The 114,326-nt window shown below is 57.2% G+C and carries 100 protein-coding genes, 1 other RNA gene and 2 pseudogenes (2 of these 103 only partly in view); 34 read left to right on the plus strand and 69 right to left on the minus strand.

Going from position 1 to position 114,326, the window contains the following annotated elements; all coding sequences use genetic code 11:
- The 6 genes from HMPREF3178_RS12980 to HMPREF3178_RS13005 form a co-directional block, all read left to right on the plus strand.
- On the plus strand, nt 1–752 hold the 3' portion of the coding sequence (locus HMPREF3178_RS12980) for a methionine ABC transporter ATP-binding protein (protein WP_004113483.1). It extends 295 nt beyond the left edge of the window; 752 of the gene's 1,047 nt are visible here — the last part of the coding sequence; its start codon lies beyond the left edge, outside the window; the stop codon is at nt 750–752.
- Nucleotides 753–901: 149 nt separating this feature from the next.
- Complete coding sequence (locus tag HMPREF3178_RS12985; RefSeq protein ID WP_004102771.1) at nt 902–2,605, plus strand: ABC transporter substrate-binding protein; 1,704 nt, start codon at nt 902–904, stop codon at nt 2,603–2,605.
- A 43-nt stretch (nt 2,606–2,648) separates the two neighbouring features.
- Complete coding sequence (locus HMPREF3178_RS12990) at nt 2,649–3,608, plus strand: ABC transporter permease (RefSeq protein WP_004102780.1); 960 nt, start codon at nt 2,649–2,651, stop codon at nt 3,606–3,608.
- Complete coding sequence (gene opp4C, locus HMPREF3178_RS12995) at nt 3,608–4,555, plus strand: oligopeptide ABC transporter permease (RefSeq protein WP_017145729.1); 948 nt, start codon at nt 3,608–3,610, stop codon at nt 4,553–4,555. The genes HMPREF3178_RS12990 and opp4C overlap by 1 nt, the downstream gene beginning before the upstream one ends.
- The gene (locus tag HMPREF3178_RS13000) at nt 4,552–5,532 is read left to right on the plus strand and encodes an ABC transporter ATP-binding protein (protein ID WP_029496808.1); all 981 of its coding nucleotides are present in this window, start codon (nt 4,552–4,554) and stop codon (nt 5,530–5,532) included. The genes opp4C and HMPREF3178_RS13000 overlap by 4 nt, the downstream gene beginning before the upstream one ends.
- The gene (locus tag HMPREF3178_RS13005; protein WP_004102783.1) at nt 5,529–6,494 is read left to right on the plus strand and encodes an ABC transporter ATP-binding protein; all 966 of its coding nucleotides are present in this window, start codon (nt 5,529–5,531) and stop codon (nt 6,492–6,494) included. Before HMPREF3178_RS13000 ends, HMPREF3178_RS13005 begins: the two co-directional genes overlap by 4 nt.
- Before the next feature lie 78 nt (nt 6,495–6,572).
- Here the strand turns inward: HMPREF3178_RS13005 and HMPREF3178_RS13010 are convergent, their stop codons facing one another.
- Both HMPREF3178_RS13010 and HMPREF3178_RS13015 read right to left on the minus strand, forming a co-directional pair.
- A complete protein-coding gene (locus HMPREF3178_RS13010; protein WP_017145728.1) occupies nt 6,573–8,978 on the minus strand; it encodes a membrane-bound PQQ-dependent dehydrogenase, glucose/quinate/shikimate family in 2,406 nt (801 codons plus the stop codon).
- Nucleotides 8,979–9,301: 323 nt separating this feature from the next.
- Nucleotides 9,302–10,213 carry a DUF535 family protein gene (locus HMPREF3178_RS13015; protein ID WP_004102785.1) on the minus strand — a complete coding sequence of 304 codons (912 nt, stop codon included), beginning with the start codon at nt 10,211–10,213 and terminating at the stop codon, nt 9,302–9,304.
- A gap of 311 nt (nt 10,214–10,524) precedes the next feature.
- Here HMPREF3178_RS13015 and HMPREF3178_RS30930 point away from each other — a divergent pair, with 311 nt between their 5' ends.
- Together HMPREF3178_RS30930 and HMPREF3178_RS13020 are read left to right on the plus strand one after the other, a co-directional pair.
- Nucleotides 10,525–10,665, plus strand: a complete 141-nt coding sequence (locus HMPREF3178_RS30930) for a hypothetical protein (protein WP_004102786.1) — start codon at nt 10,525–10,527, stop codon at nt 10,663–10,665.
- 272 nt (nt 10,666–10,937) lie between these two features.
- Nucleotides 10,938–12,248, plus strand: coding sequence for an L-cysteine desulfidase family protein (locus tag HMPREF3178_RS13020; protein WP_029496807.1), 1,311 nt, complete (start codon nt 10,938–10,940; stop codon nt 12,246–12,248).
- Between the two features lie 333 nt (nt 12,249–12,581).
- Here HMPREF3178_RS13020 and HMPREF3178_RS13025 read toward each other — a convergent pair whose 3' ends face one another.
- The 7 genes from HMPREF3178_RS13025 to HMPREF3178_RS13055 form a co-directional block, all read right to left on the minus strand.
- Nucleotides 12,582–13,139, minus strand: a complete 558-nt coding sequence (locus HMPREF3178_RS13025; protein WP_017145726.1) for a DUF1120 domain-containing protein — start codon at nt 13,137–13,139, stop codon at nt 12,582–12,584.
- Complete coding sequence (locus tag HMPREF3178_RS13030) at nt 13,130–15,550, minus strand: fimbrial biogenesis usher protein (RefSeq protein WP_017145725.1); 2,421 nt, start codon at nt 15,548–15,550, stop codon at nt 13,130–13,132. The genes HMPREF3178_RS13025 and HMPREF3178_RS13030 overlap by 10 nt, the downstream gene beginning before the upstream one ends.
- Nucleotides 15,551–15,562: 12 nt before the next feature.
- Nucleotides 15,563–16,270: a fimbria/pilus chaperone family protein gene (locus tag HMPREF3178_RS13035; protein WP_023321144.1), complete on the minus strand. Its 708-nt coding sequence runs from the start codon at nt 16,268–16,270 to the stop codon at nt 15,563–15,565.
- A gap of 110 nt (nt 16,271–16,380) precedes the next feature.
- Complete coding sequence (locus tag HMPREF3178_RS13040; protein WP_017145723.1) at nt 16,381–17,064, minus strand: DUF1120 domain-containing protein; 684 nt, start codon at nt 17,062–17,064, stop codon at nt 16,381–16,383.
- A 301-nt stretch (nt 17,065–17,365) separates the two neighbouring features.
- Nucleotides 17,366–17,752 carry a RidA family protein gene (locus HMPREF3178_RS13045; RefSeq protein ID WP_004102792.1) on the minus strand — a complete coding sequence of 129 codons (387 nt, stop codon included), beginning with the start codon at nt 17,750–17,752 and terminating at the stop codon, nt 17,366–17,368.
- A 24-nt stretch (nt 17,753–17,776) separates the two neighbouring features.
- A complete protein-coding gene (locus tag HMPREF3178_RS13050) occupies nt 17,777–19,195 on the minus strand; it encodes a Na+/H+ antiporter NhaC family protein (protein WP_004102794.1) in 1,419 nt (472 codons plus the stop codon).
- Nucleotides 19,188–20,375, minus strand: coding sequence for a trans-sulfuration enzyme family protein (locus HMPREF3178_RS13055; RefSeq protein ID WP_017145722.1), 1,188 nt, complete (start codon nt 20,373–20,375; stop codon nt 19,188–19,190). The genes HMPREF3178_RS13050 and HMPREF3178_RS13055 overlap by 8 nt, the downstream gene beginning before the upstream one ends.
- A gap of 489 nt (nt 20,376–20,864) precedes the next feature.
- Between HMPREF3178_RS13055 and HMPREF3178_RS31425 the strand changes: the two genes are divergently transcribed.
- Both HMPREF3178_RS31425 and cspF read left to right on the plus strand, forming a co-directional pair.
- Nucleotides 20,865–21,035: a YnfU family zinc-binding protein gene (locus HMPREF3178_RS31425; RefSeq protein ID WP_213799282.1), complete on the plus strand. Its 171-nt coding sequence runs from the start codon at nt 20,865–20,867 to the stop codon at nt 21,033–21,035.
- Nucleotides 21,036–21,210: 175 nt separating this feature from the next.
- Nucleotides 21,211–21,423, plus strand: a complete 213-nt coding sequence (gene cspF, locus HMPREF3178_RS29905; RefSeq protein WP_017145721.1) for a cold shock-like protein CspF — start codon at nt 21,211–21,213, stop codon at nt 21,421–21,423.
- A gap of 47 nt (nt 21,424–21,470) precedes the next feature.
- Here cspF and HMPREF3178_RS13060 read toward each other — a convergent pair whose 3' ends face one another.
- Nucleotides 21,471–22,343: a LysR substrate-binding domain-containing protein gene (locus HMPREF3178_RS13060; RefSeq protein ID WP_004102798.1), complete on the minus strand. Its 873-nt coding sequence runs from the start codon at nt 22,341–22,343 to the stop codon at nt 21,471–21,473.
- 106 nt (nt 22,344–22,449) lie between these two features.
- On the opposite strand from HMPREF3178_RS13060, the gene budA reads away from it, so the two are divergent.
- From budA to HMPREF3178_RS13075, 3 genes are read left to right on the plus strand one after another with little or no spacing between them, the layout of a single operon-like run.
- Nucleotides 22,450–23,229, plus strand: coding sequence for an acetolactate decarboxylase (gene budA, locus HMPREF3178_RS13065; protein ID WP_004102800.1), 780 nt, complete (start codon nt 22,450–22,452; stop codon nt 23,227–23,229).
- Nucleotides 23,201–24,919 (plus strand): acetolactate synthase AlsS, encoded by a 1,719-nt coding sequence (alsS, locus tag HMPREF3178_RS13070; protein ID WP_202406650.1) that lies wholly within the window; start codon nt 23,201–23,203, stop codon nt 24,917–24,919. Before budA ends, alsS begins: the two co-directional genes overlap by 29 nt.
- 23 nt (nt 24,920–24,942) lie before the next feature.
- The gene (locus HMPREF3178_RS13075) at nt 24,943–25,713 is read left to right on the plus strand and encodes a (S)-acetoin forming diacetyl reductase (protein WP_004113512.1); all 771 of its coding nucleotides are present in this window, start codon (nt 24,943–24,945) and stop codon (nt 25,711–25,713) included.
- A gap of 53 nt (nt 25,714–25,766) precedes the next feature.
- On the opposite strand, the gene HMPREF3178_RS13080 is transcribed toward HMPREF3178_RS13075, so the two are convergent.
- The 11 genes from HMPREF3178_RS13080 to nqrC form a co-directional block, all read right to left on the minus strand.
- On the minus strand, nt 25,767–26,837 hold the full coding sequence (locus HMPREF3178_RS13080; protein ID WP_004113513.1) for an ABC transporter ATP-binding protein: 1,071 nt from the start codon (nt 26,835–26,837) through the stop codon (nt 25,767–25,769).
- Entirely contained in the window at nt 26,830–28,599 is a 1,770-nt protein-coding gene (locus HMPREF3178_RS13085) for an ABC transporter permease (RefSeq protein WP_004113515.1), read from the minus strand. Before HMPREF3178_RS13085 ends, HMPREF3178_RS13080 begins: the two co-directional genes overlap by 8 nt.
- 71 nt (nt 28,600–28,670) lie before the next feature.
- Nucleotides 28,671–29,759 (minus strand): ABC transporter substrate-binding protein, encoded by a 1,089-nt coding sequence (locus tag HMPREF3178_RS13090; protein WP_004113517.1) that lies wholly within the window; start codon nt 29,757–29,759, stop codon nt 28,671–28,673.
- A 538-nt stretch (nt 29,760–30,297) separates the two neighbouring features.
- A complete protein-coding gene (locus HMPREF3178_RS13095; RefSeq protein WP_004102810.1) occupies nt 30,298–30,783 on the minus strand; it encodes a TlpA family protein disulfide reductase in 486 nt (161 codons plus the stop codon).
- Entirely contained in the window at nt 30,770–31,465 is a 696-nt protein-coding gene (locus tag HMPREF3178_RS13100) for an ABC transporter ATP-binding protein (protein ID WP_004102812.1), read from the minus strand. The genes HMPREF3178_RS13095 and HMPREF3178_RS13100 overlap by 14 nt, the downstream gene beginning before the upstream one ends.
- A gap of 4 nt (nt 31,466–31,469) precedes the next feature.
- Complete coding sequence (locus HMPREF3178_RS13105; RefSeq protein ID WP_004102814.1) at nt 31,470–32,600, minus strand: ABC transporter permease; 1,131 nt, start codon at nt 32,598–32,600, stop codon at nt 31,470–31,472.
- Complete coding sequence (locus tag HMPREF3178_RS13110) at nt 32,590–33,873, minus strand: ABC transporter permease (protein ID WP_004113521.1); 1,284 nt, start codon at nt 33,871–33,873, stop codon at nt 32,590–32,592. The genes HMPREF3178_RS13105 and HMPREF3178_RS13110 overlap by 11 nt, the downstream gene beginning before the upstream one ends.
- Before the next feature lie 2 nt (nt 33,874–33,875).
- A complete protein-coding gene (locus HMPREF3178_RS13115) occupies nt 33,876–35,255 on the minus strand; it encodes a Fe-S-containing protein (RefSeq protein ID WP_017145720.1) in 1,380 nt (459 codons plus the stop codon).
- Between the two features lie 262 nt (nt 35,256–35,517).
- The gene (locus HMPREF3178_RS13120; protein ID WP_004102822.1) at nt 35,518–36,045 is read right to left on the minus strand and encodes an iron transporter; all 528 of its coding nucleotides are present in this window, start codon (nt 36,043–36,045) and stop codon (nt 35,518–35,520) included.
- A 27-nt stretch (nt 36,046–36,072) separates the two neighbouring features.
- Nucleotides 36,073–38,013, minus strand: coding sequence for an FTR1 family iron permease (locus HMPREF3178_RS13125; protein ID WP_070585232.1), 1,941 nt, complete (start codon nt 38,011–38,013; stop codon nt 36,073–36,075).
- A 250-nt stretch (nt 38,014–38,263) separates the two neighbouring features.
- A complete protein-coding gene (nqrC, locus tag HMPREF3178_RS13130; RefSeq protein ID WP_017145718.1) occupies nt 38,264–39,034 on the minus strand; it encodes an NADH:ubiquinone reductase (Na(+)-transporting) subunit C in 771 nt (256 codons plus the stop codon).
- Between the two features lie 303 nt (nt 39,035–39,337).
- Here nqrC and HMPREF3178_RS13135 point away from each other — a divergent pair, with 303 nt between their 5' ends.
- Nucleotides 39,338–40,420 (plus strand): malate/lactate/ureidoglycolate dehydrogenase, encoded by a 1,083-nt coding sequence (locus HMPREF3178_RS13135; protein WP_004102825.1) that lies wholly within the window; start codon nt 39,338–39,340, stop codon nt 40,418–40,420.
- Between the two features lie 237 nt (nt 40,421–40,657).
- Nucleotides 40,658–42,808, plus strand: coding sequence for a formate dehydrogenase subunit alpha (gene fdhF, locus HMPREF3178_RS13140; RefSeq protein WP_016809484.1), 2,151 nt, complete (start codon nt 40,658–40,660; stop codon nt 42,806–42,808).
- Between the two features lie 151 nt (nt 42,809–42,959).
- Here the strand turns inward: fdhF and HMPREF3178_RS13145 are convergent, their stop codons facing one another.
- Entirely contained in the window at nt 42,960–44,111 is a 1,152-nt protein-coding gene (locus tag HMPREF3178_RS13145; RefSeq protein ID WP_017145717.1) for a M20 aminoacylase family protein, read from the minus strand.
- A 281-nt stretch (nt 44,112–44,392) separates the two neighbouring features.
- Between HMPREF3178_RS13145 and HMPREF3178_RS13150 the strand changes: the two genes are divergently transcribed.
- Entirely contained in the window at nt 44,393–45,598 is a 1,206-nt protein-coding gene (locus HMPREF3178_RS13150; protein WP_004102828.1) for an MFS transporter, read from the plus strand.
- A gap of 100 nt (nt 45,599–45,698) precedes the next feature.
- On the opposite strand, the gene HMPREF3178_RS13155 is transcribed toward HMPREF3178_RS13150, so the two are convergent.
- The 8 genes and pseudogenes from HMPREF3178_RS13155 to HMPREF3178_RS13190 all read right to left on the minus strand — a co-directional run bounded on the left by HMPREF3178_RS13155 (nt 45,699) and on the right by HMPREF3178_RS13190 (nt 52,855).
- Complete coding sequence (locus tag HMPREF3178_RS13155; protein WP_004102830.1) at nt 45,699–46,421, minus strand: amino acid ABC transporter ATP-binding protein; 723 nt, start codon at nt 46,419–46,421, stop codon at nt 45,699–45,701.
- A complete protein-coding gene (locus tag HMPREF3178_RS13160; protein WP_004102832.1) occupies nt 46,405–47,172 on the minus strand; it encodes an amino acid ABC transporter permease in 768 nt (255 codons plus the stop codon). The genes HMPREF3178_RS13155 and HMPREF3178_RS13160 overlap by 17 nt, the downstream gene beginning before the upstream one ends.
- 64 nt (nt 47,173–47,236) lie before the next feature.
- Complete coding sequence (locus HMPREF3178_RS13165; protein ID WP_004102835.1) at nt 47,237–48,007, minus strand: basic amino acid ABC transporter substrate-binding protein; 771 nt, start codon at nt 48,005–48,007, stop codon at nt 47,237–47,239.
- Nucleotides 48,008–48,102: 95 nt separating this feature from the next.
- Nucleotides 48,103–49,002, minus strand: coding sequence for a MurR/RpiR family transcriptional regulator (locus HMPREF3178_RS13170; protein WP_004102837.1), 900 nt, complete (start codon nt 49,000–49,002; stop codon nt 48,103–48,105).
- Nucleotides 48,999–49,972, minus strand: a pseudogene (locus HMPREF3178_RS13175) (ABC transporter substrate-binding protein); the annotation flags it as partial. The gene HMPREF3178_RS13170 and the pseudogene HMPREF3178_RS13175, both read right to left, overlap by 4 nt.
- The gene (locus HMPREF3178_RS13180) at nt 49,963–51,015 is read right to left on the minus strand and encodes a FecCD family ABC transporter permease (RefSeq protein WP_004102840.1); all 1,053 of its coding nucleotides are present in this window, start codon (nt 51,013–51,015) and stop codon (nt 49,963–49,965) included. The gene HMPREF3178_RS13180 and the pseudogene HMPREF3178_RS13175, both read right to left, overlap by 10 nt.
- Nucleotides 51,012–52,037 carry a FecCD family ABC transporter permease gene (locus tag HMPREF3178_RS13185; protein ID WP_017145715.1) on the minus strand — a complete coding sequence of 342 codons (1,026 nt, stop codon included), beginning with the start codon at nt 52,035–52,037 and terminating at the stop codon, nt 51,012–51,014. The genes HMPREF3178_RS13180 and HMPREF3178_RS13185 overlap by 4 nt, the downstream gene beginning before the upstream one ends.
- Nucleotides 52,034–52,855 (minus strand): ABC transporter ATP-binding protein, encoded by an 822-nt coding sequence (locus tag HMPREF3178_RS13190; protein WP_004102842.1) that lies wholly within the window; start codon nt 52,853–52,855, stop codon nt 52,034–52,036. Before HMPREF3178_RS13190 ends, HMPREF3178_RS13185 begins: the two co-directional genes overlap by 4 nt.
- A 557-nt stretch (nt 52,856–53,412) precedes the next feature.
- On the opposite strand from HMPREF3178_RS13190, the gene HMPREF3178_RS13195 reads away from it, so the two are divergent.
- Complete coding sequence (locus tag HMPREF3178_RS13195) at nt 53,413–55,434, plus strand: TonB-dependent siderophore receptor (RefSeq protein ID WP_085955742.1); 2,022 nt, start codon at nt 53,413–53,415, stop codon at nt 55,432–55,434.
- 146 nt (nt 55,435–55,580) lie between these two features.
- On the opposite strand, the gene HMPREF3178_RS13200 is transcribed toward HMPREF3178_RS13195, so the two are convergent.
- The 7 genes and pseudogenes from HMPREF3178_RS13200 to HMPREF3178_RS13230 all read right to left on the minus strand — a co-directional run bounded on the left by HMPREF3178_RS13200 (nt 55,581) and on the right by HMPREF3178_RS13230 (nt 62,625).
- Nucleotides 55,581–56,369: an ABC transporter ATP-binding protein gene (locus tag HMPREF3178_RS13200; RefSeq protein ID WP_004102846.1), complete on the minus strand. Its 789-nt coding sequence runs from the start codon at nt 56,367–56,369 to the stop codon at nt 55,581–55,583.
- Entirely contained in the window at nt 56,363–57,358 is a 996-nt protein-coding gene (locus HMPREF3178_RS13205; protein WP_004113547.1) for an ABC transporter permease, read from the minus strand. The genes HMPREF3178_RS13200 and HMPREF3178_RS13205 overlap by 7 nt, the downstream gene beginning before the upstream one ends.
- Nucleotides 57,339–58,376, minus strand: a complete 1,038-nt coding sequence (locus HMPREF3178_RS13210; protein ID WP_017145713.1) for an ABC transporter substrate-binding protein — start codon at nt 58,374–58,376, stop codon at nt 57,339–57,341. Before HMPREF3178_RS13210 ends, HMPREF3178_RS13205 begins: the two co-directional genes overlap by 20 nt.
- The gene (locus tag HMPREF3178_RS13215; RefSeq protein ID WP_017145712.1) at nt 58,373–59,347 is read right to left on the minus strand and encodes an ABC transporter substrate-binding protein; all 975 of its coding nucleotides are present in this window, start codon (nt 59,345–59,347) and stop codon (nt 58,373–58,375) included. The genes HMPREF3178_RS13210 and HMPREF3178_RS13215 overlap by 4 nt, the downstream gene beginning before the upstream one ends.
- Nucleotides 59,348–59,358: 11 nt before the next feature.
- Nucleotides 59,359–60,504 (minus strand): acyl-CoA dehydrogenase family protein, encoded by a 1,146-nt coding sequence (locus tag HMPREF3178_RS13220; protein ID WP_004102852.1) that lies wholly within the window; start codon nt 60,502–60,504, stop codon nt 59,359–59,361.
- Nucleotides 60,482–61,586 (minus strand): annotated as a pseudogene (locus HMPREF3178_RS13225) (LLM class flavin-dependent oxidoreductase). Before HMPREF3178_RS13225 ends, HMPREF3178_RS13220 begins: the two are co-directional and overlap by 23 nt.
- A 145-nt stretch (nt 61,587–61,731) precedes the next feature.
- On the minus strand, nt 61,732–62,625 hold the full coding sequence (locus tag HMPREF3178_RS13230) for a LysR family transcriptional regulator (protein ID WP_004102856.1): 894 nt from the start codon (nt 62,623–62,625) through the stop codon (nt 61,732–61,734).
- Nucleotides 62,626–62,732: 107 nt separating this feature from the next.
- On the opposite strand from HMPREF3178_RS13230, the gene HMPREF3178_RS13235 reads away from it, so the two are divergent.
- Nucleotides 62,733–63,329, plus strand: coding sequence for a cysteine dioxygenase family protein (locus HMPREF3178_RS13235; protein WP_004102858.1), 597 nt, complete (start codon nt 62,733–62,735; stop codon nt 63,327–63,329).
- Nucleotide 63,330: 1 nt separating this feature from the next.
- Nucleotides 63,331–64,911, plus strand: a complete 1,581-nt coding sequence (locus tag HMPREF3178_RS13240; protein ID WP_017145710.1) for a rhodanese homology domain-containing protein — start codon at nt 63,331–63,333, stop codon at nt 64,909–64,911.
- Between the two features lie 187 nt (nt 64,912–65,098).
- Here the strand turns inward: HMPREF3178_RS13240 and HMPREF3178_RS13245 are convergent, their stop codons facing one another.
- The 9 genes from HMPREF3178_RS13245 to HMPREF3178_RS13285 all read right to left on the minus strand — a co-directional run bounded on the left by HMPREF3178_RS13245 (nt 65,099) and on the right by HMPREF3178_RS13285 (nt 75,042).
- Nucleotides 65,099–66,502 (minus strand): CBM96 family carbohydrate-binding protein, encoded by a 1,404-nt coding sequence (locus HMPREF3178_RS13245; RefSeq protein WP_017145709.1) that lies wholly within the window; start codon nt 66,500–66,502, stop codon nt 65,099–65,101.
- 80 nt (nt 66,503–66,582) lie between these two features.
- Nucleotides 66,583–67,320 carry a purine nucleoside phosphorylase YfiH/LACC1 family protein gene (locus HMPREF3178_RS13250; RefSeq protein WP_004102865.1) on the minus strand — a complete coding sequence of 246 codons (738 nt, stop codon included), beginning with the start codon at nt 67,318–67,320 and terminating at the stop codon, nt 66,583–66,585.
- A gap of 184 nt (nt 67,321–67,504) precedes the next feature.
- The gene (mhpT, locus tag HMPREF3178_RS13255) at nt 67,505–68,701 is read right to left on the minus strand and encodes a 3-(3-hydroxy-phenyl)propionate transporter MhpT (protein ID WP_017145708.1); all 1,197 of its coding nucleotides are present in this window, start codon (nt 68,699–68,701) and stop codon (nt 67,505–67,507) included.
- Between the two features lie 74 nt (nt 68,702–68,775).
- A complete protein-coding gene (mhpE, locus tag HMPREF3178_RS13260) occupies nt 68,776–69,792 on the minus strand; it encodes a 4-hydroxy-2-oxovalerate aldolase (RefSeq protein WP_004102867.1) in 1,017 nt (338 codons plus the stop codon).
- Entirely contained in the window at nt 69,789–70,739 is a 951-nt protein-coding gene (gene mhpF / locus HMPREF3178_RS13265; RefSeq protein WP_017145707.1) for an acetaldehyde dehydrogenase, read from the minus strand. Before mhpF ends, mhpE begins: the two co-directional genes overlap by 4 nt.
- A complete protein-coding gene (gene mhpD / locus HMPREF3178_RS13270; protein WP_017145706.1) occupies nt 70,732–71,538 on the minus strand; it encodes a 2-keto-4-pentenoate hydratase in 807 nt (268 codons plus the stop codon). The genes mhpF and mhpD overlap by 8 nt, the downstream gene beginning before the upstream one ends.
- Nucleotides 71,539–71,547: 9 nt before the next feature.
- Nucleotides 71,548–72,414, minus strand: a complete 867-nt coding sequence (gene mhpC, locus HMPREF3178_RS13275; RefSeq protein ID WP_004113570.1) for a 2-hydroxy-6-oxonona-2,4-dienedioate hydrolase — start codon at nt 72,412–72,414, stop codon at nt 71,548–71,550.
- A 17-nt stretch (nt 72,415–72,431) separates the two neighbouring features.
- Entirely contained in the window at nt 72,432–73,376 is a 945-nt protein-coding gene (gene mhpB / locus HMPREF3178_RS13280; protein WP_017145705.1) for a 2,3-dihydroxyphenylpropionate/2,3-dihydroxicinnamic acid 1,2-dioxygenase, read from the minus strand.
- Nucleotide 73,377: 1 nt separating this feature from the next.
- On the minus strand, nt 73,378–75,042 hold the full coding sequence (locus HMPREF3178_RS13285) for a bifunctional 3-(3-hydroxy-phenyl)propionate/3-hydroxycinnamic acid hydroxylase (protein WP_017145704.1): 1,665 nt from the start codon (nt 75,040–75,042) through the stop codon (nt 73,378–73,380).
- A gap of 190 nt (nt 75,043–75,232) precedes the next feature.
- Here HMPREF3178_RS13285 and HMPREF3178_RS13290 point away from each other — a divergent pair, with 190 nt between their 5' ends.
- The 4 genes from HMPREF3178_RS13290 to HMPREF3178_RS13305 all read left to right on the plus strand — a co-directional run bounded on the left by HMPREF3178_RS13290 (nt 75,233) and on the right by HMPREF3178_RS13305 (nt 78,941).
- Nucleotides 75,233–76,039: a DNA-binding transcriptional regulator gene (locus HMPREF3178_RS13290; protein WP_016807781.1), complete on the plus strand. Its 807-nt coding sequence runs from the start codon at nt 75,233–75,235 to the stop codon at nt 76,037–76,039.
- Nucleotides 76,040–76,136: 97 nt separating this feature from the next.
- A complete protein-coding gene (locus HMPREF3178_RS13295) occupies nt 76,137–77,195 on the plus strand; it encodes an ABC transporter substrate-binding protein (protein ID WP_029496804.1) in 1,059 nt (352 codons plus the stop codon).
- A complete protein-coding gene (locus tag HMPREF3178_RS13300; RefSeq protein ID WP_017145702.1) occupies nt 77,188–78,192 on the plus strand; it encodes a FecCD family ABC transporter permease in 1,005 nt (334 codons plus the stop codon). Before HMPREF3178_RS13295 ends, HMPREF3178_RS13300 begins: the two co-directional genes overlap by 8 nt.
- The gene (locus HMPREF3178_RS13305) at nt 78,192–78,941 is read left to right on the plus strand and encodes an ABC transporter ATP-binding protein (protein ID WP_017145701.1); all 750 of its coding nucleotides are present in this window, start codon (nt 78,192–78,194) and stop codon (nt 78,939–78,941) included. Before HMPREF3178_RS13300 ends, HMPREF3178_RS13305 begins: the two co-directional genes overlap by 1 nt.
- Here HMPREF3178_RS13305 and HMPREF3178_RS13310 read toward each other — a convergent pair.
- The 4 genes from HMPREF3178_RS13310 to HMPREF3178_RS13325 all read right to left on the minus strand — a co-directional run bounded on the left by HMPREF3178_RS13310 (nt 78,925) and on the right by HMPREF3178_RS13325 (nt 83,845).
- Nucleotides 78,925–79,665: a substrate-binding domain-containing protein gene (locus HMPREF3178_RS13310; protein WP_017145700.1), complete on the minus strand. Its 741-nt coding sequence runs from the start codon at nt 79,663–79,665 to the stop codon at nt 78,925–78,927. The two genes, HMPREF3178_RS13305 and HMPREF3178_RS13310, sit on opposite strands and share 17 nt — an antisense overlap.
- 59 nt (nt 79,666–79,724) lie before the next feature.
- Complete coding sequence (locus HMPREF3178_RS13315; protein ID WP_017145699.1) at nt 79,725–80,561, minus strand: shikimate dehydrogenase family protein; 837 nt, start codon at nt 80,559–80,561, stop codon at nt 79,725–79,727.
- 31 nt (nt 80,562–80,592) lie between these two features.
- Nucleotides 80,593–81,912, minus strand: coding sequence for an MFS transporter (locus tag HMPREF3178_RS13320; protein ID WP_004102899.1), 1,320 nt, complete (start codon nt 81,910–81,912; stop codon nt 80,593–80,595).
- A gap of 76 nt (nt 81,913–81,988) precedes the next feature.
- Nucleotides 81,989–83,845: a bifunctional sugar phosphate isomerase/epimerase/4-hydroxyphenylpyruvate dioxygenase family protein gene (locus HMPREF3178_RS13325; RefSeq protein ID WP_017145698.1), complete on the minus strand. Its 1,857-nt coding sequence runs from the start codon at nt 83,843–83,845 to the stop codon at nt 81,989–81,991.
- Between the two features lie 126 nt (nt 83,846–83,971).
- Between HMPREF3178_RS13325 and HMPREF3178_RS13330 the strand changes: the two genes are divergently transcribed.
- The gene (locus HMPREF3178_RS13330; RefSeq protein WP_017145697.1) at nt 83,972–84,610 is read left to right on the plus strand and encodes a TetR/AcrR family transcriptional regulator; all 639 of its coding nucleotides are present in this window, start codon (nt 83,972–83,974) and stop codon (nt 84,608–84,610) included.
- A gap of 25 nt (nt 84,611–84,635) precedes the next feature.
- On the opposite strand, the gene fumD is transcribed toward HMPREF3178_RS13330, so the two are convergent.
- A complete protein-coding gene (gene fumD / locus HMPREF3178_RS13335; RefSeq protein ID WP_004102907.1) occupies nt 84,636–84,848 on the minus strand; it encodes a fumarate hydratase FumD in 213 nt (70 codons plus the stop codon).
- A gap of 509 nt (nt 84,849–85,357) precedes the next feature.
- Between fumD and pykF the strand changes: the two genes are divergently transcribed.
- Together pykF and lpp are read left to right on the plus strand one after the other, a co-directional pair.
- On the plus strand, nt 85,358–86,770 hold the full coding sequence (pykF, locus tag HMPREF3178_RS13340) for a pyruvate kinase PykF (protein ID WP_004102909.1): 1,413 nt from the start codon (nt 85,358–85,360) through the stop codon (nt 86,768–86,770).
- A gap of 312 nt (nt 86,771–87,082) precedes the next feature.
- The gene (gene lpp / locus HMPREF3178_RS13345; RefSeq protein WP_003029373.1) at nt 87,083–87,319 is read left to right on the plus strand and encodes a murein lipoprotein Lpp; all 237 of its coding nucleotides are present in this window, start codon (nt 87,083–87,085) and stop codon (nt 87,317–87,319) included.
- Between the two features lie 64 nt (nt 87,320–87,383).
- On the opposite strand, the gene ldtE is transcribed toward lpp, so the two are convergent.
- The 7 genes from ldtE to sufA all read right to left on the minus strand — a co-directional run bounded on the left by ldtE (nt 87,384) and on the right by sufA (nt 93,993).
- Complete coding sequence (gene ldtE / locus HMPREF3178_RS13350; RefSeq protein ID WP_017145696.1) at nt 87,384–88,367, minus strand: L,D-transpeptidase LdtE; 984 nt, start codon at nt 88,365–88,367, stop codon at nt 87,384–87,386.
- A gap of 101 nt (nt 88,368–88,468) precedes the next feature.
- Nucleotides 88,469–88,885, minus strand: coding sequence for a cysteine desulfuration protein SufE (gene sufE, locus HMPREF3178_RS13355; RefSeq protein ID WP_004102913.1), 417 nt, complete (start codon nt 88,883–88,885; stop codon nt 88,469–88,471).
- A gap of 11 nt (nt 88,886–88,896) precedes the next feature.
- On the minus strand, nt 88,897–90,117 hold the full coding sequence (sufS, locus tag HMPREF3178_RS13360) for a cysteine desulfurase SufS (RefSeq protein WP_016807788.1): 1,221 nt from the start codon (nt 90,115–90,117) through the stop codon (nt 88,897–88,899).
- On the minus strand, nt 90,114–91,388 hold the full coding sequence (sufD, locus tag HMPREF3178_RS13365; RefSeq protein WP_004102915.1) for a Fe-S cluster assembly protein SufD: 1,275 nt from the start codon (nt 91,386–91,388) through the stop codon (nt 90,114–90,116). Before sufD ends, sufS begins: the two co-directional genes overlap by 4 nt.
- Nucleotides 91,363–92,109 carry a Fe-S cluster assembly ATPase SufC gene (sufC, locus tag HMPREF3178_RS13370; RefSeq protein WP_004102917.1) on the minus strand — a complete coding sequence of 249 codons (747 nt, stop codon included), beginning with the start codon at nt 92,107–92,109 and terminating at the stop codon, nt 91,363–91,365. Before sufC ends, sufD begins: the two co-directional genes overlap by 26 nt.
- 16 nt (nt 92,110–92,125) lie before the next feature.
- A complete protein-coding gene (gene sufB / locus HMPREF3178_RS13375) occupies nt 92,126–93,613 on the minus strand; it encodes a Fe-S cluster assembly protein SufB (RefSeq protein WP_004102919.1) in 1,488 nt (495 codons plus the stop codon).
- A 2-nt stretch (nt 93,614–93,615) separates the two neighbouring features.
- On the minus strand, nt 93,616–93,993 hold the full coding sequence (gene sufA / locus HMPREF3178_RS13380; protein ID WP_017145695.1) for a Fe-S cluster assembly scaffold SufA: 378 nt from the start codon (nt 93,991–93,993) through the stop codon (nt 93,616–93,618).
- A 537-nt stretch (nt 93,994–94,530) separates the two neighbouring features.
- On the opposite strand from sufA, the gene iraP reads away from it, so the two are divergent.
- Together iraP and HMPREF3178_RS13390 are read left to right on the plus strand one after the other, a co-directional pair.
- Nucleotides 94,531–94,872, plus strand: coding sequence for an anti-adapter protein IraP (iraP, locus tag HMPREF3178_RS13385; protein WP_017145694.1), 342 nt, complete (start codon nt 94,531–94,533; stop codon nt 94,870–94,872).
- 651 nt (nt 94,873–95,523) lie between these two features.
- Nucleotides 95,524–95,850 carry a hypothetical protein gene (locus tag HMPREF3178_RS13390; protein ID WP_017145693.1) on the plus strand — a complete coding sequence of 109 codons (327 nt, stop codon included), beginning with the start codon at nt 95,524–95,526 and terminating at the stop codon, nt 95,848–95,850.
- 119 nt (nt 95,851–95,969) lie between these two features.
- On the opposite strand, the gene HMPREF3178_RS13395 is transcribed toward HMPREF3178_RS13390, so the two are convergent.
- The 3 genes from HMPREF3178_RS13395 to HMPREF3178_RS13405 all read right to left on the minus strand — a co-directional run bounded on the left by HMPREF3178_RS13395 (nt 95,970) and on the right by HMPREF3178_RS13405 (nt 100,052).
- Entirely contained in the window at nt 95,970–96,218 is a 249-nt protein-coding gene (locus HMPREF3178_RS13395) for a GlsB/YeaQ/YmgE family stress response membrane protein (protein WP_004102935.1), read from the minus strand.
- A gap of 370 nt (nt 96,219–96,588) precedes the next feature.
- Nucleotides 96,589–96,999: a 1,4-dihydroxy-2-naphthoyl-CoA hydrolase gene (gene menI, locus HMPREF3178_RS13400; RefSeq protein WP_004102937.1), complete on the minus strand. Its 411-nt coding sequence runs from the start codon at nt 96,997–96,999 to the stop codon at nt 96,589–96,591.
- On the minus strand, nt 96,996–100,052 hold the full coding sequence (locus tag HMPREF3178_RS13405; protein ID WP_004102939.1) for a D-2-hydroxyglutarate dehydrogenase YdiJ: 3,057 nt from the start codon (nt 100,050–100,052) through the stop codon (nt 96,996–96,998). Before HMPREF3178_RS13405 ends, menI begins: the two co-directional genes overlap by 4 nt.
- A 203-nt stretch (nt 100,053–100,255) precedes the next feature.
- On the opposite strand from HMPREF3178_RS13405, the gene ydiK reads away from it, so the two are divergent.
- On the plus strand, nt 100,256–101,377 hold the full coding sequence (gene ydiK / locus HMPREF3178_RS13410) for an AI-2E family transporter YdiK (protein ID WP_004113594.1): 1,122 nt from the start codon (nt 100,256–100,258) through the stop codon (nt 101,375–101,377).
- Nucleotides 101,378–101,589: 212 nt separating this feature from the next.
- Nucleotides 101,590–101,697: antisense sRNA RprA (gene rprA / locus HMPREF3178_RS13415), an RNA gene on the plus strand.
- Between the two features lie 74 nt (nt 101,698–101,771).
- Here rprA and ppsA read toward each other — a convergent pair.
- A complete protein-coding gene (gene ppsA / locus HMPREF3178_RS13420) occupies nt 101,772–104,150 on the minus strand; it encodes a phosphoenolpyruvate synthase (protein ID WP_017145692.1) in 2,379 nt (792 codons plus the stop codon).
- A gap of 342 nt (nt 104,151–104,492) precedes the next feature.
- On the opposite strand from ppsA, the gene HMPREF3178_RS13425 reads away from it, so the two are divergent.
- The 3 genes from HMPREF3178_RS13425 to hemP all read left to right on the plus strand — a co-directional run bounded on the left by HMPREF3178_RS13425 (nt 104,493) and on the right by hemP (nt 106,873).
- Complete coding sequence (locus tag HMPREF3178_RS13425) at nt 104,493–105,326, plus strand: posphoenolpyruvate synthetase regulatory kinase/phosphorylase PpsR (protein ID WP_017145691.1); 834 nt, start codon at nt 104,493–104,495, stop codon at nt 105,324–105,326.
- Between the two features lie 154 nt (nt 105,327–105,480).
- Nucleotides 105,481–106,527 carry a 3-deoxy-7-phosphoheptulonate synthase AroH gene (aroH, locus tag HMPREF3178_RS13430; RefSeq protein ID WP_023321177.1) on the plus strand — a complete coding sequence of 349 codons (1,047 nt, stop codon included), beginning with the start codon at nt 105,481–105,483 and terminating at the stop codon, nt 106,525–106,527.
- Nucleotides 106,528–106,693: 166 nt separating this feature from the next.
- Nucleotides 106,694–106,873 carry a hemin uptake protein HemP gene (gene hemP / locus HMPREF3178_RS13435; RefSeq protein ID WP_160886036.1) on the plus strand — a complete coding sequence of 60 codons (180 nt, stop codon included), beginning with the start codon at nt 106,694–106,696 and terminating at the stop codon, nt 106,871–106,873.
- Between the two features lie 34 nt (nt 106,874–106,907).
- Here the strand turns inward: hemP and selO are convergent, their stop codons facing one another.
- From selO to HMPREF3178_RS13455, 4 genes are all read right to left on the minus strand, one after another.
- Complete coding sequence (gene selO / locus HMPREF3178_RS13440; protein WP_017145689.1) at nt 106,908–108,350, minus strand: protein adenylyltransferase SelO; 1,443 nt, start codon at nt 108,348–108,350, stop codon at nt 106,908–106,910.
- A 252-nt stretch (nt 108,351–108,602) separates the two neighbouring features.
- Nucleotides 108,603–109,067 carry an NlpC/P60 family protein gene (locus HMPREF3178_RS13445; protein WP_004102948.1) on the minus strand — a complete coding sequence of 155 codons (465 nt, stop codon included), beginning with the start codon at nt 109,065–109,067 and terminating at the stop codon, nt 108,603–108,605.
- An 81-nt stretch (nt 109,068–109,148) separates the two neighbouring features.
- Entirely contained in the window at nt 109,149–109,898 is a 750-nt protein-coding gene (gene btuD / locus HMPREF3178_RS13450) for a vitamin B12 ABC transporter ATP-binding protein BtuD (protein ID WP_004113605.1), read from the minus strand.
- Nucleotides 109,898–110,449 (minus strand): glutathione peroxidase, encoded by a 552-nt coding sequence (locus HMPREF3178_RS13455; protein ID WP_017145688.1) that lies wholly within the window; start codon nt 110,447–110,449, stop codon nt 109,898–109,900. Before HMPREF3178_RS13455 ends, btuD begins: the two co-directional genes overlap by 1 nt.
- A gap of 225 nt (nt 110,450–110,674) precedes the next feature.
- Between HMPREF3178_RS13455 and HMPREF3178_RS13460 the strand changes: the two genes are divergently transcribed.
- Complete coding sequence (locus HMPREF3178_RS13460) at nt 110,675–111,475, plus strand: MetQ/NlpA family ABC transporter substrate-binding protein (protein ID WP_017145687.1); 801 nt, start codon at nt 110,675–110,677, stop codon at nt 111,473–111,475.
- A 57-nt stretch (nt 111,476–111,532) separates the two neighbouring features.
- Here the strand turns inward: HMPREF3178_RS13460 and btuC are convergent, their stop codons facing one another.
- The 3 genes from btuC to pheT form a co-directional block, all read right to left on the minus strand.
- Nucleotides 111,533–112,519, minus strand: coding sequence for a vitamin B12 ABC transporter permease BtuC (gene btuC, locus HMPREF3178_RS13465; protein WP_029496803.1), 987 nt, complete (start codon nt 112,517–112,519; stop codon nt 111,533–111,535).
- A gap of 96 nt (nt 112,520–112,615) precedes the next feature.
- Nucleotides 112,616–112,915: an integration host factor subunit alpha gene (ihfA, locus tag HMPREF3178_RS13470; protein ID WP_004102960.1), complete on the minus strand. Its 300-nt coding sequence runs from the start codon at nt 112,913–112,915 to the stop codon at nt 112,616–112,618.
- 4 nt (nt 112,916–112,919) lie between these two features.
- On the minus strand, nt 112,920–114,326 hold the 3' portion of the coding sequence (gene pheT / locus HMPREF3178_RS13475; RefSeq protein ID WP_004102961.1) for a phenylalanine--tRNA ligase subunit beta. The gene runs 981 nt beyond the window's last position; only the last 1,407 of its 2,388 coding nucleotides appear in the window; the start codon falls outside the window, past its right edge; it ends in the stop codon at nt 112,920–112,922.

The following is a 114,326-nucleotide window of genomic DNA, read 5'->3' on the forward strand; positions in this document are numbered from 1 at the left end:
TAATGGCGACCAAAACGGTGGCGCAGAACGTTGAGCTGCCGCTGAAAATGGCCGGGGTACCGCGGGCGGAAAGGCAGAAACGGGTTGCGGAGATCCTGGCGCTTGTCGGCCTCAGCGATCTGCGCGACAGCTGGCCGGCTAAGCTTTCCGGCGGCCAGAAGCAGCGCACCGGTATCGCCCGTGCGCTGGTCACGCAGCCGGAGATCCTGCTGTGCGACGAAGCCACCTCGGCCCTCGACCCGGAAAATACCCTTGCAGTACTAAAACTCCTTAAAGAGATCAACCAGCGCCTTGGTTTGACCATCGTGCTGATCACCCATGAGATGGACGTCATTCGCACCCTCTGCGACCGGGTCGCGGTGCTTGAGCACGGAGAAATTATCGAACAGGGCGAGGTGTGGCGAGTATTTGGTCATCCCGGACATGCTGTCACGCAAAGCCTGCTCGGCACGCTCCATCATGACCGTGCGGAAGAACGACTCTCGCTGAGCGAAAACCAGCAGCTGGTCACGCTGCATTTTGACGGCAGCAGCGGGCAGGAACCGGATTTACAGCGCATCGCCGCGCTGCTGGGCGCCGATGCCCGCCTGTTATACGGCAGCTGCGAGCAGATTCAGGGACGGGTGATTGGCCAGCTGCGGATACGCCTGGCGAAGCCGCTGGCCAATCCGCATTTACAGCAGCATGCCGGCTGGGTGGCTGACCGCTTAACCCTTTCCGGCGATACGGCAGCGAAGAATGCTGGCGTTTAGCGCAAAAGTGGCAGATTAATACTGAATTATTGCTAATGCTAAATTGCTATAAGCCATAGCCTTTCGGTGTTAGACAGGGCGCTAAGCGCCTCTTATCTTTCGTCATGATTTGTAAATACACTACGCAATTCTTTGATGAGGGAGCACTTTTGTCCAGACTACTGCACGGGTTAAAAACCAAACAGACGCGGTTCGCGCTTGCTCTGAAAATCGCGTTGCTCGGCGGCGCGGTGGCATTTTCTTCTGTCGCCATCGCCGACGAGATCTTAAAAGAAGGGATCACCCCGGCCAGCGATGCCAGCCAGATCCCCGCAGCGGCAAAGCTGCGTAAAGATACCGTCGTGGCCGGCATTTCCGAGCCACAGGGCATTTTTAACCCCTACTTCTTCGTCAACGGCTGGGATGAAAACGTCACCAACGTGATCTTCTCCCGCCTGATCGACTGGGACAGCCACGGCAAACTGGTGCCGGGTCTCGCCGAAAGCTGGACGGTCAGTCCGGACAACAAGGTCTACACCATCAAGCTGCGACCCAATCTGACCTTTAGCGACGGCTCGCCGCTGACGGCTGACGATGTCGCCTTTACCCTCACCGTGCTGCTGGACCCGAAATACGACGGCGATACCGATATTACGCTCGCCAATATCGCCGGCGGCGCGGAGTACAAAGCGGCGAAAGCCGATAGCGTCAGCGGTCTGAAAGTGCTGGATCCCTTGACGCTCCAGGTGACCACCACCCAGCCGGGCGCGACGACGTTGGCAAAAATTGGCGGTCCGGTACTCTCCAGAGCGTATTACGGCAAAGGCTACCAGCGCGGCAATCTCGATTATCTGCGCACTCTGCACGGCAAACCGCTGGGCAACGGTCCTTACGTTTACGACAAATACATCCCCGGCCAGGAGATTCGTTTCCACGCCAACAGCCATTTTTATCGCGGTACGCCCCCCACTCCGCGCTTTATCTATCGCGTAACCAACCCGGCGACCAACTTTCAGCTCTTCCAGACGGGCGAAACCGACTACGACGCCTTTACCTCGCGTCCTGACGATATCGAACAGCTGAAAATGCTCGGCTTTGCCAACATCAACCTTTACGGCTCCAGCGACTACAGCCAGGTGGAGTTTAACGTCCGCCGCCCGGCGCTGAAGGACGTCAAGGTACGCCAGGCGCTGATTTACGGCCTCGATCGCCAGAAGCTGATTGATGTGGTCTACCAGGGCTACGGTAAAGTAGCGATTGAGCCTATCGCGCCAATCTCCTGGGCCTGGAACGCCGACGGAGTGAACCCGTATCACTATGACCCGGCGCAGGCGAAGAAGCTGCTGGACGATGCCGGCTGGAAACCGGGACCGGACGGTATCCGCGTCAAAGAGGGCAAACGCCTGGAGTTAACCCTGCTGGTGAGTAAGAAAGTGCTTAACGATGCGCTGATCCCCATCGCCAAAGAGAACTGGCAGCAGATTGGCGTCCTGTTAAAACCGCAGGTCGTCGATTTCAACGCCCTGATGGCGCAGCGTAAGTCGGGTAATTACGATCTGGCGTCGTTCAGCACCAGCACCCTTAACGACCCGCATGATGGCGTGTGGGATTTTTACAGCGCGGAAGCGAAAGAGTCCGGCTATAACAATCCGCAGGTCGATAAGCTGATTACCGAAGGTAACTCGGTGCTCGACGTTGAGAAACGCAAGCCTATCTACCACCAGCTGTATCAGGTACTGGCGCAGGACCCGCCGGTGATCCTTCTCGGCTACCGCGAAATTCTCTCGGCGAGCAGCGCTCGGGTCACCGGCTTCAAACCGGATATCTACAACGGCCTGACCGGCAGCCTGCCGGATGTCAAAATCGTTAAGTAAATCCCCAGCCGCCGGGATGTCCGGCGGCTGACGTGAGAATGCCATGAGAAATTTCATCCTGAGACGGCTGCTGCAAACGCTGCCGATGCTGCTGCTGGCTTCATTCATTATCTTTATGCTGTTTGCCAAAACGCCGGGCGATTTTATCGACGGCAATATCACCCTCACCGCCGCCCGCGCCGCCGAACTGAAGGCGATTTACGGTCTGGACCAGCCGTTACTCACCCGCTATATCCATTGGCTTGGCCAGCTGCTGCGCGGCGATCTTGGGTTCTCGCTGCAGTACCAGATTCCGGTCAGCCAGCTGCTTAACCAGTACATCTGGAACTCCTTCCTGCTGGCCAGCGTGGCGCTGGTGTTCTACTGGGGGATTGGTCTGACGGTCGGCGCAATCTCGGCGCTGAAGCCCAACTCGCTGTTCGATCATCTGGTGAGCGTCGCGGTCTTCGCCGCCATGTCGTTCCCGACCTTTTTCCTCTGTCTGCTGCTGATCAAGTGGTTCGCCGTCGACCTGCACTGGCTGCCGGTTGGCGGGATGACCCGTACCGGCAGCGACGACAGCGGCTGGGGCTATGTGCTACAGGTTGCCGCCCATCTGGTGCTGCCGGTGCTGGCGCTGGTGATGCTCCAGGCAGGTAGCCTGACCCGCTATTTTCGCGCCAGCATGCTCGAGGTGGTGAAAATGGATTTTATCCGCACCGCCCGCGCTAAAGGGCTACGCGAACGCACGGTTATCCTGAAGCACGCCTTGCGGAACGCCCTGCTGCCGATCATTACCCTGCTCGGCTTCGAGCTGCCGGGGCTGTTTTCCGGGGCGATCATCACCGAAAAAGTATTTAACTGGCCCGGGGCTGGACATATTCATATTGATTCGCTGGCCGCCCGCGACTACCCGGTGTTAATGGGATTCACCCTGTTTCTGGCGGTGCTCACCATTCTTGGCAATTTGCTTGCCGATGTGCTTTACGCGTGGGTCGACCCGCGCATTCGCGTGAGGTCCTGATGCTCAGCTCCCTGTTCTCTTCCAACCGACGCCTGCGCGACGCGGAAATTCCGGCGCTGGCGCAGGTTACGCCGTCCCCCTGGCGTCAGGCCTGGCAGGCGCTGCGTCACAATCGTCTGGCGATGCTGTGCCTGCTGCTGCTGGTCATCATGGCCCTCTGGTGCACGCTGGGGCCGCTGTGGTCGCCTTGGAAGGACGATGCTACCGACGCGCTGATGATCAACAAGCCACCCGGCGCGCAGCACTGGCTGGGTACCGATTTTCTCGGTCGCGATATTTACACCCGCCTGCTACTGGCCGGACGCATTTCGCTGATCATCGGCCTGCTGACCATGCTGCTGTCGGTCACCCTTGGCTATCTGCTCGGCGCGCTGTCGGGCTACGCCGGCGGCCTGACCGATAAACTCATCATGCGTTTTGCCGATCTGGTGATGACCATCCCCGGCCTGCCGCTGCTGATTGTCGCGGGAGCGATGCTCTCCGAGCTCGATTTCTCGCCGGATTCACGCATCTATATGGTGGTAGTTATGCTGAGCCTGCTGGAGTGGCCGAAGCTTGCCCGGCTGGTACGAGGGCAGTGCCTCTCCCTGCGCGAGCGCGACTTTATGCTGGCGACCCAGGTGCTGGGCTTGTCGGCGCGGCGCCGTCTGTTTGGACATCTGCTGCCGAATACGGTACCGATTCTGGTGGTGATGGCGACGATGGCGGTGGCTAACGCTATTCTCAGCGAGTCGGCGCTTAGCTACCTCGGGCTTGGCGTTGTGCCGCCGACGCCGTCGTGGGGCAATATGATGGACGCCGCCAACAGCCTGATCGATTTTCAGCGCCGCCCCTGGCTATGGATGCCGCCGGGGATCGCCATTTTTCTCACCGTCATTGCCATCAACGTGCTGGGCGATGGCCTGCGCGACGCCATGGACCCCAAAATGAAACAGAGGCTGAAATGAGTCGCGCATTAATTACCTTTAATCAACTTTCGGTCTCTTTTGCCGCCGACAAAGGCCGGGTACGCGCGGTGCAGGAGGTGTCGTTCACTATCCGCGCCGGGCAGACCGTTGGCGTCGTCGGCGAATCCGGCTGCGGTAAAAGCGTTACCGCCATGTCATTAATGGGCCTGCTGCCGCCGCAGGCGGCGCGCATTGACGGTGGGGAGATACTTTTCGAGGATCAGGATCTGCTGCGGCTGAAAAATGCCCATATGGCCGATCTACGCGGCAATCAGCTGGCGATGATTTTTCAGGAACCGATGAGCGCCCTTAATCCGGTACTCACCGTCGGCGAGCAGCTGTGCGAGCCGCTTATTCGCCACCGCGGCGAGTCGCCGAAGCTCGCATGGCAGCACGCTATCCAGCTTCTGGCTGATGTTGGACTGGCGCGCGCGGATAGCCTGATGGCCAGCTATCCATACCAGCTTTCCGGCGGCATGCTGCAGCGGGTGATGATCGCCATGGCGCTGAGCTGCCAGCCGAAGCTGCTGATTGCCGATGAGCCGACGACCGCGCTGGACGTCACCGTGCAGGCGCAGATCCTGCGACTGCTGCGCGACCAGGCGCGGGCCAACCGGATGGCGATGATGCTGATTACTCACGATCTCGGGGTTATCGCGCAGATGGCCGAACACGTGGTGGTGATGTACGCCGGGCGTATCGTTGAGCAAGGTGCGACAGCGACTATTTTGCGTAACCCGCAGCATCCCTATACCCAGGGGCTGATCGCCTCGCGCCCTGTGCCGGGGGAGCGGCGGCGACGCCTCTACTCAATCCCCGGTCAGGTACCGGACCTCGCCGCCCTTCCCGCCGGATGCGCCTTCGCCGAGCGCTGCGCAAAAGCCACCGCGCGCTGCCGACAGAGCATTCCGCCGCTATCAGGGCATAACCGGCAGGCCGCCTGCTTTTACAGTGAACTTTCGGAGTCCGTGGCATGAGTCATGAATACGTGATTGAAGTGGATGGGCTAAAAAAACACTTCCCGCTACGCGATGGGCTATTCGACCAGCAGACCGGCGTGCTGCGGGCCGTGGATGGCGTGAGCTTTAAGATTCGCCGGGGCACGATTTTTGGCCTGGTAGGCGAATCCGGCAGCGGGAAAACCACCGTTGGCCGCACGCTGCTGGGGCTATACGAGAAGACCGCCGGCAGCGTGAAGTTTCGCGGCCAGGAGCTTGCCGAACTGTCGCCGCAGGCGATGCGCGCGCTGCGGCCTAAAATCCAGCTGGTTTTTCAGGACCCCTACAGTTCATTAAACCCGCGCATACGCATTGGCGTCGCCATCGGCGAGGCGATGCTGGAACATAAACTCTGTCGCCGGGCGGAGCTGTATGACAAAACCCTTGAGGTGATGCGCATCTGCGGGCTGTCTCCGCAGCATTACAACCGCTTCCCGCACGAATTTTCCGGCGGCCAGCGTCAGCGCATCGGCATTGCCCGTGCGCTGATCTTAAACCCGGATTTTATTATTGCCGATGAACCGATTTCAGCCCTCGATGTGTCGATTCAGGCGCAGATTATCAATCTGTTTTCCGACCTGCGAGACGACCATGGGGTGACGTTTTTGTTTATCTCCCACGATCTGGGGGTAGTAGAGCATCTGTGCGATGACGTAGCGGTAATGTATCTCGGTCAGCTGGTAGAGACCGCCAGCCGCGATGCGCTATTCAGCAGCCCCCTGCACCCCTACACCCGGGTGCTGCTGGCGGCGGTACCGACCCTCGATCCGGACAGCGAGCCGGTCGCGGCGCTACAAGGTGAAATTCCCGACCCGTCCCGGCCCCCTTCCGGCTGTCGTTTTTCCTCGCGCTGCCCGCAGGCCAGCGACCGCTGCCGCCGTGATATTCCACTTCTAAGGGAGGTTGCCGACGGCCACCTCGTCGCCTGTCACGCGGTTTAGCGCCGGGTAATCTTCAGAGCATAAAAAAACCGCCCACACGCAGGGGCGGTTAGTTGCGTAAGAGCGAACCGGCTGCGGCTACTCTTCCAGCGCGAAGGCAATAATATCATCGCCCACGTCCGGCGAGTGGCTGGCGCCCCCGGCGGAGATCACCACGTACTCTTTACCGCTTTTCGGTGATTTATAGATCAGCGGAGCCGCCACTGCCCCTACCGGCAGACGAGCGCGCCATAGCTCTTTACCGGTAGCGGAATCCAGCGCGCGCAGGTAGTTATCCTGGGTGCCGGCGAAGAAGACCAGTCCGGAAGCCGTGGACGTTGGGCCGCCCAGCGTCGGCATACCCAGCGGGATATGCATGTGCGTTTTCAGCCCCAGCGGACCGGTATCCTCTACCGATCCCATCGGTACCTGCCACATCAGCTGGCGGGTATTGAGGTCGATGGCGCTCATGGTGCCAAACGGCGGCGTATTACAGGGAACGCCCAGCGCCGACTGCAAGATATCAATCCGCACGCCGCCGTATGGCCCGGCAATTTGCGGACGCACGGTCCCCATAAAGCCGGGCACCTCGTCGGTGGAGACTTTGTATTTCGCCATATCCTCTTTGCGCACCAGCGACATTCTCAGCGGCATCCGCATATCGTTGACGAACAGCGTTCCTGTACGCTCATCGATAGTGATACCGCCCCAGTTCATACCGCCCAGCAGGCTCGGCCATTCGATATACGGCTTCTCTGACGGCGGCGTGTACATACCCAGATAAGTCGACGCTTTGAAGTCGATACGGCACATCAGCTGATCGAACGGCGTCACGCCCCACATCGACTTCTCGGTGAGCGGCTCGACGCCCAATTGCGGCATGCCGGTGGAGAACGGCTGGGTGGCGGAGAGATGCTCGCCTTCCGCGCCCTCGTGGGCCACAGATCGCTCTTCTACGCGAGTCACTGGCTTGCCGGTACGCCGGTCGAGCACGTAAATCTGCCCGGTTTTGGTGGTCTGGATCAGGACCGGAACCTCTTCACCCCGGTCGTTTTTCATATGGAACAGTACCGGCTGCGACGGCAGGTCATAGTCCCAGATATCATGATGCACGGTCTGGAAGACCCACTTCGTCTCCCCGGTGCTGGCATCCACCGCCACCACGGACGAGCCATATTTCTCTTTGGCCGCGTTGCGATCGCCGCCCCAGTAGTCCGGCGGACCGTTACCGGTCGGCAGATAAATCAGATTCAGCTCTTTGTCAAAGCCCGGCACCGTCCAGACGTTCGGCGTTTCGAGAGTGTAGACGCGCCCTTTTACCGGATCGGTCACGTTTTCCGGCTGGCCGACGTCCCACGCCCACACCACTTTGCCGGTACGGACGTCAAACGCGCGCACCACGCCGGAGGGTTCGCCGTGCACGATATCGCGCACCCAGCCGCCGAGCACCGCAATATGCCCCATAATCACCGGCGTTGAGGTCGGATGGTAGCGTTTGCTGTTTTCGGTATTGTCCATACCCTGTTTCAGATCAACGCTACCGTGGACGCCGAAGTCATCGCACAGCTCGCCGGTTTTGGCGTTCAGGGCGATCAAGCGGGCGTCGACCGTAGACACCAGGATACGCTGCGGACACTGCTGCAGCGACGGGCTGGCCTTCTCCTCTGCGCTCAGAGAATCATCGCTCTGCGCATCCCAATAGCCAACCCCGCGGCAGGTGACGTGCTCGGCGGTTTGCGCGTGCGGGTCAAAACGCCAGCGCGCTTTACCGGTATCCGCATCCAGCGCGGTGACCACGTTCAGCGGCGTACAGGAGTACAGCGTATCGCCAATTTGCAGCGGGGTATTTTCATCGACGCCAATTCCGGCGCCGGTAAGCCGCCGGCCGGTATGGTACGTCCAGGCGACTTTCAGGTTTTTGACGTTTTGCGGCGTAATGTCCTCGTACGGCGCAAAACGGGTGCCGGAGGCATCGCGACCGAAGAACGCCCAGTTATCGCTTCTGGCAGCCAGGGTCGGCGTTTTGTCGTCGCTCGCTTTCACCACGCCGTTATGAATACCGCCGTGCGGGTGAAAGGCCGAGACCAGCGTCGCCAGCAGCACGAGGAAAATCGCCGAAGCGCTCCAGTTGGCGTAGCGTACCCGCGTACGCGGCATCGGCAGCGTCGCCGACAGCCACAGCGCCAGCATCAGCATCAGCGCAGGCACCACCAGTCGTGGGATCAGTCCCCAATAGCTGAGCTGCACTTCATACAGCGCCCAGGCAAGGGTCAACAGAAAAGTCAGAATGGCAAAAGGCAGGACATATCGACTACGGGCGAGATAGCCGACGGCGATAAGCAGATAAGCAATACCGGCGAGCAGATACCAGGCGCTGCCGCCCAGCGAGAGGAGTTTGCCCCCCCAGATGGTGAAAAAGAGCCCAATGCCAAAGCTCAGTAATACAAAGAGTAATCGGTAGACGGTGAAGAAAATTCCCCTTCCGCTACCTTGTCGTTCGTCCATATTTCATCCCATACGACGTCAGTCGAAAAAACCAAAACATCTTATATAAACAGCGCCTTATCAGACCGATAAGGACACAGACCGCATATCATGTTGGTTGGACGCTCTCAGGCAGAGCGAAGAACGTAAGGAATTATATGTATTTGTAAAAATAATGTAAAACTATCACACATGAAATGTTTAAAATTTTTTAATTTATAAAACTAATTTATCAGATGAAGCGGTTGTAAGGCTGAACGCGCGGAGTTGAGGCGAGGAAAGATGAAAGGCAAAACGATTGTCGACCCGCAGCCCCCTGCGGGTCGACAATCTTCACTTTATGCTTATCCGGCGTTACGGCAGAGGCAGATGTCGCCTAGCGCGGCGGCAAGATCCAACTGCGCCAGCTCCTTCAGACCTTCACGCTTGATAAACTGGCTACGGTGCTTACTTTTAACCTCTTCCAGGCTTTTCTTAATCTCGGTTGGCGGTAATTTATACCAGCCGCGTCGATGCTTCTCGCCGCCAATTTCCAGCCAAAGCTCAGAATAACGAGTTTTTACTCTGTCGCTTTTAACATGAAAATCACTATCGATAGCATAGATCTCCTTGATATTGAAAAAGGCTAAAAAACCGTACAGCAGAGTGATAATTAAGTTTTTAGGACGGGTGCCGTAAAGCTCTTTCGTCAGCGCCTTCACCTCTTCATTATCGATATCTTTCCCTCCCTGAATACCGCCAATCCAGGCGCGGCCATCGTCAGTGCAGGAAAAACAGATACTGTAGACGCGTTTATCGCCAAGGAACATTAACAACATGAGCTCCCCTTCCTCCTGAAAAGGCGATGCCAGGAGCTTCACATCAATACTGCTACCGTTTTTCAGCGGAATGGCGATAAGCGTACGGCCAAAGTTCGCCATATCATACAGCTGCGGCAAGGCCTCGGGACGAAAGCTTTTTTCTATAAAATTCAAAGCGCCATGAGCGATATCGAGTTTCGCTCTTTTTGACATCTTTTTATTTAAATAGGCCTTAAAGGGTTTATCTTCAAAGTTAACCAGCCCCTCGGTGGCTCCCGTTAATTTCGCGCAAGCATAGCTGGCGCATAATGTCTGATATTCTTTGTATTTCCCTCCGGTTAAAGATATTTCTCTGCATTTACGCAGTACCTTTTTATAGCTGAGTTTAACCTGACAAATAAATTTATTATGTTTCCGCCATTCTTTGACGGCGGCTACTGCGGTTGTCGATACCATTGACCATAATCCATAGATACATCCATAAGCACGGCAATATTAGCATAATCTTTACAAGTCAATGGCCAGTGTGGCGCTCGTTGTCGATTTGTTTAACAAATAGCGTGATAAACATTCAACAATTTGATGGCTAAAAATGAAATATCCGCTCAACTATTGTTTGTCGCCGCCCACGCCTTTTCTCGTCTCGCCTTGCGCAATAAAACATCCGCGCTTACCGCTATGTGCTACCGGGGCTCAGGCCGGGTGCATCCGCCTGCCGTTTTGCCTATACTTGCACACGGTCAACACTGAACTTAAATGGGTAACGCATGGAAATTGATCTCGATAACCTGGTTTTTAGCGGACTGGAAGAAGCGCAAGAGCGCAACGCTGAACGACTTGAAGATGCCGATAAAAAAGCGCAGGCCATTGTGGCCGATGATGACTGCGGCGACGCCTGTAAGATCTAACGACCAAACCGGCTACTCTGCCGGTTTTTTTATCCCGCCAGCGCAGCCCTCGCCATAAAGCCGTTTGCAACGCGCTTTTTAAAGAAAAATTTTCTCCCAAAGCGCTATTTTACAAATTGAACGTGCAACTTTTTTCTCTGCTGAGTGCGGTAATATTTTGATTATCGTTCCTGCGAGCCGCGCCGTTTTCTGGCCCGCAGGCGCAAATCAATGTCGAGGAGAAAGTCATCCCCTCGATGGCCATTTTTCTGCACCGCTCCAGAGGCTCAGTCATGTCACACCGGGAAAATCGTGCTAAATGGAACCTGTTTATTCAGGCATTAAAACAGGAAGTGAAACCCGCTTTAGGCTGTACCGAACCGGTATCTGTCGCCCTCGCCTGCGCCGTGGCGGCGCAGCAGCTCTCTGGCGCGATTGTGCGGATCGAAGCTGCGGTCTCGCCGAATCTGATGAAAAATGGTATGGGCGTCACCATCCCGGGTACGGGGATGACCGGCTTGCCTATCGCCGCGGCTCTCGGCGCTATCGCCGGCGACCCGCAGGCGAATCTGGAAGTGCTTAACAAGGCCACCCGTCGGGAAATTGATGCCGCCAGGGCGCTACTTGAGGTTGGCGCCGTGCGCGTGGTGCTACAGGAACCCTGCGACGAGATTCTGTACGTTCGCGCCAAAGTCTACGCGGGCGACCAGCATGCGACGGTCACCATCACCGGCGACCACACCAACGTGGTGGCGATTGAGAAAATGGGTGAGCCTCTGTTTGTTAAGGACGCAAGCGCGAACGCTGCTCCCGCCTGCGATCCGCTGGCGCAGGTCGCCCACAGTTCGCTGCGCGAGATCTATGATTTCGTTAGCAAAGCGCCTGCGCAGACGCTGGAATTTATGCTCGAGGCTGGCGCAATGAACAACGCCCTTTCAAAGAAAGGGCTGAGCAAAGAGTGGGGATTGCATATCGGCCCGACGCTAAAGCGCCAGGTCGACAAAGGACTGGTTTCCGATGATATGTTTAACGAGATCCTCTACCGCACCAGCGCCGCGTCGGATGCCCGCATGGGCGGCGCATCGCTGCCGGCGATGACCAACTCCGGCTCCGGCAACCAGGGCATCACCGCCACCATGCCGGTGGTCGTGGCCGCAGAGCGTCTTCACGCCAGCCAGCAGCAGCTGGCCCGCGCGCTGGCGCTATCACATCTGGTCGCCATTTATATTCACTGTCAACTTCCGCGGCTATCGGCCCTCTGCGCCACCACCACCGCCGGAATGGGTGCCGCGGCGGGGATTATCTGGCTGATGAACGGCAGCTTTGACACCATCGCCATGGCGGTTAATAACATGATTGGCGACGTCAGCGGCATCATATGCGATGGCGCTTCCGGTAGTTGCGCAATGAAAGTGTCCACCAGCATCTCTTCCGCCTGGAAAGCAGTTCTGCTGGCGCTGGATAATTCGGTTGTTTCCGGCAACGACGGTATCGTCGATCGCGATGTGGAAAACTCCATTCGTAATCTTTGCGCCATCGCCGGTCGGGCCATGCAGCATACCGACCGACAAATTATCGAAATCATGGCGCACAAGCGTTATTAGGTTTGACGCGGCGCTGGACGAATGGATGCCGGGCGTTGTCCGGCGGATTTCCGGATACAGCCCGTGTCACCATCAACCACACTCATAATCATTTCGCTGCTCTTGCCAGTTAATTCCTCAATACCTTACAAATTAGTGAGGTCTACATCCCTGGTGGCTTACGTTATTAGACCTTATCTTTACCATAGCAGCCTCAGGTACTGGTTTTCGCTGGGGTAAGCAATCTTTTCTATTGCGTAAAGCCCTTAAGATTGGCAGCGCCAAAAAATCATGGCTGTATTATTAAAAAGCGGGATAAATGAAATTCTTAATTCATTAGAAGCCAATGATGGCTTATTGCGTAAGTAACTGCCAGGTTAAATCACTTTCCAGTATGGTTTGATCAGATATGTGAGTGAATGCTTTGTCATTCAGTACGGGAAATATCGTTACGGTGAAATTCAATTGCTGACCACTGGGTACATGATCATCTTCGACCGCAATTATCGCCTCATTATTTCGAATATAGATGGATGAACCGTTATCAATGTCCGGGTTAAAATTAATCCGATCGGTTGTTTTTCCAACGTTGTAGCTTTTACCATCGAGCGTCAGGTTACTTACTTTTATCGCAATACCTCCATTCGGTCCAAACTGAAAACGCCCTTTCTGACCTGCCCCCCCTTGCACGAGGGTAGCTATTTGTTGTTTTTCAGGGCAAAATACGCTAACATCAATATCTTTTTCTGGCATTTTATTCCAGTTTTGCTGGCTTGAAACGACAGAATCATATCGCATCTGATGATAATCTACCATTTGGCGAGAAAGTGTTATCTGGCAGTCATCAGCAAAAGTAAGAGGCGGTATAGTAACAAGTAAGAAAACTGCCAGGCATTGAGTATTCATTGACATAGTCCGTTAACTTCCTCATAAAAAACATTTTCATCGGGTTTCATTGGAAGAGTGAAATCAAGCTTACATAGATGTTTATTATTCTCATCTATCACATAAAGTGCAGTAAATTGATCGGCATCGTTCAGGAATATATGACCATCATCGACAACTGTCACTACATAGTTATCTTTCTCATCCACTACGGATAAACCTTTCAGTACTGGTTTCCCATTGGCTTGCCTGGCCCGTAGCATTACACGGCGGCTTTTCAGTATTTTGAAATTGACTTCACTAACAGAAGCATGAGCAGCGGCTATATATTTTATTCCATTCGCTAGCGCCATATTTTGCGGAAGTTTGTCAGAATTGACTTCGATCCTTGAGTTATGCCATTCGATTAAACCAGGAACAACAGCCTGCCCCCATTTATCAGTCCAGACAGTACCCTGCGGCGTAGTAATCTCGACTCCCGCTTTCGGCTCGTTTAGTTTAGCGATGGCAAATGTATCTTTGATGGAATAGGGTGAAAACGTCACGCCATCTTTATGCATGGCAATACCGCCAGCAAGTGTCGCATTGTAGTTACGCTGACGATCTCCGCTGCTACCACCGCCTACGCTAAGCTGGGTGTAGTGCAAATTAGTATTGATATTGCCGTTAAAACTGTTTTCCTTTGACTCGTTATCGCGATCGGCAGAAATATAATAGTAGGTATTATCGCCCAGGGAACCGCTGTTCGCCAGACCGTAATTGGTCCTATCTCCCTGCTTACGCATATAGGAACTAATAATCTGCGAGCCGCCTAATGGAATACTCAGGTTTACATAAAAAAGATCGTTGTTCTGACTCTCATCGGCGTTACCTACAGCACTTTGCCAGTTTACGTTGATCGAGGCATATTTAAAAGTTTTACCCCATGATAACAATAAATAACGAGAATCTCTTTCATCGTTCCTCGCCTGGTTATAACTAAACCCTGCACTAAATGTTCCGATCTGCGGATATGACCAATGCATATTAGCAGTATAACTGTTGTCATACCCCTGATAATCTTCGCTCAACGCGTCTACCAGTTCACGATAATTACTGCTATAGTGAGCAACACTGGCAGACAGGCTTACATTATCATTAAATGAATAATCACTTTGTAATTCGCTTTTAAGTCCGTCACTGTTGTTACCAAATTGCGCATTACTGGCCGCAAGGCTGCTGGATACATTCCAGTCATCCTTAACCATGAACACTGTGCCCGCTCCCAAGGCATAATAATCTTTAGCCACTTCGCCAGAAACAAGAATATTCATCCAGGGATAAATTTGCCAGCCATCAGATACATTGAAAACCAACGGATCGCTGTAATCACCGTCTATGCCACGAACCTTCCCCGCCGAAAGGGTTAAGCCATTTGGCCTGGTGAGATTTCTTACTTTAATAGAGGCAGCCGGAACAATGTAATGATTTGTTGAGCCATCGGATTCAATAACGGTCACGTCCAGATCGACGTTACTACGAACCATCGGTACATCATCCAGAGTAAAGGGCCCCGCTGGAACCAGCGTGTTAAATATCAGTTGGCCGTTCTGTCGAATTTCCACACGAGCTTGCGGTGTTCGGGCAATACCAGAAACAATTACACCAGAATTATTTTTCTGCAACCCGTTAGTAGGTAAAATCTGTACACCAGTTATCGGTACGCCATTCAATACACTTGACACTGCGTTAATCTCTCCCACTTGCATGGTCAGACGCTGAGGAACAAACACATGCTCTGCGTAGGTATAGATACTTTCTGCATTTCTGGTACCATCATCATCAGTCAGGATATAACGGCTACGCAGCGACCAGTCCCTCACATTCACTCCTGCCTCCAGGCTCGCCTGTGAATAATGGTTGCTTTCTCTGCCATTTCCGCTGTATTCACTGGTGGTGCTAAATAACGAATAATTCAGCATTCCAGCCATCCCGCCATGCTGAAAATTCTTTATATCAGAAGCCAGACTATTAAGCGCAGTCTGAGGCAGGTAAAGTTCAACCGTTTCCTGATTTGGCAATGCGTTGATCGCTGAGTGAGGATAATCACTGCGAATATCATGACAGGTTTCATTCGCACTTATGGGTACAGGTATGAGTCCAGCGAACTCCAGAAAGTCGTTATCAACGCATAATGTGCCTTCTTCACTGAAGCGTACAGCAGCCATTCCACGATCTTTACCATTCACTCTGACAGAAACAGGATGAATGCCGGGCAAAAAACGAGGTGCGGCTGAAAAATAATGATTTAGATCGGTGCCCAAACCACGAGACTTTAAAATATCAGTATCAAATACCACCTCTCTGGCAAGTAAGGAAGAGGAAGTGAGCAGCATCACAGGAAACGAGCTGTAAATAACAGCCAGCACGAAATGTGCAAATTGGTTTTTCTTAGGCACCGGCAATATCCCTTATTTTTTATTCAGATCGGAGATAAAGCTTGGAACTTCGACACCATAGCGGCTGGCAGGGAAAAATTTAACCTTGTTATTCTTGCTTACAGGTTTATCCATAGATACTGCCATAGTCTCACCGGGCAAAATATAAGTCTTGGCCAACCTTCCCTGAATATTTTCTGGCTGCAAAAGTATCTTCTGCGCAAGGCGAACAACGTATTTACTTGGATTTTTAACTGAAACAGAAGTCCCTGAATCTGTCCATTCAAGATATTTCCACGCATCGGTTACAACAGACAGCTTTGCAGGTCTAATAAGCACGGGCAAATCCTGTCTAATATTAATGCCGATTTTTACATTCTTATCATCACTCTTTGGTGGAATGCCTTCAAAAGTGACTCGTTTATAATGCTCAGTGCTTAATGGCTCTTTATTCTGTAGAATAAAACGAAGCTGTTGTGTCTGACCAGGTTCAAGACGAACTACCGGTTGCGTAATAATGAGCTTCATGCCTTTATCATCGGGTAAATCAACGATATTGGTATAAAGCAATGAGGGGTAAGTATCGGTATTTTTAATGTTAATCGTACCACTATGTGTTGCTTCATCAATGACAAGCAGACTGGTTTCTGGCACCATTCCTGCAGCATGAATACAAAATCCTGTTGAATATAATGATACTATTAAGAGTGTTTTCACCAACGAGATTTTCGACCAAGACATAGGAATCCCTTTATAAAAATATTGACATCCGTGTTTATCCTGCAGTTAAGAAGAGTAAATACACTGTATTTACTCTTCTTATTCATTCAACTCAACAACTGAGAATATGCTTACAGATAACGCAGGCTGATAGTCAACTGACCGTTGAGTTTGGTGTCATCGGTAATAGCCAGTTTATCTGTACTTTCAATCGCCAGAGACGTGGTCAACGGGAATGTTGCTGTCTGGAAGGCCAGGGGCTCAAGCGCGCCAGTGGCGGCCACGGTGATATCACGATAGTTTTCTCCCTGAGTTTTTCCAGTAGCCAATTTTGCCCAATTTGTATTTCCTGAACCAGTTTGTACATAAATCAGATCAACGGATTTACCATCAGCCGTGACGCTGTCAACATTGACAAACATAGTATAGTTGCCGATTTTTACACCATCGTTAGTCAGCCCAACGCCGTACGCCTGAGAATTCGCTGGCACTCCACTGTCACCAACAAAATCTCTTTGGCTAACAAAAATTCCGGCGCGAGTATCCGCTTTATCATCCACCATGTTCCAGGATACTTTGGTCGCGGCTGAACAAGTGATACTGAAATCAATATTTTTATGTCCCAGTTGATTGACCTCTGTCGCAGAAAGGTCTCCCAAAGAAATAGTTCCGTAATCAACAACGCCGCCATTACTTAATTCAGGCGTGCACGCCGCATTTGTCAGGGTGCCTGTAACCTTCAACACGGCGCTTCCCGCTGCGAATGCAGAACTTACACAAAGCGACAAAGCCGTAGCCAAGAATATTCTCTTCATTTTTCATCCTTAAATTATAAGTCTAATTCAGTTCACAACTCCAAATCACATTCAACGGCTAGATTAGCAGAGTTAGATGTTTGGAGCGCAAAGTGATAATACAGAAAATATTAATACATATAATTACAATTCCTAAAAATTGTTTTTAAAGGCACTAAATAAATCACTATTAATGATACGATACAAAAATAAAATATTTTAATTTCAACTTATGCTTTTGCAATCTATTGGACTGTCTAATGGGGGCTTTATAAAAAAAACGGCGGCTAATAAGCCGCCGTTGAGCCGTCTTTCGCGTGAATTATCCCTGCCAGGCGATAGCTTCAATTTCTACTTTAACGTCCTTTGGCAGCCGGGCGACCTCTACGCAAGAGCGCGCCGGGAAAGAAGCGTTACGCTGAGTGAAGAACGCCGCGTAGGCATCATTAATGGCGGCGAACTCGTTCAGATCCTTGACGAAGATAGTCATCTTACAAATATTGGCGACCGTCAGGCCGCCAGCCTCAATGATTGCCTGAATATTCTCGAGGCTCTGTCGGGTTTGGCCTTCGGCGCACTCGGGAATAGTGCCCGTTTGCGGATCGATGGGTAGCTGACCAGATGTAAAAATAAAATTTCCGCTGCGCACGCCCTGGATATAGGGGCCAATTGCCTGCGGCGCATTTTCTGTCGCGATAGCCTTAGTCATAGCAAATCCTTTAAGAATATTGAGTTAAAGAGTGAAGCCGACAATTAAATAAACAATGAGCGCCAGCCCGCCCGTCACCAGCGCATAAGGCAGCTGGGTGCGAATATGTTCAATATGGTCACAGTTGGTCGCCATCGATGCCACGATGGCATCACTGGAGATAGGCGAAGTCATATCACCAAAGATTGAGCCGGAAATCGCCGCGCCGATCATAAAGTGCGGATCGATGCCTAAGGACACGCCGAGCTGGACGCCAATTGGAATCATGATGGCGAAGGTTCCCCAGGAGGTACCGGTGGCCAGCGACATCACCGCGGCAATCAGGAAGATAAAGCCGATCGAAAAGCCGGATGGAATAACGCCGGAGGTTATCGAAGCAATATACTGTCCGGTATTCAGTTCCGCCGAAATATGCCCCATCAGGAAGGCCAGAATCATGATTGAGCTGATTTTCACCATACTGGCGTAGCCGATATACAGCTCTTTAAAAAAGTTTTCTACGTTCAGAATACCGCGCAGGCGAAACCAGATAAAAGAGACGACGGTGCCAAACATGACGCCGGAGTAGACCGACATGGAGCCGCTGCCTTTGGAGAATTGTCCCTCACCGGTGATATATAGCACTACCGGCACCATAAGTACGGTGGAAAGGATTGGAATAAAGAAGTTGAGCAATGAGTTGCAGGCCGGATGGTCAATCACCGGGTCCGCTTCCTCTTCGCCATGCTCTTGTTCTATTTCCGTCTGGACCGTTTCAAACTTAACCTCCGCCTTTTTCATCGGCCCCCAGCTACAGCCGGAGAGGATATAAAAAAGCACTGAGGCTAATGAAAACCAGGCCATCGTATTCCAGACCATCGAGCTTGCCAGCACTTCAAATGGCTCGCCGGTCAGGTAGCCTTGCGCAATCTGGACGCCGATAACCCCCATCATCGCCGCTCCCCAGCCGTTGATCATCACCGACGAGCAAACGGACACGCAGGAAGTCTGGATAATATAGGACATCTTTTCCGGCGAGACTTTATAGCGCCGGGCAAGGTTTTTCGTTGATGCGCCGGCAATCAGCTGGTTTATCGAACTCTCGATAAAGATTAACGATGTCACCACCATCGCCAGTAGCTGGACCGACTTTTTATTGGTGACGAAATCATTTTTCTCCGAAAGAAACTGCACCAGCTTTCGCACGCCGCCGGTGACCACAATCAGCCGCATAATGCCGCCGATCATCACCATAAAAATAATCGTTCGCGCATTACCGGCGGAGGCAAAGGTTTCAATAATTCCGTTCAGCGTGCCGCCAACGCCCTGGATAATGCTGTGGTGAATCACCGCATAGCCGACAAAAATACCGGTAAGCAGAGAGAGGATCACCTGGCGGGTCAGAATCGCCAGAATAATGGTGACCAGCGGAGTAATTATCGTCCAGATGCCATAATCATGCATGATGGTTATCCTGTTTGAGGTCCATAGCGGCGAAGGCAATATCCAGGTCCTGGAGTAAGTCATCGATATGTTCAATGCCGACGGAGAAGCGCAGCGTCGTGTCATAAACGCCGATCGCTTCCCGCTCCTCTTTTGACATCGAACCGTGGGACATTGAGGCCGAATGGTTAATCATGCTCTCTACCCCGCCCAGCGATTCCGCCAGCACAAAATAGTGCAGACCGCCGATAAAGCGTTTCAGGCTCTGCATGTCTCCCTTCAGGGTCGCGGTCACTACCGCGCCGCCCGAACGCATTTGCTTCTTGCATAGCTGATGCTGAGGGTGCGACGGCAGCCCCGGATAATAGACGCTGGCAATCGCCGGATGGTTTTCCAGATATTCCGCCACGCGCAGGGCATTACTGCACTGACGCTCCATGCGCAAATCCAGCGTTTTCATACCGCGCAGGGCAAGGTAGGCATCAAAGGGCGAGGCAATAGAGCCGATCGTTGTTTTAATAAAATCGAGCCTCGAGGCGAGCACTTCATTATTGGTAATAACCGCGCCGCCTATTAAATCAGAATGTCCGCCAACATATTTACTGGTGGAGAGCATGACCATGTCCGCCCCCATTTCAAGCGGTTTATGGTTCCAGGCGCTGGCAAAGGTATTATCAACGCAGGTGGTAATGGCGTGTTCTTTAGCAATACGACACACTTTCGCGATATCGACCAGTTCAAGTAATGGATTGGTCGGCGTTTCAATCCAGATTAAGGCGGTATTTTCCCGAATATTCGCCATCAGGCTCTGCTCATCGTTCAGATCGATATAGGAAATTGTGGCGCCGGTGGTGTGCGTTTTTAATTTCTCAAACAGCCGCCAGGTTCCGCCGTAGACGCCCTTCATCGCAATAATGTGTGCGTCTTTGGGCAATAGTTCCATTACGATATTGGTGGCCGCCATTCCCGATGCGGTAGCGGTGGCATATATCCCCCCCTCCAGCTCGGCAAGTGCGGATTCATAAGCTTTACGCGTTGGATTGGAAACCCGGGAATAACAAAAATCGCCGCCTTCATAAAGGTTAGGCTGGATAAAAGAGCTGGCTGTGACAATCGGGGTAAATATAGCGTTGGTTACCGGATCGGATTGGCTTCCAGCATGAACGGCCAGGGTAGCAATATCTTTAGTTCTGGTTTTCATAGGATATACTCAAACTATTATTAGTCATAAAATATCGTGAGTTTTTATTTACGTGGTCAGCGAAGTTGGCACATAAGACTGCCGCCAAAACTCCGTTTAATAGCCAAAAAAATAAACGGTCATATAATCATCAACATCGTGATTTGCGTTCTTCGACCACCATTAAAATGTATATTAGGCGCGGAAGAAAATCTTACCTATTTTCCCTCTAATCCGCGAATAATGGAGAAAATTGTTCTCTGCGCGAAAAAATCACCCACCATTAACTGATTGATAAATAAAACATTGAATTTAAAGGGTGATGTTAATCACAAAAATATGGGGGAAAACTTACTCTTTAACCGCCTGCGGCCACGAAACGATTTTTCTCATACTGGTGCCAGCGATAGGGTTCCTGAGTTCCCTCATTTACGCGCTATGCAGAATGAGTTAGAGCTATTTGCGGCGCAATGCTGTATGGTCGTAAGCCCTTAACTCAGGAAATATCATATGTCAGAACGCAAAGACGCTAAAACTCGCCGTAATTATCTCGTAAAATGCTCCTGCCCTAACTGCTCTCAGGACTCAGAACACAGCTTCAGCCGAGTACAAAAAGGTGCTCAACTCATCTGCCCCTACTGCCATAAATTTTTCCAGTCCTCTGCAAAAACCGCTGCTTAATTATCCCTTGTCAGAAGCCGATTATTGCGCATGATTGCACAATAATCAGCCAGCGCTGATGGCGTTTTTTTGGCAAAGTAAAAGCCCGCAAGCGCGGGTTTTATTTCGATTTGCATAGACTTCCCACTCACTTACTGTATAGTCGTGCCGGTTTTCATATTTAAAAGGTATTTATTTGTTCCAAAAAATGACAGGTATTGTCAAAACATTTGATAATAAAACAGGCAAAGGCCTGATCATCCCCTCCGATGGTCGCAAAGACGTACAGGTTCATATTTCCGCACTATCGCCCGGCGAGCCAACCACAATCAGCCCCGGCATCCGCGTCGAATTTCGTCGAGTCAACGGACTGCGTGGCCCGACCGCCGCCAATGTTTATCTTTCTTAAAACACAGTATAAAACGTCAATAGCTGCTGAATAAGTCACCTCGCCGGTTAAAACATGGCCAGGAAATGCTTCACCGTGCGCGAACGCTCGTAGCGTCGCCAGGCGATAGCAATATCGGTTTTTAGCGGCGCGCCCGCCAAAGGGTGGTAGCTGACGCCAGGTAGCGTGATGCAGGTCATCGACTGCGGCACCAGCGCAAAGCCGAATCCGGCTTCCACCATGCTGAGCGACGACGATATTTGCGATGACTGATAGGCTCGCTGCACGTCAATACCGGCGCGCAGATAGCTGTTGAACACCAGCTCATACAGGCCAGGGGCCACTTCGCGCGGAAAAAGAATCGGCGCCACGTCGGTAAGCTGCTCGAGCGCGAGTTCATCGCATGACGACAGCGGATGCGAACGCGCCAGCGCGATCACCATCGGCTCCTGATCGATAATCCGCAGATTAAAGGCTTTACTGCTTTCACAAGGCAGGCGTACAAAAGCAATATCCAGCTCCGCTTCGCCAAGCGCACCCATCAGCGTCGCCATATTGCCCTCGATTTGATGCAGCGTTACCGCCGGGTAACGTTGTTGGAACTGCTGCAGCAGGCTAAAGATCTGCGGATGGAAGGCATCAGAACTGGTAATGCCCAGCGCCAGCCGACCGTTCAGTCCGCGGGCGATCCCTTTCGTCTTTTCGAGCGCCGCATCGCTCAGGGCGAGGATCTGGCAGGCATCCTCATAGAACGACTCCCCCGCTTCCGTTAGCTCAACGCCGCGCGTTAAACGGCGGAAAAGCGGCGTGCCAATTTCCCGTTCAAGCCGTTGAATTTGTTGGCTTAAAGGCGGCTGTGAGATACCAAGTTCTTTTGCCGCTTTAGTGAAATGTCGCGCCTCGGCGACGGCGACAAAGTAGCGCAGATAACGAAGTTCCATATCGAAAACGTCTCAAACAAGCATAGATTCTATATTGGAACTGTGAGCTGAATCGCGTCAACATTTATTTAACCTTTCTGATATTCGTTGAACGAGGAAGCGGGTAATGAACCATTCTGCTGAATGCTCTTGTGAAGAGAGCCTGTGTGAAACTCTACGAGGGTTTTCCGCGCAACATCCCGATAGCGTCATCTACCAGACCTCTCTGATGAGCGCGCTGTTGAGCGGCGTTTATGAAGGCAATACCACCATCGCTGATTTACTCACCCACGGCGATTTTGGCCTGGGAACCTTTAATGAACTGGACGGCGAGCTGATCGCGTTTAGCAGCGAGGTATACCAGCTGCGCGCCGACGGCAGCGCCCGTAAAGCCCGAATGGAACAGCGCACGCCGTTTGCGGTGATGACCTGGTTTCAGCCGCAGTATCGTAAAACGTTCGATAAACCGGTGAGCCGCCAGCAGTTGCACGACATTATCGACCAGCAAATACCCTCCGATAATCTCTTCTGCGCCTTGCGCATTAACGGTCATTTTCGTCATGCGCATACCCGCACCGTACCGCGCCAGACCCCGCCCTACCGGGCGATGACCGACGTGCTCGACGACCAGCCGGTATTCCGCTTCAACCAGCGCGAAGGGGTACTGGTCGGCTTCCGTACCCCGCAGCATATGCAGGGCATTAACGTTGCCGGCTACCACGAACATTTCATCACCGATGACCGTCAGGGCGGCGGTCATCTGCTCGATTATCAGCTCGACCACGGCGTGCTGACCTTTGGCGAAATCCACAAATTGATGATTGACCTTCCTGCCGATAGCGCCTTCCTGCAGGCGGATCTGCACCCGGACAATCTAGATGCCGCCATTCGCTCAGTCGAAAACTAAGGAGATTCTCGTGGATAATCAACATCAACCTCGCCAGTGGGCGCATGGCGCCGACCTGATCGTCAGCCAGCTGGAGGCCCAGGGCGTTCGCCAGGTCTTCGGCATTCCGGGGGCAAAAATCGATAAGGTCTTTGATTCGCTACTGGACTCCTCAATTCGCATTATCCCGGTACGCCACGAGGCCAACGCCGCCTTTATGGCCGCTGCGGTTGGCCGCATCACCGGGAAAGCGGGCGTCGCGCTGGTCACTTCCGGCCCCGGCTGCTCCAATCTGATTACCGGTATGGCCACCGCTAACAGCGAAGGCGATCCGGTGGTGGCGCTGGGCGGTGCGGTAAAACGCGCCGACAAGGCCAAACAAGTGCACCAGAGTATGGATACGGTGGCGATGTTCAGCCCGGTAACCAAATACTCGGTGGAAGTCACCGCATCCGATGCGCTGGCGGAGGTCGTGTCTAACGCATTTCGCGCCGCCGAGCAGGGACGGCCGGGAAGCGCCTTCGTTAGTCTGCCGCAGGATGTCGTCGATGAGCCAGTCCACGCCAGGGTGCTGCCCGCCAGCGAAGCCCCGCAGACCGGCGCGGCCCCGGACGACGCCATTGAGCGAGTGGCGAAGATGATTGCCGGGGCAAAAAATCCGGTATTCCTGCTCGGTCTGATGGCCAGCCAGACGGAAAACAGCGCGGCGCTCCGCGAATTGCTGAAAAAAAGCCATATCCCGGTCACCAGTACCTATCAGGCCGCCGGCGCGGTAAATCAGGACCACTTTACGCGCTTTGCCGGGCGGGTTGGGCTGTTCAATAACCAGGCCGGGGATCGGCTATTGCATCTCGCCGACCTGGTCATCTGTATTGGCTATAGCCCGGTGGAGTATGAACCGGCGATGTGGAATAACGGTAACGCCGCGCTGGTGCATATCGACGTACTGCCCGCTTATGAAGAGCGCAACTATACCCCGGATATCGAGCTGGTCGGCGATATCGCTGCCACGCTGCACAAACTCTCCGGGCGTATTGACCACCAGCTGGTTCTGTCGCCGCAGGCCGCGGAGATTCTTGTTGACCGCCAGCACCAGCGGGAACTGCTCGATCGCCGCGGCGCGCAGCTAAACCAGTTTGCGCTTCATCCGCTGCGCATCGTTCGCGCCATGCAGGATATCGTCAACAGCGACGTAACACTGACCGTCGATATGGGGAGCTTTCATATCTGGATCGCCCGCTATCTCTACAGCTTCCGCGCTCGTCAGGTCATGATTTCCAACGGTCAACAGACCATGGGGGTGGCACTGCCGTGGGCGATTGGCGCCTGGCTGGTGAACCCGCAGCGCAAAGTGGTTTCGGTTTCCGGCGACGGCGGTTTCCTGCAATCCAGTATGGAGCTGGAGACCGCCGTAAGGCTAAAAGCTAACGTCCTGCATATCATCTGGGTCGATAACGGCTACAACATGGTGGCAATTCAGGAAGAGAAAAAATATCAGCGGCTATCCGGCGTTGAGTTCGGCCCGGTGGATTTTAAAGCCTATGCCGAAGCCTTCGGCGCCAGAGGGTTCGCGGTCGAGAGCGCCGCCGCCCTTGAGCCGACGCTGCGGGCGGCGATGGACGTCGATGGCCCCGCCGTGGTCGCCATCCCCGTCGATTACAGCGACAACCCGCTGCTGATGGGCCAGCTTCATCTCAGTCAACTACTTTGAGTCACTACAGAAGGAATCCAGCAATGAAAAAAGTCGCACTCGTGACCGGCGCAGGCCAGGGTATCGGTAAAGCTATCGCCCTTCGCCTGGTTCAAGATGGCTTTGCCGTGGCCATCGCCGATTATAACGATGCCACCGCACAGGCGGTTGCTGACGAAATTAACCAGCACGGCGGCCAGGCGCTGGCGGTGAAGGTCGATGTCTCGAAACGCGATCAGGTTTTTGCCGCCGTTGAGCAGGCGCGTAAAGGCCTTGGCGGTTTTGACGTGATCGTTAACAACGCCGGGGTCGCGCCCTCTACGCCTATCGAAGAGATTCGCGAGGACGTCATCGATAAAGTCTACAATATCAACGTTAAAGGCGTTATCTGGGGCATTCAGGCTGCGGTAGAAGCGTTTAAAAAAGAGGGCCACGGCGGCAAGATCATCAACGCCTGCTCCCAGGCGGGCCACGTGGGTAACCCGGAACTGGCGGTCTACAGTTCAAGCAAGTTTGCCGTGCGCGGCCTGACGCAAACCGCCGCCCGCGATCTGGCGCATCTGGGAATTACCGTTAACGGCTACTGCCCGGGGATCGTCAAAACCCCCATGTGGGCGGAAATTGACCGTCAGGTTTCCGAAGCGGCGGGCAAACCGCTGGGCTACGGAACCCAGGAATTTGCGAAACGCATTACCCTCGGTCGTCTTTCCGAACCGGAAGACGTCGCGGCCTGCGTCTCTTATCTGGCCGGTCCGGACTCCAACTACATGACCGGTCAGTCGCTGCTGATCGATGGCGGTATGGTATTCAGTTAATAATAAATAAGCTCTGACATGGTTTGCCCCGGCCTCAGCGCCGGGGCTTTTTTTCAGCCTTTCGGGAAGATCCACAGATCGTTGACGGGCAAGGTAAGATGGCAACGTTCGGCATCGCGCAGTGCGCTACCGTAGGCGCGAATAGCGAAATCATCGCCTTCGGTGCGAAACAGATACTCCCAGCGGTCGCCGAGATACATACTGGTCAGCAGCGCTAATTCCAGCATGTTCTCTTCAGGCGAGGAGGCTATGCGCAGGCGTTCAACACGAATGACCGCCGTTGCTTCCGCCCCCACGCTGACCCCTTCCCCGGCCATTCCCCACAGTGCCCAGCTGGCGCCCTCAATGCGCGCCCGACCGTTATCCAGATCGGTGACGGTGCCGTGCAGCCGATTATTGCTGCCCATAAACTCGGCGGCAAACAGCGTTCTCGGGCTGCCGTACATCTCCTGCGGCGTTCCCTGCTGCTCGATGACGCCGTTATTGAGCAGCAAAATGCGATCGGAAATCGCCATCGCCTCATTCTGATCGTGGGTCACCATCAGCGCCGACAGACCCAGCTTGACGATCAGTTCGCGCAAAAAGACCCGCGCCTCTTCCCGCAGCTTAGCGTCGAGGTTCGACAGGGGTTCATCCAGCAGAATGACCGGCGGGTTATATACCAGCGCCCGGCCGATGGCCACGCGCTGCTGTTGTCCTCCGGAGAGCTGATGCGGGTGGCGATTGCCAAGATGCCCCAGGCCCAGCTGATCGAGCACGCTCTGCACCCGCTGTTTGATCTCCGCGGCGGCGACCTTACGTAGCCTGAGGGGGTAAGCCACGTTCTCAAATACCGTTTTATGCGGCCACAGGGCGTAGGACTGGAACACCAGACCCAGGTTACGCTCCTCCGCCGGAATTTCACTACGCGGGTTGCCGTCATAAACGCGGGTTTTACCGATAGCGATCGTGCCGCTGGTGGGCTTCTCCAGCCCGGCGACCGCCCGCAGCAGCGTGGTTTTTCCGCTCCCCGATGGACCGAGCAGCGAGACGACTTCCCCCCGCCTCAGCGCCATAGATACGCCCTTCAGTACCGGGTTATCGCCGTAGGTCAGATGCAGGTTTTCTACCGATAATTCAATCATGTAATTTCACTCCAAAGCGCAGGGCGATGCCCAGACCCACGACCACCAGCAGGATATTAATAAACGAGAGCGCGGCGACGATATCGATAGCCCCCGCCGCCCACAGCGACACCAGCATCGAACCGATAGTTTCCGTTCCCGGAGAGAGCAGATAAACCCCGGTCGAATATTCGCGCTCGAAGATAAGAAACATCAGTAGCCAGGAGCCAATCAGGCCATAGCGCGACAGCGGCACCGTGACGTGGCGGGTGATCTGCCCGCGCGATGCGCCGGTACTGCGCGCCGCCTCCTCCAGCTCAGGCGCCACCTGCAGCAGCGTCGAGGAGATGAGCCGCAGGCCGTAGGCCATCCAGACCACGGTATAGGCCAGCCAGACGCTAAAAATGGTATTACGCAGCGCGCGCAGCTGAACAATCAGATGGTCGCGCAGCCACTCAGCCACCGGCAGCGCCGAGAGCCAGCCGTTTTTCAGCGACTGATCCAGCCACATCGGCAGAAACAGAAACACCCACAAAAATGCCAGCCCGGCCAGCAGCCCCGGCACCGCACGCGGCACCAGCACGCTGTAGTCGAGAAAGCGCGTGACGTTATCCGGTTTGCGGTGCATCGCGATGCCTACGAACAGATAGCAGACCACCGCCAGCGCGCCGCCGATGACCCCAATCGCCATAGAGTTAACGATGGCGCGCAGCAAATTCGGCTGCTGCCAGATGTTGCGAAACGTCGCCAGCGAGAGTTCATCCCACAGCGGGACGCCAACCCCCCAGTTCGAAATAAAGGCCCGCAGCGCAACGCCGATCAGCGGTACGCCGATGGTAACCGTTAACCAGGCCACCACGACGATACCGGCGACCCAGCGCCATTTCCCCAGCGGCAGCGCCCGGGCCTGCGATGCTTTCCCCTTCATGGTGACAAAGCGGTTGGCGGTACGCATCAGGCGGCGCTGGAGCATCACCAGCGGAATGGTGATGCAGATCAGCACCACCGCCACCGCTGCCATCAGATGATAGGAAGGCGTGCCGAGCTTGTTGGTCAGTTTATAAAGATAGGTGGCCAGCACCATATTGCCTTCCGGGTCCCCCAGCACCAGCATCAGGCCGAAGACTTCCAGGCCGAGAAAAAACAGCAGTACGCAGGCATAGAGTATGGACGGTCGTACCATCGGCAGGCTCACCGAGGTCATAACCTGCAGCGGCGATGCGCCAACCGTTCGCGCCGCTTCTTCCACATCCGAACCGACGCTGCGCAGCGCGGAAGAGATATAGAGATAGGCGTGTGGAACGTGCGTCAGTCCGGCGATCGCCACGATGCTGAACATTGAATAGATATTCCACGGCACAAAACCGATCAGCTGCTCCGCCCATTGCGAAAAGAAGCCTACTGGTCCCGCCGCCACCACGTAACCAAAGGCCAGCACCATCGGCGATACGAAAATCGGCACCAGAATCAGCGGCTCAATAATCCGTCTGCCGGGTAAATCGGTGCGCACCATTAAAAAGGCGAGGATCCCGCCGAGAGGAATGGCGATCGCCACCAGGCCGAAGGCGAGAATAAAGCCGGATTTTAGCGCCAGATAAAAATCCGGATCGGTAAAGATAAATTCGAAGGCCTCAAGGCTAAATGCCTTCGAGCGGGCAAAAAAGGGTGCCGAGAGAAAGCTCTGCACCACGATAAATAGCAGCGGGACATAAATGGCCAGCGCCGTTATCAGGACAACAATTCCGCGCGGCAACCCCTGCCACTTTCGGCGTAAAATATTCATAAGCGATCCCTTTAAACCTGGCGGGTATCATGTGGGCTGCGCATCCTGAAAAGATGCGCAGCGCCGGAGGGTTATTTCGCCGCGGCGGTGCGCCACTGTTTGATAAATTCCAGGCGTTGTTTCGGCTCAAGATACGCCAGCAGCGTTTCATCGACCGGAATGGGCTTCAGCGCGCTGCCGAGCATTTTGGTCATACCGTCGATATCATTTTTACCTTCGATATCATTGCGCAGGGAGGGAATATCGGCCTGGTTCGCCAGGATGCTTTGCCCCTTTTCCGAGAGCACGTAATCAAACCACAGCTTCGCCGCATTCAGATGCTCGGCTTCTGCGGTAATAAACGAGACCCGCGAGAGCACCAGCACATAATCTTTCGGGTACGAGATACCCAGCGAAGGGTCGTTTTTCGCCCGCGCCTCCGCGTATGAACCGAGGATGTTGTAGCCAATCAGGTTTTCCCCGGAGGAGACGCGCTCCATCATCGTCCCGGTGGACGATTGCACGGTCAGCCCGCCTTTCGCCATTCCCGCCAGGTCGTCAAAGTAGTGAGCATCGGCTTTACTGTCCTGAACCGCCAGCATAAAACCCAGGCCCGATTTTTCAATATCGTAGGTAGTGACCTTGCCCTTGAACTTATCAGCCTGACCGGCGATCAGCTTCGCCAGCGCGGTGTGCGAATCAGGAACATCCCCTTGCGGGATCAGGCGCTTATTATAGATAAAGACCACCGGTTCATAGGTGGTGCCGTAGGCTTTTTGCTGCCAGACCGCCCATTTCGGCAGCTTATCTTGTTCCGGGGAGGCATACTGTTCCGCATAATCGGTGGCAAGCTTCAGCGCCGTATCCATTGAAGAGCTCCAGACCACATCGCCGCTTCCGCCGCCCGCTGCCTGCTCGCTGATATAACGGTTGTACAATTCGGTACTGTTCATATCGTTATATTCAACTTTAATGCCGGGATATTGCGCTTCAAAACCTTTAATTAACGGACCTGCGGCCTTAGTATCCGTGGTTGAGTAAATCACCACCTTGCCTTCTTTAATCCCCGCATCCACGACCTTTTGATAATCCGCCGGATAGCCCTGAGGGAGCGCAGCAAAGGCCTGACCGGAGAATATGGCCGTCAGTGAAATCACTAAGCCACTAATTTTCATATACATAAAATCAACCTTTAAGCATCATTTATTAAATGTAAATTTAACATATAGCGTGACGTAAGAACCTTGCAACGCCTGGGAATGTTTTTTTACGGCTTTTGTGACGCTGACGTAATTTAAATGATGGTGATTGAGATTTGGCAAAAGCCTAAAACGTTGAGGTGATGAAATATTAAGAAAAGATTAAGTTTTTCTGTTTTTAAACCTGCCGAATAAGGCATTCTTAAATAAACGAATAAAACTTGTTGGCGCAGGACGCGGTAAATCGCTGACTTCCATATCATGAATGGCAGCGGCTGATAGCCGACGCTACGGAGTCAGTATGTATAAGCGAAAACTCCCGGGTCGCGGCTGACGCCTTACCCGGACTACGGGACCGCTGACGGTGTGAATCCGTAGCCTGGCTAAGCGCAGCGCGGGCCGGGTGAACGCTAAGCTGCATTTGGCTTTACACCTGTCCCGGAGGCGGTGCTGACGCACCTGTCCGGGCTACCGTCCCGCGAACCTGTAGCCCGGCTAAGCGCAGCACGAGCAGGGGAATTTACCGTTGCGCCAGCTGGCGCAAAACCGTTCGTAGTTCATCGGGCTTACGCATCCCCTGATGCCAGTCCAGCACCCTACCGTCGCCATCAATTAATATTGATGTTGGCGTACCGATAACCTGATAGCGCTCCTGAGTTATTTTCAGCCGATCGCGCAGCACCGGATAGCTAATCCCATGCTTCGCCAGCAGCGGCGCGATATCCACGGTATCCGGATCGGTATTCACCCCCACCACCACCAGCTTATCCGGCCAGCGCTGGCTGAGCGCCTGTAAGGTATCCATCTCTGCCAGACAGCCGCCGCAGCCTGCGGACCAGAAATTAAGATAGACCGCCTTCCCTCGCCAACGATCGAGGCTGACCGGCGACTCCTGTAAATCGAATGCCGCCAGCGCAGGTGCCGTTTCGCCGCGAGCCAGCTTCTCTTCTTTGCAGCCGCTAAGCAGCGCCAGCGTCAGAAACAGCATCACTTCAGGCATGCGCATGATGATTCACCTCCTCGCCGAGATACTTTCCGTGCTGCAAACGCACGATGCGGTCAGCGAATTGACCCAGCGCCGGATTGTGGGTCACCATCACAATGGTTCGCCCCTGGCGGTGTAAATCGGTCAGCAGATCCAGCACCCGCTGCTCGTTCTCTTCGTCAAGGTTACCGGTCGGCTCATCGGCAAAAATAACCGGCGGCTCGTTAACCAGCGCCCGGGCAATGCAGACGCGCTGCTGTTCCCCGCCCGACAGCTGGCTCGGTAAATGGGTCACGCGATGCTCAAGTCCCACCTGAGCCAGCACCGCTCTGGCGGCGCTCTCATCCACCACGCTGTGGTAATGCTGCGCCAGCATGATGTTTTCCAGCGCCGTCAGAAACGGGATGAGATGGAACTGCTGGAAGACGAGGCCAATTTTCTGCGCGCGAAAGCGACGGCGCCCCTCTTCATCCAACGCCGCGGCGTCGGTGCCATCCAGGATCACCTGTCCTTCACTGGCGGTATCCAGACAGGTAAGAATGTTCATCAGGGTCGTTTTGCCGGAACCGGAGGCGCCCATGATGGCAACAAACTCGCCGCGTGCGATGCGCAAATTAATATCCTCCAGCGCCGTAACTTCCCCGAACCGCTTATATAAATGACGCGTTTCAATCGCCATTTGACGCAAAGACGTGACGGTCATGGCGTTACTCTCCTTTCAGCACTTTCGCCGGTTCGACGCTCACCGCGCGCCGCACCGGAACAATGGCCGCCAGCAGGGCGACCAGTAAAGACAGAACCAGGGTCAGCGGCAGCACCGGCAGACGCAGCGAGATGCTGGCGTTAAACACCGTTAGTCCCAGCAGCTGCGCCAACAGATAGCCCAGCCCCCAGCCGCAGACCACCGCCGCGAGGGTAATAATGCTGGTCTCCAGCAGCATCTGGCGGGTAATATCGCCGTTGCTGGCGCCCAGCGCTTTTTGCAGCGCAAACTCTTTCGCCCGCTCACCGACAATCGCCATCAGAGTGGTGTTAACGCACAGGGACGACAGCGCGAGGATCACCATCGACACCAGCCCCATCAGCCCCTTAATTTTATCCAGCACCTGCCCCTCGGAAGCCGACACTTTGCGCACCGGACGAATCTCAAGGTTCGGGTACTGATGCTGCAGCTGGCTGGCATAGCGCTCCACCTGGCCCAGGTCATTGCTGACGCTAAGCAGCCCGTGACTGATCGCGCCGGGCTTTTGCAGCCAGGACTGCGCCACATCGAGGCTGACGATCAGCATATTGTCGGTCGCGTCCCCCGCCTCTACGATGCCTTTAATCAGCAGCGTTTTACGCCGGCTATGGTCTACCAGCGTCACGCTATCGCCAACATTCAGTGCCAGGCGCTGCGCCAGTTTGACGCCAATCATCGCGTTGCGATCGTCAAAGCTGACGCCGATCCAGCTGCCGTTGACCTGCCAGTAAGGCACCAGCTTTTGCAGCGACTCAAACCACACCCCGACCATCACCACTTTCTCCAGCTCAGTACGCGCCGTACCGTACAGCCACGGACTGGCGCCGTGAATCAGGCCCGCCGGCGCGCCATCAAGAATGGCCTGAAGCTCCGGCTGCGGCATGCTGGCGCCGTGGCCCGGACCAATATAAAAATTGGCGCCGAAGGTGCGCAGCTCTTCGCTCATTTTGCTATTGATATCGAACCACACGGCGGAGAGTGCGGTCACGATGGTCGCCCCTACCGCCAGCGCGGCAAACACCACGCTGACCCGCTGCATTCTCAGCCGCAGCGCTCGCCACACCAGCAGCCACAGCATGTCGCGCTTAGCGGCCATATAGCACCTCCACAGGGTAAAGACGAGCGATCCGGCGGGCCGGGAACCAGGTACCGATTAAAGCAATCAGCACCGCTATCACCAGCACGCAGGGCACCACCACCCAGGCAAAATTCAGCGGCGTAGCAAACAGCATCAGGCCAATAGCCTTTGCCAGCCCCCAACCGGCGATACAGCCCAATGCGCCGCCGACCAGGCCGCCCAGCGCCGCCTCAAGGTAAAACAGCAGCAAAATTTGCCACTGGCGGGCGCCCAGCGCTTTCATGAGACCAATCTCTTTGGCGCGCTCCATAATCGTGCTGGTCATCAACGAGGCGATGCCCATCGCCGCCGCAGCCAGCGCGGCCAGAGTCACCACCCCCATCAGCAGCTGAATTTTGTCGATAACCACACCTTCCGAAGCAGCAACCTGCCAGACCGGACGCACCTCGGCGCCGGAAATGGCCTCTTCCAGCTGGTGGGCGATGGACGATACGTAGGCGGTGCAGTACCAGAGATCGTACTCTTCGGCATTCAGCGCCTCGAGATCCTCACGGGCACGGCGCGACAGCTCGTTCTCCGGTACCGTCAGCGCCGAGACGCGGATCGCCTGCACTTTTCCCGGTAGACCGAGCAGCTGCTGCACGACGCTAAGCGGCATCACCAGTTGGTTATCCTCATCGCCGCCGCTGGACAAAATACCGCTCACCTGGACGTTCAGCACCCTATCCGCAACGTTGAGGGCCAGGCGATCGCCGGGCTGCCAGCCGTAGTTTCGCGCCAGCGCGTGACCGACCAGCGTTTGCGGCGTCTCGCCGACCGGCTCCTGCGGCCATGCGCCGGTCACCTGCCAGAAGGGGCTGACCGTCCGCTGTCCGGTCTCGTACCCCTCTTCATCCGGGATACTGACCGGCTGGCTAAAAAAAGTGCCCAGCACGCGAATATCCTGTCCTGCCACGTTTACCTCGCCGCCGAGCATCGGGGCAAAGCCAACGATGTTATTGCGCCAGAAAATATCTTTGATGTTCGGCAGCTCGGATTCATCAAGAAAGTCGTCGCTGGCCAGCGGGTTGCTTTGCTCGCTGAACAGCGCGGGCAGCGCCGCCTGCCCGGCGGGCTCAATTAAAATATTGGCGCCGTAGGATTTCAGCTCGCGGGACATCTTGTCGCCGATATCGATAGAGACCGCCAGCAGCGCCGAGATCAGGCTGGTCGCCAGAAACACGGTCAATACCGCCAGCGCTTTGCGCCGCAGGTTGCGCCCCCACGACTGGTAGATCATTCGCCACAGCATGGTTACTCCTCCTTCACCGCGTCGGGCACAAACTGCTCTGGCGCATTGCGGAAACGGTCATAGTTGGCTTCAGAGGAGAAGAACCAGGTTTTACCGCCATAGCTGTATTTGTAGTCGGCGCGGGTGTTGGTCAGGGTGGAGCCATCCACCGGGTCGGTGACGTTAATCGTCAGGACGGTAGAGAAATAGTTACCTCCGCTGGCCAGCGCCGCGCCGGGTATCGTCAGCTGTTTGTCATCGTTGCGCCAGCCGTCGATCGGCACCGGGTTACAGCCGCCGGGCTTGCCAATCGAGGGGATAAAAATGTGCACACCGCAGGCGACACAAATCACCTGATTGCCTTCCATAACGTAGCCCTGATCGCCGCACAGCAGGCAGGCGTCAAACACCACGCCAAAGCGCAGCTTATCGGGATAGCGGTTAATGATAAAAAAGCGAATCGCTTTGCCGTCGTCCGCCACCCAGACGAAGCGATGCAGTTTGCCATCTCGAACCTGCTCGACCGGAATATGCACCTGGCCGTCGGCGGCCAGCGTAACCGCCTGCGCCTCGGACAAGCGCGGCGGCTGCGAAGCCACCAGATTCCACCATAGCTGGCCGCCGATAATCGCCAGCGCGCAGCAAACGGTGGTCAACCACAAACGGCTGGCTTTACGGCGTTCGGCCAGCGCAAGGCGGCGGGAGATGGGGTCCTCCGCGGCTTTAACCGCCCAATAATAGCGGCGTAGCGCCGGGATCCAGCACAGACACAGCAGCAGCAGTATCGCGGCGGCGGCCCAGTTATACATCGCCGCGTTGTTGGTCACCCTGGCGACAAAGCTCAGCAGCGGTTTCAGCAGCGGTAGCACCTGTAGCTTCATCAACAGCAGCAGCAGGTTACCGCCGAGCGGTAGCCACAGCAGGACCAACAGCAGCAGGGCCAGCGGCCAGTAGAAGCCGCGCATTCTGCGCAGCAGCATGGCGCAGAGCGCGCAGGCAAGGCACAGCAGCGCGAACGCCACAGCCAGCGCGGTGATATTCAGCAGCAGATCGGTGTTCAGAACGTGCGTGGAGGTCAATCCGCCCAGGTTCGGGTCCAGCGCCCAGTGCCGGGCTGCGCCGAAAGTGAGGAGCCATTGCCACAGATAGCGAACGCGCGGCGAAGACCAGCTGAAGCTCAGTAAAAACAGCAGCGATACGAGGATTTCAGCGCCGACCAGCAGAAGCTCCAGCGTCTGGCTCGGGCGAATATACAGCCCGGCCAGTAGTCCGCAGCCCAGCGCGGTAAGCAGCGTCCAGACCAGCGGACGCAGGACGGGAGGCGCGCCGCGCGCCCAGAGTACGGCGGAAAGCAGCGCAATGCAGAAAAAGGCCTGTAGCGTCGTGACGAAAAAATAGCTCATGACTTTAACTCAGTACGGCGGATGAATAACACGCCGCAGGATGACCGCCCGGCCATCCTGCGTGAAAACACTCGCATCTGAGGATGCTGAGACTGATGACAACCCTGCTTTAACGATGGCGTCGCATTTCTGGCGGCTAACGCCTCACTCTGCTTACAAAAAAGTAATATCAGCAAGTTATGCGTTACCACAGGATCGCGGATGCGAAACGGAGATTTGCAGCAGAGCGCGCTTTGTCAACAATCTGAGCCTCCGGAGACGCTTAGTTCAGACCGACATATTTAAACTCATAGCTCACATCAAACGGCTTCCACCAGCGGCCGACGCCGGTTTCACTATCGGTATGGCGGTGCATCCCGGCTTTCGACGGCGGGTCAATGTGGTAGGTGACTTTATAGTTACCCACGCCCATCATCTTGATGTTCGCGCCGTAGTGCGGGCCGTCGCTCGCCACCATCGGCATAAAGGTGCCTTCCTGTTTTTCGCCGGTATCGCTATTGACCAGGGTGTAGGAGATCGTCAGATAAGGGATCCATTCACCTGCGCCAAAACCATTTTTTCCGCCTTCTACCGCGTGAATATCCGCTTCCAGATGGATATCCGACTTCGCTGCCGGCAGCCCCATGCCGCGCGGCTCCATATCAATAGGCTGCAGGTAAACCGCGGCGATCTCCATTTCATTCATGGTGACCGGCTCGCCGGCCGGATACTCTTTAAAGGCCAGCGCCGCGGGCGCGGTGAAGATACTGGCCAGGGTGGCGCTGATCATCAGGGTCTTCTTCATGGTCATCTGACTCATCCTCTCGTCTTAAAATGGTTAGCAATGCGTTTTTATGGTTTCAGCGGGTGCCTGACGACGGCGCATGATCCATAGCGCCGCCAGCGCCGCGAGCAGCAATATGCTCTGCGGCAATAGCGTTTCCACATAGGGGTAAATTCCCAGCCAGCTGATTTCCGGTATTCCGGCGATCAGCGTTGGCTGAAATAGTTTGCCCTCCACCAGTTCCAGTACCCCTTTTCCGGCGAAGACAAACGCCATCAGGTACATAAAACCGCCGGTGAACAGGAAGAAGGGTTTGAGCGGTAGCCGGACCACCGAGTAGCGCATGACGAGCCAGGCGATCAGCAGAACGACACAGCCGATAACAAACCCGGCGCCGATGGCAAGATGGCCCGGCAGCCCCTGGGCATCGCCAATCAGGGCGTAATAGAACAGCACCGTTTCGGCCCCCTCGCGGTAGACCGCAAGGAAGCTGGTTAACCACAGTCCCACCAGCGAACCGCGCGACAGCGAATGGGAGAGTTTGCCCTCAAGCCAGGCCTTCCAGTGGCGGGCTTCAACTTTGGACAGTAGCCAGTAGCTCATAAGGAACAGCATCACTACCGCAATCAGCATAGTGATCCCCTCCAGCAGCTCGCGGCTGGCGCCGGATTGAGTAAACAGCAGCTGGAAGATAAACGCCGTCGCCACGCTGGCGACCAGCGCCACCATCACCGACTGGCGGATCAGCGGCAGTTTGTCGTGATGGTTGTTTTTAACCAGATACGCGACGATAGCCGCCACAATCAGCAGCGCTTCCAGCCCTTCGCGCACGATGATCATCAGGCTATAGAGCAGCAGGCTCCACTGGGTCTCTTCGCCTTCGCCAAGCATGGTGACCGCTTTTTGCAGATCCGCCTCAAGGGCGGCGGCTTCCGCGGCCAGCCTCTCCTGCGGCTGTCCGGCCTTCATCAGGCTGACCATACGGGTAAAATGGGCCTCCAGAGAAGTTTTAAAGGCCGCATCGCGAGAACCGATTTTGTTCTCCATCCCGGTGGCTTCAAAGCGGTCGAAATAGATGTCCTGTACGTCGAGGATCGCCTCCTGCCCCTCCCCATTTTGATAGCGCGTTAGCGCGGCGTTGATGCTCTGGTTAATCCCCTGGGCGACGCTTGCCCAGTCCGCGCGGGCGGTCGTTTCATCAGCCAGCGCGGCGTTATCGGCGCCAGAGGGAGCGCCCATCGGCCGATCGTCGCGGGTGGTTGGCAGACCCGGCAGAATGTCTTCCAGATCCTGTAATAGCGTGGTGACCTGATACGACACCTCGTTCAGGCGGTCAGGCTGGGCGGCCAGAGTCAGCAGCGCGCTAAACTGTTGGTTAATGGCGGCCGCTTCCTTCGCCGAGCGATTTTGCCGCACCGAGGTTTCCATTCCGGAGTTTTTAAATCCCTGATACTGCGCCTGCTGCACCTGCTGGCTGGCCTGCGCGTAGTTGCCGGCCTGATACTCCGTTACCGCCTGCGCCAGCCTGTCGTCAAGGGTGCGGAAGCTCTCCTGCCAGTGCTGCGCAATGTCATCGCGCGTAAGCGCGGTATGCTGCTCTTCCGCCACCAGCCGATGCCCGCCGTCCAGCACCGGCTCAACTTCACGCAGCGCCTGCTTCAGCCCGTCGATACGTGCCTGCACCTCGCCGATCGGTTTGCCTTCACCGATCATGCGGCGGATCTCGCCGAAAGTGCTCTCCATCTCGTAGCTCTTACGCGCCGAGATATTGATCCGAATTGGCCCTTCAAGGTTTTCAAACACTTCAAAGTAGGCCATTTGCACTTCGCGCCGCGCGTCGGTATTTTTTTGCTGCTGATAAAGTTCTGCCGTTTTATCAAGACGTTGCTCGATATCTTCGATATAAGGCGCATACTGGGTCTGCGCCATCGCGCACGCGCTGCCAAACAACAGGCTCAACAGCATCAGCAGCAGGAAGGAACGAGGGCCGGTCATGACAAATCCCTTGTGAGTTAATGATAATGATTATCGTTGTCATTTTTACTCGCAATGTACATGACCTGGATCATGAAAATGTCAACCTGTGACAATTTATGTAAAATGTTGCAAAGAAATAATTATTAATAACTATCCGTTATTAGCGCGTGAGCGACGCCTGGCTTGCGCGAAATAGCTGTCGTGAGCGCATAAAAAAACCGGCGCGATCTTCGCGCCGGTTATGAGGCATATTTTGGCTTGTTCGATATTAACGGCGTAATATCTCAGGGTTATGCTGTAGCTGCCGGAGAAAATTGCCGTAGCCCTGCTCACCCACCCAATAATTAATACTCTTCTCGACGCCGACGGAGGTTAACGTCGCGCCGCTGATACCATCCACGGTGTAATCATCGTGCTGGCCAGGAGTATTTTGTACGACCTTCAGCGCCGGCTGGCCGTTATTATCGCGTATTTTTTTGCCCGGCCATTGGCGACGCCATTCGGGATCTGTCACGCGCGCGCCCAGCAGCGGCGTCTCATTTTGCTGATAATACAGCAGGTCTTTTACCGTGCGACCATCGGTAGCCAGCGCGATCAGGCCATACATCATCGATTTTGCCCCTTTACCGTAAAAGGGCAGTATAACCTGCTGAATTTCATTATCATTATTGCGAATAAGATAAACCACTGCCCGCGGGCAGCGCTGGCGAATAGGCGTCGGGTTCTGCGCTACTGCCGGTTCACCGCAGCCTTTTTGCCCAGCGGTATCCTCTCCCGGCGCAACAAACTGGCCGCTATCCAGATTAACCTGACGGACGATCACCCGTTTTGCATAGAGCGATTTCAGCGCCTGCGGATCGCGAGGTTCGTTGCCGGTTAAACCCGCCACCTGCAGCACCGCATTTTCTGTCGCCGCATTTTCCGGTACGGCATAATTGTCTTTGGACAGTAAAAACCAGGCGACAACAATTGCAAAAATAAGAATACAAAACACCATCAAAATTAAAACAATAATTTTACCTTTACGCATGCGCTTCATTTTCCCATCGGTTGGCATCCTTAATACAGAGTGCAATCATTTGCCTCTGGCTGTCCAGAGCTGATGATAATTATTATCGTTATCACTAATTCTGCGAAGCGCCAAAGCCGGCGGGATAAATATCCCCGACTGCAGAGAAAAATATCTCCCCCCTATTTTTTATTTCTCCCCTGTTCTCTGGAGATGATCGCCCAGCGTAACGACAGCCGCGCGCAAACCTTGATCTTCGCCGTTGCTCAGCGCAGCATGGAACGGCAAACACACTAAAACAATAATCCGCAACCCACTCACAGGAGAGAATCAGTGCAAACAGGACATCGCTTCCAGGCCACGGATCTGCATCATTTTGTTAAAACCCTTTTCGCCCATATGGGAAGCTCCCCCACCGAAGCGTCGCTTATCGCCGACCATCTGGTTGCCGCCAACCTGGCCGGGCATGACTCCCACGGCGTAGGCATGATCCCGAGCTACGTACGATCCCACGCGCAGGGCTATCTGCAGCTCAACCGCCACGCCAGCGTGATGAAGGACGCGGGTGCGGTTGTCACGCTGGACGGCAACGGCGGCTTCGGCCAGGTCGTGGCCCATGAAGCCATGCAGATCGGTATTGAGAAGGCGAAACAGCACGGTATGGCCGCCGTGGCGCTGCGCAATGCGCATCATATTGGCCGCATCGGCTACTGGGCGGAACAGTGCGCCGCCGCCGGAATGATCTCTATCCATTTCGTAAACGTGGTTGGCAACGTGATGGTCGCCCCCTTCCGCGGCAAAGATAGCCGCTTCGGCACGAACCCGCTGTGCGTGGTTTTTCCGCGCGCCGGCCATCCGCCGCTGCTGCTGGATTACGCCACCAGCGCCATCGCTTTTGGTAAAACCCGCGTTGCCTGGCATAAAGGCGTGCCGGTCCCCGCAGGGTCGCTGATCGACGCTCGCGGCGTCCCCACGACCGACCCGGCGGTGATGCAGACATCGCCGCTGGGGGCGCTGCTGACCTTTGCCGAACACAAAGGCTACGCGCTGGCGACGCTGTGCGAAATTATCGGCGGCGCGGTATCCGGCGGTAAAACTTCGCATCAGGAGACGCTGCAGGGCAGCGTGGACGCTATCTTCAACTGCATGACCACCATTATTCTCAGCCCGGAAGCGTTCGATGCGCCGGATATGCAGCGCGAGACCGAAGCGTTTATCGACTGGTGTAAACAGTCGCCGCACGAGCCGGACGCGCCGATTCTGGCCCCGGGCGAGTGGGAAGAGGCTAACCGCCAGCAGCGCCTGGCGGAGGGCATTCCGCTGGACGCCGGAAGCTGGCAGGCGATTTGCGCCGCCGCCGAAGAAGTCGGTTTACCCGCCGACACCCTCGCGCGGCTGCGGCAGAAGCTGGCCTGATTTTCCCGCCATGACGCCCGCCCGGGCGTCATGTCATCGTCATTAGTGTCGACATCACTGCCGCCATCTCTTTTCCGAACAAATATTATCTTTATATTCAATGAATTAATTTTTGGCACGCGCTGTGCATAACGCTTGCGTCATTTGCCGGTACGCTGGCTTATGGCGCCCTGACACCGGCGGGCCGGGCCCGGTCTGTCCGTTGTTGTTTATTCACTGTTAACAGGTCTGTTACTGATGAAAAAAATCACGAGCGTTTGCCCTTATTGCGGGGCCGGTTGCAAACTTAAGCTGGTCGTCGAAAACAATAAAATTATCCGAGCCGAAGCCGCTGATGGCGTCACCAACCAAAATCAGCTGTGCCTTAAAGGCTATTACGGCTGGGATTTTCTCAACGATACCCAGCTGCTGACGCCGCGTCTGCAGCAGCCGATGATTCGCTATCAAAAAGGCGGCAAATTCACCCCGGTAAGCTGGGATGAAGCTATCCGCTATACGGCGAAAAAACTGCGTGAAATAAAGGAGAAGCATGGCCCGCGCGCCATTATGACGACCGGTTCATCCCGCGGTACCGGCAATGAAACCAACTATGTGATGCAGAAGTTCGCCCGCGGCGTGCTCCACACCAATAACGTCGACTGCTGCGCCCGCGTCTGCCACGGCCCGTCGGTAGCCGGACTTCAGCTGGCGCTGGGTAACGGCGCGATGAGCAACTCGATCAGCGATATCGAAAACTCAAAATGCCTGCTGGTCTTCGGCTATAACTGCGCCGACTCTCACCCTATCGTCGCCCGCCGGGTGATTAAAGCCCGGGAAAACGGCGCGAAAATCATCGTCTGCGACCCGCGCCGTATCGAAACCGCGCGCATCGCCGATCGCCATCTGCAGCTCAACAACGGCAGCAATATGGCGCTGGTCAACGCCTTCGCCCACGTCCTGCTGGAAGAGGATCTCTATAACCACGATTACGTCGACCGTTTTACCGAGGGGCTGGACGCCTATCGCGAAACGGTAAAAGACTATTCACCTGAAGCCGTTGAGGAGATAGTCGGCGTGCCAGCCGCTGAAATTCGCCAGGCGATGCGCATGTTTGCCGCCGCCCCCTCCGCGACCATTATGTGGGGCATGGGCGTCACCCAGTTCGGCCAGGCGGTGGACGTCGTCAGAGGGCTGGCCAGCCTCGCGCTGTTAACCGGTAACCTCGGACGCGCCAACGTCGGCGTAGGCCCGGTGCGCGGGCAAAACAACGTTCAGGGCGCCTGCGATATGGGCGTATTGCCAAATATGTTCCCCGGATACCAGGACGTCACCGACGCCAGCGTTCGCGATAAGTTTGCTAAAGCATGGGGCGTTAACCCGGCGGTCATGGACGACCAGGTCGGCACCCGAATCACCGAAGTGCCGCACAAAGCGCTGGCCGGCGAAATCAAAGCCTACTACATCATGGGGGAAGATCCGCTGCAAACGGAAGCCGATTTGGGCCTGGTGCGCAAAGGGATTGAGGCGCTCGATTTCGTGGTGGTGCAGGATATCTTTATGACCAAAACCGCAGAGATCGCCGATGTGCTGCTGCCCGCCACCTCCTGGGGCGAACACGGCGGCGTCTTCACCTGCGCCGATCGCGGTTTCCAGCGCTTCGAGCAGGCGGTTATCGCCACCGGCAACGTTAAGCGCGACTGGGAAATCATTTGCCTGCTGGCCAGCGAAATGGGCTACCCGATGCATTACGACAATAACCAGCAAATCTGGGACGAAATGCGCGAGCTTTGCCCCCTGTTCTACGGCGTCACTTATGAAAAAATGGGCGATATGAACCACGTTCAGTGGCCGTGTCCGACGCTGGATCACCCCGGTACGCCGTGGCTGTATAAAGATAATCTCTTCGACACGCCGACCGGCAAAGGCCAGCTGTTTGCCGCCCCGTGGCGAGCGCCGGCCGAAACCCCGGATGAAGCCTACCCGCTGGTGCTCTGTACCGTGCGCGAAGTGGGCCACTACTCGTGCCGTTCGATGACCGGTAACTGCGCGGCCCTGCAGTCGCTTGCCGATGAGCCGGGCCGGGTGCAAATCAATCGCGCCGACGCGCAGCGTCTCGGCATCGCCGATCAGCAGCTGGTGTGGGTGAGCTCGCGACGCGGTAAGGTGATTACCCGCGCCGACATTAGCGATCGCATTAACCAGGGCGCGGTGTATATGACCTACCAGTGGTGGGTGGGTGCCTGTAACGAGCTGACGCAGGATAATCTCGATCCGATCTCGAAAACGCCGGAAACCAAATATTGTGCGGTGAAGGTAGAGGCTATTGCGGATCAGCGCTGGGCCGAGCAGTATGCATGGAACAGCTACAGCGAGATGAAAGCCCGCCTGAAAGCGGCCGTGAACGTGTAAAACACCGGAGGGAGAGACGCGCTTCTCCCTCCATATCAAGTTTTGCTCCCGGGGGCGGCGCGCAACGCGCCTTGCCCGGGCTACGGGTTCAGTGCCGTCTGCGGGCCGGTAGCCCGGACAGATGCGCAGCATCGCCTCCGGGATCGGTCTCTTACGCCAGCAGCGTCTCCACCAGCGTCGTCCACAGCGCCACGCCGTGCGGAATCAGTTCATCGTTAAAATCATAGCCGGCATTATGCAGCGGCTTTGACGCCGTCTCGCCATCGGTGCCGATCCAGAAATAAGCGCCCGGGCAGGCCTCCAGCATGCAGGCAAAATCTTCCGATGCCATGGACGGATTACCGTTCCAGATCACCGCCGACTCGCCCAGAAGCGCACTCGCCACCTCACGAACTTTCTGCGCTTCAGCAGGATGGTTGGTGGTCACCGGATAGCCGGGATACCAGGCGATTTTGCCTTCCACGTCTGATACCTGCGGCTGGGCGGCGACATAGCTCTCGATCAGCCCCCTGACCCGCTCGCGCACCTGGTTGTTCAGGCAGCGAAAGGTGCCGCGCAGCACGACTTTATCCGGCAGCACGTTAATCGCCTCCCCGCCGGAAATCTGGGTAATGCTTACCACCGTGGATTCCTGCGGCGACAGGCGGCGCGACGGAATGGTTTGCAGCGCCATAATCAGCTGCGCCGCGGCGACAATCGGGTCCGCCCCGCGCTCCGGCATCGCCGCATGGCAGCTCTTGCCGGTCAGGGTGATTTCAAACGCATCGAGAGAGGCCATCATCGCTCCGCTGCCGATCGCCACCTGGCCCAGCGGCATACCCGGCCAGTTGTGCAGCGCGTAAATGGCATCCATCGGGAAGCGCGCAAACAGCCCCTCTTCCACCATTTTACGCGCGCCGCCCAGGTTCTCTTCAGCAGGCTGAAAAACAAAGTGCACGGTGCCGCGAAAGCGGCGGGTTTGTGCCAGATGCGCCGCCGTCGCCAGCAGCATCGCGCTGTGACCATCGTGGCCGCAGGCGTGCATCACGCCCGGATTTCGCGATTTATAGCCGACGCCGCTCAGCTCGTTTATCGGCAGCGCATCCATATCGGCCCGCAGGCCAATTACCGGACCCGGGCCGTTCTCCAGCGTCGCGACCACGCCCGTACCCGCCAGCCCGCGATGCACCTGAAGGCCAAATGAAGCGAGCAGTTCAGCCACCCGGCGCGACGTTTCCTGTTCCTGATACCCCAGCTCAGGGCAAGCATGAAAATCACGTCGCCAGCGAATGGCCTCGGCGATCAGTGAAGGGGACACAGCCATGACATACTCCTTTCCTGCACAGCTTCAGCGCTGAACGAGTGTTTTATGCGATTTTTTAGGGCTACGGGTAACCCGCTAGCCTATTGGTTATATCCTTTCGCCCGCTCGCTGACAACTTCCGCCAAACCCAGCGCCAACGCGCCCCTGCGCGGCATCGGCCTGCACTGCGTTTTTTTGTAGTCATATCAACGGTGACATAAGGCGTGCGATTAATTATTATGCAGCTATACTGGCGTTTTGCCGAATAATTCACTCTACAGACCTCCTTAACCGAAAATAAAATGTTCAACCCAGAGCAGAATCGTCTTGCCCCCACGCTGGCGATGATCATGGCGGCTTCATTAGTGGGATTTATCACCGGATACACGGTGCCCTTAATCAGTCTGGAGCTGGCGCAGCAGCAGATTGATACCGTTTACGTCGGCCTGCTGGCCGCGCTTCCGCCAGCGGGGATGATGATCTCCTCCTTCCTCTCACCCGCGCTGTGCCGGCGTTTCGAGATGGGGCTTCTGCTCTCCGTCAGCCTGGTGGCGCTGGCGGCAGCTACGATCGCCTCCTGCCTGTCGTTTGATATGCTTCATCTCCTGCTGCCGCGTCTGGTGACCGGCCTGGCGTCAGGGGTAATTATCGTCATTGGCGAAAGCTGGATCACCGGCGGCGCGGCGGGGAAAAATCGGGCCACCCTGACCGGCATTTATGCCTCCGCCTTTACCGGCTGTCAGCTGGCGGGGCCGCTGCTGATCTCCGCCGGAGAGGCCTGGCAATCCTGGACGCTGCTGCTGGTCGGCGTGGTGACCCTCGCCTGCCTGCTGATGCTGCGCCACCTGCCAACCGGCAGCCGCGAACGGCTGGCGGAACGGGCCAGCTGGCGCAGCCTCGGCGCTTTTTTACCGGTGCTGGCTTCCGGCGTTTTCTGCTTTGCCTTTTTTGATGCCAGCATACTGGCGCTGCTGCCGCTTTACGGTATGGATAAAGGGCTGAATGAAGTGACGGCGGTATTGCTGGTTACGGTAGTACTTACCGGCGATGCCGTATTTCAGGCGCCGCTGGGCTGGATTGCCGACCGCTTCGGCATCCGCCGCGTACATCTGACCTGCGCAATGGTCTTCTGCCTCGCCCTGCTGGCCCTGCCGTTCCTGCTGGCATCGTACATCCAGCTGATTGTCGGCTGCCTGATTCTCGGCGCCGCGGCGGGGGCACTCTATACCCTATCGCTGGTCCGCGCCGGGAAAACCTTCTCCGGGCAGAAGCTGATTATGATCAACGCCCTGCTGGGCTTCTTTTGGTCTGCAGGCAGCGTGGCCGGCCCGGTGGTCAGCGGCTTGTTGATTAGCGTCTCGGGCTATGACGGCCTGCTTATCACGCTGTTTGTCAGCGGCGCGCTGTTCCTGCTGATTCAATGCCTGGGTAAAAACGAAAAAGCGCTACTGGCGGACGAACGTGAGCGCGAAGAAGAGAGGGATGATATTCGCGAGGCGGCGCAGTAACGCTTAAGGGCAGTCACGGTTTGACAGAACGAAAGCGCCCTCATCGCCCGCGTAAGGTCTTCTCCCCGGCAGCGCCGTCGCGCGCCGGGGCCGGGAGTCGTTACAGCACTTTACTTAAAAACGCGGCGGTGCGCGGGTTAGTCGGCGCGCCAAAGATCTGCGCCGGTTTACCCTCTTCCTGAATGATGCCCTGGTCGATAAAGATAACCCGGTCGGCCACTTCACGGGCAAAGCCCATCTCGTGGGTTACGATCACCATGGTCATCCCTTCGCTGGCGAGATTTTTCATCACCTCCAGCACGTCGCCCACCAGCTCAGGATCGAGCGCCGAAGTGGGCTCATCAAACAGCATAATCGATGGCTTCATCGCCAGCGCGCGCGCGATGGCCACGCGCTGCTGCTGGCCGCCGGAAAGGCTGGAGGGCCAGGCGTCGCGCTTATCGCTCAGTCCGACTTTCGCCAACAGCTCTTCCGCCAGATGCGTTGCCTCCGCACGCGCCATGCCGCGCAGGCTCATCGGGGCCATAATCAGGTTTTCCAGCACCGTTTTGTGCGGGAACAGATTGAAGCGCTGAAAAACCATACCAACGCTTTCCCGCATCTTATTCAGGTCGGTCGCGCGATCGTGAGCGGCATAGCCGTTCACCTCGACTTCGCCTTCGCTAACGGTTTCCAGCGCGTTCATGCAGCGCAGGAAGGTGCTTTTCCCGGAACCGGACGGCCCAATGATACAGACTACTTCCTGTGGCTTAATATCGCAGCTGATGCCGCGCAGAACGTGGCTGTCGCCGAAGCGCTTGTGTAAATTATGAATGTGAATCACTTTTGCCAAACCTCTTTTCCAGACGGTTAACCAGCTGCGCCAGCAGGAAAGTAATAACCCAGTACACCAGAGAGATGGTCAGGTAGGGTTCCCAGTAGGTGGCGTAAGCGCCGGAAACGGTGCGCGCGGCGTAGGCCAGGTCCGCCAGACCAATAGCCGACGCCAGCGAGGAGTCCTTGACGATGGCGATGGCGTTGTTGCCCAGCGGCGGCAGTATGCGGCGAAACGCCTGCGGCAGAATCACCTGACGCATGGTTTTCCACCACGGCATTCCCAGCGCGCGGGAAGCTTCCATTTGCCCCTTATCGATCGACTGGATCCCGGCGCGGAAGATCTCCGACACGTAAGCCCCGGCGTTCAGCGTAATCGCCACGATACAGGAGAGAAACGCGCCATAGTTTGAGCGCAGCTCGCGGGCAAAATCGGCGCTCATCATGCCGCTGGTCACCAGCAAACCGTCGCGGGGATTGATAAACAGCGGCACCAGCGCAAAGTGCACCACCATAATTTGCACGAACAGCGGCGTGCCGCGAAACGCGCTGACGTAAAAGCGCACCGGAAACTGCACCAGGTAACGCAGAACGTACTTCCATACCCCATGTTCGGCTTTCGCCATGCGCCCCAGCCCGAGGGTCAGCCCCCACAGGGTGCCGAGGATCACGCAGATAATGGTACATTTAATGGTCATCAGGGCACCGTCCATAAACAGCGGACCGTACTCCTCAATGATCTCCCAACGGAATCCCGTCATAGCCCTTCCCTAAAAAATACGGCTATCGCCAGTGTCGATAGCCGTGATGAAAACAAAAATCGAATTATTGCTGCGCTGGCAGTGTCGGAACGTTCTCGTCGAACCAGGTTTTATAGATTTTGGCGTAAGTGCCGTCAGCGACGATCTTCTGTAAACCGGCGTTTATTTTCGCCTGCAGCTCGCTGTTGCCTTTGGCCACCGCGATGCCGAAATACTGGCGCTCAAATTTGGCATCCGGCACCAGCTTGAACTGCTTCTCGGGGTGCTGCTTAATGTAATATTTCACCACGCCGACGTCGCCGACCGCGGCGCTTACGCCGTCTTCAAACAGCTCCTGCAGCATCAGCGGGGTATTATCAAAACGCTTGATTGACGTGCTGTTCTTACCCAGTACCTCGGAAACCACAATATCGCCGGTGCTGGAGTTCACCACGCCGACTTTCTCATTTTTCAGCGCCTCAAGGGAGGTGACTTTCGAATCCGCCGGCACGACGATGGACTGCTCAGCCGGGAAATAAGGGGCGGAGAAATCCACCATTTGCTTACGCTTATCGGTGATGGTGATCCCGGAAATAATAATGTCGCGATCGCCGGTACTGAGGGTGGCGAAGATCCCTTCCCACGGCGTATTGACCAGTTTGATATCAAAGCCTTCCGCTTTGGCGATCGCTTTAATGATATCGATATCAAAACCTTCCAGCTGTTTTTGGCTGTTCTCAAATTCAAACGGGCGATAGGTGCCGCCGGAGCCCACCACATACGTTTGCTGAGCCGCCTGAGCGGTGCCGATCATTGCTGCCACCAGGCAACATGCTTTCATCCAGTTCTTAACCATGACAACTCCGTTTTATGCATTAATTTTGCATAAAAATACACACAGTCAGCATGGCATGCAACCGGAAACCTTCCCGACGGTAAATTATCTGTCGTTTAGCTTCGTTTACCGCCGGATTTACCAATAGCCCGATGCAATTCATTGATCCGCTTCATCGATTTCACCGTTTTTTGCGGCGCGGTGGAGGCGACCGACAGCACAATCATCTCCAGGCATACCAGCACCGTACCGTGCAGCGGCACCCGACCGTTATCGCCGCCGCGCGGCACCTCAATCACCACCTGCGCCTCCTGGCTAAAGCGGGAATCCACCGCCTGGGTCAGCAAAATCGTCGGTATTCCCAGTCGCCGGGCCTCTCGCAGGGTCGTCATCCCCTCCCGGTGCGGCGACTTTTGCCCCATCATAATCAGCACGTCGCCGCGCTGCAGGCCTATCAGCTGCTCGGCGAGGCTAAACCCGGTGCGGTTCATCACGTACGAAGGCAGACCGATGCGGCTCAGCAGCCGGGCGGTATATTCCGCCAGAATGCCCGAGGCGCCGATCCCGAAAATCCCCACCTGGCGGGCGTCGGTCAGCAGCGCCACCGCCTGGGCCACCGCCGCACGGTTGGCGGGGCGCGACAGCACTTCGCAGGCCCGCTGATGCCCGTCCAGCACGAAATCGATGCTCGAATTGACGTCGCTGGACAAGGCGCTCACCGTGGAGATCATTTTTTCCGACGAGGTCGCCGACGGGCCGAACCAGCGCTCCATGGTCTGCTTCAGCTCCCGCAGGCCGGCGAAGCCGAGCGCCTGGATGGCGCGCACCACCGTGGCGTCCGAGGTATTCGTCGCGGCGGCGATTTCCATAGCCGTGCGCTCCAGCACCGCTTCCCGGTTTTCGTTGATATAGCTCACCACCGCCAGCAAACGCGGCGACAGTTGATGCGCGCGAGCGCGAAAACGCTCACCGAACAGGTCCACCCGTCCCTTCTCTCTTTTAACCACCGTTTTCATTGCAATCCCTCGGGCAAAGGACGACCGGCAATGTGCGACTGCACCTGGGCGACCATCAGCGACAGCGCAGCGTAGGAGTTAGAGATAACCTCCTCGCGCGGCAGCAGAATATAGCGCCCGGTGCGGCAGGCGCGCATAAAGTCGCACCAGCCGGGCATCACGCTCTCCATCGCCTGCAGCTCATCCTGCGGCCTGCCGCCGGTATCGGAACGCCAGGTGGCAAATACGAAATCGGCGTCCAGCGCCGGTAGCTGCTCGGCGCTGACGTCAATACGCTGGCCATCGGGGATGTTGTCGATCAGCGGCGGAAAGCGAAATCCGGCATCGCGCAGCACGCGTCCCAGCGCATGATAGGCGTGATGCACGGTAACCTTGCCGTTGTTGGCCTGAATCACCGAAACCACGATTTTTTGCGTGTCCACAATCGACTTCAGCTGGGCAATCTGCGCCTGATAGCGGCGTTCGAGAATCAATAACCGCGGCTGGGTGCCGGTGAGCTGCGCCAGCTTGCTATAGATGCGCGGCGCGCTGCCCTGCAGGTGGTCGATGCTGACCGTCGGCGCAATCTTCTCCAGCTGCTCCACCGAAACGTGGCGGCTGGGCTCGGTAATAATCAGGTCCGGTTTCGCGGCGGCTACCGCCTCGAGATCGATATCCGCCGTGCCGATAAACCGAATCGCGCTGTTATCAAAATCAACGCCGGTCAGCTGAGCGCTGGCGCGTAAAAAGTGGCTGCCGTCCGGACGCGTCCGGCCATGGCTGGCCACCGGCGGGACGCCAAGCTCAATCAGCGGGATGGTGATATCCAGATCGTGCATCGACACAATGCGCTGCGGATGTCGTGGAACGGTGACCGTGCGACCTAAGTCGTCGGTAAAGGTTTGCGTATCGGCGGCCGAGGCGACGCCCGCCAGCAGCACCAGCAGAGAAACGAACCAACGCATAGCGATCCTTTTTGATTTACAGGGCATCACGACGACGCCAGAGCAGAACGATAAAAAACGGGCAACCGACCAGAGCGATGACGATCCCTGCGGGGATCTGCAGCGGCGCGAACGCCAGTCGGCCAATGGTATCGGTGACTAACACCAGCAGCGCGCCAATTAACGCGCTGCCGCAGAGCAGCGCCACCTGGCCGCCGCGCAGCAGAAAACGCGCCATATGCGGCGCCATCAGGCCAACAAAGCCAAGGCTACCGACGCAGGAGACGCTGGCGGAGGTGAGCAGCACCGGCGCGAAAAAGCGCAACAGGGTGAGCTGCTGCAGACGTACGCCGAGGCCGATGGCCGTGCGGTCGCCGAGCAGCGCCACATCGGCGGCCCTGGCGGTCAAAAAAAGGATCATCGCCCCGGGCAGCGCCCAGCAGAAGGCAACGACCAACAGCGGCCAGGTCGCCGCGTGCAAACTCCCCGCCAGCCAGATCATCGCCGTTTGTACATCGCGCACGTCGGCGGTGGTCATAAAAATACCGACCGCCGCCGCCAGCGTCCACGACACGCCGATGCCAATGAGAATAAAGCGCGGGCGCGAACAATCGCGGGCCAGCGCCAGAACCAGCAGCGCCACCAGCACGCCGCCGAGCATTCCCGCCAGCGGCCGCCAGACCAGGCCCACCGCCGGGAAGAACAGCACCAGCGCCAGGACGACAATGCTGGCCCCCTCCTTCACCCCGATAAGCCCGGGATCCGCCAGACCGTTGCGGGTAATGCTCTGCATCGCCGCGCCGGCCAGACCGAGCATCGCCCCGCACAGCAGCGCCATAAACAGCCTCGGCAGGCGGATATCAAACAGAATAAATCGCTGCTGTTCGCCCACGTTTTCCCCACCCAGCAGCGCATGGAACAGGGTACCGGAGGGCATCGGGAAACTGCCGCGGGTCAGGCCAAACAGCGCCAGCAGCAGGATGACGAGCAGCGCAACAGCGGCGATGTTTAATGCCGCGGGCCGTAGCAGAATGTGCCAGCGGCCGCAGGTCAGCGGCCGAAAGCCGGCGCGACGGACGGCATTTTTCATTTAAAAAACCTCGCGGCGATAACAATAAACACCGGCGCCCCCACCAGCGCGGTCATTGCGCCGGTCGCCAGCTCCTGGGGGGCCGCCAGCGTGCGGGCGGCGATATCCGCCAGCAGCAGCACCAGGGCGCCAACCGGAGCGGCCAGCGGCAGCGCCAGGCGAATATCTTCGCTAATCAGCCGGCGCACCGCGTGGGGGACCACCAGCCCGACAAAGCCGATCGGCCCGGCCACCGCCACCGCGGAGCCGCACAATAGCGCAATGGCGGCCAGCCCCAGCAGGCGGGTCTGAACGATTTTCACCCCCAGCCCCAGCGCGACCTTATCGCCCAGCGCCAGCACGTTCAGACGCGGGGCAATGATCAGCGCGATCGTCAGCCCCGCCAGCGCCGGAAGTAGCGCAGCGCACAGCGTTTGCCAGTTCAGCCCGGCAAGATCGCCCGCCAGCCAGGTACGCATCGCCAGTAGCGTTTGTTCATCGAGGATCAGAATCGCCGCCGTCACCGCCGAGGCAAAGGCCGACAGCGCCACCCCGCACAGGGTAATGCGTAGCGGCGTGACGCCACCGCGACCGGACGACGACAGCAGCATCACGCCGCCAAACAGCAGCGCCGCGCCGCAGGCGGCGGTCAGCGGCCTGGCTAACGCGACGCCGCCGAGGCTGATCCCCAGCGCCGATGTCGCCACCACCGCCAGCGAAGCGCCGGCGTTAAGACCGAGAATATGCGGCTCACCCAGCGGGTTGCGGATCACGGTTTGCAGCAGCAGGCCCGCCACGCCGAGCGCCGCGCCGGTAAGCAGCGCCGCCGCGAGACGTACCAGACGTAAATCAACGATAATTCGGTGGTCAAAATTGCGCGGATCGTAATGGAACAGCGCCTGCAACACCGTTTGCGGGGCAATCCAGCGCGCGCCGAGCCCGAGATGCACCAGCGAGCCGCCCAGCAGCAGCAGGCTCAGCAATACCAGCGCCAGCCGGGGCCGGGATTGTCGGCGCTGAAGCAGCAGCGCGGAGGCGCTCATAAAGCTTTCTCCTCACGAGCGCGGAACGGCATAAAAAAGGGCTTGCCGGTCTGCGGGTTGAGCGACATCTGAACGTCCACGTCAAAGACGTTTTTGATCAGCTCCGGCGTGCAGATTTCCTGTTCATTAATCACCCCGGCGATCTGCCCTTTTTTGAGAAATACCAGCAGGTCGGCGTAGTTCACCGCAAAGTTCAGGTCGTGCAGGACGGTCACCACGGTGCGGCCGTGTTCGCGGGTTAAAGTTTGCAGCAGTTCGAGGATATCGACCTGATAGCGCAGATCGAGCCAGGTAGTGGGTTCATCCAGCAGAATCGTCGCCGTTTGCTGAGCGAGGGCCATTGCGATCCAGCAGCGCTGGCGCTGGCCGCCGGAGAGGCTATCCACCGGTAAATGAGCGAATTCTGCGGTGCCGGTGAGCCGTAGCGCCTCTTCCACCGCCCGTTCATCGGCTTGCGACCATTGCCGCATCAGCCCCTGCCACGGATAGCGCCCGCGCGAAACCAGTTCAAAAACCGTCAGCCCCTCCGGGGTCAGCGGCGATTGCGGCAGAATGCCCAGCCGACGGGAAACTTCCCGGGTCGGCATCTGGTGAATCACCTCGCCGTCCAGACGTACGCAGCCCCCCAGCGGCTTGAGCATCCGGGCGATAGTCGACAGCAGCGTCGATTTACCCGAACCGTTGGCACCGGCCAGAACGGTCATTTTCCCGTGAGGAATGGTGAGATGAATATTGTCGATAATTAACGTCTGGCCATATCCGGCCGACAGGGAATCAAGGACGATTCCCTGCTCTGCAGGCAACACCCGCTGTGGCATAACTCGCTCCCGCGCCGCAACGGCGTGGCGTCGGGCCCGCGCGTTCCGCACTCAAACATAAATAAATCTCATTCTCTTTTGATCATGCGGTGGATGAATGTAGTAGTCAAGACCCCATTACCGCGTCTGACTTCACGCTTTATCACCTCCGCGTCAATGACCAGGTAAAAAATTTATTATCAATAAAAACAAGAAAATAAACGCTTACCATCTCGTCAGATCGCCGCTAAATGATTGATTATTCATTTCGCCGATTTTTTATCTTACATAACGTTTACTACTACATTTCTTCGTGTTTGAATGATTCTCAATTACATATCTGGCGCGCGTTACGGCGTAAAAAACAGCCAGGTTTATTTTCCAGGGCAATGATTTTATTGGCTTTACCTCACCGCAAAGGCGAGGTTCGTTCACGAGAAACAACAATGACTCCATTAAATGTCCCTTCTTCGGCATTAAAAGGGCGTGCGCTTTTTTCACTAATTTTTTTCACCTCACCGGGATTATTGGCAGCGGTTAATAGCGCCGATACAACAAAAAAAACCGCCGACGAGACCATGACGGTCGTGGCCGACGGCAGCAGGCAAAGCGCCACTAACGGTTATCAGCCGGTCAATACGTCAACCGCTACCCTGACCTCCATGCCGATGCTGGATATTCCTCAGGTCGTCAATACTGTCAGCGAACAGGTGCTGCAGGATCAGCACGCGACGAACCTCGATGAAGCGCTGTATAACGTCGCCAACGTGGTGCAAACCAATACCCTCGGCGGAACCCAGGATGCCTTTACCCGCCGCGGCTTCGGCGCTAACCGCGATGGTTCAATCATGACCAACGGCTTGCGCACCGTACTGCCGCGCAGTTTTACCGCCGCCACCGAACGCGTCGAAGTGCTTAAAGGCCCGGCCTCAACGCTGTACGGTATTCTCGACCCCGGCGGATTAATCAACGTGGTGACCAAACGCCCGGAGCGCACTTTTGGCGGCTCTGTTTCCGCCACCTCCACCAGCTTTGGCGGCGGTACCGGCCGATTTGACGTCACCGGCCCCATTGACGGGACGCCGCTGGCGTATCGGGTGATTGGCGAATATCAGCATGAAGATTACTGGCGTAATTTCGGCAAAGAGAAGAGCAGCTTTATTAACCCCTCTCTGACCTGGTTCGGCGAGCGGGGGACGGTGAACGTGTCATATTCGCACCGTAACTACAGTACTCCCTTCGATCGCGGCACCATCTTCGATCTGAACACCGGTCATGCGGTGAACGTCGATCGTAAAACCCGTTTTGATGAACCGTTTAATATTACCGACGGTTATTCCGATCTCGCGCAGCTGAATGCCGAATACCGTCTCAGCGACGCCTGGACCGCCCGCTTCGACTACAGCTACAGCCAGGATCATTACAACGACGATCAGGCCCGGGTAATGGCCTACGACTCGGCGACCGGCAACCTGACCCGCCGCGTCGATGCCACACACGGTTCAACCCAGAAAATGCACTCTTCGCGAGCGGATTTACAGGGTAACGTGGTTATTGGCGGCTTTTACAACGAGATCCTCACTGGTCTGGCCTATGAGAATTACGATCTGCTGCGCACCGATATGATCCGCTGTAAGAACGTCAAGGGTTTCAATATCTATAATCCGGTCTACGGTACTGTTGGCAAATGCTCCAGCGCTTCGGCATCCGACAGCGACCAGCGCATTCAGCAGGAGAGCTACGCGGGCTACGTTCAGGACGCGCTCTATCTTACCGATAAATGGATTGCCGTTGCCGGAGTGCGCTATCAGTATTACACCCAGTACGCCGGTAAGGGCCGCCCGTTTAACGTCAATACCGACAGCAGCGACCAAAAATGGACGCCGAAAGCGGGCCTGGTTTATAAGCTGACGCCGTCCGTTTCGTTGTTCGGTAACGTAGCGCAGTCGTTTATGCCGCAGTCCTCTATCGCCAGCTATATCGGCAACCTGCCGCCGGAAGAGTCCACGGCGTACGAGCTGGGCGCAAAGTTTGAGCTGTTCAACGGCGTCACCGCCAATATTGCGCTGTTTGATATTGATAAGCGCAACGTTCTCTACACGGAATCCGTGGGTGATGAAACCGTGGCGAAAACCGCCGGTAAGGTGCGCTCTCGCGGCGTCGAAGTCGACGTGGCCGGATCCTTGACCGATAACCTGAGCGTCATCGCCAGCTACGGCTATACCGATGCGAAGGTCACCGACGATCCGGATTACAAAGGCAAACCGCTGCCGAACGTGCCGAAACACACCGGTTCGCTGTTCCTGAGCTATGACATTCATAACGTCTACGACAGCAATACGCTGACGGTGGGCGGCGGCGGTCGCGCGGTGAGCAAACGTTCCGGGACCAACGGCGCGGATTATTATCTGCAGGGCTATGCGGTGGCGGATGTGTTTGCCGCCTATAAGATGAAGCTACAATATCCGGTCACCCTGCAGGTTAACGTGAAGAACCTGTTCGATAAGACCTATTACACCTCCTCCATCGGCACCAATAACCTCGGTAACCAGATCGGCGATCCGCGGGAAGTGCAGTTTACGGTGAAGATGGATTTTTAAGCCTCATCCCTGTCCCGGATCGCGGCGCGCGGCGCCTTATCCGGGCTACCACACCATAGCCCGGGCAAGGCGCGGCCCTACCGCGCCGCTCCCGGGACTACCCGCCGAACGGTCAGAATGAGCACGCCCCCGGTTAGCACGTTGCCTTACCAATCCTCTCCCTGGCCAAGAATACGCAGAATATCCTGACGATGCTGCAGCAGCAGCGGATTGTCGCGATGGCGAGGATACGCCAGCGGCAGCGCAAACTCGGCGATAATCCGCCCCGGCCGAGGCGACATGATTAACACCCGATCGCACAGTAGCAGCGCCTCTTCGATATCGTGAGTGACCAGCAGGCTGGTATAGCCCTGCTGCTGCCACAGGGCGATCAGCTCCCGCTGCATGCTGATGCGGGTAAGCGAATCCAGTTTGCCCAACGGTTCGTCGAGCAGCAGCAGACGCGGTTCATTCAGCAGCGCGCGCGCCAGCGCCGCACGCTGCGCCATCCCGCCGGAAAGCTGGCGCGGCAACGCCTCACTAAACGCCTGCAGACCCATTCGCGCAATCAGCGCGTCGGCCTTTGGCTCAAGCCCCTTTTTCCCCTGCGCCTGCGGCCCCAGCAGCACGTTTTGCCGCACCGTCAGCCACGGATAAAGGGTCGGGTCCTGAAACACCAGTATTCGCTCGGGCCCCGGCCCGCCCATCGCCGCCTCATCAATCTGAATTTGCCCGGCCTGCTGCGGCTCCAGTCCCGCCAGCAGCCGCAGCAGAGTGGATTTACCGCAGCCTGAAGGGCCGAGCAGCGCGACGCTTTCTCCGGGCCGCAACTGCAGGCTGATATTCTCCAGCACCGGCACCGTCCGTTTGCCGAGGGTAAAAGCATGATGCAGATGGCTTATCGACACCGCCGCGCCGGTCGATGCCGCCTGAGAAGTGGCGTTCGCGGTTACCATTGCATCCCTCCCCGCTGCCAGCTCAGCAGCCGGTCGCGCACCATAAACAGCCCGCTAATCAGGCCGGAGCAAAGCAGCGCCATCACCAGCAGCGCCGCGTACATATTGGGATAGGCCGCCCAGCCCTGCGCCCACTGCAGATAAAAGCCGATCCCGGATTTCACGCCGACCATTTCGGCGACAATCAGCACCGAAAACGACGCGCCCAGCCCCATAAACAGGCCGACAAAAACGTTCGGCAAGGCGGCGGGGATCGCCACGCGCAGGATCAGGAAACGCTGGCTGGCGCCCAGGGTGCGCGCCACGTCATACCACGCCTTATCGATGCCGATAACCCCGGACCAGGTCAGCACGGTCACCGGGAACCAGGTGCTGAGCGCGATCAGAAACACGCTTGCGCCAAAGCTGGAAGGGAAGATAAACAGGCACAGCGGCAGCAGCGCGGTGGACGGCACCGGCCCCAGCAGACGCAACACCGGATGCACCCAGTAGCCGATCCGCTGGGACCAGCCGATCGCCAGCCCGCTGATAAAACCGCAACTGGTGCCCAGCAGCACCCCGAGCCCGAGCAGCCCCAGCGAATGCAGAAGGCTATCGAGCAGGCGCGGCCAGTCATCGTGCAGCACCTCAATCAGCGCCTGCGGCGGCGCGAAAAACGGCACCGGCAAAAATGCCGTCTTTGCCGTCAGCCCTTCCCACAGCGCAAAGAGCAGCGGCAGCAGCGCCAGCCACTTTCCGGCATGCTGCAGACGCGTCCCCCGCTGCCGCCAGTAGCGGTAGCTCAGCGCCAGCACCAGCAGCCCGCCGCCGAGGGTGAACTGCGCCAGCGCCCACCCTTCGCTAAACGGCCAGCGCCGCCCGGCATCGGGCCATGCCAGCGTATACAAGCCGCCCAGCAGCCACAGCGCGGCGGCCAGCCAGCCTTCCGTCCACCGCGGCCTGCCGCTTGCCGGGCGCGCCAGCGCCCGTTCAGGCGAAAACGTTGACATAAATGCTCTCCGCAAACTGATGGGGATCGGTTCCCGGTTTAATGACCTGCACCCGCTGAAGATCCACCGCGTACTGGGTCAGCTCTTTAACAAACGCTTCGCCCACCGCGTGATGACCGTGCCCCTGGCCGTGGAGAATGCCGCTGACCTCCGCCTCATTGGTATTCAGCGCATGGGCGAGGAAGGATTGCGCCACGCTCTCCGGGTGCGCGGCGGCATAGCTGTGCGCCTCAAGAATCGCCTGGGTGAGCGCGGCAGCGGCCGGTTTATGATCGCGCGCCAGGCTACCGCTGACCCCCAGTACGCAGCAGCTCAGCCTGGCATAATCGCCGGTCATATTGCTGGCGATAAGCTGATATTTACCGGTGTCCAGCAGACGATAGCTAAAGGGTTCGCTACCGCTGATGGCGGCGATTTCGCGTTTATCCAGCGCCACGCTGAGCAAATCCGCCGGATAGACTTTCCACTGCACATCGCTTATCGGATCGATACCGTGGCGCTTAAGCAAGATGGCGAAAAAGTTTTTATCCGGCCCGGCCATATCGGTGACGCCGATGGTTTGCCCCTTCAGGCTCTCCAGGCCGCCGAACGGCGAGTTTTTCGCCGTCAGCAGGTTCAGGCAGCCGCCGTGGGTTCCGGCGGTGAGCTTCACGTCGAAGCCCTGCTCCAGCGCCTTCAGCCAGCGCAGCGCCATCCCGACGCCAGCGTCGGCCTTGCCGGTGGCAATCGCCTCCAGCAGCACGTCCGTCGAGTTGCCGAAGTTAACGAACTCCACGTCGAGATTGTAGTTACTGAAGATCTTCTGCTGCTCGGCGACGGCGACTGGCGCCAGGCACACCGCGCTTTTGTTAATCGCCAGCTTGATTTTGTACGGCTGCGCCAGGCGCAGGGCCAGGTGTTCCTCACCGCTCGCCATGGCCGCCATATCGTGAGCCCAAAGCGGCAGGGATGCGCCGGCCAGCGCAAGGCTGCCGGTCAAGCGTAAGAAACGACGGCGGGAAAAAGCAGAGGTTATCATGGCGTCGCCTCCGCATGGGCCTGCGCGGCAGGCACGCTAAAGCCGTTATCAAACGTCGGCGTCACGTCCAGCTTCGCGCGGATCAGCCCGTTGGCGAGATAAAAATCCGCCGTCGACTGCTGCTGGGCGACCGTCTTCGCGTTCAGAGGCTGCCACTGCGACTGGCGATTGGCAAACTGCGCGCGGGCGATATCCGCCGGGAAGCGAATAATCTCCCCCAGGGTTTTACCGTAGCTATCGAGATTGGCATACGCCCAGCGCTCGGCGCCGGCCAGGCGATTGAGGTAATCCTGCAGCGCCGCGCGCTTCTGCGGGTCCTTCAGGGTATCATCGGTTGCCGCCAGGAAGGTGTTGCCCGGCAGCAACCCTTTGCCGCTGACCAGGATCTGCCCCTCGGCGGTCTTCACCAACTGCGTGGTGTACGGCTCCCAGGTCGCCCAGGCATCAACCGAACCGTTGAGCAGCGCCACTTTGGCGTCCACCGGACCGAGAAACACCCACTGCACATCCTTTGGCGAAATTCCCGCCTGCTCCAGCGCTTTCAGCGCCACAAAGTGGCCAATCGATCCTTTACCGGTAGCGATGCGTTTGCCTTTTAAATCCGCGGCGCTTTTCAACGCGCTGCCGGGCGAGACCAGCACCGCGGTGCCGGCCGGGTTGCTTTTATCGACGGCGATGGCTTTAACCGGCGCGCCGTTAGCCAGCGCGAACAGCAGCGGCGCATCGCCGATTATCCCCGCATCCACCGCCCCGGCGTTAAGCGCTTCCGCCAGCGGCGCGGCGGCCGGAAACTCGGCCCATTTAATCTCATATGGGAGATTCTGCAGGGCGTTGGCGGCCTCCAGCTGCGAACGCATGCCGCCTTTTTGATCGGCAATTCGCAGGGTGATTCGCTCCTCAGCCGCCGCATAGCCGCTGAGGACCAGCAGCATGATCGCGCCGCCTAAAGCGGTAACATTAAATCTGCGCATGAGAATTATCCTTATTTTTGAAAAGCGTATTTGCCGGCCGCCAGCCACGCGCTGTCGCTCTGCGGGGTGTGTACCCGTCCGCACAGCACGTTACGATAGTGGCGTTCCAGAGGATTTTGCCGACTCAGGCCATGGTTGCCGGTGAGCTCCAGCGCCAGGTTTACCGCCTGAATGGCGTTGTCGGTAATCGTGACTTTCGCGAGATTCGCCTCAATGGCGGAAAAGCCCAGCTGCGCGGCCTTTTCCAGCAGACTGCGATTGACCAGTAGCCAGCCGTCAATCTGGCCGACTTTTTCCTGCACCCGCGGCAGGCTGGAAAGCGGTTGCCCAAGGCTCCCCGGGATACGCGTACCCAGCCAGGACACCAGCCAGTCGCGGGCCGCCCGCGCGATGCTGTCGTAAATTGCCGCCAGTAGCGCCGTGTGGCGGTTGGCAAACAGGCGAAACTGTTCAGCATCCGGCGCGGGAGGCGCATCGGCAGCCCATACATCCACCGCGTGATCGGCGGCCACCTGCACGTTGTTGAGCACCACTTCATGGCTGCCGGTTGCCCGCATTCCGCCGTGGTCCCAGCTTTTGACGACGCTAATACCGTCACTTTCGCGCGGCACCAGCCAGGTGCCGACCAGCGGCGGAGCGTCGTCGCTGCGGCCCCAGATGGCCAGCCAGCTCAGCCCTTCAATACCGGTGGTATAAATTTTATGGCCATTAATCTGCCACCCTTCCGCGCGGCGGGTCGCCACGGTTTGCGGCAGGCCGCCGCGCGCCGGAGAGCCCAGTTCCGGCTCCACGCGCAGGCTGTTGATCAATCCTCCCCGCTCAACGGCATCGTGAAAAACCCGCTGGCGCAGCGGCTCGGACCAGTTCTCGTTTTCCGCCAGCCGCAGATGATGCAGGTACTGCATGCAGACGATCAGCGCCGTCGCCGGTTCGCCCCAGGCAATAGCGGCAATAGCCTGCTGGAGCCTGGGAAGATCGGCACCTGCCCCGCCGTACTGCAGCGGTACGGCGAGGCTTAAAAAGCCGCGCTGGCGCAGACGGTCGATATTGTCGCGGGGAAAGTCGCCGCTGGCGTCGAGGCTGGCCGCCTGCTCCGCCATCAGGTGGCGAATCTCCGCGAGCCGTCGCGCCCACTCATCGGTAGCCGGATGTTTCACGATGCGCGCTCCGCCGCGGCGCGCAGGGCCGCTTTTTCGCGGGCGATCGGCAGCAGCGCTTTACCGTACTCCTGGGCATCGTTGAGCGGATCGAATCCGCGGATCAGGAAGTTGCGCACGCCGAGGTCGTAATAATCGAGCAGCGCGTCAGCAACCTGTTCCGGAGTGCCTACCAGCGCGGTAGAGTTGTGGCCGCCGCCCACCAGCTGCGCAATTCCGGTCCACAGACGTTTATCTACCACCTTGCCCTGCGCTGCGGTGGCCCGTAGACGCTGCGCCCCGACGCTGTCGGGCTTGGCTTTGAAGCCGTCCCCGCTCTGCGCCGCCCGTTCGGTGGCGACGTGCAGAATATGCTCGGCTTTTTCCCAGGCCTCAGCTTCGGTCGCGGCGATAATCGGCCGGAACGAGACGCTGAAGTCGATTTCTCGCTGATGTTTCGCCGCCTCGGCCCGCACGCGCTGGATGGTTTCCTCGGTTTGCGCCAGCGACTCGCCCCACAGAGCGAAAACATTGGCGTGTTTGCCGGCCACGGCGATAGCGGCTTCCGACGAGCCGCCGAAGTAGAGAGGGATATGCGGTTTTTGCAGCGGGCGTATCGCCGACCACGCCTGTTCCGCCTGATAAAAGTCATTGGCGATATCCACCGGCTGTTCGGCGGTCCATACCTTGCGGACGGTCTCAAGGAAGGCATCGGTACGCGCATAGCGCTGGTCGTGATCGAGATAATCGCCGTCGCGGCGTTGTTCGGCGTCATTGCCGCCGCTGATGATATGCACAGCCAGCCGTCCGCCCAGCAGATGTTCAAGGGTAGCGAACTTACGCGCGGCGAGGGTCGGCGAGACAAAACCGGGACGATGAGCCAACAGGAAGCCGATCTTTTGCGTCGACAGGCCCGCCAGCGCGGTCACCAGAAATCCGTCGGGTTGATCGGACCAGTGGCCTACCAGCAGGCGGTCAAACCCGGCGGCCTCGTGGGTTTGCGCGAAACGCACGATGTAATCGCGGTCAAAAATGGGGCCGACCGGGGCGATGGTTTCCGACGACAGGCGGTGGCCGATCATGCCGAGAAATTGAATGCTCATGCAGAACTCCTTGTAGCAGGATAATGAGTGGGCCGCCGCGGCGGCGCGTTTTCATTACCCTATACACGGGCTCTTAATGAACAAAATGCATTTTTATCATATCTTAATATGCAAGATAAGCATTTATAAAAATTATATATACGTTTCAGCCAGATACGTTTAGCTGCTGAACGACTTTGCCGGCGAAAAAAGTCAGCGGCTGGCTCAGATTAGCCAGATTCTGCGCGTGAACCAGCCACAGATGCACCTCGGGCTGGAAATCCGCCAGCGTCAATATTGTCACCTCATCGCGCCACGGGCTGGCGGCCAGCGCGGCGCGCGGGACCAGGCCAAGCCCCAGCCCTTGCGCCACGAGGCTGATTTGCAGCTGAGCGCCGGCGGTCTCAACATTCAGCGCCAGACGCAGCCCCTGGGACTGCAGCTCGCGAATCAGCCCGGCCCGCAGGCCGCAGCCGTCGGGATTAAGCACCCAGCCTTTTTCCGCGCAGTCGCGCAGCGCCCCGGCGTGAAGACGCCAGCTTTTGGCCGCAATCACCGCAATATCCAGCGGGCACAGCAAGCGCCCGCCGTAGCCCTCAGCAAAGCGTTGCTGTTCCGGCCCCATCGCCAGCACGCCGTCCAGCTCGACGCTTTCAAGGCGCTTTTGCAGCAGCCCGCTCCAGCCGCAGGTCACCTGCGGTCTCAGGGCGGGAAACTGCTGGCGCAGCGCGGTCAGCGCCGGCTGCAGCGCAATTTCCGCCACGCTCTGCGGAACCCCGAGACGCAGGATGCCGTGCGGCTCGGCCTCGGGGTCGAGCAGGCCGTACAGCTTTTTGGTCTCCCGCTTGATGCTCAGGCACTGCTCGTAAACCCGGTGCCCGGCGGCGGTCAGGGTGAGCGGCCGGGTCTGACGCTCCAGCAGCGTCACGTTGAGGGTTTGCTCCAGTCGCTGAAGTCGGCGGGTTATCGCCGATTGGGTAATACCGAGATATTCCGCGGCCTGATTAAGCGAGGAGAACTGCACGGTGGCCAGCAGTGCGTCAATGTCATCGATGCGCATAGCGTCCTTAATGTGATTTTTGCATATTAATATATGCGGAAATTGCATTTTAATTATATTAACGCCTTTGCTAGCGTAAAGACCAGTCCCGACAACAGGAAGCAACCATGACCGCACCGCGAGTGGAAAAATTACGCCAGTTTATTCAGGACCTTGATGCCCTGCATCGCGAATTTGCCGATGAGCCAGCCCTGCTTGACGCCGTGGCTCAGCGCCTGGCCACGCTGGTAAAAAAAGATGACTGGCTGCCGGAAGAGTACACCCTGCCGCACCCCCACCACTATCAGCAGTATCTACTGCATGCCGATTCCGGACAGCGATTTTCCATCGTCAGCTTCGTCTGGGGGCCTGGGCAATCGACGCCGATTCACGATCATCGGGTGTGGGGCGCCATCGGCATGCTGCGCGGCGCGGAGGAGAATCAGCGCTACCGCCTGGACGAGCGCGGCCAGCCGGTGGTCAGCGGCGTTGCCGAACGCCTCTCCCCTGGTGAAGTAGAAAAAGTCTCTTCCCGCGATGGCGATATTCACCGGGTGAGCAACGCCCTCGCGGATAGCGTCTCGATCAGTATTCACGTTTACGGCGGCAATATCGGCGGCGTCAGGCGCGCGGTTTATACCCCGGAAGGCCTCGTCAAACCTTTTGTCTCCGGTTACTCCAATCGCCACTTGCCCAATATCTGGGATCTCTCAAAGGATAATTAATATGCCCATCTGTTCTTATCGCCCGACCGCTCAGCTGCGCCAGGCGCTGCTTGACGGCGCGGAGCTGGCGCTGATCGATGTTCGCGAAGAGGCCGACTTTGCCCGCAGCCATCCGCTGTTTGCCGCTAATCTGCCGCTCAGCAAACTGGAGCTGGATGTTTTTCGACGCGTGCCGCGCCTGACGACGCCGATTACCGTCTATGACGGCGGCGAAGGTCTGGCGGAGCGGGCCGTCGAGCGCCTGCAGAGCTGGGGTTATCAGGATGTCGCGCTGCTGGAAGGCGGCCTCTCGGGGTGGCAACGCAGCGGCGGGGAGCTGTTTCAGGACGTGAATTCGCCGAGTAAAGCGTTCGGCGAGCTGGTAGAGAGCGAGCGGCATACCCCCTCGCTGAGCGCCGGGGAAGTGAAGGCGCTGCTCGAGGGTCAACAGGAGGTGGTGGTCGTCGACGCGCGCCGTTTCGATGAGTATCACACCATGAATATTCCCGGCAGCATCAGCGTGCCCGGCGGGGAGCTGGCGCTGCGCATCGAGGGCCTGATTCCGTCACCGCAGGCGACGGTGATCGTCAACTGCGCGGGGCGCACGCGCAGTATTATCGGCACGCAGTCGCTGCGCAACGCCGGTTTGCCCAATCCGGTCTACGCGCTGCGCAACGGCACCATCGGCTGGACCTTAGCCGGGCTTGACCTTGAGCGCGGCCAGCAGCGCCGCTACGATGCCGATTTTCGCGCCTCAGTCGAACGCGCGACGGCGGTGAGACAGCTGGCGGAGCGCGCCGGCGTCGCCTTTATAGACACCGCAACCCTTCAGCGCTGGCTGCGGCAGCCCGCGCGTACGACTTACCTGTTTGACGTTCGCAGCCCGGAGGAGTACGCCGCAGGCCATCTGCCGCTGAGCGTTAGCGCGCCCGGCGGGCAGCTGGTGCAGGAAACCGACCATTTCGCCAGCGTGCGCGGAGCGCGGATTGTGCTGATTGCCGATGACGCGATACGCGCGCCGATAACGGCGTCCTGGCTGGCGCAGATGGGGTGGGAAGTGGCGGTGTTAAATGATGCGCGCCCTGAAGACTTTAGCGAGCGCGGTACCCCCGCGGCCAAAGTACCGCCGGGGCCGCAGGCGGAGGAGATTTCGCCACAGCAGTTAGCGGAACAGCTGCGGGTACCCGGCACCGTGGTGCTGGACTTCACCACCAGCGCCAACTATGTCGCCCGGCATATCCCGGGCGCTTACTGGCTGGTTCGTTCGCAGCTGCGCCAGGCGCTGGAGGTGATACCGCAAGGAGAACGTTACGTTGTCACCTGCGGCAGCAGCCTGCTGGCCCGCTACGCAGTGCCGGAGGTAGCGGCTTTAACCGGTAAACCGGTGCAGCTGCTGAGCGGCGGCACCCTGGCGTGGATTGATGCCGGACTGGCGTTGGAGCATGGCGAGACGCATCTGGCGACGCCGCGCAGCGATCGCTATCAGCGCCCATATGAAGGTACCGATAACTCCCCGGCGGCAATGCAGGCCTACCTCGACTGGGAGTTCGGCCTGGTTGAACAGCTGGCGCGCGATGGTACGCACGGGTTTACGGTATTGTGATTTCCCCCGCTCGCGCTGCGCTTAGCGGGGCTACGGGCCCCTGTACTCTGCTCCCGGGGGCGGCGCTAAGCGCCTGCCCGGGCTACAGGTTCACCGCCATCTGCCATCCCGTAGCCCGGACAGATGCGCAGCATCGCCTCCGGGAATTCATGCCGCGCTGTACTCTGCTCCCGGGGTATAGCCACGATCAGGTCTCCGGCGTATTTTTAAAGCCCATCAGCATCAGCATCGGCTCCTGCTGCGACCCCGCGGGATCGAAATGATAGCGGTTGCCCTGACGGTCTCCGCCGATATACCACGAGATCTCGGTTTTGCCCTCAGCCAGCGCCTTGCGCACCGCTTTATCAACATCGATCGTCCGGTATTCACGCTTTGAATTAAGATACAAAACCCCATCTGAGCTGTAGTTGCAGGACGGACGATGATTCCAGGTCACGCTGTTTGCGCTCCAGTCGTTGCTCGCCGGATAGAGGAAAATCTGATCCGCGCCGTTGGTTTCCACTTTTCCACCGTAGATCCGCAACTGATATTTAAACAGCGAAGCGTCCTGACCCTGCGGCAGCGGCGGGATCGGGAATTTCACCAGCGTCATGGTTTCCGGGTTATGCGTGCGCCCGCCGTTTTTCCAGTTATCGCTGACCACCAGATTTTCCGGAGCGGCATGGGTCACCGTCGGCTCGGTGCTGTCCACCAGCGCGTTCTCCTCTACCGTGGAGAAGCCATAAGGCACCGCGCTGCCGCAGTCGATCCCCTTATTCATGCAGCGCTCGGTCATATAGTGCGCTGCCTCAACCGTCCAGCCGTTCATGAAATCCGCGTGCGCCGTATAGATGCTGCCCCAGCGCTCTTGACGCTTGTCGCCGTCCATGACCGGATCCATCGAAAGCTGAATTTTTGCCGTATCCAGCGTTTTTATCTGCGGCAGAACGTATGCCACGTTCATGTTTACGGTCGGAATTTTCACCGGGTAATCGCCTGGACAGGCGCCATTGACGTCGTATGTCGCGTTACTGTGGCCGTGCGTCGGTTTCAGGTTGACGCCATCCCAGCAGTTGGGGAACTGGATACCGATATTAAACTGTACCGCATCCCCCGCTTTGCGCAGCCCGCAAATCTGATCGGCCTTATTGGTATAGCCATTGCCGTTGGCGCAGAGAAAGGTAATGCGCGAACTGGGAGCAGAACCGTGATGATCGCCCGCCAGCAGTTCGAGACCGGCCGGGAACGGATGCAGCGGATGCTGTTCGACTTTGCTGGTCTGGTAGTAGGTTTTTTGATAGGCCGGCGCGACCACCTGACCGTCAGGCAGCTTCAGCGATGGCGCCCAGTAGGCGGAGCTGTCGGCTTTGTTATCGCAGGTGGTTTCCGGCTGGTCGCGCAGCGTCTGATAGGTCGACACTGCGTCAGTATGGGTGTTGCCAAAAAAATCATGCCACATAGCCTGATTCGGTTTGCCGAACATCATAATGGCGTCATCGCCCAACGTATGGTGATAAGCGCAGACCACGTGGGCCTGCGGGCCGGCATGAGCAGAAAACGCGCCGGCGGCCAGCAGCGGCGCAAGAGTTAAAGCGAACGGGTTCAATTTCATTTTGCAATCCTCCTTGTTTGAAGGAGTGCAGAGATAGCAAACGCCCGCCGATGTTACACATCATCAAATATCATTTCGTCTCATCGGCCCGCACTATCAGGTTCGCGCATGATCCATGAGTACTGAAATGACTTTGGCGCCGGGAAATGCGTGCGCCGACGAAACGACCCCAGCAGCTGCGGCGTGCAGTAGGTACAGCTCCCCAGCCACTCCATGTTTTCTTCCGGCACCCCCGCGCTGCGCAGCAGGAGATGGGCAAAGGCCCGCAGATCGAACCAGACATTGTCGTCAGCGGTCGCTTGCGCCTGCTCCCCCACTGACGCCGCCTGATGGGGCAGGAAGAGCTGCTCCCGATGGCGCTTTGCCAGCTCGCCTGCGGGCATTGCCAGCAGAGCCTGATAGAAGTCGGCGGTGACTTCGTAGCAGCAGGCGTGAATATGCGGCCCGCTCACTACCACCAGATCTTGCGGGGCGACGTGATAACGCTGAAACAACGCCAGGCTATTTTCAATAATTCCGCTGGCCGCGCCGCGCCAGCCTGCGTGGACGCTACAAATATAGCGCCCATCGCGCGACGCCATCAGCAGCGGCAGACAGTCGGCGGTCACTACCCCTATCTTTTGTCCGCTGACGGCGGTAAACATCGCATCGGCATGGGGTCGCTCCGCCTGCGGCGCCAGATACTCATGCACGATGTTGCTGTGAACCAGTTTAACCGGCGCCATTTCGCTATAGGGAAAGGCGGCGGTTTCATGGACGTCGAGAAAGGCATACCGGATGCCGGGGATAGTGCTCAGTAAGCGGGAGGTAAAAGACATGATGCCCGGAAGAATCAATGGATGATGATTTAACCTATGCTAAAGTAGAGAGATGCGCAAGGCGAAGGACAGCGCCCCGGCTCGCGCTGCGCTTAGCCGGGCTACAAGCAACAAACTGCTGCGGGCCGGTAGCCCGGGCAAGGCGCGGGTTTACCGCGCCGTCCCCGGGAATAAACGAAAATGCTCAGGCCAGCGCGGCGCGCTTTTGTCGGCTCATCAGCCAGAACACCGCCACGCCCGCCAGCAGAATGCCGGGGGCGGACGCCGCCATCACCCCGACGGTGCCGGTGCCCAGCGCCAGCATTTTGCCAGCCAGCAGCGGACCGCTCATCGCGCCGAGACGGCCAATCGCCACCGCCGTTCCCACGCCCGTGGCGCGGATTTCGGTGCGATAGAACAGCGGAGCCAGCGCATACAGCACGCTCTGGCCGCCGGTGGCAAACAGGCCGGCGACAAAGCCGGAGAAGAGCATTGCGGTCAGCGAGGACGCGGTTCCCAGGGCCAGCAGCGACGCCAGCATGCCGATGTAAATTAGCAGCGACATCCATAGCGGACTGAGCTTATCCATCAGCGCCCCCAGCAGCAACGTCCCGCAGGCGGCGCCGAACTGCAGGACAAACATCACCCCCGCCGCCTCGCTGGGGCTGAATCCCTGGCCAACTAACAGCATCGGCAGCCAGTTGATCAACATATAGACCACCAGCAGCGTAAAGAAATAGCACAACCACAGGAGCAGAGTAACGGCGGCGTTGCCCGGCGCAAGGAGCGTGCGTAGCGGCACACCCTGTGCGCTGCGCCGAAACGCCTGCGATTCCGGCAGCCAGCGCATCAATAATGGCACCAGCAGCAGCGGAACGATACCGCCGACCCAGAACACCGTTTGCCAGGCCGCGGCAAGGCCGAAAAAGCCCAGCGCCGCCGCCAGCGCCGCGCCGATGGGCACGCCGCAGTACATCAGGCTGACCGCCCTGCCGCGAAAACGAGGACCCGCGGCCTCGGAGGTTAAAGCAATCAGATTCGGCAGCGCCGCGCCAAGCCCGACGCCGGTTAACAGGCGCGCCAGCAGCAGCGTCGGATAATTCCATGCCAGCGCGGTGGCGATTGAGAACAGGCCGAAGAGCAGCACCGAGCCGAGCAGAATTCGCTTGCGGCCATAGCGATCCGCCAGCATGCCGCCCACCAGCGCGCCGGGCAGCAGGCCGAGGATCCCGGCGCTGAAAATCCAGCCCATCTGCATTTTATCCAGCGCGAACGCCTGCGCCATGCCGACGGCGGCGATGCCCGCCGCCTGGAGATCCAGCCCTTCCATCAGGGCCACCATAAAACAGAGCCCGACGGTTAACATCAGGCGCGAATTGCTTGCAGTCGTTGTTTGGGTCATAGGGTACCTTTGCGATATCCGGACAAGCGGAGCAGGTAAATGGCGGCTGATACGTTGCCAGCCGCGCGTTGCTTTTATTGATGACGATTGAGCAGGTCCAGCGCGACGTCGACGATCATATCCTCCTGACCGCCCACCATCCGCCGTTTGCCCAGTTCGACGAGGATATCCACCGCGCTCAGGCCGTAGCGCTCGGCGGCCACTTCGCTGTGGCGCAGAAAGCTGGAGTAAACCCCGGCATAGCCCAGCGCCAGCGTTTCGCGGTCAACCCGCACCGGGCGATCCTGCAGCGGGCGCACCAGCTCATCGGCGGCGTTCATCAGGGCATACAGATCGGTGCCATGATTCCAGCCGAGCTTATCGGCGGCGGCGATAAACACCTCCAACGGCGCGTTGCCCGCACCGGCGCCCATCCCCGCCAGGCTGGCGTCGATGCGGTCGCAGCCCTCTTCCACCGCGGCGATGGAGTTGGCGACGCCGAGGCTCAGGTTATGGTGTGCGTGCATCCCGGTGGCGGTTTCCGGCTTCAGCACCGATTTCAGGGCGCGGAAACGATCGCGAATATCGCGCATATTCATCGCCCCGCCGGAATCGACAACGTAGATACAGGTCGCGCCGTAGGATTCCATTTTCAGCGCCTGCTGCGCCAGCTGCTCCGGAGTGGTCATATGGCTCATCATCAGGAAGCCGACGGTGTCCATGCCCAGCTCGCGGGCGAAGGCGATATGCTGCGCGGAAACATCCGCCTCGGTGCAGTGGGTGGCCACGCGCACCACCCGCGCGCCTGCCTGATACGCATTTTTCAGGTCATGCAGGGTACCGATGCCGGGAAGCAGTAAAGTCGCGATCTTCGCCTGGCTAACCGACTCCGCCGCCGCTTCAATCCACTGCAGGTCGCTGTGCGCGCCGAAGCCGTAGTTAAAGCTGGAACCCTGCAGGCCGTCGCCGTGGGCTACTTCGATTGAATCCACTCCCGCGCTATCCAGCGCCCGGGCAATCTGGCGAACATTGTCGAGTGAGTATTGATGGCGAATCGCGTGCATCCCGTCGCGCAGAGTCACGTCGGAGATATAGAGTTTTTTGCCGTTCATGCTGCTTCTCCCGTCGCGTCATTCAGCGCCTGGGCCATTTTTTCCGCCGTCGCCAGCGCCGCCGACGTCATAATATCGAGGTTACCCGCGTAAGCGGGCAGATAGTGCGCCGCCCCTTCGACCTCGAGGTAAACCGCCGTTTTCAGGCCGGAGAAGCGGCCGACGCCCGGCAGATTCACCGGTTTATCTTTCGGGATGACCTCAAACTGCACCTGCTGCTTCAGACGATATCCCGGCACATAGGCCTGCACCGCCGCCGCCATCTCGGCGATCGACGCGGCAACCGCCTGCTGCGATGCCGCTTCGCTCAGGACATAAACGGTATCGCGCATCATCAGCGGCGGCTCCGCCGGATTCAGCACGATAATCGCTTTGCCTTTCGCCGCGCCGCCCACTTTCTCAATGGCCTGCGAGGTGGTTTCGGTAAATTCATCAATGTTAGCGCGCGTCCCCGGTCCGGCAGATTTGCTGGCAATCGAGGCGACGATCTCCGCATAGTGCACTTTTGCCACTCTGGATACCGCCGCCACCATCGGGATAGTGGCCTGGCCGCCGCAGGTCACCATATTGACGTTACCCTCGGCAAGATTGGCCTCGAGATTGACCACCGGCACGCAGTACGGGCCGATGGCCGCTGGGGTCAGGTCGATCACGCGGATCCCCGGTTTGGCTTCCCGCAACGCGGCGTCGTTTTTCACGTGCGCCCCGGCGCTGGTGGCGTCAAAAACCACATCGATATCGGCGAATTCCGCCATCTGCATCAGCCCGCCAACGCCCTCGTGGGTGGTGGCGATGCCCATACGCCGGGCGTGGGCCAGGCCGTCAGACTCAGGGTCGATGCCGACCATCACCGCCATCTCCAGGTGCTGCCCGTGGCGCAGAATTTTGATCATTAAATCGGTGCCGATATTGCCGGAGCCGATAATGGCGACTTTACGTTTACTCATCACGCTGTTCCTCTTCGGCGACAAAGGTCGCCGCCACTGAACCTAAACCGTCGATATGGGCGATAAAACGATCGCCGGCGGTAATCGCCACCATCGGGCCTAACGCTCCGGTGAGCACGATATCGCCCGCCCGCAGCGGCTCGCCGAGGCTGGCCATTTTGCGCGCCAGCCACACCGCCGCGTTCAGCGGATGGCCAAGGCATTCGCTGCCGCGCCCGCTGGAGACCTCTTCCTCGTTACGGGTCATGCGCATCACGCAATGTTTCAGATCCAGCCCATCCGGGCTCCGCGCCGGACTGCCCAAAACGTAAACGCCGCAGGAGGCGTTATCGGCGATCGTATCGACAAAGCCAATCGACCAGTCGCGGATACGGCTGCCGACCACTTCCAGCGCCGGCAGCACCCAGTCGATGGCGGCGTACAGTTCATCAAAAGTGGTATCGGCATGCGGCAGATCCTGTTTCAGCACCAGGGCGATTTCGGCTTCCACCTTCGGCTGCAGCACCCGGGAGAACGGCACATCGGCGTTATCGCCGTAGCACATGTCGGCAAACAGGGTGCCGAAGTCCGGCTGGTCAACGCCCAGCTGCTGCTGCACTTTAGGATGGGTCAATCCCACCTTGCGTCCCACCACCCGGCGGCCGTTCGCCAAGTGGTGCTGCACGTTCATCCGCTGGATAGCATAGGCCGCTTCGGCATTGTCGACGCCGAGGAGAGATCGCAGCGGTTCAATCGCCCGGCCGCGACTTTCCGCCTCACGCAACCGTTGCGCCAGGTGCTCAAGAGATAAAGTTGTCATTCGGCTTCCTCAGGCACGAGCCAGAAAATCGAGCACCAGCTGGTTAAAACTCTCCGCGTGCTCCCACTGCGCCCAGTGGCCGCAGTCGCGATAGATATGCAGTTCAGAACCGTTAATGCCCGCCAGCAGGCGCAGCCCGGCGTCCATCGGCACGAAGCGATCGTTACGCCCCCAGACGATCAGTGTCTGCGCGCGGATTTCGCCGAGACGCGGGCTAAAGTCCGGGAACTGCTTCGGGTTGGCTTCGAGACTTTTGACGAAATTATCCAGATGCTCCCGGCGCGATAGCATATTGTTGAGACGCGCGTCGAACAGGGCGTCAGTCAGATCGCGGGTATCGAAAACAAAGATGTTCATCATCTTTTTCAGGTTTTCGATGGTCGGTTCGCGATACAGGCCGTTCAGCAGCTTGATGCCTTCCGTCGGCATCGGCGTAAACAGGCTCATGCCGCCGGTTCCGCCGCCCATCAGCACCAGTTTGCCGACGCGCTCCGGCCAGCTGAGGGTAAAAGCCACCGCGCTGTGTCCGCCCATCGAGTTGCCCAGCAAATGCACGTTGCTGATATCCAGCTGATCAATGACGCTTTTCAGCACCCGGGCGTTCAGGTCGGAGCGGGAGCCGCGATTGACGATAGCATCGCTTTTCCCCCAGCCGGGGCAGTCCAGCAGAATGACCCGATAGCCCGCCTCCACCAGCGGGTCGATATTGCGGCTAAAGTTGGCCCAGCCGGTAGCTCCGGGGCCGGAGCCGTGCAGCATCACCACGGTTTCGTCACCCTGGCCGCAGTCATTAAAATGGATGCGTAATGTTTCTCCGCCCTCTTCCACGTTGAGAAAGCGGCTGGTGGCGGCTTCGGTTTGCGGTTGGTAGCTCATCATATTCTCCCGTTAATTCAGTTCTGCGCTGTGGCGCTCAGCGAGCCAAACCCGGCAATCCACTCGGGGATTGGTCGGTAATAGCGACCTTCGCAGCGCCAGCGGCCAAATGCGGATAGCGCGGCAAAGGCGGCCACCCAGGTTTTAATTTCGTGCGTTGATTTCCCTGCCATTGCCGACAGCTCTTCGTTACTGACGGCGTCCAGCTCCGCCAGCCGCCCCTGCTCCAGCAGGCTCATGAAGCGGGTATCCCAGACGGGGTTGAGCGGATAGAGCGAGTTCTGGTCCTCGATAAACTGCTTCGCCGCGCTAATCACGCGCTGCTGGCGCAGTTCCCGTTCGTCCGGCGGCAGCTGCCTGCCGCTGCCCAGCAGCCGGTCGCGCATATGGGCATCGGCCTTCGCCAGCTCCGGTACCGGCGGCTGATGCGACAGGCCGCCGGAGCCGAGGATTAATACCCGTTTATTGAGGGTGGTCAGAAAGCGGCCGATGGCTTCGCCCAGCATGCGGGTACGCTGAAAGCCCGGCAGCGGCGACGCGACGCCGTTGATAAACACCGGCAGAACCGGCAGCGTATCCAGCCCGCCGAGCAGGAACTCCAGCGGTTGCGCGAAGCCGTGATCCACCTGCATGCAGTAGGAGACCGCCAGATCGATGCCCTCCTTCATCACCGCGTGGGCGCAGGCCTCCGCCAGCGCCGTCGGCACCGGCAGAACGCCGCTGGCGCTGCTGAAATCGCCGATAGAAGTTGCGCCGATGCCTAAACAGAACGGCGGCATCACATCGTAGAAAAAGCCGTTGTAGTGATCGGGGGCAAACAGCACCACCAGCTCCGGATCGAAGGCGGCAATACGCGCCCGCGCGTCGGCAATGGTGCCGTTAACTTCGTCCAGCACCGCCTGTTCCGGGTCAACGTAACCCACCAGCGGCGTATGCGAGAGGCAATGAAGATAAGCGTTCATATCAGGCCACCTGTTCAATCACGGTTGGCGCTTGCGCGGAGGCCAGCTGCATCTTGCTCGCCAGCGCGTTGAGCTTTTTGCCGAGGGTTTGCGGGATAGCCACGGTCGCGACGAAGCGATCCGGACGCACCACGGCGATGGCGGTATCGTGCTGCGCGAACCAGTTTTTCAGGCGGTTTTGCGTATCGCCCACGCGGATAACGCCGGGCACGTTGTCCTGATCGCAATGAATCTGTACTTCCGGCACGACCTGGATGAACTGCACCCCGACCGCGCGCCAGCGTGCAATCTGCTCGTCGGTGAGCCCCCACCGGGGATTGCAGCCCCAGGCGATAATGGCGAACCTGGCGCCAATCACCTCATCGAGCAGCGTCACCTGCCCCGTTTCCAGCGTGACCTTCGGCTGGATAAACATTTTGCCAACCGGAGACGTTTTGCCTTCGCCTTCCGCCAGCAGCGCGCCGTCGCGATACTGCGGCATCGGCTTGAAACGCATTTCAAGGAAGTAGCGTTTGACCGGCGGCAGATAATTCAGCAGCCACGAAATTCCGTCGCGCACCGCGCCGTGCCAGCGTTTCGGCGGTGCCAGGACGTTGCCGGCGGTAACCGACAGGTCGATCATCGCTTTGGCGTGATCGCGCCGCTCCTGCTGGTAGCTGTCCAGCAGCGCCTCTCCGGCTTTGCCGTTCACCACCAGCGCCAGTTTCCAGGCCAGGTTAAAAGCATCGCGCATACCGCTGTTGTAACCCTGTCCCTGCCAGACCGGCATGATGTGCGCCGCGTCGCCCGCCAGCAGCACGCGATCGACGCGAAAGCGTTCGGCGATGCGTGCGTTATGGGTATAGACGCGCTGGCGAATCAGTTCGACGTTATCGGGGTCCGGCAGCACTTTGCTCAATAGCTGGCGCATCTTGTGCGGCTCGCTGAGCTGGGCTTCGGTTTCGCCGGGCATGACCATAAATTCGAAACGCCTGACGCCGTGCGGTAGCGCGGCGGAGACGTACGGGCGCACCGGGTCGCAGCACAGATAGACATGCGGCGTCGCCAGCGGATCGTTGGCAATATCGATGACAATCCATTGATTCGGCGCGGTTTTCCCTTCAAAAGGAATATTCAGCGTGCGGCGAATAAAGCTGGCTCCGCCGTCGCAGGCCACCAGCCAGTCGGCGCGAACGGTTTCCCGCTCGCCGCCGCTGGCTTTAACATTTAACGTGACACCGTCACTATTCTGGCTAAAGGCTTCAACTTCGCGGGAAAACAGGCAGCGCACGTGGGGAAAGCGGCTGAGTCCGTCGTACAGCACGGCATCGACCTGCGGTTGAATAAACGCGTTACGGCGCGACCAGCCAAACTCGTCGGTCATCGGCTGAATATCGGCAAAGCAGCGCCCCTTGGGGGTGAGAAAGCGCATCGCGTGCCACGGCGTGGTATGCGGCAGCACGTTATCTACCAGCCCCACGGCCTGCATCGCCCGTAGCGCCTCATCGTCGATACCGATGGCGCGGGGATAATCGATCAGCGACTCGAGCTTCTCGATCAGCACCACGCTGACGCCCATCTGCCCGAGGTAGTTGGCGATCGTCAGGCCAACCGGGCCGGCGCCGGCAATCGCGACCTGCGCGCTGTGCTGTACGGCGGGCTGGATATCAGGATTGGATGTTGTCATTTTCAAAACCTCACGCTTCGGACAAATTGCCGCCACTGCACTAATGTCAGCGAGGCAATTTGTTAACTAAATGTGAATTTATTTTTATTGTGAGGTCAGTATAGGGTTGGCGATTTACGCTACAATCAAAACATCACCTGATGTGCACCTGGTGCACAAGCTTGTTTAAAATGATTTTTATTGAGGATGCATGAACGAGAATTCGTCGGCGGAATACAAAACGGTACGCGGATTGAGCCGCGGGTTATTGTTATTAAATTTGTTAAATAAATTCGACGGAGGCGCGACGGTCAGCACCCTGGCCGAGTTTAGCGGTCTGCATCGTACGACCGTCAGGCGGCTGCTGGAAACGCTGCAGGATGAGGGTTACGTGCGCCGCAGCCGCTCCGATGACAGCTTTCGCCTGACGATTAAAGTGCGTCAGTTAAGTGAGGGATTTCGTGACGAACATTGGATTTCTGCACTCGCCACGCCGCTGCTTGGCGAGCTGCTGCGCGAGGTTTTATGGCCGACCGATATCACCACCCTGGACGTTGATGCGATGGTGGTGCGCGAAACCACCCACCGCTTCAGCCGCCTCTCCTTCCACCGGGCAATGGTCGGCCGCCGCCTGCCGCTGCTGCTGACCGCCTCCGGGTTAACCTGGCTGGCTTTCGCGCCGGAACACGAACGACGCCCGATCATCGATATGCTGGCTGCCCGCCCGGAAGCGGAGTATCAGCTGGCGCGCGAGCCGGAAAAACTGGCCGCCATTCTCGAACGCACCCGGCAAAACGGCTACGGTGAAAACTTTCGCGGCTGGCAGCAGGAGGAGAAAATCGCCTCCATTGCCGTTCCCGTTCGCCGTCGGCAGCGGGTTATCGGCTGCCTGAACCTGGTCTATATGGCCAAAGCTATGACCATCGACCAGGCGGCGCAAAAGCATCTCGCCTCGCTGCAAAAGGTCGCAAGGCAGATAGAGGAACGGATGTCCGATGAAGAGGTTTTCTACCAGTAGCCCTGTCCATAAGGGGTAAATAGCCCGTCAGCCATTGCGCCCGGCCACGTTGTATATTCTAATATATAACGATTATTCATTTGCTGCCGAGCCTGTTATGTTCAGATACCCGCACGTTTTACTTCTCCTGACGCTGTCAGGCGCCAGCCTGTTCACCGGTCAGGCCTTTGCCGAGCGCACCCTCACCGACCAGCTGGGCCGTGAAGTCACCCTCCCCGACCGCGTCACCCGCGCCGTGGTGCTCCAGCATCAAACCTTAAACCTGCTGGTGCAACTTAATGCTGCTGATGACGTCGTCGGCGTCTTGAGCAGCTGGAAAAAACAGCTTGGCCCGCAGTTTGCGCGCTTTATGCCGAACATTGAAAAACTGCCGATGCCAGGCGATCTCACCCAGGTCAATATCGAGAGCCTGCTGGCGCTGCATCCGCAGGTAGTCTTCGTTGCCAACTATGCGCCGCAGGCGATGATCCAGCAGATCCAGAGCGCCGGGATCCCGGTGGTGGCGATCTCTCTGCGCCAGGATGCCGCAGGGGAGAAAAACAAAATGAACCCGACAATGGCCAATGAAGAGCAGGCCTACAATGAGGGGCTGAAACAGGGGATCCGCCTGATTGGCGAAGTGGTCGGTCGCCAGGATCAGGCCGAACAGCTGATTGATTACACCTTCAGCGCGCGCAGTCTGGCCAATGCGCCGGTTGCCGATATCCCGGAAAATGAGCGGGTGCGGGTGTATATGGCCAATCCGGATCTCAACACCTACGGTTCGGGCAAATATACCGGCCTGATGATGAAGCACGCCGGAGCGCTGAACGTAGCCGCCGCCAGCGTGAAGGGGGCGCGCCAGGTCTCGCTGGAGCAGGTACTACAGTGGGATCCGCAGGTAATTTTCGTTCAGGACCGCTACCCGGAGGTGGTCAAACAGATACAAAACGACCCGCAGTGGCAGAGCATTGACGCGGTCAAAAACCATCGCGTGTGGCTGATGCCGGAGTACGCCAAGGCCTGGGGCTATCCGATGCCGGAGGCGCTGGCGATTGGCGAGCTGTGGATGGCGAAAAAGCTCTATCCATCACGCTATAACACCATTGATGTCGATGCGAAGGCGCAGGAGTACTATCAGCGTTTCTACCGCGTGAAGTGGTCGCCGGATGCTTAGTCATCGTCATTCGGCTCTGCTGCACTGTACCCTCGCGCTGGTGACGCTCATGATTGCACTCGCCTCTATCTGCCTCGGGCAGTATCCGTTAAGCCTGGCGGAGGTTTTTCGCCAGCTGGCGCATCTTTCCCCCCTCGACGGCGTCGCCGGTCAGGTGGTGTGGTCGGTCAGACTGCCGAGGATCGTGATGGCGCTGCTGGCCGGCGGCGCGCTGGGGCTGTGCGGGGCCACCTTACAAGGGGTGTTCCAGAACCCGCTGGTCGACCCGCATATCATCGGCGTCACCTCCGGCTCCGCTTTCGGCGGGACGCTGGCGATTCTGCTGGGACTCAATGCCGCGCTGATGATGACCTCGACCTTTCTCTTCGGCCTTGCCGCGCTGATGCTGGTCTATCTAATCGCCGCGCTGCAGGGGCGCGAAAGTACCCTGGTACTGATCCTCTCAGGAATTATCCTCAGCGGCTTTTTTGCCGCCCTGGTGAGCCTGATGCAGTATCTGGCCGATACCGAAGAAACGCTGCCGAATATCGTCTTCTGGCTGCTCGGCAGCTTTGCCACCGCCAGTTGGCATAAAGTCCTGCTGATGGCGCTACCGGTAGCCTGCGCCGCGATGGTGCTGTTCAGGCTCCGCTGGCGGATTAACCTGCTGGCGCTGGAGGAAAAAGATGCCCGCGGGCTGGGCGTTTCGGTGACCGCGCTGCGTCGCGGGGTGCTGGTATGCTGCGCGGTGCTGGTCGCCGCTCAGGTGGCGGTCAGCGGCAGCATCGCATGGGTCGGGCTGGTGATCCCGCATCTGGCGCGGCTGCTGACCGGCGCCGATCACCGGCGTCTTCTCCCTATCGCCTTCTGGCTCGGCGGCGGTTTTATGATCGTCGTCGATGACCTTGCCCGCACGCTAACCCAGGCCGAAATTCCCATTGGTATTATCACCGCGCTGCTTGGCGCGCCGCTGTTCACCTGGCTGCTGGTGCAGTCGCGACGCACGGGCGCGCGCTGATGACCCTTTCCCTGAATTTAAGCAACCTGCTCTACGGTTATAGCCGACCGCTATTCGCCCCGCTGAACCTGCAGTGCCGCTCCGGTGATATCTGGGCGGTACTTGGCGCCAACGGCCGCGGCAAAAGCTCCCTGCTCGATACCCTGACCGGCGTCCTGGCGCCGCTCGGCGGCCAGTTTACCGGCACCGGCGGTATCGCCATCGTGCCGCAGCATTTTCGTCCAGCCTTTAGCTGGCTGGTACGTGACGTGGTGCTGATGGGGCGGGCGCGCCACGTTAACCTGTTCGCTCAGCCATCGGCGGACGACGAGCGCCAGGTCCAGGAGGCGCTGGCGCAGTTGGGGATCGCGACGTTGGCCGACAAGGTGTTCCGTGCGCTGTCCGGCGGCCAGCAGCAGCTGGTGATCATCGCCAGGGCGCTGGTGGGAGCCAGCCAGAATATCCTGCTGGATGAACCCTGCTCGGCGCTGGATCTGGCCAATCAGCAGCTGGTGCTGCAGCTGATTAGCGACCTGGCATATCGCCAGAAGCGGACGGTGCTGTTTACCACGCACGATCCCACCCACGCCCTGCAGGTAGCGAACCAGACTTTGCTACTGCTCCCCGACGGTGAATGGCTGGCGGGAGAATCCACCGCCGTACTGACGGAAGAGAATCTTCAGCGCGCGTATGGTTTGGCGGTACGCAAAATCTGTCACCCGGGCTCGGCGCTGCCGCTGCTGGCCCCGCAGTTTACGATTCGCCGTTGATGGCCAAAAAGCCGGCGTTTTTCAGAAAACGCTGGCCCTCTCCGCCGAGGATAAAGCGGCACAGACTCTGCGCCCCGGCGCTCTGTTCAATCTGCGTCAGTTGATAATCGCAGCGAACATTCCACGCCGGCGGAATAACCAGCGTGCGCAGATCGCTGCACGCCGCCATCTGCGCGGCGTAATGCGCATAGCCGATGAACAGATCGGTTAAATTTTGCCGAATGAGCCACGCCCCGGCGGTTTCTCCCGCAGGCACCGGCAGCGAGTCTCGGCCGCCTACCAGCGGACGCGCGCGCGCCATGATGGCGGCACCGACGCCGGGACAGCGCTCTTCAATGTGGGAGAAAAGCTGCCAGGTGTAGTCGCCTGAAGGGTCGCAGCCCGGCGTTGAGGTTGCCAGACGCAAGCCCGGGTCGCTGAGCAGCGTCAGCCACTCCCGCGCCTCGGTTTTCGCGTCGCGCCGGACGGTCAGCATCAGCTGATTCCGGGCGAACCAATAGCACTCTCCGGCCAGCCCCGCCTGACGCAGCGCCTGCGGATGATGGCTATTGGCCGAGGCGAACACGGAGCACGGCTCTCCGGCCTCAATGCGCTCGCGCAGCAGACCAGCCGGACCGAAATGGACGTCGACCGGGATGCCGGTCTGTTGCTGAAAGCGCGCCAGCAGCGGAATGAAAGCGCTTTTCAGGCTTCCCGCTGCCAGCAGCTTTAGGGAGGGAGTCATAAGAACCATCGCTATATAGTCATAAATACAGCGCTATAATAACGCAGGTTCAGATCATTTCAGTAGCCAATTTCCGCCAGTTCGCGCAGCTGTTCCGGCGTTGCCACCGGCAGGTTAAAGAAGCGCAGATAGGCCGGGATCATTTCAAACAGCATGTCGGTGCCGCGCTGAATGGGGCAGCCCGCCGCCCGCGCGGCCTGCAGTAGCGGAGTAAATTCCTGGGCCATAACCACTTCGCCAACAAAAGTGCCCGGCGCCAGGCGCTGCGGGTCCAGCGGCAGCGGATCGCCCTCTTTCATCCCCAGCGGCGTAGCGTTGACTACCAGATCGTGCCCCTGCGGGTCGCGCTGCATCAGAGTGATATCCAGCCGAGGATAGTGCTCGAGCAGACGTCCGGCCAGCGCTTCCGCCGTCTGCGGGCGGACGTCGTACAGCGTCAGGGCGCTGACGCCCGCTGCCGCCAACGATGCGGCAATGGCCGAGCCGACGCCGCCGCTGCCCACCACCAGCGCCCGCGCCCCTTGCGTCGCGAACCCTTTGCGCCGGATACCGAGAACAAAGCCTTCTCCGTCAAACATATCACCGCTGAGCGAGCCGTCGGCTTCGGGGCGAATCGCGTTACAGGCGCCCGCAATTGCAGCCGTCGGGCTAAGATGCTGCACCAGCCCGCAGGTGGCGATTTTGTGCGGCATGGTGACCAGCGCGCCAATAATATTGGTCATTTTAAATAGCATCGGGACAAAGGCGGCGTAGTCCTCAGTCTTCACGCCCATCGGCACTACTTTGGCGTCAACCTGTCGATCGGCAAACCACGGGTTATAAATCATCGGCGCTTTAAACTTCGCGGTCGGATAGCCAAGATGCGCTATCAGCCGCGTATTTCCACTAATCACCATTCCTTGCTCCTTTAACAACGACTGCATCACGTTACTGCGAAAGTTCGATACGCTTGACGTCACCCAAAATAAACACATATGCCGCTACGCCCAGCAGCGCAGCGCCGCCGATATAAACAAGCGCGTAGAAGAAGTTGCCGGAGGCCGCGACGATGAAACCGATGATCAGCGGCGTCAGGATCCCGGCAAGATTAGCGCAGAAGTTAAACAAGCCGCCGGTCAGACCGCCAAGGCCTTTCGGCGCGATATCGGAAATTAACGTCCAGCCCAGGCCGACCATCCCCTGGCCAAAAAAGGCGAACGACATCACCAGAATCACCGCCAGATCGCTGGTCAGCCAGTTGGCGGAGATAATCGTGCTCGCCATCAGCAGACCGGCAATGATCGGCAGTTTACGCCCGAGATTCGCCGAACCGGTGGCCTTCAGCAGCTTATCCGAGACCCAGCCGCCGAACATCACGCCGCCCGCCGCCGCCAGGAACGGCATGATGGCAAAGAAGCCGACCTTAATCCACGGCATATGGCGTTCGGTGGCCAGATAAGTTGGAAACCAGGTCAGGAAGAAGACCAGCACCGTATTACCGGCAAACTGCCCGATGCTGGCGCCGAGAATCTGTCTTTTCGCCAGCAGCTGGCGAATCAGCGGCCAGCTAAAGGCGGTATGCTGCTCTGCGCCGGTGGACATTCCGCCGCCGTTGACGATGTGCTCTCGCTCCTGCTGATTGAGGTGTTTATCTTCATGCGGCTCGCGATAGCAGCGCCACCACACCAGCGCGAACATCACGCCGACCGCGCCGACGCTAATAAACAGCGCGCGCCAGCCGAAGCTGCCCATTATCCAGAACAGCAGCGGCGAAAAGCAGGCCAGCCCGAGATATTCGCCGACGGTATAGACCGCCGTCGCCTTCGCCCGCTCCTGCTGCGGGAACCAGGCGCTCACCACCCGACTGTTCACCGGGAAACAGGGCGCTTCGCTGACGCCGAGGCCAAAGCGGCACAACAGCAGACTTTTCAGGCCAACCGCCAGGCCGTGGAACATGGTGAATAGCGACCACAGGGTCAGCGCCAGAAAATAGGTCACTTTGTTGCCGAAGCGGTCAAGGAAGATGCCGCCAGGGATCTGCGCCAGCGCGTAGGTCCAGGCAAAGGCGGAGAACACGATGCCCATCATTGCGGCATCAATACCCAGCTCAGCGGTCAGCTGCGGCGCGGCGATACCCAGCACCGTACGGTCGAGATAGTTGATCATGGTGCCGACGGCCAGCAGCGCAAGAATACCGATACGCCGCCGGGAGGGCCTCACGCCGGACGCGGCCGCCGCCGTCGGGTGATTGTGGCTATAAGAGTTCATAGTCGTTTCCTGTCATAGGGTACAGCCGGATATTGTTATTGTGTTTGCAACGTTGGGTGGTGAACCATCTGCTACATTACTCGGTGTACTGCATTGCTGACAAGCGTACAGCTGCATTTACAGCACCATAAAGTGCGTAACCGTTGCGCCGTTCAGTCAGTTCAAAGAAAAAGCGTCCCACCGCAATCGGTCGGGTGTAGAGGTGAAAGAATTCGCCGCCGCTGCCATCGCGATCGTAAAGAATTTGATGATTCTTCAACAGGTTAACAGGAATACCCTTCCCATAACGGGCCAGCAAATCTTCATAGTAGTTCGCCGGAATCGGCAGCGCATTGACGGCAACCTCGGGCACGGTTGCAAGCGTGGAGGATAAATCGCGGCAGGCAAAAGCCGCGTGCTGTAAACCTGCCCCCTGATAACAGGCCACTGAACGGGCAATTTGCGTGGCGCGGCTTTGCGAAATATTCAGCGCAAAGCGGATGTCGCCCTGCGGACTGCTTACCGCCAGGCTGCGCACCAGCCCGTACGGATCGGGTAGCGTTTGTTCATGCTCAAGGATAAAGCCGAATACGGTGCGGAAAAAAATGATCCAGTTATCGCGGCTATCCGGCTCCATGCCAAGTGCCAGGTGATCGATACCACAATAATCGTCGCGCGGCGTGACGTCCGTGCGCAGATGGAAATCGCGCGTGTAGATATCGTCGCCCACTTCAATCAGATAAATCAGGCTGCCGTCCGGGGCGCAAACCGCCGGGATTGGGCTTTCGTTGGGACCGGCATCGCCCTGCCAGGTGGCATAGCCCAAGGCGCGGGCGCGCTCGACGATTGCCGCACTCTGGCTGACGCGTAGCGCCATAGCGCAGAGAGAGACTCCGTGACGCTGATGAAAATGGTCGGCCCAGCTATGCGGTTGGGCGTTAACCACCACCCGCGCCCCACCGTTGCGCCAGAGGGAGACGCGTTTTGAGCGATGCGTCCCCTCTTCGGCAAAGCCGAGCTGCGCCAGCCTGTCTCCGAGTACTCCCGCCTGCGATGGCGTGGCGGCAAACTCGATAAACTCGAGCCCGGCATAGACCGGTAGTTCAGCCGGTGCAAACAGCGGCGCGCGGCTTTCCGGCAGCCGGTGGCGGACCTGCTCTTCCAGCCACAGCAGCGAGCGATAGCCATCTTTCGCCGTCGCACCGTTGGGAGAAGCCCGGAAGCTGTCGTTAAAAATCTCCAGCGACCAGGGGCCACGATAGCCGCAGCGGATAATCTCGCAGGCAAAATCCACCAGCGGCAGCTGTCCCTGACCGGGGAAGCAGCGGAAGTGGCGGCTCCATTCGAGGATATCCATTTTCATCAGTGGCGCGTCAGCCATCTGTACAAAGGTGATTTTCTCCAGCGGCACGTCCGCCAGCTGCGCCAGCGTGTCACCGCGCGCCAGCACGTGGAAACTGTCGAGCACAATACCCAGCGCCGGGCTATCGACGCGTTTGACCCGCGCCCATGCCTGATGCCAGCGGTTAACGTGGGTGCCCCAGGCCAGCGCCTCGTAGCCGATAGTGATGCCTTCCTGCTCCGCCAGCTCAGCCAGAGCGCGTAAATCGGCCACCTGCAGTTCGACGTCGGCGGAACAGTCCGGCTGAACGTTACTGCACAGCAGCATGGTATCGCAGCCCAGCTCATGCATGAGCGCAAATTTGCGTCTGGCGCGTTCCATATTAGCGGTGAACTGGGCGCGGCTGGCGCCTTCAAAATCACGAAACGGTTGAAAAAGCGTGATTTTTAGCCCTAAATCAGCCGCCAGGTGGCGGATATCGGCCGGCGTACCGGTATAATAGAGCAGATCGTTTTCAAAAATTTCGACGCCCTGATAGCCCGCCGCTGCGATGGCATGGAGCTTTTCGGGTAAGGTACCGGAAATCGAGACGGTGGCGATGGAGCGCAACATAGTGTCCTCGGGTCATGAGCTGACTTAATGACCTGAATATGAATCATTTGGTTCAATTGCGCCATGACTGGTTGCAAAATTGTGATCAATATGTGTATTTTTTGCATCTCAAGAAAAGGAGCCGTTATGTCTGCCGTTGCTCATGATGAAGCACAATCGCTTAAGGAGCGGATCTTCGCCGCCGCTATTACCGTTTTCGCCGAGCACGGTTTGTCGGGCGCGCGAATGGAGCAAATCGCCACCGAAGCGCAGACCACTAAACGCATGGTGGTCTACTACTTCAAGACCAAAGAGCAGCTTTATCAGGCCGTGCTCCAGCACGTCTACGCGAGGATCCGCGAAACCGAGCAGCAGCTTGGGCTGGAAAACCTGCCGCCGGTTGAGGCGCTGGTGCAGCTGGTAAAGTGGAGCGTGCGCTATCACGCCACGCACGCCGACTATATGCGGGTTATCTGTATGGAAAACATGCAGCGCGGCAAGTGGCTGAAAAGCTCCGGACAGCTGAAACCGCTAAACCGTACCGCTCTGTCGATTCTGGAAGATATTCTGCAGCGCGGCCAGCAGCAAGGCGTGTTTCAGGCGGGTCTGGAGGCGCGCGATGTGCATCGATTGATCAGCAGCTTTAGCTTCTATCAGGTGTCGAACTTTTATACCTTTAGCAGCCTCTATCTGGACGACCCGATGCCGGCCATTGATGATGAAGCGATGGTCGCCCACCACTGCGATATTGCCGTCAAAGCGGTGATACGCTTTGTGATTTCATAAAGCTCAGGGAAACGCGCAGGTCCGGCTAGCTGCCGGAAAGCGCATGGACCACCTTCTCCATCGCTTCCTGCGTCAGCGCTGAGCGCTTGACCTTCGGGTTTGCCAGGGCGGTACGCAGCACGCCGGCGATAACGATATGCTTTGGCTCCTGACCCAGGTCGCGCATCTCAAGCACGACTTTACCGACTACGCGGCACATTTCCTGATACAGCGCCTCATCTTTGGCTGTGTTTCCCATGCTATTTGGCTCTCAAATTTTCATTATCAATCAAATCATTATTGATATATTTCCCGCTTAAATCAAACCAGCGCGGTGATTTCGCCTCAGCGACGTATTTTTGCTGGCAAAGTTGTGAATAAATCCGCATTTCCGCCCGCTTTATCTTGTCAGCTGATGAAAAAATGTGTTGCGCATAAGCGTAGGTTTAGTTTGCATTTTGTTAAGTATATAACTATAGAAATGAAACATGGTTTTCATTTTCTTTTTTGGATTGGGCAACGTATAATGCCCGGCAAATTCTTATTGAATGGTTTCAGCGCATTGGATTGCATGACTAAACGCATAACACGTTGCCTCTTTTCATGGGCTGAACCGCCAGCACACATTCTTCTGCACGCTCTTTTGTTGTCACCTATCCTTAGAGCGTGGCATAGCAACTTTCGTAATACAGGTTTAACTCTGCGGCAGTACGCCCGCGGAGTCAGATTCCCCATCCCTATCCTTCACAACTTAAAGATTAAACTGTCATGAAAAAGACCAAAATTGTTTGCACCATCGGTCCGAAAACCGAATCCGAAGAGATGTTGACCAAAATGCTGGACGCCGGTATGAACGTTATGCGTCTGAACTTCTCTCACGGTGACTATGCGGAACACGGCCAGCGCATCCAGAACCTGCGCAATGTGATGAGCAAAACGGGCAAGAAAGCGGCAATCCTTCTGGATACCAAAGGTCCGGAAATCCGTACTATTAAGCTGGAAGGCGGTAACGACGTCTCCCTGAAAGCGGGCCAGACTTTCACCTTCACCACCGACAAATCGGTAGTAGGTAATAACGAAATCGTTGCGGTGACCTATGAAGGCTTCACCAGCGACCTGAGCGTCGGCAACACCGTACTGGTCGACGATGGTCTGATCGGTATGGAAGTCACCGCGATCGAAGGTAACAAAGTTGTTTGTAAAGTGCTGAACAACGGCGACCTCGGCGAGAACAAAGGCGTTAACCTGCCGGGCGTATCTATCGCTCTGCCGGCGCTGGCTGAGAAAGACAAACAGGACCTGATCTTCGGTTGCGAGCAGGGCGTGGACTTTGTTGCGGCCTCCTTTATCCGTAAGCGTTCCGACGTCGTGGAAATCCGCGAGCACCTGAAAGCTCACGGCGGCGAGAAGATCCAGATCATCTCTAAAATTGAAAACCAGGAAGGCCTGAACAACTTCGATGAAATCCTCGAAGCTTCTGACGGCATCATGGTTGCGCGTGGCGACCTGGGCGTTGAAATCCCGGTTGAAGAAGTTATCTTCGCGCAGAAAATGATGATCGAAAAATGTATCCGCGCGCGTAAAGTCGTTATTACCGCGACCCAAATGCTGGATTCCATGATCAAAAACCCGCGTCCGACCCGTGCGGAAGCGGGCGACGTGGCTAACGCCATCCTCGACGGCACCGATGCTGTCATGCTCTCAGGCGAATCCGCAAAAGGTAAATATCCGCTGGAAGCGGTCACCATCATGGCGACCATCTGCGAACGTACCGACCGCGTGATGACCAGCCGTCTTGAGTACAACAACGATAACCGTAAGCTGCGCATCACCGAAGCGGTCTGCCGCGGTGCGGTTGAAACGGCTGAAAAACTGGAAGCGCCGCTGATCGTCGTCGCGACCCAGGGCGGTAAATCCGCGCGCGCCGTACGTAAATACTTCCCGGATGCAACCATCCTGGCGCTGACCACCAACGAAACCACCGCGCGTCAGCTGGTGCTGAGCAAAGGCGTGGTAGCGCAGCTGGTTGAAGAGATCGCCTCTACCGACGCTTTCTATCACCTCGGTAAAGAGCTGGCGCTGCAGAGCGGCCTGGCGCGCAAAGGCGACGTGGTTGTTATGGTTTCCGGCGCATTAGTCCCGAGCGGAACCACCAATACCGCTTCCGTGCACGTGCTGTAATAATTTACAGGTTAATTAGTATTTCCTTTAAAGGCGCCTCATTGAGGCGCTTTTTTTTATTCCAGCACTAGCTGCTATTAATAAAAATGCAAATCGGAATTTACTATTTAACGCGAGATTATCTAAGATGAATCCGATGGAAGCGCGCTGTTTTCTCTCGCCTTTTTAAGGTTACCTGATGATTTCGATGCTTCTTTGAGCGAACGATCAAAAATAAGCGTATTAAAGTAAAAAAATATTCTCATCACAAAAAAGTTTGTGTAATACTTGTAACGCTACATGGAGATTAACTCAATCTAGAGGGTATTAATAATGAATCGTACTAAACTGGTACTGGGCGCGGTAATCCTGGGTTCTACTCTGCTGGCTGGTTGCTCCAGCAATGCTAAAATCGATCAGCTGTCTTCTGACGTTCAGACTCTGAACGCTAAAGTTGACCAGCTGAGCAACGACGTGAACGCAATGCGTTCCGACGTTCAGGCTGCTAAAGATGACGCAGCTCGCGCTAACCAGCGTCTGGACAACGCAGCTACTAAATACCGTAAGTAATAGTATCTGTGTAATAAAAATGGCGCACATTGTGCGCCATTTTTTTTGCCTCTCGTTCCCCCGCCTACTGCACCCTTTTTGCTTCGTCTACCGGCGCACTCTGTACGGACAGGCCCGACGTCGAGCTGCTGCCCGCGGATACCACCACCGGATATCCTGCTCGCCGGGTCAGCGCGCGTTTAAGCATGGCCTCATCCACCGCTTTATCGCCGGAGAATTGATGGAACTCCGCAGGAAGCGTATAGGCCATCGTCTGCGGGTTGCTGGTCTCATCCGGCGTCAACGGTCGATGAACTTCAACATAGCGCTTACCGTCCGGCTCCACGGCGAACTTGACCGGCTGATTGATAATCCGCACCGGCGTCCCGCTTTTCACCTGATTGAATAACGCCTGAATATCCGCCGCATTCATGCGCATACAGCCGGAGCTGACGCGTAGTCCGACGCTATCTGGCGCACTGGTGCCATGAATAAGATATTCCCCGTTGCCGTATGCCAGGCGCAGCGCATAACGCCCCAGCGGGTTATTCGGTCCTGCGGGCACGACCGGCGGCAGCTTAATTCCTTTTTCCAGCGAGCGAGCGCGAATGCCTGCCGTCGGCGTCCAGGTCGGGTTCGGAATTTTCTGCCCTATTCGCGTGGTCATCTCCGGGGTCTCCAGCCCCTGCTGACCAATCCCGAGGGGATAAACCTGCACCTGGTTCATTCCCGGCGGGAAGTAGTACAGGCGCAGCTCGGCCAGGTTGACGACGATCCCTTCCCGCGGCACGTCCGGCAGCAGCATCCGGGAGGGAATCAGCACCTGGGTACCCGGTTTAGGCTGCACCGGGGCAATCGTATCGTTCGCTTCGAGGATCAGCATCGCTGCGGTATCGAAACGACGGGCAATCGCCTGCAGGTTGCGATCATCCTCCTGTACCGTCCAGGACTGGTTCTCACCAATCAAACGACTGTTGGCAGGGGGAAGAGGGTAATCGACGGCCCAGGCTGCATGTGACGCGCTGAGGGCGCTCAGAACGGCTATGGTGATGAGAGAAGCGCGTTTCATACTGAGATTCCTTCTTTCGCTGATAAAACGCCAGGCCTGTTATGCACAACGGGAGGTTCCCCTCCCGTCGCGCATAACAGAATGAAATCTACTGTTTAATTCTAGCTAAGATTTGCCGCCTTCGCGCGGATTGCGCGGATCATCGCTTCCAGTCCTTGCGACCGTGAAGGCGTCAGGTGCTGCGTGAGGGCCATTTTTTCAAACCACGGGCGCACATCAAAAGCGAGGATATCCTTCGCCGTCATCCGATCGTAAAGAATAAACACCACCGCGATAAGCCCTTTCACAATAGCGGCATCGCTATCGCCGCGAAGCGCAATTGCGCCGCTCTGCTCCTGCGTCATCACGATCCATACCTGGCTCTGGCAGCCCTGAATGATGTTCTGCGCGCTATGCTCTTCCGGGCTCAGCGGCGCAAGGCGCTGCCCCAGTTCGATGATATAGAGATATTTCTCTTCCCAGTTCGCGCAACGGCTAAAGTTGCGCAGCAGTTTGTCTTTATCAGGTAACGCCGCCATAGTTGCTTCCTTTAGCTTAACAATTTGTGGATCCGCTGCAGGCCCGCTACCAGCCGGTCCACCTCTTCCGTGGTATTGTACATCGCCAGCGACGCCCGGCACATGGCAGGGACGCCGTAGAACTCCATGAGCGGCATGGCGCAATGGTGCCCGGTACGTACCGCAATGCCGTAGTTATCCAGGAAGCTGCCGACATCGTAGGCATGATGCTTGCCGAGATTAAAGGCAATCACCCCGAGCCGATTTTGCGGACCATAAAGGGTTAAATCCGCCACGCTCTCCAGCGCCTGCAGCGCGTAGCGCATCAGGGTTTGTTCATATTCCGCGATCTGCGTCAGACCCAGCGCGCTGACGTAATCCAGCGCCGCCCCCAGCCCGATGATACCGCCGGTGTTCGGCGTTCCCGCCTCGAAGCGCCACGGCGCTTTTGTCCAGGTCGTGCCTTGCGTCAGGCTGACCGTGGCGATCATCGACCCGCCCCCTTCCCAAGGCGCCATATCCTGCAGGATATCCTGCTTAACGTAGAGCATGCCGATACCGGTGGGGCCGTAAAGCTTATGCGCGGAAAATGCGTAGAAATCACAGTCCAGAGCCTGCACGTCCACCGGATGGTGCATCACCGCCTGCGCGCCGTCCACCAGCACTTTGGCGCCGTGCTGATGGGCTAAAGCCACCAGGGCGGCGACCGGGTTTTCGGTTCCCAGCACGTTAGACACCTGGGTGATTGCCAGCAGCCGGGTGCGCTCATCAAACAGGCCGGGGATGGCATCGAGCTGCAGCGTACCGTCCTGATTCAGCGGGATGACCCGCAGTTCGGCGCCCACCCTGGCGCACAGCATCTGCCACGGCACGATATTGGCGTGATGCTCCATCGCGCTGACGATGATATTGTCCCCTGCGCCGACGTTAGCATTGCCCCAGCTGTTCGCTACCAGATTAATGCCTTCCGTGGTACCGCGAACAAACACCAGCTCTTCTGCCGATCGGGCATTCAGGAACGTCGCCCCCTGCTGACGCACCTGCTCCATCCGCGCCGTGGCTTCCGCGCTAAGGGTATGAATGCCGCGGTGTACCGCCGCATAGCCGTGGCGGTAAAACTCCGCCTCAGCGTTGATCACCGCTTCCGGCTTCTGCGCGCTGGCGGCGCTATCAAGGTAGGCCAGCGGCTGACCGTTCACCTCGCGATTAAGCACGGGAAAATCCGCGCGCACGCGTTCCACAGAAAATGTCATGCTTTACCTCCCGGCAAACGCTGGCCAATACGCGCCAGTATCTGCTGCCTGAGCGCCTCATCATCGATCGCTTCCGTGAGCTCCGCGGCAAAGGCGTAAAGAATCATCTGCTGCGCCGCCTGCTGCGTAATGCCGCGCGAACGCAGATAAAACAGCTGTTCATCATCAATGCGCCCGATGGTCGCGCCGTGGCTGCACTTCACGTCATCAGCGTAGATTTCCAGCTGCGGCTTGGTATCCACTTCGGACAGGCGGCCAAGCAGCAAATTATTGTTGGTCATCTGGCCATCGGTTTTAATCGCATGCTGGGCGACGTTGATCAGTCCATTAAACACCGCGCGCCCTTTATCGTTGACGATGGTTTTGTGCAGCTGACGGCTGTTACAGTATCCGACCTTATGATCGAGCCAGGTGCGGCTGTCGCACACTTCGTTGTTAACCGGCATCGCCAGCGAGTTAATCCGCAGGTTGCTGTTTTCACCGTTCAACTGCGTGCTGGTGTGGTGGCGCAGTACCGAGGCGCCGAGCAGAAAACTGCTGCTGAAGGCGGAGGCGTCGCGTCCGAGGGCCAAATCGTTATGGGCAAAGTGGTAGCTTTGCGCATTTTCAAACGCCAGCTTGATATGCTGCAGGTGGGCGTTATCCGCCACGGACATCGTCAGCCTTGCGCCGGTAAAATGGGCAGCGTCGTTGAGGCTCAGATAGTGTTCGATAATAGTCGCCTGCGCGCCGCTCTCCAGCTCCAGATGGTGGCGATAGTGGGCGGTGTTCATTTCATCGCCCGCCAGCCCGCGCGTCATGTGCACGATCAGCAGCGGCTTTTCCGGTCGCTGGTGGCGCCCGACCCGGATATGGGTGACGCTGGTCGCCAGGCTTTCGGTCAAATGCAGAAAAACTTCGGGCTGAACGGCTTCAGGCAGCGGCTGACGGTCGTTATCTACCCGCACCTCAAAGCCGCTGGCGGTCAGGTCGTCGCTCAGGCGTTCGTTAAACTGGCCGTCGACAAAAACCAGACGCCATGCGTCCACCGCCAGCCCCAGCGCGTCGCGTTGGGCCGCCGTCAGCGTCTGCGGTTCCGCAGCGACAAAAGTATGGTTCAGTAACGCATCCAGCGGCGTATATTTCCAGTTTTCATGTTTACGCGTCGGCAGCCCCAGCCGCAGAAGCTGTTGCAAATGCTGATGCGCCTGCGGGCTGCGCTGCTCGCTTTGCGCTTCAAACAGATGGTGCCACTGCTGCAGCGCGTTACTGCTGTTCGGTAAGCCAGCCATAGCCCTGCTCCTCCAGTTGTTTGACCAGAGTAAAATCGCCGGATTTAACAATCCGCCCCTGGTACAGCACGTGGACGTAATCCGGCTTGATATAGTCGAGAATGCGCTGATAGTGGGTGACGATAATAAACGAGCGCTTGCCGTCGCGCAGCGAGTTGACGCCGTCGGAAACAATCTTCAGGGCGTCGATATCCAGCCCGGAGTCCGACTCGTCCAGGATGCACAGCTCCGGTTCCAGCACCGCCATCTGCAGGATATCGTTGCGCTTTTTCTCGCCGCCGGAGAAGCCGACGTTAACCGAGCGGGTCAGCAGATCCTCCGGCATTTTCAGCAGCTTAATTTTGTCCTCCATCAGGTCCTGAAAGTCAAAACGGTCAAGCTGCTCCTGGCCGCGGTAGCTGCGCACGGCGTTCAGCGCGGTTTGCAGGAAAAACTGATTGCTGACGCCGGGAATTTCAACCGGATACTGAAAGGCCATGAAGATGCCCTCGCCGGCGCGATCTTCAGGGGAGAGTTCCAGCAGATCTTTGCCTTTAAACTCCACGCTGCCGCCGGTCACCTCATAGTCTTCACGTCCGGCAAGCGTGGCGGAGAGCGTACTTTTACCGGAACCGTTCGGGCCCATAATGGCATGCACTTCGCCGGGGCGAACGTCCAGATTCAGTCCGCGCAGGATCTCTTTGTCTTCAACGGCGACCTGCAAATTTTTTATACTTAACATCTTATTTCCTTTGTTATCAGCCGACGCTGTGTTCAAGGCTAATCGCCAGTAATTTTTGCGCTTCTACGGCAAACTCCAGCGGCAGCTCTGAGAAGACATCCTTACAGAAACCGTTAACGATCATCGAGATGGCATCATCTTCGCTGATTCCGCGCTGCAGACAGTAGAACAGCTGATCTTCGCCGATACGGGAGGTGGTCGCTTCGTGCTCAAGCTGCGCGCTGTTATTACGGCATTCTACATACGGGAAGGTATGCGCCCCGCTGTCCGGGCCAATCAGCATGGAGTCGCACTGGGTGAAGTTGCGCGCGTTGGTCGCGGTGGGCATGATTTTGACCAGGCCGCGATAGCTGTTCTGGCTGTGGCCGGCTGAAATCCCCTTCGAGATAATCGTCGAACGGGTGTTTTTGCCGATATGGATCATCTTGGTGCCGGTGTCCGCCTGCTGGTGGCCGCTGGTCAGCGCTACCGAGAAGAACTCGCCAATGGAGTTATCGCCGCGCAGAATACAGCTCGGATACTTCCAGGTGATCGCCGAGCCGGTTTCCGACTGGGTCCACGACATTTTGCTGTTCTCGCCTTCGCACAGGGCGCGCTTGGTCACGAAATTAAGGATCCCGCCGGTATTATTGTCGCCGGGGAACCAGTTTTGCACCGTGGAGTACTTCACCTCGGCATCTTTATGAATAATCACCTCCACCACCGCCGCGTGCAGCTGGTAGCTATCGCGTACCGGCGCCGAACAGCCTTCGATATAGCTCACGTAGCTGCCTTCGTCGGCGACCAGTATGGTGCGTTCGAACTGGCCGGTTTTCTCGGCGTTGATGCGGAAATAGGTCGACAGCTCCATCGGGCAGCGCACGCCTTTGGGCACATAGATAAAGGTGCCGTCGGAGGCTACCGCCGCGTTAAGGGCGGCAAAGAAGTTGTCGTTGCCCGGTACTACGGTGCCGAGGTATTTCCTGACCAGTTCAGGGTGATCGTGAATCGCTTCGCCGAAGGAGCAGAAAATAATCCCCTGCTCCGCCAGCTTTTCGCGATAGGTGGTCGCCACGGAAACCGAGTCAAAAATGGCGTCGACGGCCACCTCCCGCCCTTCGCGAACCGGTACGCCGAGAAGGTTAAACGCCTCTTCGACTTCGCTGGTCAGAAACGCACTGGACCCCGTTTGCTGTAGAGCTCCGGGCTCAGAAGCGCAGGCGTCATCGCAGTTGCCGCAGGAGGGCGCTGAGTAATAGCTGTAATCCTGATAATTCAGCTTGTCGTAGTGCGCTTTCAGCCAGTGCGGCTCTTCCATTGCCTGCCAGGCCTTGAAGGCGTTCAGACGAAACTCCAGCATCCATTCTGGTTCATTGCGGCGTGCCGAAATCGCCCGAACCACCTCTTCATTTATGCCTTTCGCCAGCTCATCGGTCTGTAGCTGGGTAAAAAAGCCCTCTTTATAGTTGAGTGGCCCGCCGCTCCAGGTTTTGACATCGTCAGTTGCTTCAGTATTACGAGACATAGTTACTCCGCCTGAACGCCAAAACTTTCGCCGCAGCCGCATTCGTGCTGCGCTTTGGGGTTATGAAATTTAAAAATCTGGTTTAAACCTTCGCGGACGTAGTCGAGCTCGGTGCCATCGATAAACGGCATGGCCTGCAGCGGCGCCCACAGTTTCGCGCCATCGCGCTCAAAAAGCAGATCGTCCTGCTCCGGTTCAGCGATGAGTTCGAGAACGTAGCCAAAGCCGGCGCAGCCGCTGGTTTTAACGCCCAGGCGTAGCCCCTGCTTGTCGGGTTGTTTGCTGACCAGTTCGCGAATATGGGCGGCGGCGGCTGGGGTCATCGCCAGGCCGCGCCAGCTGAAATCTTCGGGATTAAAAGTTCCTGCATGTGAATCCATCGCTCTACCTCATAGGTTGACGCCATCAGGGCATACCCACTATGTTAGTGATAATGATTATCACTTCAACCCATCCGGAGAAGGGGTATTGTCCCCGCTGGCTCATTTCTTGCGCTTTTTATAAGCATAGACCCTGTGCTCGGCGTTTTCAGCCTGCGAATTTCTGTTTTAATATATTGAAAAATAATAAGATATTGACGTTTGGCGCACTTAATTGCAGGCAATGGCAAAGATGTATCGAAAATACCGATTTATAAAATAGGCGCGGGAAAAAGCACTTTTCATCTACTTGCTGGACATTCAATGAGTTACACGCTTCAGGCCGCAACAAGCCAGCGTGCCGGCAGCAAAATCATCTGACAGCACATTGAGATAAAGCCATAGCGACGGATCGCCTGCAACCGATAATGAAAATACCCCACTACCACTGATGATATATTTTCTGGCATATTTATCTTCAATGGATATTTCGCTGATCCTGCAACGAATATAACCAGCGTGATCTTCGGCGTTTAACTCATTGATTTAAGGATTATCATGAATAATGTCATTCTCAGCATCATCGCGAAAATTTCAGCGATGGATGCAGAAAACAAGCAGCTTGCTGCGCAGGTTGAGGCCCAGTCGCTGCTGATAAGCGCATTGATGCTTGCCATTGGCGAGGAAGGAGGGGTCGCGGAGCTGGTTGGGAATGTGACCAAAGCAATTAACTCGGTGCTTGAATCATCGGAAGATATTCTTAAATCCGACGCTGAGCTTCTGCTGACTAAATTTCAGGAGCAAATAGCGCTCACGCAATTGATTAATACCCACGAAGATAAAATTAATCAAGACGCACTCGGCGGCGGAGAGGCAGCCAAAGGCAAACGCGTGGACTAAGCGGAGCCCTGCTCCAGCGAAGTCCTGCCGCCTGTTCGCCGCGTCGGCGTCCACCGTGGCATCGATTGATGCCGCGCTGCGCATAACGAGGCGCGGCGGCCAATAAACGGTATTAATATTTTCTTCACGTGCGTATCCGGCGGGACGATGGCATTTGCCTCCCATTGCCCCTCTGGCTCCCGCGCCGCCTGACGCGCCACCCGACCAATATGCCAAATTGAGACGCTGTTTGCCCCCTCACTAACGCGAATCCATTCATGCAACGAAACCTATTCGTTTTCATTATAAGTGCTGTCATTTCACAGAAATAAAGATTTATTCAGTACCGGCTGGCTCCTGTAGAATGCGCTGCTAAATTTCCTTCATCTTTTCACGCAATGTCGCAACGGCGACCGATCGGGAACCTGTGTTGTACTGAACTATGGATATAGAAACAGATGTCATGTCGATGTGTATGGTCGTCCTGTTAATTATTAGCGTTTTGCTCGATTAACCCCATTTCCCCCTTAAATTTCGTAAGCCTCACCGTCGCCGGACAGGCTTTCACATTCGTGAAGAAATAAGGAGATTCATAGGATTCGCCCGCCGTGGGATTGTTTGCCAAAAGCGTTGCCTCTAAGCTTTTATCGACATACTTATGAGGTAACAAAAATGAAAAAAACTATCATTGCGCTCTTCGCCGTCGTTTCGATTACCGTCACCAGCGCGTTCGCCGCCGATGCAGAGAAAGCCGAAACGCCCTCACCGGCGGCTGAGGCGCATAATGCTGGCCATCCCCCCTTCGAGCTGACTCAGGGTTATGGCCCAATGCCTTTCCCTGTGCCGCCGAAAAAACCGGTTATTTTCTCCGCCACCGTAGCCACCGATAATCCGGTCGAAACGATCAATAAACTCACGCCGCTGATTCCAGCCAGCAAAGCTAAACATTATGAAGTGCGCGTTGAAGTCGTGCCGGTCCCCGATATGCCCGCGCTGTAAGCGCGTATCGTGGTAATAGAATGAAAGAGGGGAAATTAAACACTCGGACATTTTAGAGATATTAAAAAGGCTGCCGACAATGGCGGCAGCCTCTGCACTTTATGGCGTTGCTGGTGCGGTTAGCTTCTGATCTTACGGTAGATGAAGAGTACGACCAGCGCACCAATCACCGCGACGACAAAGCTGCCGAAATTAAAACCGTCGACCCGGCCAAAGCCGAAGAAAGTACTAATCCAACCCCCGACAACTGCACCGATGACACCGAGAATTACGGTAACGATAAACCCGCCGCCGTCTTTCCCCGGCATAATCCACTTGGCTAAAATACCGGCAATAAGCCCAAAAATGATCCATGAAATGATACCCATAGCTAACTCCGTCCTCTTGTTACCTTGTAAATTCTGGTATTAAAAATATTAGCATAAATATTAACGATGTTTGATAAATTTATATTTAACATGGATGAGCTTGTCATATCAAACATAATGGTCTACGCGCTAAAGATGTCGCACAAATAAGCGACCAAAGAATATAAAAGGTAGAAGGCTAATAATCCCTGGTGAGCAGCAAAGTTAAGCCAGGACTTTTCTTATAAAGCGTTAACATTGGGCCTGGTTGAATCTCAATACAAATAACAGTGCAAACCGGCAGCTAGCGGATATAGCGTAGGTACGTTCAGCGGTGATGAAGGATGGCAGGTAATAAGTATTAAGGGGGAAATCTTCCCCCTTAATTGACTTAAATTACGGCTGTGGTCAACCGCGACGAACAGCAAAGACGCCCCTGCTCATCAGTAATGTCGATCTGCCACACCTGGTGACGGGAGCCGACGTGCAGCGCCCGGCACACGCCGCGAACCCTCCCGCTGCGCACCGAACGAATATGGTTGGCATTGACCTCCAGACCGACCACCTTCTGTTCGCCTTCGCTGCACAGGTAGCCCGCCACCGAACCTAACGTTTCCGCTAATACTACCGATGCGCCGCCGTGCAGCAGGCCAAACGGCTGATGGGTACGGCTGTCTACCGGCATGGTCGCGGCGATGGTCTCGTCGGTCATGGCCTCGAAGCGTATATCCAGCAGGCCGACCATGTTCCCGTCGCCCATCGCGTTCAACTGCTCCAGCGTGCTGTGACGTTTCCAAATCATCCCATAATCTCCAGTAGCGCCTGCAGCGGATGGCGTACGCCGCTGCCTTCAATACGCTTCACCTGGCTACGGCAGGAGTAGCCGGTGACCAGACAGCGGTTGCGCGGCAGGCGCTGCATCGCCTGCTGCCAGGAGAGCGCGTAGATGGCCAGCGAATTGGCGTGATTCTTCACTTCATGACCGTAGGTCCCGGCCATACCGCAGCAGCCCACGTTAACGTTTTCCAGCTTCGCGCCAAAGCGTGCGAAGATATCCGCCCACTGCCGGGTAGAAGCGGGAAGCGCCGTCACCTCAGTACAGTGACCAAACAGATACCACGACTCGCCGCCTTGATCCTGCGCTGCGGTTTCCGTCAACGCCTGCGGCAACCATTCATGCACCAGCATCACGCGAAAATCGCCGCGCTTGTCGCCCAGCACCTGGTTGTATTCATCGCGATAGCAGAGCACCAGCGCCGGATCGACACCCACCATCGGCATGCCGAGCTGGGCCACGCGGTTAAGGAAGTCGGCAGTTTTCTGCGCGGTGCGCGCGAATCGCGTCAGAAAGCCCTTAATATGCTGCGCCTTGCCGTTGGGAGAGAACGGCAGCAGCACCGGCTGGTATCCCACTTTCTCGATCAGGCGAACAAAGTCGGCAACCACCTGCGCATCGTAATAGCTGGTGAAGGGATCCTGAACCACCAGCACCCTCTTCGCCCTCTGCTCCGGGCTCAGCGCTTCCAGCTGTTCCAGGGTGGTATTCGCCGAACGGTGGCCGACCATCTGCTGCTTCAACGATGGGACGGAAAGCAGCGGAAGATCAACCATACCAATATGCTTTTCCGATAGCTTGCGCATCCACGGCTGATTGATAAAGAAGTTGAAGGTCTTTGGCGCATGCGCCATCAGCGGCGCGTAGGATTCAACCGTCGCCACCAGGTGGTCGCGAACCGGGCGCAAATAGCGGCTATGGTAAAGCTGCAGGAAACGCGAACGGAACTCCGGAACGTCGATTTTAATCGGACACTGGGTCGAGCAGGCTTTACAGGCCAGACAGCCGGACATCGCCTCTTTAACCTCATGGGAGAAATCGTACTCGCCTTTACGTGCGTGCCAGCTATTGCGGGTACGCTCCACCAGAGTACGCAGGCTGGCGCGTTTTTCCGGCAGATCTTTTTCCAGCTGATTGGGGTCGATGCCGCGGTCCGCCAGCAGGCGCAGCCATTCACGCACCAGCGTTGCCCGCCCTTTCGGCGAGTGAATACGGTGGTTGCTGACCTTCATCGACGGGCACATCGGGCTTTTGGCATCAAAGTTGAAGCACAGGCCATTGCCGTTACACTCCATCGCGCCGCGCCACGAGCTGCGCACGGCGATGGGGATCTGCCGATCGAATGTCCCGCGCTTGACCGCATCCACCTTCATCATCGGCGCATCAACGCCTTCCGGAGGACAGATTTTACCCGGGTTCAGACGGTTATCCGGGTCAAACGCGGCTTTAATTTTGCGCAGTTCGCCGAACAGCTCTTCGCCGAAGAATGCCGGACTGTATTCAGCGCGAAAACCCTTGCCGTGTTCCCCCCACAGCAGACCGCCGTACTTAGCGGTTAACGCGACCACGTCATCGGAGATCCGCTTCATCAGCATCTCTTGCTGCGGGTCACACATATCCAGCGCCGGCCGCACGTGCAGCACGCCGGCATCGACATGACCAAACATACCGTAGCTCAGCCCGTGGCCGTCGAGCAGCTCACGGAATTCAGCAATATAATCGGCCAGGTGTTCCGGCGGCACGCAGGTATCTTCGGCGAAAGGTATCGGTTTGGCGGCCCCTTTGGCATTCCCCAGCAGCCCAACCGCTTTTTTCCGCATCGCGTAGATGCGCTCGACGCCGTCCAGCTCGTGACAAACCTGCCAGCCGATTACGCCCGCCTCGTTGCGCGCTATCAGTTCATCCAGGCGCTGACACAGGGTCGTCACCTGGCCGTCAATCAGTTCGGCGTCATCACCGGCGAACTCGACGATATTCAGCCCCAGCATCTCCTTATCCGCAACGTCGGTAATGAGCTCGCTAACCGAATGCCAGACAATATCCTCCCGCGCCAGATTGAGCACCTTCGAGTCGACCGTTTCGACCGAAAGCGCCTTCGCTTCCACCATAAACGGCGCGTTGCGCAGCGCAGAGTTAAAGGAATCGTACTTAACGTTGACCAGCCGGCGCACTTTCGGCAAACGGGTGATATCCAGCCGCGCTTCGGTAATAAACGCCAGCGTGCCTTCGGAACCGGTCAGGATTCGGGTCAGATCAAATTCGCTCATGTCGTCGTTGAACACGTGGCGCAGATCGTAACCCGTGAGGAAACGGTTAAGTTTCGGGAATTTATCGATAACCAGCTGCCGCTGCGCTTTGCAGCGTTGATATACCGTGCGATAGATCCGCCCGATCGCCGACTGTTCTGCGCCCAGGGTTTCCGCCAGCGCCGCCGGGATTGGCTGAGTGTCAAGAATATCGCCGCCGATCAGCACCGAGCGCACCCCGAGTACGTGATCGGAGGTTTTACCGTAGACCAGCGACCCCTGCCCGGAGGCGTCGGTGTTGATCATCCCGCCAAGCGTGGCGCGGTTGCTGGTCGACAATTCCGGCGCAAAAAAGTAGCCGTACGGTTTAAGAAACTGATTAAGCTGGTCCTTAATGACCCCCGCCTCCACCCGCACCCACCCTTCTTCGGGGTTGATTTCAATAATGCGGTTCATATAGCGGGACATATCGACGATGATCCCGGCGTTCAGCGCCTGGCCATTCGTACCGGTGCCGCCTCCGCGCGGGGTAAAGATCAGCGTTTTAAAGCGCTCTTCCGCTGCCAGTCTTGCCAGCAGAGCCACGTCTGCCGTGGAACGGGGGAATAAAATCGCATCCGGCAACAGCTGATATACACTGTTATCAGTTGCCATCGTTAGCCTGTCGGCGTAGCTGGTGGCGGTATCGCCGGTAAAACCCTGTTGCTCCAGTACCTGCAAAAAATTCAGCACCAGTTGAACGACACCTGGCGCTTGAGAAATCTGTGGGATCATGACGCTCGACCCTGCCTGACTATGTTGTGTTGTAAGTGATTAATCGTTTGCGTGACGCACCCAACTTTTTATCACATTTTTTTCATATGCGCCCGCCAGAATTAAGGGCAAAATCAGGCGCGCGAACTTATTGATATTATTATCAGTACATGGAATTACGCTGCGTCAGCCTTTTGACGCGACTGCAAAGGTAAAATTTCACTATGATTAACCCCAATCAGCCCCGGGATATACCGCAAGTTCTGCTGTCGGTGCTGTTTTTGTCCCTGATTATTATTTCCTGTCTGTGGGTCGTTCAGCCATTTATTCTGTCATTTGCGTGGGCCGGTACGGTGGTCATCGCGACCTGGCCGGTACTTTTGCGTCTGCAGAGCCTGCTTTTCGGCAAACGCTCTCTGGCCGTACTGGTAATGACGCTGCTGCTTTTTTTACTCTTCGTTATTCCTATTGCGCTACTGGTCAATAGTCTGGTGGACAACAGCGTGCCATTAATAAAAGTGGTGACCAGCGGCAACTTTACCCCGCCGGATCTGGCGTGGCTGAATACGGTTCCGCTGATCGGCGATAAGCTGTACACCGGCTGGCATAATTTGCTGGAGATGGGGGGCACGGCGATTATGACTAAAATTCGCCCTTATCTCGGCACCACCACCACCTGGTTTGTTGGTCAGGCGGCGCATATCGGCAAGCTGCTGGTCTACTGCGGTCTTATGCTACTGTTTAGCGCGCTGCTGTACTGGCGCGGTGAACAGGTCGCCTATGGTTTCCGCCACTTCGCTACCCGTCTGGCCGCCAAACGCGGCGACGCGGCGGTGATCCTCGCCGGTCAGGCAATTCGCGCCGTGGCGCTGGGAGTGGTCGTGACGGCCCTGGCCCAGGCGGTGCTCGGCGGTATTGGTCTCGCGGTCAGCGGCGTGCCCTACGCGGCGCTGCTCACCGTGGTGATGATTTTTACCTGTCTTGTCCAGCTGGGGCCTTTGCTGGTTCTGGTGCCGTCAATTATCTGGCTCTACTGGAGCGGCGATACCACCTGGGGTACCGTATTGCTGGTGTGGAGCTGCGTAGTGGGCACCATGGACAATTTTATCCGGCCGCTATTGATTCGTATGGGCGCCGACCTGCCGATGATTCTGATCCTTTCCGGCGTTATCGGCGGTCTGGTGGCGTTCGGCATGATTGGCCTGTTTATCGGGCCGGTTCTGCTGGCGGTCTCCTGGCGACTATACGACGCGTGGGTTAACGAAGCGCCGCCGCCGCCGAAAGATCCCGATCTGGTGCTTGAGGAGCTTAGCGAGCTCAATACCCGAGCCTCGCAGGATAAATAAGTCAACGGGCGGGGAAACCCGCCTTTTGCCATTGCACCTCGACCGCTGTCGGGCACACCGCCCTCAAATATTAAGAAACACTAATATATTCCTCACAACAGTCCGCATTCCTCTGCCCACTAACCACATTTGCTTCGCAGATTCTTTACCTTAATTTAACTATTGAGAGGAATCCGATCGACGCAAAAAGCCTCAGTGCCTAGTATTAGCTCACGGTTATAAATCAATGCCTTGATTTATAAGCATGGAAATCCCCTGAGTGAAACAACGAATTGCTGTGTGTAGTCTTTGCCCATCTCCCACGATGGGCTTTTTTTTGCCCGTACGCTGACGGCTGAAACAAAAAATCCCCGCCATTGCTGACGGGGATTGCGCATTTTGTTTAGCGAAAAACTTACTTATTCAGCTCCGCCAGGCCAAGCCAGGTTTGCACCACGGTATCCGGATTGAGGGAAAGGCTATCAATTCCCTCTTCCATCAGCCAGGCGGCAAAATCTTCATGGTCTGACGGACCCTGCCCGCAGATACCGACGTATTTACCCTGTTTCTTCGCCGCGCGGATAGCCATCGACAGCAGCGCTTTCACCGCGTCGTTACGCTCATCGAACAGCTCGGAGACCACGCCGGAGTCGCGATCCAGACCCAGCGCCAGCTGCGTCATATCGTTGGAACCAATGGAGAAACCGTCGAAGTATTCGAGGAACTGCTCAGCCAGCAGCGCATTCGATGGGATTTCACACATCATAATCAGCTTGAGGCCGTTCTCGCCGCGCTTGAGGCCCTGGCGCGCCAGCTCTTCAACCACCGCTTTTGCCTGCGCGACGGTACGAACAAACGGCACCATGATTTCGACGTTGGTCAGGCCCATATCGTTACGCACGCGTTTCACTGCTTCACACTCCAGCGCGAAGCAGTCACGGAAGCTTTCGGAGACATAGCGGCCGGCCCCGCGGAAGCCCAGCATCGGGTTTTCTTCTTCCGGCTCATAACGCTCGCCGCCGACCAGGTTGGCGTATTCGTTAGATTTGAAGTCGGAAAGGCGCACGATGACCCGTTTCGGGAAAAATGCCGCGCCAAGCGTCGAAATACCCTCGGTCAGGCGACCGACGTAAAACTCTCTCGGCGAGTCGTAACCTTTCATCAGCTCGCGGATTTCGTTCTGCAGACCCGGTTCCTGATCGTCAAACTCCAGCAGCGCGCGCGGGTGAACGCCGATCATCCGGTTGATAATAAACTCCAGACGCGCCAGGCCCACGCCTTCGTTCGGCAGGCAGGCAAAGTCGAAAGCCCGGTCCGGGTTACCGACGTTCATCATAATTTTCAGCGGCAGATCTGGCATATCGCCGACGGTGGAACTCTTGACGCTGAAGTCAAGAATTTCGGCATAGACGTAGCCGGTATCGCCCTCGGCGCAGGAGACGGTTACATTCTGGTTTTCCTGGATGCGATCGGTGGCGTTGCCGCAGCCCACTACCGCCGGGATCCCCAGCTCACGCGCGATAATCGCCGCATGACAGGTCCGCCCGCCGCGGTTGGTGACGATCGCCGCCGCTTTTTTCATGATCGGTTCCCAGTCCGGGTCGGTCATGTCGGTCACGAGAACGTCGCCGGGCTCGATACGGTTCATTTCGCTGATATCATGAATGACTTTCACCGGACCCGCGCCGATGCGGTGGCCGATCGCGCGCCCTTCCGAAATAATCTGCCCTTGCGCATGGAGGGTATAACGCTCCATCACCTGGCCGCGCGAACGGACGGTTTCCGGACGCGCCTGGACGATAAACAGCTTACCGGTATGGCCATCTTTCGCCCATTCGATATCCATCGGGCGGTTGTAGTGCTTCTCGATTTGCACCGCCTGCTGGGCCAGCTCCTGCACTTCCGCGTCGGCCAACGAGAAAACGTCGCGCTGCGCCTGCGGCACGTCTTCGATACGCACCTGCTTGCCGTGCTCCTGAGTTGGAGCATAAACCATGCGGATCTTCTTCGACCCCATGGTGCGGCGAACAATCGCCGGCCGTCCCGCTTCCAGCGTCGGTTTATGGACGTAGAACTCATCGGGGTTCACCGCCCCCTGCACCACCATCTCGCCAAGCCCCCAGGCGGAGGTGATAAACACCACCTGATCGAATCCGGATTCGGTATCGATGGAGAACATTACGCCGGATGATGCCAGATCGGAGCGCACCATCCGCTGTACCCCGGCGGATAGAGCCACGCCGCGGTGATCGTAACCCTGATGCACGCGATAGGAAATGGCGCGATCGTTAAACAGCGAAGCAAACACGTGCTTCACCGCGACGAGCACGGCGTCAAAGCCCTGCACGTTAAGGAATGTCTCTTGCTGACCGGCGAAGGAGGCATCCGGCATATCTTCCGCCGTTGCGGAGGAGCGCACGGCAAAGGAGGCCTCAGCGTCATCGGCGGACAGCTGGGTATACGCGTCGCGAATCGCATTTTCCAGTTCGCTCTGGAACGGCGTATCAATGATCCACTGACGGATCTGCGCGCCCGCTTTCGCTAATGCGGAAACGTCGTCAATGTCGGTTTCATCCAGCAGTTCATAGATGCGCTGGTTCACGCCGCTTTGGTCCAAAAACTGATTAAAAGCATCAGCGGTGGTGGCAAACCCGTTCGGTACGGACACACCCATACCTGACAGATTTGTAATCATTTCACCAAGGGAGGCATTTTTGCCCCCAACCCTGTCTACATCATTCATGCCGAGTTGGTTATACCAAAGCACCAGCGGTGACGAGCCATTGTTGGACATCGAGACAATCCTTTTGTGATTTAATACCAGTGATAAATAATTCACGATCGACTACGGGATTTATCCTGACATAATTATGCCGTTGAAAAAAACGGTGAATCGTTCAAGCAAATTATTTTTTCGTTTTTAGGATTCTTTTCCGGATATAGCTAAGCCAATGATTCTTCTAAAATCTGATGAAATTTGATACAAAAGATACGCAGTTGCGAAAAATGAACCAACCTTTTCATTAAAAATAAAAATAGCGTTTCACTTTTTAAATTTGAGACAAAGCCTGGAGTGATATGCTTAAATTTAATATCTGCTTTCAGCTAATTAAACTCTTTATACCGGATGGTCAAAATGGAAAGTGCTGTAGATCGCCACGTATTTTATATTTCCGACGGTACCGCTATTACGGCGGAAGTTCTGGGTCATGCGGTCATGTCGCAATTCCCGGTAGCCACCAGCAGCGTAACCCTGCCGTTTGTCGAAAATATCAGCCGCGCGCGCGCCGTGAAGGAACAAATTGACGCCATCTTCCAGCAGACCGGTATTCGACCGCTGGTGTTCTATTCCATCGTGCTGCCGGAGATCCGCGAGATCATCGTGCAAAGCGAAGGCTTTTGTCAGGATATTGTTCAGGCGCTGGTGGCCCCCCTGCAGCAGGAGCTACGCCTGGACCCGACGCCAATCGCTCACCGCACCCACGGCCTGACCCCGGGTAATTTGAACAAATACGACGCGCGTATCGCCGCTATCGACTACACCCTTGCTCATGATGACGGGATTTCGCTGCGCAACCTCGATCAGGCCCAGGTGATCCTCCTCGGCGTTTCGCGCTGCGGGAAAACGCCTACCAGCCTGTACCTGGCGATGCAGTACGGTATCCGCGCCGCCAACTACCCGTTTATCGCCGATGATATGGACAATCTGATTCTACCGGCATCGCTTAAGCCGCTCCAGCACAAACTATTCGGCTTAACTATCAATCCGGAGCGGCTGGCGGCCATCCGTGAAGAGCGACGGGAAAACAGCCGCTATGCTTCTATGCGCCAGTGCCGGATGGAAGTCACCGAAGTTGAAGCGCTGTATCGCAAAAATAAAATCCCTTGCCTGAACAGTACCAATTACTCTGTTGAAGAGATCGCCACCAAAATTATGGATATTATGGGGCTAAGCCGCAGAATGTACTAACACACTAGTACGATATCAAAAATTTGTTTATGCTATCACCCGTGGCCTATACAGGATCATGCCCTGCTCTTGCAATAAGCAGGGATTGGTTTATCGTGATGCGCATCACTTCCCGGCATTTTCGCCGCGGAAGAAACAGATTTTTGAGACCCCAATGAATAAAACAGACGAATTGCGTACCGCGCGCATTGAAAGCCTGGTAACGCCCGCGGAACTGGCGCAACGGCACCCCGTGTCCCCCGATGTTGCCGCCCACGTTTCTGCTTCGCGCCGCCGAATCGAAAAAATTCTCAACGGTGAAGATCGCCGCCTGCTTGTAGTGATCGGTCCCTGTTCCATTCACGATACTGATGCGGCGATGGAGTATGCGCGCAGACTGCAGGGTATGCGCGAACGCTATCAGCCGCAGCTGGAAATCGTGATGCGCACCTATTTTGAGAAGCCCCGTACGGTGGTTGGCTGGAAGGGGCTGATCTCCGACCCCGACCTGAACGGCAGCTACCGGGTGAATCACGGCCTTGAACTGGCGCGTAGCCTGCTGCTGCAGGTGAACGAGCTCGGCGTCCCCACCGCTACCGAGTTTCTCGATATGGTGACCGGACAGTTTATTGCCGATTTGATTAGCTGGGGCGCTATCGGCGCGCGTACAACCGAAAGCCAAATCCATCGCGAAATGGCCTCTGCGCTCTCATGCCCGGTGGGCTTTAAAAACGGTACCGATGGTAATACCCGTATCGCCGTTGATGCCATCCGCGCTTCCCGCGCCAGCCATATGTTCCTGTCGCCGGATAAGCAGGGCCAGATGACCATCTATCAGACCAGCGGGAATCCGTACGGCCATATTATTATGCGCGGTGGTAAAAAACCGAATTACCACGCTGCCGACATCGCCGCCGCCGGAGAAGCGCTGGCAGAGTTCGACCTGCCGGAACAACTGGTGGTGGATTTTAGCCACGGTAATTGCCAGAAACAGCATCGCCGTCAGCTGGAAGTTTGCGCCGATATATGTCAGCAGATCCGCGCGGGCTCGAACGCAATCGCCGGAATCATGGCCGAAAGCTTCCTTAAGGAAGGTACGCAAAAGGTCGTTGCCGGCCAGCCGCTGACCTGGGGACAATCGATTACCGATCCCTGCTTGAGTTGGGAAGACAGCGAACGGCTGCTGGATGAATTAGCCGCCGCAACCGCCACCCGCCTCTAGTCCCCTTCCCCGTCGCGATCGCGGCGGGGAGATTTTTCTCGCCAATGTCCGGCCGGATACCTGCTAAATCTGGTAAAGCGTTAAATAAAGCTTGCCGTCAAAAACAACATTATTGATAATGATTATCATTGTTGCCTTGATTTTTATTTTTAGTGCTATGACGCGTATGGATAACACTGCCACAGCAGAAAAAACAAAAGACAATGCCCCGTATCCCGTTCCGACGGACAAAGAGATAAGCAGCCGGACATTATTAGGCAGCGAAGGACGGGTAGTGATTGAACATGGCGGTCAGCGCTATCTGCTGCGTCAGACTCATTCGGGCAAGCTGATCCTGACCAAATAATGCTCCCCGCCGGAAGAGGCAGGGAGAATGGTGATTAGCTCGAGCAGCTCACTTCAAGGCGCTTTCCCCAGTCCGGAGGACGCTGGCTATACTCATCCGTGCGATCGACAAAGGGCTGAGAAAGTGCGCTATGCAGACGTTCCAGTTCACGCATATCCCCCTGCTCTGCCTGCTCAATGGCTCGTTGAGCCAGCCAGTTGCGCAGCACGATAGCCGGATTCACGCTGCGCATTTGCGCCTGCCTTTGCGCATCGTCAATCTGTTCATCGCGCAGGCGCGCGCGATAAGCGGCAAACCAGCTATCGAACCTCTCACGATCAATAAATTCGTCGCGCAGCGGCGTGGCGGCGCGCTCCTGCTCGCTAAGGCTTAGCATCCGGAAGGTCCGCGTATAGTCGCTGCCCTCGCGCTCCATCAGAGAAAACAGGCCGTCCAGCAGCTCGTTATCCCCTTTTTGCTGGGTCAATAATCCCAGCTTGTCGCGCATACGCCGGCCATATGCCGTCAGCAGCGCGTGCTGGTAGTCATCCAGTGCGCCGTTCAGCGCTTCCGCGCTGATAAACGGCGAGAGCGCTTGCGCCAGGCGCTGCAGATTCCATAGTCCTACCGCCGGCTGATGATCAAAGCTATAGCGCCCCTGATAGTCGGAATGATTGCAGATAAAGCCAGGCTGAAAATCATCAAGGAAGCCGTACGGGCCGTAATCCATCGTCAGTCCGAGGATCGACATATTATCGGTATTCATCACCCCGTGGGCGAAGCCGACCGTTTGCCAGCTGGCAATCATCTCCGCGGTTCGGGTGACAACATCCCTGAACCACACAATGTATTTATCCGCTTCATTTTGCAGATGAGGCCAGTGGTGGCGAATCACATAATCCGCCAGCAGCTGTACTTTTTGCGGCTCGCGGCGATAGTAAAAGTGCTCAAAATGGCCAAAACGCACGTGGCTTTCCGCCAGGCGCATCAGCATTGCCCCTTGCTCGACGGTTTCGCGGTACACCGGCGTATCGCTGGCGACCATTGCCAGAGCGCGGGTGGTGGGAATACCCAGCGCATGCATCGCTTCCGAGGCCAGCCCTTCGCGGATCGTTGAGCGCAGCACCGCCCGCCCGTCTCCCATGCGCGAATAGGGTGTCAGCCCGGCGCCCTTCAGGTGCCAGTCAACGCGGCGGCCATCGGCCAACTGCTGTTCGCCAAGCAGAATACCGCGCCCGTCGCCGAGCTGTCCGGCCCACGAGCCGAACTGGTGGCCGCTGTAGACCTGCGCCAGCGGCGACATTCCCGGCAGCAGCGCTTCGCCGCCCCATACGCCAGCGCCCTTGTCCAGGTTAAACAACGACTCGGGAATGCCCAGCTCTTGCGCCAGCGGCGCGTTATGCCAGACAAGGCGCGCGTTCTCCAGCGGCGTGGGGGATAATGCAGTGTAAAAATCCGGCAGTTCATCACGCCAGTGGGTAGTAAAAGACAGGGTCATGTTTCCTCCTGCCTTCAGTGTAGTGCCTTCAACAAATTATTAACACGGGGCGAGTGCGGGGTTATTGCAATAATAAGCCGCACGGGGATTTAGCACGCTTCTGCCATCGCCCGGTAGCGTACCGGGAAGAGACGCGGATCGGCTGGTCTAATTTGGGGGGGGATAGCTGAATCGGCAAGCATGGAGCGCTATCTCTCAGCCGCTTTGCCATGATGAGCAGGGAGACAGGGGCTCCCTGCTCATTAGCTAACGTTAGATCCTGCGCGCCTGCCAGAAATTTTTATGCCAGTAGACATTATCCAGCGATGAACGCGTGACGCCCTGGCTGGTGGAAGCATGAATAAACTGGTTATCCGTGTCGTAAATACCGACGTGCAGACCGCTCTCGCCGGATCCGGTTTTAAAGAAGACCAGATCGCCGGGCAGCAGTTCGCTCTTATCGATTTTAGTGCCGATTTCCGCCTGTTCGCGGGTTTCGCGCGGCAGCTGTAACGCAAATTTATCGCGAAACGTCATCAGCACGAACCCCGAGCAATCAACGCCGCGCGGCGACATTCCGCCGTAGCGATACGGCGCTCCCCGCCAGTTCCTTAACTGCTCATTCAGGTTGGCAACGACGGTAATCGAATCAGCCAGCCGCGGATTTGGCGGCGGTGCACGGTGACTGCTACAACCCGCGAGAAATAACGCAACGCACAAAACGAGCCAGAAACGCATCTCAGACGAATCCTCTGTTCCCTATCCGGTTATCGGAATAATTTACCTTGTTTATCAATTCGCTGGCAAGCTGACTGCGTGCTACTGTGACGCAACGAGCATAAGATGACCCGCCACCTCAACCCGCTGAAACTCCATGGCATAGGCAGCGGTTAAATTCTCCTCGCTTAACACCTCCGCGGTGCTGCCGCAGGCGATAGTTTGCCCCTGACAGATAAGCCAGGAGCTGTGGGCGTGCCGGAGAGTATGATTAAGATCGTGGCTGCTCATGACGATGGCAATGCCTGATGCGCAGAGATCGCTAAGCAGTCGATCGAGCGCGGCCTGCTGCGCCACGTCCAGGCTGTTCATCGGTTCATCCAGCAGTAGCAGTTGACCGGACGCGTTAGCCTGACGATGAATCTGCAGTATCACCGCCGCCAGGCGCACGCGCTGCCACTCCCCACCGGAGATGTGATTCACCTGACGTCCAAGCTTATCGCCTAAGCCCAGCTTCTGCGCAATGGCCGTCAGGAGTCCGTTTTGCGCCTCGTTCTGCAGATGCAGCGATAGGTAATGCCAGACCGGCATGGCGAAAGGCGGCATCTGGTGCTGGCTTAAGTAGGCGCGATGACGCGCCAGCTCCTGCGCCGGCCAGTCATTCAGAAGACGTTCATTCAGTCTTACCTGCCCCGGGCCGGTAGAGAGCCCCGCCATACGTGCCAGCAATGTGCTTTTCCCCGCCCCGTTTGGCCCCACCAGATGAATAATCTCTCCCGGTCTGATATCGGCTGAAAACGGCGCCAGCCGTCCAGGCTCTTCGACATCCTGTAGCTGCATCAAAAACGGCATTATTTCGCTAATGCTCCTTTAATAGCGGCCACCAGCTGCGGGTCATCCGGCGTCATATCCGGAGAGAAACGACCGATAACCTGGCCGTCGCGGCCAATCAGGAATTTTTCAAAGTTCCACAGAATGTCGTCGACATACAGCGGCGCGCGGCCTTTACTGGCCATGCGTTCATAGAAACCGCTGCCTGCTGGAGCAACGGCCTGAGGCGCCGCCGCAATCAGCTTTTGATACAACGGCGCGCGATGTTCGCCGTTGACGTCAATTTTGCTGAACATCGGGAAGGTCACGCCGTAAGTCGTACTGCAGAACGTTTTAATCTCCTCTTCGCTGCCCGGCTCCTGCCCCAAAAACTGGTTGCAGGGAAAGCCCAGCACGCTGAAACCTTCGCTTTCTAAATCCTTTTGCAGCGCTTCCAGTTGCTCATACTGCGGCGTCAGGCCGCATTTTGACGCAACGTTAACGATCAACAGCACGTTGCCTGCCCACGGAGCAAGCGTTGTTTTCTCACCATCGATAGTGGTGACATCAGTATTAAGAATATCGTGTTGCATAGCCTTCCCTCAGTGAATAAAACCGGTGACTGCTTCAGGTGATCTCTATCTACTGTAGCGGATTCAGACCAGGGCATTCTACCTGGAATCGCCCTGGAGTGTCTCTTGATGTAACAGGCTGCGCAACATGAATTCATCTCAACACCGGTACAGAGCAATTCAGTGTACAGTGGTGAATGGATGTAATAGCATTTCGTTAATTGTTAATTTGAGAGAGTTTTATTGATGAAAAAGATGTTTAGCACCGTGTTAATTGCGGCCTCCGTCGCGCTGTTATCGGCCTGCTCGCCGGATGAAGATAATAAAGTTAAAGTCGCGATCAATACCGGGCCGGATGAGGCTATCTGGAAAGTCGTAGAACAGGTGGCTAAAGAGAAATACAACCTCGACGTGGAGGTCATCTCTTTTAATGATTACGTCCTGCCGAACGAAGCGTTAAACAATAAAGACGTTGCTGCTAACGCCTTCCAGACGCTGCCTTACCTTGAAGCGCAATCAAAAGAACGCGGCTATAAGTTTGCGATTGTCGGTAAAACCTTCGTCTTCCCGATCGCCGCTTACTCGAAGAAAATCAAAAATATTAGCGAACTGCCTGACGGCGCGACGATCTCCATTTCTAACGAAACCACCACCCTGGGCCGCAGTTTGCTGTTGCTACAGGCGCAGGGCTTGATCAAGCTGAAAGACGGGACAGGCTACCTGCCGACGACGCTGGATATTATTGATAATCCTAAACAGCTGAAGATTGTGGAAGTCGACACGCCGCAGCTGACCCGTACGCTTGACGACCCGAACGTCGCCCTGTCGATTATTAATACCAATTTCTCCGCGCAGGCTGGTCTGTCCGCCGCTCGCGATGGGTTATTTATGGAGGGGCCGGACTCTCCGTACGTCAACGCCATTGTTGCGCGCGAAGATAATAAAGACAGTAAAAAAGTTCAGGAACTGAAAGAGGCCTTCCAGACGCAAGCCGTTGCCGACAAGGCAGCGGAAGTCTATAAAGGCGATGCGATTAAGGGCTGGTAATGGATCGGCCGCATACAGAGGCGGCAACAAGCCAGCCCCTGTCTGTATGGCCGCCCGTTAATGCGGGCGGCCTGATTTAAGCAATAACCAGATAAACACCGGCGCCCCCAGGGTGGCGGTCACTACGCCAATAGGCAGCTCCGCCGCAGATAGCGCCAGCCGCGCGACGATATCCGCCCCCAGCAGCGCGCTGGCGCCCGCCAGCAGACAAGCCGGAAGCAGTACGCGGTGATCGCTCAAACCACATAAACGCAGAATATGCGGGATAACCAGACCGATAAAGCCAATCGCTCCAGCCAGCGCCACGCTGACGCCCACCAGCCAACCGGTCGCGACCACCAGTACCTTTCGCCATAACCACAGCGGAAGCCCCAGTTGACGCGCTGAAACCTCCCCCAGCGCGAGCAAATTAAGCGGCTGCGATTGCAGGCATCCCCAGGCCAGTACCGGCAGCAGCGCCAGCATCAACCACAGCTGCTGCCAGTCTACGCCGCCAAATCCGCCCATCATCCAGTACATCAGCTGGCGGAGATCGAAAGAGGTAGAGAAATAGACTGCCCAGGTCATCAGCGCGCTACAAATAATACCGAGCGCCACACCCGCCAGCAGCAGACGGCTGGTAGACAGATGCCGCCGGGCGAAACGTAGCAAAATAAAGGTTATGACCAGCGCGCCCGCGATTGCACACAGCCCCAGCGCCCAACCAGGAAGCAGTCCTTTTCCCAGCAATACGGCAGCAATCAGGCCGACTCCAGCGCCGTTTGAGACCCCCAGCAGGCCGGGCTCCGCCAGCGGGTTTTCAAACAGCGCCTGCATAATCGCCCCGGAAAGCGCCAGCGCGGCGCCCACCAGCAGAACGGCCAGGGTGCGCGGCAGACGTATCTGCCAGATAAACAGCTCACCTTTGGCGCTAAACCATTCGCCGGGGCCAATCCACTGGTCGCCCGCGCACAGGCTAATGGTCGACGTAGCCAGCAGCAGCAAGGTTAATACGGCAAGCCAGCGCCGGCTGCGGCGCCGTTGAATTTGAGCAAAGGTCAGCATAGATTTCTGCATCGGGGAAAAGGATGTGATTGATTTTACGGTATTCGGCGAAGAAAAGAAAAAAGGCCGCATCGCGGCCTTTTTAGTTAGTTCAGATTATTTGTCTCTGGGTGACGCATTTTCGACGCGGCTTTTTAGCTTCTGGCCAGGTCTGAAAGTCACCACTCGCCGGGCTGTAATAGGGATATCCTCTCCCGTTTTCGGGTTACGGCCCGGGCGTTGGTTTTTATCACGCAAATCGAAGTTGCCGAACCCGGAGAGCTTTACCTGCTCCCCGTTTTCCAGAGCGCGACGGACCTCTTCGAAAAACAACTCTACCAGCTCTTTGGCATCCCGCTTGCTAAGCCCAAGCTTATCAAACAGATATTCTGACATTTCAGCTTTTGTAAGCGCCATAGGTTCAATCCCTCAATGATGCCTGGAATCGCTCTTTCAATGCCTCTACACATTTGGCGACGGTAGCGGCAATCTCCTCTTCTTCGAGTGTACGGCTGGTATCCTGGAGGATAAGGCTGATAGCGAGGCTCTTGAAACCTTCCGCTACGCCCTTGCCGCGGTACACGTCAAATAAGTTTACGCCAACTACCTGATTTACGCCAACTTTCTTACACTCGGCTAAAACATCGGCAGCGGGAACGTTTTCTGCCACAACGACGGCGATGTCGCGACGGTTCGCCGGGAAGCGAGAAACTTCACGCGCCTGAGGCACCACGCGGTCTGCAAGCTTGTTCCACTCCAGTTCAAATACCAGAGTGCGACCGTTCAGATCCAGTTTACGTTCCAGCTCGGGATGAACAACCCCAATAAAACCAATACGTTCACCTTTCAGATAAATCGCTGCCGACTGGCCCGGATGAAGCGCATTATTAGCTTCGATACGGAATTCGATGTCGGACAGCTTACCGGTCAGGTCGAGTACAGACTCAAGATCGCCTTTTACATCATAGAAATCGACGGTCTCTTTTGCCAGGTTCCAGTGTTCTTCATAGCGGTTGCCGCAGATAACGCCAGCCAGCATCAGATCCTGACGAATACCCAGCGGAGCCTGGGTATCAGGCACAAAGCGTAAACCGCTCTCAAAGATGCGTACGCGGTTCTGCTGACGATTCTGGTTGTAGACCACCGTTGCTAACAGACCGGTCCACAAGGAGAGGCGCATCGCCGACATTTCGCTGGAGATCGGGCTCGGCAGAATCAGCGCTTCCTCGCCGGCGTGGATCCACTGCTGTACTTTCGGATCGACAAAGCTATAGGTAATCACTTCCTGGTAGCCTTTGTCATTAAGCAACGTTTTCACGCGCTTAAGCGACAGATCCGCTTCGCGGTGGGTGCCCATAATCAGGCCCGCTTGTACCGGTTCATCAGGAATATTGTTATAGCCATAGACGCGGGCAACCTCTTCGACCAGGTCTTCTTCGATCTCCATGTCGAAACGCCAGCTCGGCGCCACGGCATGCCACTCATCCTGTCCTTCGGTAACTTCACAGCCCAGACGACGCAGAATGTCGCTAACCTGCGTATCTTCAATGTGATGGCCAATCAGACGATCCAGTTTGCTGCGGCGCAGACGGATGGTCGCAGGCTTCGGCAGAGTCGCTTCATTGGTAACGTCAATAATCGGGCCCGCTTCACCGCCGCAAATATCCATCAGCAGGCGGGTAGCACGCTCCATTGCCTGATACTGCAACGCGGAGTCCACGCCGCGCTCGTAGCGGTGCGAAGCGTCGGTATGCAGGCCATGGCGGCGGGCGCGGCCGGTAATGGATAGCGGACTAAAGAACGCGCATTCCAGCAGAACGTTTTGCGT

Source organism: Klebsiella sp. HMSC09D12 (assembly GCF_001808475.1).
Classification (GTDB): domain Bacteria; phylum Pseudomonadota; class Gammaproteobacteria; order Enterobacterales; family Enterobacteriaceae; genus Klebsiella; species Klebsiella oxytoca.

What these genes read in the sequence shown, in the direction of transcription:
- mhpC (WP_004113570.1), bottom strand. Translation starts at nt 72,414, where the DNA reads ATGAGCTACCAACCGCAAACCGAAGCCGCCACCAGCCGCTTTCTCAAC.
- btuD (WP_004113605.1), bottom strand. Translation starts at nt 109,898, where the DNA reads ATGCCGTTTTTGATGCAGCTACAGGATGTCGAAGAGCCTGGACGGCTG.
- HMPREF3178_RS13025 (WP_017145726.1), bottom strand. Translation starts at nt 13,139, where the DNA reads ATGTCAATGAATACTCAATGCCTGGCAGTTTTCTTACTTGTTACTATA.
- HMPREF3178_RS13145 (WP_017145717.1), bottom strand. Translation starts at nt 44,111, where the DNA reads ATGGCTGTGTCCCCTTCACTGATCGCCGAGGCCATTCGCTGGCGACGT.
- HMPREF3178_RS13050 (WP_004102794.1), bottom strand. Translation starts at nt 19,195, where the DNA reads ATGCATGATTATGGCATCTGGACGATAATTACTCCGCTGGTCACCATT.
- HMPREF3178_RS13040 (WP_017145723.1), bottom strand. Translation starts at nt 17,064, where the DNA reads ATGAAGAGAATATTCTTGGCTACGGCTTTGTCGCTTTGTGTAAGTTCT.
- budA (WP_004102800.1), top strand. Translation starts at nt 22,450, where the DNA reads ATGAACCATTCTGCTGAATGCTCTTGTGAAGAGAGCCTGTGTGAAACT.
- HMPREF3178_RS13185 (WP_017145715.1), bottom strand. Translation starts at nt 52,037, where the DNA reads ATGAGCGCCTCCGCGCTGCTGCTTCAGCGCCGACAATCCCGGCCCCGG.
- HMPREF3178_RS12990 (WP_004102780.1), top strand. Translation starts at nt 2,649, where the DNA reads ATGAGAAATTTCATCCTGAGACGGCTGCTGCAAACGCTGCCGATGCTG.
- HMPREF3178_RS13445 (WP_004102948.1), bottom strand. Translation starts at nt 109,067, where the DNA reads ATGCGTTTCTGGCTCGTTTTGTGCGTTGCGTTATTTCTCGCGGGTTGT.
- HMPREF3178_RS13300 (WP_017145702.1), top strand. Translation starts at nt 77,188, where the DNA reads ATGCTTAGTCATCGTCATTCGGCTCTGCTGCACTGTACCCTCGCGCTG.
- HMPREF3178_RS30930 (WP_004102786.1), top strand. Translation starts at nt 10,525, where the DNA reads ATGGAAATTGATCTCGATAACCTGGTTTTTAGCGGACTGGAAGAAGCG.
- HMPREF3178_RS13045 (WP_004102792.1), bottom strand. Translation starts at nt 17,752, where the DNA reads ATGACTAAGGCTATCGCGACAGAAAATGCGCCGCAGGCAATTGGCCCC.
- ihfA (WP_004102960.1), bottom strand. Translation starts at nt 112,915, where the DNA reads ATGGCGCTTACAAAAGCTGAAATGTCAGAATATCTGTTTGATAAGCTT.
- HMPREF3178_RS13325 (WP_017145698.1), bottom strand. Translation starts at nt 83,845, where the DNA reads ATGTTGCGCTCCATCGCCACCGTCTCGATTTCCGGTACCTTACCCGAA.
- ppsA (WP_017145692.1), bottom strand. Translation starts at nt 104,150, where the DNA reads ATGTCCAACAATGGCTCGTCACCGCTGGTGCTTTGGTATAACCAACTC.
- HMPREF3178_RS13055 (WP_017145722.1), bottom strand. Translation starts at nt 20,375, where the DNA reads ATGAAAACCAGAACTAAAGATATTGCTACCCTGGCCGTTCATGCTGGA.
- HMPREF3178_RS13165 (WP_004102835.1), bottom strand. Translation starts at nt 48,007, where the DNA reads ATGGTTAAGAACTGGATGAAAGCATGTTGCCTGGTGGCAGCAATGATC.
- HMPREF3178_RS13310 (WP_017145700.1), bottom strand. Translation starts at nt 79,665, where the DNA reads ATGACTCCCTCCCTAAAGCTGCTGGCAGCGGGAAGCCTGAAAAGCGCT.
- HMPREF3178_RS13100 (WP_004102812.1), bottom strand. Translation starts at nt 31,465, where the DNA reads ATGACCGTCACGTCTTTGCGTCAAATGGCGATTGAAACGCGTCATTTA.
- HMPREF3178_RS13390 (WP_017145693.1), top strand. Translation starts at nt 95,524, where the DNA reads ATGAAAAAAACTATCATTGCGCTCTTCGCCGTCGTTTCGATTACCGTC.
- HMPREF3178_RS13210 (WP_017145713.1), bottom strand. Translation starts at nt 58,376, where the DNA reads ATGATAACCTCTGCTTTTTCCCGCCGTCGTTTCTTACGCTTGACCGGC.
- sufC (WP_004102917.1), bottom strand. Translation starts at nt 92,109, where the DNA reads ATGTTAAGTATAAAAAATTTGCAGGTCGCCGTTGAAGACAAAGAGATC.
- HMPREF3178_RS13080 (WP_004113513.1), bottom strand. Translation starts at nt 26,837, where the DNA reads ATGATTGAATTATCGGTAGAAAACCTGCATCTGACCTACGGCGATAAC.
- aroH (WP_023321177.1), top strand. Translation starts at nt 105,481, where the DNA reads ATGAATAAAACAGACGAATTGCGTACCGCGCGCATTGAAAGCCTGGTA.
- mhpB (WP_017145705.1), bottom strand. Translation starts at nt 73,376, where the DNA reads ATGAACGCTTATCTTCATTGCCTCTCGCATACGCCGCTGGTGGGTTAC.
- iraP (WP_017145694.1), top strand. Translation starts at nt 94,531, where the DNA reads ATGAATAATGTCATTCTCAGCATCATCGCGAAAATTTCAGCGATGGAT.
- mhpD (WP_017145706.1), bottom strand. Translation starts at nt 71,538, where the DNA reads ATGACAACTTTATCTCTTGAGCACCTGGCGCAACGGTTGCGTGAGGCG.
- sufB (WP_004102919.1), bottom strand. Translation starts at nt 93,613, where the DNA reads ATGTCTCGTAATACTGAAGCAACTGACGATGTCAAAACCTGGAGCGGC.
- HMPREF3178_RS13290 (WP_016807781.1), top strand. Translation starts at nt 75,233, where the DNA reads ATGAACGAGAATTCGTCGGCGGAATACAAAACGGTACGCGGATTGAGC.
- mhpE (WP_004102867.1), bottom strand. Translation starts at nt 69,792, where the DNA reads ATGAACGGCAAAAAACTCTATATCTCCGACGTGACTCTGCGCGACGGG.
- HMPREF3178_RS13005 (WP_004102783.1), top strand. Translation starts at nt 5,529, where the DNA reads ATGAGTCATGAATACGTGATTGAAGTGGATGGGCTAAAAAAACACTTC.
- HMPREF3178_RS13015 (WP_004102785.1), bottom strand. Translation starts at nt 10,213, where the DNA reads ATGGTATCGACAACCGCAGTAGCCGCCGTCAAAGAATGGCGGAAACAT.
- HMPREF3178_RS13120 (WP_004102822.1), bottom strand. Translation starts at nt 36,045, where the DNA reads ATGACCATGAAGAAGACCCTGATGATCAGCGCCACCCTGGCCAGTATC.
- sufD (WP_004102915.1), bottom strand. Translation starts at nt 91,388, where the DNA reads ATGGCTGGCTTACCGAACAGCAGTAACGCGCTGCAGCAGTGGCACCAT.
- HMPREF3178_RS13315 (WP_017145699.1), bottom strand. Translation starts at nt 80,561, where the DNA reads ATGGTGATTAGTGGAAATACGCGGCTGATAGCGCATCTTGGCTATCCG.
- HMPREF3178_RS13115 (WP_017145720.1), bottom strand. Translation starts at nt 35,255, where the DNA reads ATGAGCTATTTTTTCGTCACGACGCTACAGGCCTTTTTCTGCATTGCG.
- fdhF (WP_016809484.1), top strand. Translation starts at nt 40,658, where the DNA reads ATGAAAAAAATCACGAGCGTTTGCCCTTATTGCGGGGCCGGTTGCAAA.
- nqrC (WP_017145718.1), bottom strand. Translation starts at nt 39,034, where the DNA reads ATGAAGCGCATGCGTAAAGGTAAAATTATTGTTTTAATTTTGATGGTG.
- HMPREF3178_RS13085 (WP_004113515.1), bottom strand. Translation starts at nt 28,599, where the DNA reads ATGAATATTTTACGCCGAAAGTGGCAGGGGTTGCCGCGCGGAATTGTT.
- sufA (WP_017145695.1), bottom strand. Translation starts at nt 93,993, where the DNA reads ATGGATTCACATGCAGGAACTTTTAATCCCGAAGATTTCAGCTGGCGC.
- HMPREF3178_RS13235 (WP_004102858.1), top strand. Translation starts at nt 62,733, where the DNA reads ATGACCGCACCGCGAGTGGAAAAATTACGCCAGTTTATTCAGGACCTT.
- opp4C (WP_017145729.1), top strand. Translation starts at nt 3,608, where the DNA reads ATGCTCAGCTCCCTGTTCTCTTCCAACCGACGCCTGCGCGACGCGGAA.
- HMPREF3178_RS31425 (WP_213799282.1), top strand. Translation starts at nt 20,865, where the DNA reads ATGTCAGAACGCAAAGACGCTAAAACTCGCCGTAATTATCTCGTAAAA.
- HMPREF3178_RS13425 (WP_017145691.1), top strand. Translation starts at nt 104,493, where the DNA reads ATGGAAAGTGCTGTAGATCGCCACGTATTTTATATTTCCGACGGTACC.
- HMPREF3178_RS13455 (WP_017145688.1), bottom strand. Translation starts at nt 110,449, where the DNA reads ATGCAACACGATATTCTTAATACTGATGTCACCACTATCGATGGTGAG.
- HMPREF3178_RS13090 (WP_004113517.1), bottom strand. Translation starts at nt 29,759, where the DNA reads ATGTATATGAAAATTAGTGGCTTAGTGATTTCACTGACGGCCATATTC.
- fumD (WP_004102907.1), bottom strand. Translation starts at nt 84,848, where the DNA reads ATGGGAAACACAGCCAAAGATGAGGCGCTGTATCAGGAAATGTGCCGC.
- HMPREF3178_RS13230 (WP_004102856.1), bottom strand. Translation starts at nt 62,625, where the DNA reads ATGCGCATCGATGACATTGACGCACTGCTGGCCACCGTGCAGTTCTCC.
- HMPREF3178_RS13200 (WP_004102846.1), bottom strand. Translation starts at nt 56,369, where the DNA reads ATGGTAACCGCGAACGCCACTTCTCAGGCGGCATCGACCGGCGCGGCG.
- HMPREF3178_RS13125 (WP_070585232.1), bottom strand. Translation starts at nt 38,013, where the DNA reads ATGACCGGCCCTCGTTCCTTCCTGCTGCTGATGCTGTTGAGCCTGTTG.
- pykF (WP_004102909.1), top strand. Translation starts at nt 85,358, where the DNA reads ATGAAAAAGACCAAAATTGTTTGCACCATCGGTCCGAAAACCGAATCC.
- HMPREF3178_RS13105 (WP_004102814.1), bottom strand. Translation starts at nt 32,600, where the DNA reads ATGGCCGCTAAGCGCGACATGCTGTGGCTGCTGGTGTGGCGAGCGCTG.
- HMPREF3178_RS13150 (WP_004102828.1), top strand. Translation starts at nt 44,393, where the DNA reads ATGTTCAACCCAGAGCAGAATCGTCTTGCCCCCACGCTGGCGATGATC.
- HMPREF3178_RS13000 (WP_029496808.1), top strand. Translation starts at nt 4,552, where the DNA reads ATGAGTCGCGCATTAATTACCTTTAATCAACTTTCGGTCTCTTTTGCC.
- btuC (WP_029496803.1), bottom strand. Translation starts at nt 112,519, where the DNA reads ATGCTGACCTTTGCTCAAATTCAACGGCGCCGCAGCCGGCGCTGGCTT.
- HMPREF3178_RS13245 (WP_017145709.1), bottom strand. Translation starts at nt 66,502, where the DNA reads ATGAAATTGAACCCGTTCGCTTTAACTCTTGCGCCGCTGCTGGCCGCC.
- HMPREF3178_RS13160 (WP_004102832.1), bottom strand. Translation starts at nt 47,172, where the DNA reads ATGACGGGATTCCGTTGGGAGATCATTGAGGAGTACGGTCCGCTGTTT.
- HMPREF3178_RS13060 (WP_004102798.1), bottom strand. Translation starts at nt 22,343, where the DNA reads ATGGAACTTCGTTATCTGCGCTACTTTGTCGCCGTCGCCGAGGCGCGA.
- HMPREF3178_RS13305 (WP_017145701.1), top strand. Translation starts at nt 78,192, where the DNA reads ATGACCCTTTCCCTGAATTTAAGCAACCTGCTCTACGGTTATAGCCGA.
- HMPREF3178_RS13250 (WP_004102865.1), bottom strand. Translation starts at nt 67,320, where the DNA reads ATGTCTTTTACCTCCCGCTTACTGAGCACTATCCCCGGCATCCGGTAT.
- HMPREF3178_RS13170 (WP_004102837.1), bottom strand. Translation starts at nt 49,002, where the DNA reads ATGAAAACGGTGGTTAAAAGAGAGAAGGGACGGGTGGACCTGTTCGGT.
- HMPREF3178_RS13240 (WP_017145710.1), top strand. Translation starts at nt 63,331, where the DNA reads ATGCCCATCTGTTCTTATCGCCCGACCGCTCAGCTGCGCCAGGCGCTG.
- hemP (WP_160886036.1), top strand. Translation starts at nt 106,694, where the DNA reads ATGGATAACACTGCCACAGCAGAAAAAACAAAAGACAATGCCCCGTAT.
- HMPREF3178_RS13330 (WP_017145697.1), top strand. Translation starts at nt 83,972, where the DNA reads ATGTCTGCCGTTGCTCATGATGAAGCACAATCGCTTAAGGAGCGGATC.
- sufE (WP_004102913.1), bottom strand. Translation starts at nt 88,885, where the DNA reads ATGGCGGCGTTACCTGATAAAGACAAACTGCTGCGCAACTTTAGCCGT.
- HMPREF3178_RS13180 (WP_004102840.1), bottom strand. Translation starts at nt 51,015, where the DNA reads ATGAAAAATGCCGTCCGTCGCGCCGGCTTTCGGCCGCTGACCTGCGGC.
- HMPREF3178_RS13205 (WP_004113547.1), bottom strand. Translation starts at nt 57,358, where the DNA reads ATGTCAACGTTTTCGCCTGAACGGGCGCTGGCGCGCCCGGCAAGCGGC.
- HMPREF3178_RS13190 (WP_004102842.1), bottom strand. Translation starts at nt 52,855, where the DNA reads ATGCCACAGCGGGTGTTGCCTGCAGAGCAGGGAATCGTCCTTGATTCC.
- ydiK (WP_004113594.1), top strand. Translation starts at nt 100,256, where the DNA reads ATGATTAACCCCAATCAGCCCCGGGATATACCGCAAGTTCTGCTGTCG.
- HMPREF3178_RS13460 (WP_017145687.1), top strand. Translation starts at nt 110,675, where the DNA reads ATGAAAAAGATGTTTAGCACCGTGTTAATTGCGGCCTCCGTCGCGCTG.
- ldtE (WP_017145696.1), bottom strand. Translation starts at nt 88,367, where the DNA reads ATGAAACGCGCTTCTCTCATCACCATAGCCGTTCTGAGCGCCCTCAGC.
- HMPREF3178_RS13395 (WP_004102935.1), bottom strand. Translation starts at nt 96,218, where the DNA reads ATGGGTATCATTTCATGGATCATTTTTGGGCTTATTGCCGGTATTTTA.
- mhpT (WP_017145708.1), bottom strand. Translation starts at nt 68,701, where the DNA reads ATGACCCAAACAACGACTGCAAGCAATTCGCGCCTGATGTTAACCGTC.
- HMPREF3178_RS13035 (WP_023321144.1), bottom strand. Translation starts at nt 16,270, where the DNA reads ATGTCTTGGTCGAAAATCTCGTTGGTGAAAACACTCTTAATAGTATCA.
- HMPREF3178_RS13405 (WP_004102939.1), bottom strand. Translation starts at nt 100,052, where the DNA reads ATGATCCCACAGATTTCTCAAGCGCCAGGTGTCGTTCAACTGGTGCTG.
- HMPREF3178_RS13110 (WP_004113521.1), bottom strand. Translation starts at nt 33,873, where the DNA reads ATGCTGTGGCGAATGATCTACCAGTCGTGGGGGCGCAACCTGCGGCGC.
- HMPREF3178_RS13075 (WP_004113512.1), top strand. Translation starts at nt 24,943, where the DNA reads ATGAAAAAAGTCGCACTCGTGACCGGCGCAGGCCAGGGTATCGGTAAA.
- HMPREF3178_RS13095 (WP_004102810.1), bottom strand. Translation starts at nt 30,783, where the DNA reads ATGCGCATGCCTGAAGTGATGCTGTTTCTGACGCTGGCGCTGCTTAGC.
- lpp (WP_003029373.1), top strand. Translation starts at nt 87,083, where the DNA reads ATGAATCGTACTAAACTGGTACTGGGCGCGGTAATCCTGGGTTCTACT.
- HMPREF3178_RS13020 (WP_029496807.1), top strand. Translation starts at nt 10,938, where the DNA reads ATGTCACACCGGGAAAATCGTGCTAAATGGAACCTGTTTATTCAGGCA.
- HMPREF3178_RS13010 (WP_017145728.1), bottom strand. Translation starts at nt 8,978, where the DNA reads ATGGACGAACGACAAGGTAGCGGAAGGGGAATTTTCTTCACCGTCTAC.
- HMPREF3178_RS13215 (WP_017145712.1), bottom strand. Translation starts at nt 59,347, where the DNA reads ATGCGCAGATTTAATGTTACCGCTTTAGGCGGCGCGATCATGCTGCTG.
- HMPREF3178_RS13320 (WP_004102899.1), bottom strand. Translation starts at nt 81,912, where the DNA reads ATGAACTCTTATAGCCACAATCACCCGACGGCGGCGGCCGCGTCCGGC.
- mhpF (WP_017145707.1), bottom strand. Translation starts at nt 70,739, where the DNA reads ATGAGTAAACGTAAAGTCGCCATTATCGGCTCCGGCAATATCGGCACC.
- HMPREF3178_RS13195 (WP_085955742.1), top strand. Translation starts at nt 53,413, where the DNA reads ATGACGGTCGTGGCCGACGGCAGCAGGCAAAGCGCCACTAACGGTTAT.
- alsS (WP_202406650.1), top strand. Translation starts at nt 23,201, where the DNA reads ATGCCGCCATTCGCTCAGTCGAAAACTAAGGAGATTCTCGTGGATAAT.
- HMPREF3178_RS13285 (WP_017145704.1), bottom strand. Translation starts at nt 75,042, where the DNA reads ATGACAACATCCAATCCTGATATCCAGCCCGCCGTACAGCACAGCGCG.
- menI (WP_004102937.1), bottom strand. Translation starts at nt 96,999, where the DNA reads ATGATTTGGAAACGTCACAGCACGCTGGAGCAGTTGAACGCGATGGGC.
- selO (WP_017145689.1), bottom strand. Translation starts at nt 108,350, where the DNA reads ATGACCCTGTCTTTTACTACCCACTGGCGTGATGAACTGCCGGATTTT.
- HMPREF3178_RS13295 (WP_029496804.1), top strand. Translation starts at nt 76,137, where the DNA reads ATGTTCAGATACCCGCACGTTTTACTTCTCCTGACGCTGTCAGGCGCC.
- sufS (WP_016807788.1), bottom strand. Translation starts at nt 90,117, where the DNA reads ATGACATTTTCTGTGGAACGCGTGCGCGCGGATTTTCCCGTGCTTAAT.